The following is a 115343-nucleotide window of genomic DNA, read 5'->3' on the forward strand; positions in this document are numbered from 1 at the left end:
TGGACAGCGTGATTTTCCCGTTTTCATGAATGGTGAATCCGTCTTTCGCCCATTTGGTGTTGAAAAATGTCTTTGGCTTGTACGGATAACGAACGTGGCGATGTCCTTTCTGGATAGCGGCTTGAGCGGATTGCCGGGCGAAGAGGTATTGGTGGCAGACGGCTTGAATGGACTGGCTGTGAAGATGGAATCGCCCTTTCGTTTGTTTTTGCAGCTCGCTTTTCGAGATCCAGCGGCCGTGTTGAAGGAAATGCTCTTTGGCCAATCGGAGGCACTCATTCCAGACACGAGCCGACTCCCGGTTGCAAGCCCGAAGCCGCTCAAGGTCCGCCTTCGATGCACGGAAGGCCACTTTTTGCCCACGAAGCATGGTGGATCCTCCTTTCAACAAATCATGGATAAGAATAGTATAGCACATATGTTCTGATTTTGGGAGAAAAAACAACCGATTCATCTCCCACCTACACTCTGTTTAGAGGTGGGAGACTTCTCGGTGGACATGTTAAAACAACCTCCCCCATAAAAGAGGATCGTCCATATACTCGCTGGTAAGCGTGGCGGGCCATCCTTTTTCATGTATATGTTTCAGTTTCACTGCAATGAAGGAAATGAGAAGGATCTTCTAAACATATAAAAACAGAAAAAACCCCTTAAAGAGGCACTCCATTTTCCATTCCATTTAGGATTCGCTGTGCCATTTGCACGCTTTCTTCCGAAGGAGGTTCAATCCCTTCCAAAGGGTACTTCAATCCAAGCGCCTTCCATTTGTATACTCCTAATTTATGATACGGCAGAATTTCAATTTTTTTGACGTTGTTTAACGTACGGATAAAAGCAGCGAGACGGCGCAAGTCATTAGGGTCTTCTGTAATGGTGGGAACGAGAACATGCCGAATCCAAACAGGAACGTTCTTTTCGGACAAAAACCGAGCAAATTGTAAAATATGTTTATTTGTTTTTCCCGTCAGTTTCCGATGTTTTTTTTCATCGATATGTTTTAAGTCAAGTAAAATTAAATCCGTATAGGAAAGCAATTCATTTAATTTTTGCTGGAATGACGCTTCCGTCGTGTAGCATCCCCCTGATGAATCGATCGCTGTATGAATGCCGAGTTGTTTGCATGCTTTAAATAGCTCGGTTAAAAAGTCGATTTGTAACAAAGGTTCCCCGCCGCTGACGGTAATTCCGCCGCCGGAGGCGTTGATAAACGGCAAGTACGTTTTCACATCATCGATAATTTCTTCTACGGTCATTTCTTTTCCTTTTCCAATTTCCCATGTATCAGCGTTATGGCAATATTGACAGCGCAGCACGCATCCTTGTGTAAAGATGACATAACGAAGGCCTGGACCGTCGACGGTGCCGCATGATTCGATGGAGTGAATAAATCCTTTCATACGTATGTTCTCCTTCCTAAGAGAAATATACCCCCTCCCAAGAAGGAGGGGGAGATAGTTACATCGTTTCGTGGAACGTGCGGTTAATGACGTCAATTTGTTGTTCGCGAGTTAATTTAATGAAGTTGACGGCATATCCAGAGACGCGAATCGTTAATTGCGGATATTTTTCTGGATGTTCCATCGCATCTAATAACGTTTCACGATTCAACACGTTAATGTTGAGATGGTGCCCGCCTTTTTCCATGTAACCATCTAAAATGGCGACAAGGTTACGAACACGGGTTTGTTCTTCTTTTCCTAACGCTTTCGGTACGATCGAGAACGTATTAGAGATGCCATCTAATGCATGTTCATATGGCAATTTCGCGACAGAGCTTAACGAAGCGAGCGCTCCTTTTGTGTCGCGGCCGTGTAGTGGGTTCGCTCCCGGGGCAAATGGTTCGCCAGCGCGGCGGCCATCTGGTGTATTGCCTGTCTTTTTCCCGTATACGACGTTCGATGTAATCGTTAAAATCGATAGCGTATGTTTCGAATCGCGATACGTTTTATGTTTTTTCAATTTCGTCATAAAACGTTCGACTAAATCAACTGCAATTTGGTCGACGCGATCATCGTTATTTCCGTATTTCGGGAAGTCGCCTTCAATTTCAAAATCAACGGCAATGCCGTTTTCATCGCAAATCGGTTTGACTTTTGCGTATTTGATCGCACTTAACGAATCGACGACAACCGATAGCCCGGCAATACCAGTTGCCATTGTACGTAAAACGTGGGTATCATGAAGCGCCATTTCCATTCGTTCGTAACAATATTTGTCGTGCATGTAATGGATGACATTAAGTGTATTAATATAAAGTTCGGCAAGCCATTCAAGCACTTGATCAAATTTACGCATGACTTCATCGTAATCTAAATATTCGGAGGTAATTGGCGCAAATTCAGGGCCAACTTGAATTTTTAATTTTTCATCGACGCCGCCGTTAATTGCATATAACAATGCTTTCGCAAGGTTGGCGCGCGCTCCGAAAAATTGCATTTGTTTACCGATTCGCATCGCCGATACACAGCAGGCAATTCCGTAGTCATCGCCAAATTCAACGCGCATTAAGTCGTCGTTTTCATATTGAATCGAGCTTGTTTTTATCGACATTTTCGCGCAATATTCTTTGAACGCTTCCGGTAATTGTTTCGACCAAAGTACCGTTAAGTTTGGTTCTGGCGCAGGTCCTAAGTTATCTAACGTATGAAGGAAGCGGAACGAGTTTTTCGTTACTAATGGGCGGCCATCGATAGCCATTCCGCCGATCGATTCTGTTACCCATGTTGGGTCGCCGCTAAATAGTTCGTTATATTCCGGCGTTCTTGCGAATTTGACGAGGCGCAATTTCATCACGAAATGGTCGACAAGTTCTTGTGCTTCTTTTTCTGTTAGTGTACCTTCTTGTAGGTCGCGTTCGATATAAATATCTAAGAAGGTAGAAACACGTCCTAAGCTCATCGCTGCGCCGTTTTGTTCTTTAATAGCGGCAAGATAAGCGAAATAGAGCCATTGGAATGCTTCGTGTGCGTTTCGCGCTGGTTTGGAAATGTCGTAACCGTAGTTTAATGCCATTTGTTTCAATTCGTTTAACGCGCGAATTTGTTCAGCAATTTCCTCGCGAAGACGGATAATGTCTTCTGTCATCGTTCTTGCGCCGGTATTTTTCAAATCCTTTTGTTTTTCTTCAATCAGACGATCGACGCCGTATAATGCTACACGACGATAGTCGCCAATAATGCGGCCGCGTCCGTACGCGTCTGGAAGACCAGTAATGATCCCTGCTTTGCGCGCTAATTTCATTTCTTCGGTGTAAACATCAAATACACCTTGGTTATGTGTTTTGCGGTATTCCGTAAAAATTTTTTTTATTTCGTCGCTTACTTTATAGCCGTATGCTTCGCATGATTGCTGTGCCATACGGATGCCGCCGAACGGCATTAATGCGCGCTTAAACGGTTTATCTGTTTGAAAACCAACGATTTTTTCTAAGTCTTTGTTTAAATAACCTGGTCCATGGGAAGTGATGGTCGAAACAACAGATGTGTCCATATCGAGAACGCCGCCTTTTTCTCGCTCTTGTTTCGACAATTCCATCACTTGTTCCCATAGTTTTTTCGTTGCTTCTGTAGGTCCTTCTAGAAATGATTCATCCCCATAGTAAACGGTTACGTTGTTTAAAATAAAGTCACGGACATTAATGGACTTTTTCCATTTTGACCCTTTAAAATTTCGCCAAGGGTCTAATACAACAGTGGTTTGTTTCATAACAGATCCCCTCCCAATCACCTGTAAATATAACAGGCTGATAAAAATGATATAACAGCTTTTGTCTATACAATACTACATTTTTTGATGACTATAACCATCTATTATTGAATAGTTTGTGAAATATTGAGCAATATGAAATGAATGATGATATAACGATGTAACAGATCGAGAAAAAGAAACAATAAATATGAAGAAGGGTGTGAAAAAAAATGAGGATGTCCCAAAAGTGTTCGCATAGCGTTCGCTTTTGGGACACTTTTTTGGATAAAAAAGAAGAAAACCGTTCCTCTTTTGGTATAATAGAGTCACCACAACCCTACCAAAGAAAGGACGGTTTTCTTATGTACATTTATTATAACCGAGATCAACTCATTTTGCCAATGGATCTTGAAATTTTCATTCCCAAACATCATCTTTGCCGGATTGTGGATCTGGCAGTGGAAAAAATGGATCCGGCTCTGTTCGTTTCCCTCTATCCTGGCGGAGGGCGTCCAGCCTATCATCCGAAAATGATGTTGAAAGTCATCCTGTATGCCTACGCCAATCGGATCTACTCCTCTCGCCAAATCGCCAAGCAGTTGAAAGAAAACATTTACTTTATGTGGCTATCCGGCCATCAAACACCGGATTTTCGCACGATCAACCGATTTCGGTCGGAACGGATGAAGGACATCATTTACGAAACGTTTTTCTCCATTGTCGATCTTCTGCGTCAAGAAGGGTTGGTCAAGTTAGAGGATTATTTTCTGGATGGAACGAAAATCGAGGCCAATGCCAACCGATATACATTCGTTTGGCGCAAATCAACGGAAAAGTACGATCAGAAACTGGAGGAGAAATTCCGGAAAATCGTTGCCTCGATCGAACAGGTGACGAAAGAAGATGAAGAGGCGGAACAAGAGGGGGATTTTCAAGAAAAGCTGGAAGCTTCACCGATCACGTCCGAAAGGATCGAAGCCGTCATCGAACAAGTGGAAGAGCGCCTAAAGAAAGAGCCGAAGAATCGTACGTTAAAGAAAGCCAAACGGCAATTGGAACAAGATCTTCTCCCCCGTAAGAAAAAATATGAAGAATACAAAGAAAGATTAGGCGAACGGAACAGTTTTTCGAAAACGGATCCGGATGCCACGTTTATGCGGATGAAGGACGACCATATGAAAAATGGCCAGCTCAAACCGGGGTACAATGTGCAGATTGGGACAGAGAACCAATTCATCACTGGATTTAGCGTGCATCAACGGGCAGGGGATGCCGGATGTTTCATTCCGCATTTGGAGCAATTGGCCGCCTATGGGCGTCCAATGCCTAAACAAGCCATTGCGGATTCCGCCTATGGGAGTGAGGAGAACTACACGTACTGTGAGAAAAAGAAGATAGTCGCCCTGATCAAGTACAACACGTTAGATCGGGAACAAACGAAAGCGTGGGCGAAGGAGATCGGCCGAATCGAGAACATGACGTATGATGAGGAGCTGGATGAGTGGATTTGCGCTAAAGGGGAACGGTTGGTGTTTGTGTATGAACGGAAGGAAACGACCGACAACGGGTACGTTACCGTCAAACGGACGTATCGTTGTACGGCTTGTGCCGGATGTCCGTTTCAGGCGACATGCGCCAAAGGCAAAGACACGAAAACCATCCGCGTTTCCTTGAAAAATCAACAACAACGGCAAGAGATCCGTAAACGGCTGTCCACGGAAGAAGGGGCGGCGACGTACCGAAAACGACAAATCGAAAACGAGCCGGTGTTTGGGCAAATCAAGCACAACCAGCAATTTCAGCGCTTTTTGTTAAGAGGGCTCCCAAAAATTACCTTGGAATGGGGGCTTATTTGTGCTGCTCACAATTTGAGAAAGTGGGCGGCCACAACCGATCCAACAAAGAAAAAACAGGATAAAATTCAGAAATAAGGAGAAATTCCTGCTTCAAAAAAGGAATAAATAACCAAATAGTAAAGAAAAGAAACAGAGGCTGTCCCCAAAAGGTCGGTTTAACGACCTTTTGAGACAGCCTCATGGTTGTTTAGCTGACTTGTTTTTCCTCAGAAGCGCGGACATGACGCTTATGCATGCCTTTTGCATAGTAGACGGCAACGAGCAAGATAAGCCAGGCTGGTCCAATGTAGAGCGCGATTCGCGTATCCTTGAAGTAGCCCATTAAAGCGGTAACTCCGATGAGGAAGGCGAGAGCAACATAAGAGCTGTAAGGGTAAAGCGGCATTTTATATTTTAATTGTTGTTGTTTTTCTGGACTTAATTGTTTGCGGAACTGCAATTGCGCCAGCAAAATAATCGCCCATGTCCAAATCGCGCCGAATGTGGCAACGCTCGTTACCCATTGAAATACTTTTTCGGAAACATAGTTTAAATAAACGCCAAACAGCATTGCGATGGCTGTGACGATCAGTGCGATTCCAGGAATGCCGCGTTTTGTCAATTTGGCGAAAGAAGGCGGCGCTTCCTTTTGTTCAGCAAGGTTAAAGAGCATTCGGCTGGTGCTAAAGATGCCGCTGTTGCAGGAAGACAAGGCCGCGGTTAACACGACAAAGTTGATGATCCCTGCAGCAGTGTGAATGCCGATTTTTTCAAACGTCAGCACAAATGGGCTTCCTTTTTGTCCGATTTCATTCCATGGATAGATCGACATAATGACAAACAATGCACCAACATAGAAAATTAAAATGCGCCAAAATACGGTGTTAATGGCCCGGGTGAGCGATTTTTCCGGGTTTTTCACTTCGCCGGCTGTGACGCCGAGCATTTCAATTCCTAAATAAGCGAACATTACCATTTGCAAGGACATTAATACGCCGGTAATGCCGTTCGGAAAAAATCCGCCATGTTTCCAAAGGTTGCTGATGCCGGTGGCGACTCCGCCATTGCCGATGCCAAACAAAATCATGCCAAAACCGACGACAATCATAAATACAATCGTAACAATTTTAATAAGGGCAAACCAAAATTCTAATTCCCCGTACGCTTTGACAGCGAGGAAATTGATCAATGTCATCAAGACTAAAGCGGCCAGCGCCCATATCCATCTTGGCGTGTCCGGAAACCAAAACTGCATATAAATGCCGACAGCCGTAATTTCCGCGATACAAGTAACGACCCATAAAAACCAATAGTTCCATCCGGTTAAGTAACCAGCAAGCGGTCCTAAATAGTTGTGCGCATAGCGGCTGAATGAACCGGCCACCGGGTTTTCCACGGCCATCTCTCCGAGCGCGCGCATAATAAAGAACATAACCGCGCCGCTTACCGCATATGCAAGTAAAATCGCCGGTCCCGCTAGTTTGATGGCATTTGCAGAGCCGAGAAATAGCCCGACTCCGATTGCAGCCCCAAGGGACATCAGCGAAATATGCCGCTCCTCTAGTCCGCGATGCAGTTTTTGCTCATTTTTTGTGATTTGCATCCTTGTTTCCTCCCATCCGTCAGGACAACGGTGATTATATCAAAAACATTTTGTAAAACGCTTACATGAAATATAGTACATAATTTATAAGTATTTGTAAATGTATTTATATGGTAAATAGTCGTTGTTTTTATTATTGTAATAATATTAATAAAATTAACAAAATTGGAATATAATTATTGATCTTGTTGTATTTAGTATGCTTCACCATGGGGGAATTCATTTTGGCAATTTGCGGGCGCAATTTGCCCGCGTACTTGAAATTTTGTAAAATGAAATTCGCTTTAATTATTATGCGGAATGAAGGTGATAGCAATGAACGAACAAGATGCAAAAGCGTTCATTGAACAGCTGCAAGAAGAAGGGCTGCTGACGGAAGAAAATCGCCTTATCTGGGAAATGATTTTACCAGAGCGTCTTCAACGAATGTATGAAGTACTTCAAAAGCGGACACGCTACGTGACGGTATTGACCGAAGCGGTCGATGATCCGCACAACCAGGCGGCGGTGTTGCGGACAGCGGAAGCGTTTGGCGTGCAGGATGTGTATGTCGTCACCGGGAGAGCCCCGTTTCAGCCAAGCCCGCTTGTGACGCGGCATGCTGATAAATGGCTGACGCTTTATCAAAAACCGGATATTATAACGGCGATTCGCGATTTGCAGAAAAAAGGGTATCAAGTGTATGCCAGCTATCTTGGAGAAGGGACGATTCCTCTTTCTGACATCGATGTGTCACGGCCGACAGCTCTTTTATTTGGCAACGAACATAGCGGTGTGTCGCAGGAGGCGCTTCGTGCCGCCGATGCGACGTTTATGATTCCGATGTATGGATTTGTCCAAAGTTTTAATATATCGGTGGCGGCGGCGCTTTCACTGTACGATGTCACCAAAAGAGCGCGTCAGCAGGCAGGTGAGCGCTATTATTTATCATTTGCCGAGAAAAAAGAACTATATGAAACATGGATGTGGCAAACGTTAAATCCGCGTCTGCGCAAACAGCTTAAGGTGCGGTTAGGCCGTTCTTTTTAACCTTCCCTGGTTAATGGGGAAGGTTTATTTTTCTTGAAAGGGATTTGATTGGTTGAATTTCATTTTTTAGTCATAATGGTGAATATTTATTGAACAATTATTGAATGGTTTGTGACAAATATGTTTCGAATTTATGAAATTCCCTTCTTGCTAGTTTCAACTATTTTCACTTTTGATATGGTAGAAATATAGGTTATCGATATTCATTTATTATGAGGATGATAGTTGGACTATGTGCCATAAAAGGAGGAAGCGAGCGGAATGAAGCAGGAAAAACAACGGGGGCGAAAATGGTTTGCGTGGCTTCCCTTGTCCTTGTTGCTTTTGTTAAGCGGATGCAGTGAAAACATAGCGGTATTAAATCCGAAAGGACCTGTCGCAAAAGTACAATACGACTTAATTATGTGGTCGATTGGCTTCATGTTATTGATTATTGCCGTCGTATTTGTATTGTTTGCCGTTGTGCTCATTCGATATCGGGAAAAGCCGGAAAATGCCGATTATGAGCCACCGGATGAAGAAGGAAACACGCTCTTGGAAATCGTATGGACGGCGATTCCGATTATTATTGTCACTGTGTTGGCAATTCCAACGGTGAAAGCGACGTTTGCGCTGGAAAAACCGCAGCGCCATGATGTCGAGCCGTTAACGATCCATGTCACCGCAGCAAACTGGAAATGGATTTTCAGCTATCCGGACCAACATATTGAAACGGTGAATTACGTCAATATTCCTGAAGACGTTCCCGTAAAGTTTAAACTGACATCCGTCGGTCCGATGAACTCGTTTTGGGTGCCGGAGTTAGGCGGCCAAAAATATGCGATGGACGGGATGGAAACACAATTAATTTTGCAAGCAGACCAGCCAGGTTCCTATATGGGACGGAGCGCGAACTTCTCAGGAAAACAGTTTACGCATATGGAGTTTGAAGTGGTTGCCCAGAAAAAAGAAGATTTTGAGAAATGGGTAAAAGAAGTTCAACAAACGGCGCCAAAGCTAACGAAAGACAAATATGCGGAAATTTTAAAACCTGGGTTAGTCGGGCGGATGACGTTTTCGAATACGCATCTTGAATGGGTAGACCATGCGAAACAAAACAGCCACCATATGAACAATGGAGAACATAGCGATCACCATGGGAACATGGAAAATGATCACCACGAACATTAATGGCGGGAAAGGAGGAACCGTAATTGAAGTGGAGCGAGTTTTTTGTCACTGGTGAACCGCTTATTTATGCAGCGGATGTCGCGATTGTGTTAACCATTATTGGTATTGTTTTTGTGTTGACGTATTTTAAAAAATGGAAATGGCTTTGGGATGAGTGGTTAACGACGGTAGACCATAAAAAAATTGGGATCATGTATATTATTTGTGCTGTATTAATGTTGTTCCGCGGCGGCGTAGACGCGCTATTAATGCGAGCACAGCTAACGGCACCAAATATGAAATTTCTCGATGCGCAACATTACAACGAAATTTTTACCACGCACGGTACGATTATGATTTTATTTATGGCGATGCCGTTTATTATTGGATTAATGAACGTTGTCGTCCCGCTGCAAATCGGGGCGCGTGATGTCGCGTATCCGTACTTAAATGCGTTAAGCTTCTGGCTCTTTTTCTTCGGGGCGATGCTGTTTAATATTTCGTTTGTCATCGGCGGCTCCCCGGATGCCGGCTGGACGGCATATTTTCCACTTGCTAGCAATGAATTTAGCCCAGGGGTTGGCAACAACTATTATGCAGTCGCCTTGCAAATTTCCGGAATTGGGACGTTGATGACCGGAATTAACTTTTTGGTGACGATTTTAAAAATGCGGGCGCCGGGTATGACGCTTATGCGCATGCCGATGTTTACATGGACGGTTTTAATTACATGTGTCATCATTATTTTCGCGTTTCCAGTGTTAACGGTCGCATTAGCGTTAATGACGTTTGACCGTTTGTTTGACACGCAATTTTTCACGATGGCCAACGGCGGTATGTCCATGCTTTGGGCAAACTTGTTCTGGATTTGGGGCCATCCGGAAGTATATATTGTCATTTTGCCGTCTTTCGGGATTTTTTCGGAAATTGTCAGCACATTTGCCCGCAAACGTCTATTTGGTTATAAAGCAATGGTCGGTTCGATCGTTGGTATCGCCTTTTTAAGCTTTATCGTTTGGGTGCACCACTTCTTTACGATGGGTGCCGGTCCAGCGGTGAACTCGTTTTTCTCGATTACAACGATGGCGATTGCGATTCCGACTGGAGTGAAAGTATTTAACTGGCTGTTTACGCTGCGCAAAGGAAAAATTCGTTTTACGACAGCAATGCTTTGGGCGCTGGCGTTTATCCCGAACTTCGTCATTGGCGGGGTTACTGGCGTTATGCTCGCCATGGCAGCGGCGGACTATCAATACCATAATAGTTATTTCTTAATTGCCCATTTCCATTATGTATTAATTGCTGGTACGGTGTTTGCTTGTTTTGCTGGGCTTCATTATTGGTATCCGAAAATGTTCGGTCATCTATTAAACGAACGTTTAGGAAAATGGACGTTCTGGCTCTTTATGATTGGATTTAATGTTTGCTTCTTCCCGATGTATTTCTTAGGATTAATGGGAATGACGCGACGCATGTACACGTACTCGGCCGGACTTGGCTGGACGCCGTTGAACGTTGTGGCGACGATTGGCGCGGCGCTGATGGGCATTGGCTTTATCGTGCTTTGCTATAACATTTATTACAGCGCGCGTTACGGCGAGCGCGACATGACCGGAGATCCGTGGGACGGTCGCACGCTCGAGTGGGCGACTGCTTCACCGCCAGCGCACTATAACTTCCCAATCACTCCGGAAGTAACGGATTTGGACGCTTATTGGGTTATGAAGAAAAACGGCAACGGGTTGGAAGTAAAAGAAGAACAATTAAAGCCGATTCATATGCCAAGCAACTCAGGCCGCCCGTTCTTGATTTCGATTGCGTTTTTCTTCGCGGGCTTTGGTCTTGTCTTTAAATGGTTTACGTTGGCGATTATCGCTGCGATCTTCATTATTCTCGGTTTAATTCTCCGTTCGTTTGACGATGATGACGGCTATTACATTAGCGTGGACGAAATTAAACGCACGGAGCGTTTGGCACGGAAGGGGGCGTAACGGATGGCAGAAGCAGCTCACCGATATGATGAAACGATGCCGCTCGAGTATCGGACGGAAGAAAGCCGTTTAAATATTTTAGGATTTTGGATTTTCCTTGGCGCCGAGGTCGCGTTGTTTGCGACCTTGTTCGCCACCTATCTTGTTTTATTCCAACGTACGGGAAGCGGCCCGACTGCGAAAGACTTATTTGAGGTAAAAGATGTTTTAATCGAAACGTTGCTTCTATTAACCAGCAGTTTTACATGCGGACTGGCTATTTTTGAAATGCGCCGCAATCGCCTTAGCGGTTTATTAACATGGCTGTTGGTGACGCTCCTTTTAGGTGCAGGGTTTATTACCTTTGAAATTCGCGAATTTATTCATTACGTCCATGAAGGAGCGACGATGCAAACAAGTGCGTTTCTCTCTAGCTTTTTCGTGCTTGTCGGAACGCACGGGGCGCACGTCAGCCTTGGAATTGGCTGGATGATTTTAATTATCATTCAGCTGCTCCAGCGCGGATTTACGCCGCGGACGGCAAGAAAAGTGTTTATCGTCAGCTTGTATTGGCACTTCCTTGACGTCGTATGGATTTTTATCTTTACATTAGTTTATTTGACCGGGATGGTGATCTAGGATGGGTGCAAACAATCACCATGAATCATTTCCTTGGAAACATGTCGTCGGTTTTGTTCTTTCGCTTGTGCTGACGTTCGCTGCGCTTTGGGTCGCGCTATCTTCGGGATTAACGGCGAAAGCGATTATTGGCGTCATCGTCATTTTTGCGATCATTCAAGCAAGCTTGCAGCTATTTATGTTTATGCATATGACGGAAAGCGACAGCGGCAAAATTCAAACGATCAATATGGCGTATGCCTTTTTTATTGCGATAGTGGTTGTTGCCGGTTCGGTTTGGACGATGTCATTTGTGCTGTAATAAAACCCCTGGCTCTTTCCCTGTGAAAGAGCCGGGGTTTTTTTATATTGACGCTGTAAATGACATTATGGTAGGATAAAATAAATCCGATAAAACATATAAGAAAATAGGAAAAATAAATAAATAGCAAATCTTATCAAGAGCGGCAGAGGGAATGGCCCAATGAAGCCCAACAACCGTTGATATCGGTCAGAAAGGCGCTGGTTGGAGCAGGTTGGTTCTGGAAGATAAGATGAAGCGCACCACTTCTTCTTATCGAAGAAGCTTTTTTTATTATAGGGGAGGAGAGGAACAAGATGAGATATGGGTTTTGGCTGCCGATTTTCGGAGGATGGCTGCGCAACGTTGAGGATGAAAACATGCCGGCGACGTTTGAATATGCGAAAACGGTAGCGCAAAAAGGGGAGCAATGGGGATATAGCACAACATTAGTCGCGGAGCTGTATTTAAATGATATAAAAGGGCCGGAGAAGGATTCGCTGGAAGCATGGTCGACGGCGGCGGCACTGGCGGCGGTGACAGAAAAATTGGAAATTATGACGGCAGTCCGTCCCGGTTTTCATTATCCAGCCGTTACGGCGAAAATGGCGGCCAATATTGACCACATTAGCAACGGCCGCTTTACACTGAACGTTGTATCGGCATGGTGGGAGGAAGAAGCGCGTCAATATGGCGGCATTTTTACCGAACATGATGAGCGCTATGATCGCACGGAAGAATTCGTTCAAGTGTTAAAAGGAATGTGGACGAACGATGTATTTCATTTCCGGGGAAAATTTTATGAAGTAAATGGAGCCCATTTAGCGCCGAAACCGGTGCAAAAGCCGCATCCGATTTTATACGCCGGCGGCGAGAGCGAACGGGGAAAACAAGCGATTGTTAAGCATTGCGATGCATATGTGATGCATGGCGGAACAGTAGAAGAAATCGCCCGCAAAGTTGCCGACATGAAGCAGCGCCGCGAACAGGCAGGAAAAGAGCCGTTTCGCTCGTTTGGCATGGCAGCGTTTGTCATTTGCCGCGACAGCGAGGAGGAGGCGCAGGCGGAATTAAAGCGCATTACCGACGTCAAATTATCTAGCGGCTATGCAGGATATCATGATTTCGTCAACAAATCCCAGCTCGAACTGCAATTGAAATTGCAAGACTATTCTGTATCCAACAGAGGATTGCGTCCAAATCTAATTGGTACACCGGAACAAATCGCTGACCGCATTTTAGCATATGAAAATGCAGGGGTAGATTTATTGCTATTGCAATTTTCACCTCAGCTAGAGGAAATGGAGAGATTCGCCAAACAGGTGATGCCGCTTGTCGAGGAACGCCGGAATCGGCTTGCGACGAAAGGGGAAAAGTAAGATGAGCAAAATTTACATTATTCATGAAAATAGCGAATGGACTGTGCATCTAACGCGGCGGTTGGACGAACTTGGTCTGCCTTATGAAGAATGGTTTTTAGACAAAGGGACGGTCGATTTATCGGCGACGCCTCCGGAAGGAGTGTTTTACAGCCGAATGAGCGCCTCCTCTCATACGCGGGCGCATCGTTTTGCCCCGGAACTCACGGAAGCGGTGCTTGCCTGGCTCGAGCGCCATGGGCGCCGGGTGCTCAACGGAAGCCGGGCGCTCCGTTTAGAAGTAAGCAAAGTAAATCAATATATGGCATTAAATGCGCATGGAATCCGCACGCCGAAAACGATTGCCGCCGTCGGCAAGGAACAAATCGTGGAAGCAGCAAAACAGCTTGGCGCGCCGTCGTTTATTACGAAACATAACCGCGCTGGCAAAGGGCTTGGCGTGCAATTGTTCCATTCCATTGAAACGCTTTGGCAATATCTCGAAAGCCCTGCTTTTGAAGATTCAGTCGACGGCATTACACTGGTGCAAGAATATATTCAAGCGCCGGAGCCGTTCATCACCCGTTGTGAATTTGTCGGCGGCAAATTTATGTACGCCGTGCGCGTAGACACATCGGAAGGGTTTGAGCTTTGTCCTGCGGATGCTTGCCAAATCGGCGATTTATTCTGTCCGGTCGGCGAAACGGCAACGCGTCCAAAATTTGAAATTATCGACGGTTTTTCCGATCCGATACTCGAGAAATACGAGCAGTTTTTGCGCGCCAATGATATTCATATTGCCGGCATCGAGTTTATCCGTGATTCCAATGGCACGATTTTTACGTACGATGTCAACACCAATACAAACTACAACTCGGAGGCGGAAGCGCGTGCCGGCAAGTTTGGCATGTTAGAAGTGGCCAAGTTTTTAGGCGAGGAATTAAAGCGGCTTCAAGCCGCTTCGGTATAAAGATAAATATAGCCCTGGTTTCCAGCCTTTTGTAGGCACAAAAACCAGGGCTATGTGTTTGCGGATGGAAGCAGCATACCAGCGCTTTTTGCTGTTGTGGTCCATAAAAAGCTTGCCGCTTCGCTTGCTGCGGCAAGGCAATAAGGCAAATGCGAGGCTACAGCACTTTCGATAAAAATGATTTTGTCCGTTCATGTTTCGGATGGTCAAAAATTTCGCTCGGCGTGCCTTCTTCGACGATGTAGCCGCCGTCCATGAACAGGACGCGGTCGCCGACTTCGCGGGCAAAGCCCATTTCGTGCGTGACAACGACCATGGTCATGCCTTCGTTTGCGAGCTGTTTCATGACCGCCAGCACTTCCCCGACCATTTCCGGGTCTAAGGCGGACGTCGGCTCGTCAAACAGCATCACTTTCGGTTCCATCGCCAGCGCCCGGGCGATTGCGACGCGCTGCGCCTGTCCGCCCGATAAAGAGTCCGGGTAGGCGTTTGCCTTTTCTTGCAGCCCGACTTTTTGGAGCAGCTCCATTGCTTTTGCTTCTGCTTTTTCGCGCGGCCATTTCCGCACTTTTATTGGAGCGAGCGTGATGTTATCCAGCACGGTCATATGCGGGAATAAGTTAAAGCGCTGGAACACCATCCCGACTTCTTCGCGCACTTTGTTAATGTTTGTCTGCTTTTCTTTTATGTTGATTCCGTCAATGATAATTTCTCCTTCATCGAAGTCTTCTAAAAGGTTTAAGCAGCGCAAAAAGGTCGATTTTCCGGAACCGGACGGGCCGATGACAACGACGACTTCCCGTTCGCGGATATGGGCATTAATTCCTTTCAATACTTCTAGGTTGCCAAATGATTTTTTTAAATTGCTTACTTTAATCATTGATTTGAATACTTCCTTTCCAAATAATGTAGTAGTTTACTGAGGGAAAGGGTTAAAAGCAAATAAATAAACGCCACGGTTAAATATGGCTCCCAAACGCGGTAGTACTCTCCTGCAGCTGCTTTTCCCCAATACATAAGTTCTGGGGCGGCAATGACAAGACCGAGGGACGAGTCTTTAATTAAAACGATAAACTCATTTCCAAACGGCGGAATCATCCGTTTTAACGCTTGCGGCAAAATAATGTAGCGCATTGCCTGTGCATGCGTCATTCCGAGCGAGCGGGCCGCTTCCATTTGTCCTTTGTCAATCGATTGAATGCCGGCGCGGAAAATTTCTGCGACATACGCTGCCGAGTTTAAGGACAGCGATACGATCAGCGAGACGGTCGCGCTTGGCTGGGCAAAAAACAGCGGCATAACCCCAAAGTGTACAAGCAGCATTTGTACTAATAAAGGAGTTCCCCGGAAAAAGTTAATATACCATTCAAACGGGAGACGGATGAGCCGTTTCGTCGACATTTTGCCAAGGCCGATCATAAGACCGAGAATCAAGCCAGCAATGATGGCGGCGATCGAAACCCCAATAGTTAATAACACCCCTCTTAGGAAAAACGGGGCGTATTCCTGAATAATATCAAAACGAAAATCCATTAGCCCTCACCTTTCTTATAAAAAATGCGTAACTAAAATAAAGTAGTTACGCATTTTCCGATGTTTGCGCGGTTATTGTTGTTTTAATAACTTATCGAGATTTGGCTCTGTTCCGAACCATTTTTTATAAATTTCAGTATATTTGCCGCTTTTCATCACTTTTTTCAACGCTTCATCCACTTTCGCTTTCAAGTCGCTTCCTTTCGGAAACATCATGCCGTAAAACTCCGACTCAAAGTGTTTCGAATCTGGAATGACTTTAATTTTTTTGTTTGGATTGTTTTTTACATATTCGTTTGCCACTGCGTTATCAGTCACGACTGCATCGACGCCGCCATTTAATAATTCCATAATTGCGACAACCGTCGTTTCAAATTTTTTAATGTTTTTATTGCCTTTGCCTAGCAATTTCTCTACTGCTTCCTGCCCGGTTGTCGCGTTTTGGACGCCGATCGTTTTTCCTTTTAAGTCAAGCGCGTTTTTGATTGGGCTATTTTCTTTCACCATAATCATCTGGGTGGCTTCAAAGTAAGGAATGGAGAAATCGTATGTTTGTTTCCGCTTATCATTGATCGTGATGCCGGAGATTGCCATGTCGATTTCTTTGCTTTGCAATGCGGCAAAGAGCGGATCCCAGCCGATATTTTTCAGTTCATATTCAATGCCTGCTTCTTTCATTACCGCATCTAGCAAATCGACGTCAAAACCGACGATTTTTCCTTTATCCATATACTCAAACGGTGCAAACGCAGCGTCTGTCCCGACGATCACTTTTTTCTTTGCTTCTCCTGAGGAAGAAGAACTCGTTTCCGTTGATTTTCCACATGCAGCCAACGCTGTAAGCAATGCAATCACTACAGCGATAATTGCCCCTTTTTTGACCATGATAAAAAAGCCCCCCTTTGTGCAATTGATGATAGACGATTTCATACTATCAATATTTTTGCATTTATGCAATACTATTTATAAAAATAATTATTTGAATATTTTGGTGTTTTATATTATGTAGATAAACACCTTTATTTACCTATTTTATTTAGTTGAATTTCAATTTATAATATTCTTTAAATAAATGAATATTCATTTTTATAAAATAATGTAGTAGAAACGGCTTGGTTTATTTTTATATTATAAATTAAATGAATATTCGTTTTGTTTTTTGAAAAATCTATAGTTATATTTATGTTTTAAACAATTGGAAAATTATGATTATTATTGTAAAAATAATATTCTTCCGTTATGATGATAATGAAGGACAACAAAGGAAGGGGAGACTATTTTGGCTATCATTTCTGTTGCGGTTTATATGATTGGAATGTTGTTAATTGGGTATTGGGCGTACAAACGAACGTCTAACCTTTCCGATTATATGCTGGGGGGGAGAACGTTAGGTCCGGCTGTCACGGCGCTGAGCGCAGGAGCTTCCGATATGAGCGGCTGGTTGTTGATGGGGCTGCCGGGAGCGATGTATGCGCAAGGACTAAGCGCAGCCTGGATTGTAATCGGGCTTACGCTTGGAGCGTACGCCAACTGGCTGTACGTCGCGCCGCGTTTGCGTGTGTATACGGAAGTAGCGAATGATTCCATCACGATTCCGGAGTTTTTGGAAAACCGCTTCGATGATACATCCAAGCTGCTTCGTTTGATCTCCGGCCTTGTTATTATGATTTTCTTTACCTTTTATGTATCTTCCGGTCTTGTATCTGGAGCTGTTTTATTTCAAAACTCGTTTGGCATGACGTATCATGCGGGGCTGTGGATCGTTGCCGGCGTTGTTGTGGCGTATACGCTGTTCGGCGGATTTTTAGCGGTCAGCTGGACAGACTTTGTGCAAGGAACGATTATGTTTATTGCTCTTATTCTTGTCCCGGTCGTAACGCTTTTCCATACGGGCGGTGTCGGCGATACGTTTACTACCATTAAAAACATTGACCCTAATTTGCTCGATTTATGGAAAGGAACAAGCTTCCTCGGCATTATTTCGCTGTTTGCTTGGGGCCTCGGCTATTTTGGACAGCCGCACATTATCGTCCGCTTTATGGCGATTTCGTCGGTCAAGGAAATGAAAAGCGCCCGCCGCATCGGAATGGGGTGGATGATTTTCTCCGTTGTCGGAGCGATGTTGACAGGATTTTTTGGAATCGCTTACTTTTTCGAGTACGGCTCGAAGCTTAGCGATCCGGAAACTGTCTTTATCAGGCTCGGGGAAATTTTATTCCATCCGCTGATCACGGGATTCTTGCTGGCGGCGATTTTAGCAGCCATTATGAGCACGATTTCTTCGCAGCTTCTGGTGACGTCCAGTTCGCTGACGGAGGATTTATATAAAATATTATTCCGCCGTTCTGCTTCCGATAAGGAGCTAGTATTGGTCGGCCGCCTGTCTGTATTGCTTGTCGCATTGGTAGCTTCTGCGCTCGCATACACGAAAAACGATACGATTTTAAACTTGGTCGGCTATGCGTGGGCAGGCTTTGGCGCTTCGTTTGGTCCTGTTATTTTGTTAAGCTTATTCTGGCGGCGCATGACGAAATGGGGGGCGTTTGCCGGCATGGTCGCAGGCGCTATGACCGTTATTCTCTGGACGCAATCAGCATATTTAAAAAGCTTGCTTTATGAAATGATTCCAGGCTTCGCAGCGAGCTTGGCGGCGATTGTTATCGTCAGCTTGTTAACGAAGGAACCGCAAGAAAAAATTGTTGAACAGTTTGACCGTTTCAAAGCATCGTTATAGGAAAAAAAACCGGACGCGTTATCGTGTCCGGGTTTTTCCGTTTAAATCGGCGGCAATTCCACTTTCGTTTTTGTGAATGCTTGTAATTTGTACGTATTTATCGGTTTGTCCCTTTCCCTTATTTCCAGTCTGGGTACAAGTCGGTGCGGCGGTCGCGCCATGTCGTCACCGAACCTTTTTCCCGCACTTTATACAACAGCGACAAGTCGAGGTCGGCGGTGACAATCATGTCGTCGTTGATTTCCCCTTCGACTAAAATGCCGCGCGGCGGGAACGGAATGTCGTTTGGCGTAATGACCGCAGCTTGGCCGAAGTTGGCGCGCATAAAATCGACGGTTGGCAGCGAGCCGACCGTGCCTGTCGTGACGACATACACTTGGTTTTCGACGGCGCGCGCGTGGCAGCAATACCGGACGCGATGGAACCCATGGCGGTCATCGGTGCACGACGGACAAAAGATGACGTCCGCCCCTTTGGCGCGCACGATGCGGACGATTTCCGGAAACTCAATATCATAGCACGTCAACAGCGCGATTGTTCCTTTTTCCGTTTCGAACACATTGACGCTTTCTCCCGGAGCAATGCCCCATTCCTTTACTTCCGTCGGGGTAATGTGCAGCTTGGCTTGCTGGTGGATTTGTCCGTCGGGGGTAAATAAATGCGCGACATTGTACAATTTTTTGTCTTTGCAAATGACATGCGTGCCGCCGATTAGGTACATGCCGGTTTCTTTCGCCAGTGAAGTAAATAGTTCGTAATACGGTTCTGTATAATTTGGCAAGTCATCGATCGTTGGCGTTTTGCCTGTATTGGATGGAATGGACAAAAGCTGTGTCGTCATAAATTCCGGGAACAAAACAAACTCCGCTTCAAATTCTTGCGCCGTTTTCACGTAATGGGTCACTTGATCGGCAAATTGCTGGAACGAACTGATCGTATGCAAATGATATTGTACAGCAGATACCCGCAATCGTATCACACATCCTTCTTTTGTAATTTTTTGTCTTTATATTATCACGTTTGTTTTTTTGTATAAAGCAAAAGGGAGGCAGGAGAGGTTTCCTCCTGCCTTATTGTTGATGATAGCGGCGATATGCGGCATGGTTCGTTGGACCGACGTATTGGTTGAGCGGGAAGGAGTGGCGGATGGCTTCGGTAATAAATATTTTCGCCGTGGCAATCGCTTCCCTTACCGGTTTGCCTTTGGCGAGCTCGGCCGTGATGGCCGCCGAGAACGTGCAGCCTGCCCCGTGTGTATACGTTGTTTCGATGCGGTCAGATTCCAATAGTTCGAACGTTTTTCCATCGTATAGGACATCAACCGCCTTTTCATGGGGAATTTTGCGTCCGCCTTTGACGATGACGTATTTAGCGCCAAGCTCATGAATTCGGCCTGCCGCTTCTTTCATATCTTCCACCGTTTCGATGCGGCGAAGTCCGCTTAACTGAGCTGCTTCAAACAAGTTTGGCGTGACGACCGTCGCTTTTGGAACGAGCACTTCGCGGTAGCAAACCGTGTTTTCCGGATGGAGCGGCTCGTCTGCTCCTTTGCACACCATCACAGGGTCAATGACGACATTCGTTAATTGATGTTTTTCAATCGTTTTTGCCGCGAGTTCAATAATATCGGTCGTCGGCAGCATCCCCGTTTTCATCGCGTCAACCCCAACGCCGACGATGATCGTTTCAAGCTGTGCTTCAATGGTTGCGAGATCGACCGGAAACACTTGATGAAACCAATGGTTATGCGGATCCATTGCGACGATTGTTGTAATCGCGGTCATTCCGTATACGCCAAGCTCTTGAAACGTTTTTAAATCTGCCTGCAGACCGGCGCCGCCGCTGCTGTCAGAGCCGGCGATTGTCAGTGCTTTAGGCATTGCCATGACGCATTCCTCCTTTGTGTGGTATCAGTGATTATGTATTATTTAATCATAGCACAAATCATTTCGATAAGATAGAGAAGTGATTGGGTATATAAAGAAACCGGCACTGCGGAAAGCGGGCAGCACCGGTATGATCGATTAGTTTGCAGCTAGTTGTTTTCCTAACGCTTCTTCTACTGGGACATAGTTATAGCCAAGGTCGCGGGCGACTGCTTCATACGTAATTTCGCCATTAGCGACGTTGACGCCAAGTTTGAGTGCGTGGTTGTCGGCGATCGCTTGGTGAACGCCTTTATTGGCGATTTGCAGCGCATACGGAAGCGTTACGTTCGTTAGGGCAAGCGTCGATGTTCTTGGAACCGCTCCCGGCATGTTGGCGACAGCGTAGTGAACGACGCCGTGCTTCACATATGTCGGGTTGTCGTGTGTGGTGACGTGGTCGCTCGTTTCCACGATCCCGCCTTGGTCAATCGCGACATCGACGATGACAGAGCCTGGCTTCATCGCTTTTACCATGTCTTCCGTGACGAGTTTTGGCGCTTTCGCGCCAGGGATTAACACAGCGCCGATGACAAGGTCGGCCTCTGCGACTGCTTGGGCGATGTTCATTGGATTGGACATTAGCGTCGTAATTTGGTGGCCGAAAATGTCGTCTAGTTCGCGGAGACGATCGGCGTTTAAATCAATAATTGTGACATCCGCGCCAAGCCCGACAGCGACTTTGGCTGCGTTCGTTCCGACGACACCGCCGCCGATGATCGTCACTTTGCCGCGGCCTACTCCCGGCACGCCGCCCAGGAGAATTCCTTTTCCGCCGTAAGGCTTTTCTAAAAATTGCGCGCCGATTTGCGCTGCCATCCGCCCTGCGACTTCGCTCATCGGTGTAAGCAGCGGAAGCGTGCGCCCGACTTGCACCGTTTCATAGGCGATGGCAATGACGCCTTTTTCTTTAAGGGCGCGCGTCAATTCCGGTTCAGCGGCAAGGTGCAAGTAGGTGAATAAGATCAACCCCGGACGGAAATAGCCATATTCGCTTGGCAGCGGCTCTTTTACTTTCATCACCATATCCGCTTTTGTCCATACGTCTTGCGCTTGTTCGATAATTTGCGCTCCGGCGCTTGCGTAATCCTCATTGGTGAAACCGCTTCCAATTCCTGCATCTTTTTCAATCAGCACGGTATGTCCTGCCTGAACAAATGACATGACACCTGCTGGTGTAATAGCGACACGATTTTCGTTATTTTTTATTTCCTTTGGTACCCCAATAATCATCAGCAAAATCCTCCTCTATAAATTGACCTTAATTATAGTATAAATGGTTGCTTCCATTTTGGCTTTGTTAGGAAAAAAGAAAGAAGCGCCATCCTTTTGTGGATTTCCACAAAGTTAATGGAGCGCTTCATATTTGGCCAATTTAATATCAATATACAATTTTACTTTTTGATTCATATCATGTAAGTCCATTTCAGCGATCTCGGCGATGCGTTTCAGCCGGTAGGACAGAGTGTTCGGGTGAATGTTCAGGGCTTTTGCTGTTTCATTGACATTGCTGTCGTGGTCGAAAAAGACTTCAAACGTTTTCACTAAATCGCTATGATGCTTTTGATCATAAGCCTGCAATTTGGTTAAGGATGGATTGATGAACTCCCCTTGCCGCTTTTTTTCCAACAATAAATCAAAAAATTGATAAATGCCAAGTTGTTGATATCCATAAATAGAGCAAATTTGTTCCGGAAATTTTTCTTTCATTTTCAACACGGTCAACGCTTCTTGATAGCTTTTTTCAATGGACGTGTATGTTTCATAGATGCTGCCGAAGCCGCTTTGGACACTGTTGATATGAAAACGCTCTTTCATTTTGAGTGCGAATGATTCGATAAACATGTGCAATTCTTTTAACGGCTGATTCATTGATTTCGGAGCGGCTAACAAGATGACATCATTGCGGTCGGTTGTATAGAGAAGAAGCTGGATTTGCTGGGTCGTTTGCAGCAAGTACGAAATTTGCTTTTCAATTTCCCGTGTTATTTCGGTGGCAAAGCGGAAAACGATTACAGAAAATAACGGAGCAGCCGGGATTTGCATCGTCGCAAAGCTTTCTTTAATTTCCTCCTCTGTCGTCATGTGCCCGGTCAGCAGCTTCCAAAACAATTCTTGCACCCGCTCTTCTTTTTTATTTTTGCGCATATACAGCTGCAATACTTTGTTTTTCGCGGCTTTGGCTGCTTTTTTTAGCAGTTCCATATCCTCTTGCGATAACGTGCGGTCGGTTTCGAGCGCCCAAATAAAGCCGATCACTTCATCGTTTTTCCAAATCGAGACGGCAACGCGGCTGCCAAGGCCGACTTCGGAAATGGCAGCGACACGGACAGGCTCGCGGCTCCTTAGCAGCGCCGGAATCGCTCCTTGTTTCCATAAACTATTAATTACCTTTTCCGGCACGCGCCGGCTGATAATTGTCGCCGTCCGCGCCGGATCGGTATAGTCGTCGTGGGCGCTGTAGGCGATCAGCCGATGGTTCGCATCTTCAATCGTAATCGGGCATTGCAAAAGTTCGCTAATATGGTCGGCAAACTCTTCTAGGCTGTCAAAATTGCCGCGAAAAGGGTCATCGTAGTGAGACATATCGTTTCCTCCATGCGAAATAGTGTATTTCTATTCTACCATGAAACGATTTTTTCGATGATACATGTTGCTTTATGCATAGGAATTGCAGCGCGATATATCGAATAACCAAATGAAGAAATGATGTATGATTGCATCCAGCCTTTGGAGAAATGTTTTCATAGGTGGCGAATAGAAGTGAAACAGTTAGAGATTGCGGTCATTCCCGGAGATGGAATCGGCAAGGAAGTCGTGCCCGCCGCTTTAGACGTATTGCGGACGATTGCCGATGTACACGGGGGGCTGCGTTTCACCTTTACCGAATTTCCATGGAACTGTGAGTATTACATCGAGCACGGGAAAATGATGCCGGATGACGGGCTGCAGATTTGGACGGCGAAAATGATGCTCGATCATTTCGGAGAAGAGGAAATGGGCAATGTACTGTTAAAGACGATCGAAGACGTGGCCGCGGACGGCGTGAAAACGCCTGATATCGGCGGCAAGGCGACAACGCGGGAAATAACGGAGGAAATTTGCCGCCGCTTAAAACAACTAGCATAGCGCATGGTTTTGAAAGGATAGGCATTTTTCTTTGACAAATGCGCTGCTTCTAGCTACTCTGAATATGAAAAAGCCGGTATGCAGGGATGGTAACTGCGCATGCAGGCAAGATCTAAGACGGGCACTGCCGTAGGGTTTCCCGTCTTTTTTGTGCGGTTATATTAAAGAGTAGAAGAGCAAGAATAAGAAAGGGATGAACACGATGTTTAAAAAATGGTTTGGCAAAAAAGAAAAACGGACACATGAAGACGTTGTTGCTCCATTGACAGGAACAATAAAACCGCTGGAAGAGGTTCCGGATCCGGTTTTTGCGCAAAAAATGATGGGCGATGGCATCGCGATTGAGCCGACAGGCGGGGAAGTCGTGGCGCCGGTGGACGGCGAAGTCGTGCAAGTATTCCCGACAAAGCATGCTGTCGGATTGCGTTCCGAAGCGGGCGTTGAGCTGTTGATTCATGTCGGGTTAGAAACGGTTTCCATGAACGGCGAAGGTTTTACGGCGCACGTCAAGGCGGGGGACCGTGTGAAAAAAGGCCAGCGCTTATTAACGGTCGATTTCGGGCTTGTCCAACAAAAAGCGAAAAGCACGATCACCCCGATCATTGTGACGAACGGTGATGTAGTGGCAAGTTTAGAAAAAACATCGGAAACAACGGCGGTAAAAGGGGAAACGGTTCTTTTCCGTATAGAGACGAAAGCATAATACCATGCTGATCGGGGGATGGCATGATGGCATTAAGAATCCACAAAATTTTAAATAACAATGCGGTCGTCGTGTTGGATGACGGAAAAGAAAAAATTGTTATGGGTGCGGGCATCGCATTTCAAAAGCGAAAAAATGACATTATCCCCCCGGCAAAAATTGAGAAAATTTTCGTTATGGAAGAGGAGAACGAAAAGTTTCAACAATTATTGCGGACATTGCCGGAAGAGCATATCGAGATTGCGGAAGAGATCATCAGTTATGCAGAAGGAAAGTTGCAAGCGCCATTAAACAATCATATTCATATCGCGTTAACCGACCACTTGTCATTTGCTATTGAACGGCTCAAGCAGGGGTATCGCATTCAAAATAAATTGCTTAATGAAATTAAAGTGCTATACAAAACGGAGTATGAAATTGGGTTATGGGCCAAACAATTGATTCAAGAACGGCTCGGCATTGAAATTCCAGACGATGAAGCGGCGCATATCGCCCTTCACATTCATACGGCGAAAATGGATGCCGCCAGCATGAACAAAACGCTGCGGCAAACGGCGCTCATTCGTGAAATGATTGACATTATACAGGCAGAGTTGGACATTCCCATTGACGAAGATAGTATTTCCTACCAGCGGCTGCTTACGCATTTGCGGTTTGCGATCAATCGGATAGAAAACGGAGAGCTTCTGCACTCGATGGATGAAGAGATGCTGGCGCTCATTCAAACAAAGTATGGGAAAGAATTCGCCTGCGCGCAGAAGATGGCGGAGCACGCAAAAGGCGAATATGGCCTAGAGTTTCCAGACGCGGAGCTGGCTTATATTGCCCTTCACATTCAACGTTTACGAAAGCGTTGACAAACTGGGAGAAACGAATTACAATGCAGATAAGAAAACAATATTGCGGGATTGTTACTGCACAGGCAGGCAAGACCTAAAACGTATGAAGGGAATGGCAGATTGTTTCTGTCATATGCTGCCCTTTGTATGTTTTAGGTCTTTTTGTTTTTCTTCAAAAATAAAAAAGAGAGGGGTTCGCAAATGAATTACGAACGCGTCGCAAAACAACTCATTCCGTTATTAGGCGGGAAGGAGAACATCATCAGCGCCGTCCATTGTGCAACAAGGCTTCGCTTAGTGTTAAAAGATGACACGAAAGCGGATACAAAAGCGATTGAGAACATCGAGGGAGTGAAAGGAGCGTTTTCTAGTTCCGGGCAATATCAAATTATTTTTAGTACCGGCGTTGTCAATAAAGTATACGACTCGTTTGTACAAGAAGCAGGATTGCAACATGTAAGCGCGGATGTTCATCAAGAAGCGGTCAAGCAAAAAATGAATCCATTAGCCCGCTTGGCGAAAACGTTATCAAACATTTTCGTTCCGATTATTCCGGCGATTGTCGCCAGCGGTTTACTCATGGGACTATTAGGAATGATGAAAGCGTTCAAATGGGTTGCGCCTGACAGCCCATTGTATGTGTTGCTCGATATGTTTTCCAGTGCAGCTTTTATCATTTTGCCGATTTTAATTGGCTTTAGTGCCGCAAAAGAGTTTGGCGGCACCCCGTTTTTAGGGGCGGTCATCGGTGGGATTATGACCCATCCGGCGCTGTTGAACCCATGGGGATTAGCGGAAGCAAAACCGAACTATATGCATTTTCTCGGTTTTGATATTGCCATGGTTGGCTATCAAGGGACAGTCGTTCCGATTTTGCTTGCTACTTATGTCATGTGTAAAATCGAGCGCGGGTTGCGGAAAGTCGTACCTCACGCGGTCAGCTTGCTTGTCGTTCCATTTGTGACGGTCATTTCCACCGGATTTATTACCATTTTAGCCATCGGTCCGTTAGGCAACTTGCTTGGTGATGGAATTACGACGGTGCTCAACTTTATTTACCATTACGGCGGGGCGCTGGCGGGGCTGATTTTTGGCGGCTTGTATTCGATGATTGTCATTACCGGCGTGCATCATAGCTTCCATGCGATCGAAGCCAATTTATTGGCGAAACTTGGCGTCAACTATTTATTGCCGATTTGGTCGATGGCCAACGTCGCACAGGGCGGGGCCGGACTGGCCGTATTTGTGAAAGCGAAGCTCGTAAAAACAAAAGAGGTGGCTCTTCCATCCGCATTGTCAGCCTTCCTCGGAATTACTGAGCCGGTGATTTTCGGGGTGAACTTAAAGTACCGCAAGCCGTTTATTGCTGCGGCCATTGGAGGCGCGCTCGGAGGGGCATATGTCGTATTCACAAACGTCGTTGCGAACGCCTACGGGTTAACGGGCATTCCGATGATTGCGATCGTGGCGCCAGAAGGAATGCAAAACCTCATCAACTATTTAATTGGATTTGCGATTGCGGTCGGATCGGCGTTTATTGCCACGTTATTGCTTGGATTTCGCGAGGAAGAATAAACAAGGCGCCGGATAATACGAGGGGGAGCGAATATGAAGTCAGAAACAGAACGGGAGAAGATCGAACAGGCGTATAGGGAAATCGAAAAATATCGCGATAAAGTAGAAAAAGATTACTATCGTCTTCAGTATCATTTAATGCCCCCGGTCGGGCTGATGAACGACCCGAACGGATTGATTCATTGGAATGGAGTGTATCATGTGTTTTATCAATGGATGCCATTTCATACTGGGCATGGCGCAAAATTTTGGGGGCATTATACATCGTGTGACCTCATTCATTGGAAACAAGAGAAAATCGCACTGGCCCCAAGCGAATGGTATGACAAAGATGGGTGCTACTCCGGCAGCGCCATTGACCATGATGGTGTTTTAACGTTGTTTTACACGGGAAATGTGAAGGATGAACATGGCAACCGCCAGACGTACCAATGTATGGCTGTGTCAAAAAACGGCATTGATTTTGAGAAAAAAGGGGTTGTTGTGACGCTTCCGGACGGCTATACGGCGCATTTCCGCGACCCGAAAGTTTGGAAAAAAGGCGATAAGTGGTATATGATTGTCGGCGCGCAAAGCGAGAGTCTCGATGGCAAAGCGGTGTTATTCCGTTCGCAAAACCTCCGTGACTGGGAACATCTCGGGCCTATAACAGGCGGAAATTCGCGGCAGCTAGGGAAGTTCGGCTACATGTGGGAATGCCCAGACCTGTTTGAATTAGATGGGCAAGAAGTGCTGATTGTCTGCCCTCAAGGGCTGGAAGCGGAAGCCATGCGCTATCAAAACGTGCATCAGTCCGGTTATTTTGTCGGCCGTCTTGATTACGAAACGGCCCAATTTCTTCACGGGCCGTTTGCCGAATTAGACCGCGGCTTTGAATTTTACGCTCCACAGACGATGCTGGATGCAAAAGGACGGCGCATTTTAATCGCTTGGATGGGAGTTCCTGATCAGGATGAAGATAAGCATCCAACCATTGCACATCGCTGGGTTCATGCGCTAACATTGCCGCGTGAGTTGAAACTGAAAGATGGCAAGTTATATCAAACACCGGTTGAAGAGCTGCAAATGTTGCGCAAGGATAAAATTGCATATTCGAATGTCACGATCGCGAACGAAGAAATGATATTAGAAGGAATCAGCGGGGATGTTATCGAGCTTAATCTAGAGAATATTTGTCTATCAGGGGGCATAATGGAAATTGCTATTCGCAATACGGCACGCATTATTTATCATAGCGATGAACGCATGTTGACATTGGAGCGCAAAAGTTTCGCCAACGGGCTGACGGAAAAAAGACAATGCCGTTTGGAACGTTTGCACTCGCTGCATATGTTTTTAGACACGTCCTCGATGGAGGTATTTGTGAATAAAGGGGAAGAAGTATTTACCGCACGGTTTTTCCCGTATAAACATAATCAAACGATTTCATTTGCCGCAAATGGACACCTTGTTTTCGACATCCAAAAATGGAGTTTGTAGCGCCGCAATGACGATAGGTTGCGGCGTTATTTTTTTTGCTAAAATAAAAGAAATAATGATGGCAATGGGGGATGGGTATGAAATGGCAAACAACCGAGCAATTGAAACAACTGCTTTGTCGCTTAGTCCAATATCCAAGCATCAGCGGGACAGAAGCGGAAGTGCGGCTGGCGCAATATATAGCGGACCAACTGCTCACCCTTGATTATTTCCGGGGAATTAATGAACTTGTCCAATTGCACCCGACTGGGGACGGACGCTATTTTGTAACAGCGCTTGTAAAAAAAGCGGAACAAGTGCGCGACACCGTCATTCTTCTCAGCCACTTTGATGTCGTCGATGTGCAAGATTACGGAGCATGGAAGGATGCCGCCTTTTCGCCAGAGGAGCTGACGAAGCGGTTTTACGAACAGAAACCGCAGCTTCCTGCGGACGTGCAGGCGGACATGGAAGCAGGAGAATGGCTGTTTGGCCGCGGCGTGATGGATATGAAATGCGGGCTGGCTTTGCATATGGCGCTCATCGAACAGGCATGCCACGGCAAGTTTAACGGCAATTTATTGCTGCTAACGGTGCCGGACGAGGAGGCGAACTCGGCCGGAATGCGCGCGGCGGTGCCGGTCCTTGTTGAAATGGCGGAAAAATACGGATTAACCTATCGGCTTGTGCTCAATTCCGAACCGATGTTTACGCGCTATCCGGGCGACAAAACGAATTACATTTACACTGGCTCCATCGGCAAAGTGCTTCCGGGCTTTTATTGTTACGGGAAAGAAACACATGTCGGCGAGCCGCTTGCCGGGTTGAACGCGAATTTTATGGTGTCGCAAATCGCGGCGGAGCTGGAGTTAAACACCGATTTTTGCGAAGTGTTTAGCGGGGAAGTCAGCCCGCCGCCGACGAATTTGTGGCAAACCGATTTGAAAGAGGATTACTCCGTACAAATACCGCATCGCGCCGTGACATTATTTAATTTGTTTTTGCAGCAAAAATCGCTCGATGACGTGACGAGCTCGCTTGTGGAAGTGGCTAAGCGCGCGGCGAAACGAATCGAAGAACGGTACCACGTTCAGGCATCCCGCTTTGCCAAGCTGGAACAATCGGCGCCAAAATCGCTTTCTGTCCGCGTATGGACGTTTGCCGAGCTAAGAAAAAAAGCGGTAGAGATGTTTGGAACGACAAAAGTGGAGGAGCTGGAAACAAACATTTTAGCGAAGAATACGAACAAAGACGAACGCGAGAAGACGATCGCGCTCGTCGATCAGCTGGCGATGCTTTGCAAAGCTTTCGCGCCGATGATCGTCCTGTTTTACGCGCCGCCATATTATCCTGCCGTCAATTCCAGCGCCGATCCGCTTATCGGGCAGCTTGTTGCCAAGCTAAAAACGTATGCGCAAGAAACACATGGAGTTTCGCTCGTGCAGCAGCATTATTTCGGCGGCATCTCCGACTTAAGCTACGTCGGTCTGCAGCAGTCGCCTGCTTCCTTGCGAGGGCTTACCGACAATATGCCGCTCTGGAACCGCGGCTATGATTTGCCGCTTGACGCGCTGGCGAAATTTCAAGTTCCGGTGCTCAATGTCGGTCCAGTCGGGCGTGACGCCCACCAATGGACAGAACGCCTCAATGTTCCGTTTGCGTTTACGACGGTGAAAGCGTGGTTGGAGTATACAATTAAAGAAGTATTTGCAAGATAATCTGGCATAACTAGGGGATAAGTCAATGGCTTATCCTCTTTTTATTATATCTTTACTTAAGATTATATCGTATATTAAGATATATTTAAAGGAGGAGCGATAAAGATGCAGATTGACGACATGATCGAAATGATTAACGAGCAATGGACCGATATTTATTACTTGCTGCACTATACAAACAAGGACAATCTTACACATCAAGCCATTCGCTTATTGCAGTATATTGAAAAAAACGGAGAGGCGACAATTGGAGATTTAGCAGAACATTTGGCAGTATCTCATAACACGGCTTCCGAACATACAAAGCGGTTGATAAAAAAAGGATTGGTTAGTAAAAAAAGAGGCAGTCTTGATGAGAGAAAAGTATTTGTTGTGTTAACGGAGGAAGGAAGGCACATCTTATATCGGCATACCCGATTAGACAAAGAAAAATTAAAAAAAGTTCTGGTACAAATGGATCCATGCGATGCCGAACTGATTCGAAAAGCGTTTGCGATTCTCAGTGAAGGAGCAAAAAAATGTTTGCGTTAGTTAAAGTAATCGTTTCCGCTGTTTTGATTAGTATTATCACAGAAGTAGCAAAAATATATCCGAAGTTCGGGGGAATAATCGCGGCATTGCCGCTAGTCAGTTTATTAAGTTTATGTTGGTTGTATTTCCAAGGGGAGGAAACACAACATTTAAGTAAATTTTTATTTGGCGTATTATGGGGATTTCCGGCAACCACTTTTTTGCTGCTAGTCACAGCCTTATGTTTAAGGGCTTCTTTTCCCCTGATCGTATCTATTGCCCTTGGCATCGGCGCCTGGGGAATGTCTTTGCTCATGCAGAACATCATATCCAAACATCTATAAATCAAAAACTGCCCATATTTCCATGATAAAACTAAACACCATCTTTATTGAATAAACAGCTAAAACCCCCTATAATGAGGTAAGAAAGTGTCTTTACACTTGTAATAATAGGGGGATTGACATGAATCAAAAGGCAATTTCGCAGCGGAAGCTGTTAGGAGTGGCCGGACTTGGCTGGCTGTTTGACGCGATGGATGTCGGCATGTTGTCGTTTATTATGGCGGCGTTGCAAAAAGATTGGGGGTTGACGGTGGAACAAATGGGCTGGATTGGCAGCGTCAACTCGATCGGAATGGCGGTCGGCGCGCTTTTATTTGGCTTGTTAGCCGATCGGATCGGCAGAAAAAATGTATTCATTTTGACGCTTTTATTGTTTTCCGTCGGCAGCGGGCTATCTGCTTTGACGACGACATTGGCGGCGTTTTTAGTGCTGCGCTTTCTCATCGGCATGGGCTTGGGCGGCGAATTGCCGGTCGCATCGACGCTTGTCGCAGAAAGTGTCCCAGCGAAAGACAGGGGACGTGTCGTTGTCCTGCTCGAAAGCTTTTGGGCGGGAGGCTGGCTTGTCTCGGCTTTCATTTCGTACTTTGTCATTCCGAAATACGGATGGCAAATGGCGTTGCTGCTTGCGACCGTCCCAACGCTGTACGCGCTCTATTTGCGCTGGGGTTTGCCGGATTCGCCGCGGTTTGCGGGCGTGCGGAAAGAAGAAACGGTATGGGACAATATCGTGAAAGTTTGGTCGACTCCTTATCGTAAAGAAACGATCATGCTGTGGGTGCTTTGGTTTTGCGTCGTCTTCTCGTATTACGGCATGTTTTTATGGCTGCCAAGCGTGATCGTGATGAAAGGGTTCAGTCTCATTAAAAGTTTCGAATATGTCTTGATTATGACGCTGGCGCAGTTGCCGGGCTACTTCAGCGCCGCATGGCTCATTGAACGAGCGGGTCGGAAATTTGTGCTCGTCACGTACTTAATCGGCACCGCCGTCAGCGCGTACTTCTTTGGAAACGCCGACTCCCTTGCACAGCTGATGACTTCGGGCATTTTGCTTTCCTTTTTCAACCTTGGCGCTTGGGGGGCGTTATATGCCTATACGCCGGAGCAGTATCCGACGTCCATTCGCGGCACAGGAGCAGGGATGGCCGCGTCATTTGGCCGTCTCGGTGGCATTTTAGGTCCGATTTTTGTCGGCTATCTTGTCGCCCAGCATACCGCGATCACCACCATTTTCGCGGTGTTTTGCCTGTCAGTGTTTATTGGCGTAATCGCCGTCTGGGTGCTAGGCAAAGAAACAAAGCAGCAAGAGCTGGCATAACAGTTGACAAAAAAGGGAAGGAGCTATACCTTTAAGGATAATTGCTCCTTCTTTTTTGTGTGGAGAAAAAGAGAGGCGGTGAACAGGCTTGCGTCCCCTTGTATCGGTTGTCGTTCCTACCTATAATCGTCCGCACCCGCTCGCGGAGCTGTTAGAGTCATTAAGCAGGCAGACGTATCGGCATTTTGAAGTCGTCCTTGTCAATGACGGCGGCGAGCGCGTCGACGACATTGTCGCGCTATATCCGGAACTCGCTGTCCGCCTCATCCATTGTCGCGACAATATCGGACATGTCGAGGCGAGAAATATCGGCGTGAAAGCGGCAAGCGGGGAGCTTGTCATGCTTTGCGATGATGATGATTTACTGCTTCCGTCCCATATGGAGCGGATGGTCGCGGAAATCGCGGATGCCAATTTTGTATATTCTGATGTGGAAATTTTCCATTATCGAGTCGAAAACAACCAGCGCATCCCGACGGCCCGCTTTTTATTCGCTTATGACTATGACCGGGAAGCGATGCGGAAATTTTCGACCTATGTGCCGTCGGGGAGTTTGTACCGAAAAGCGATTCATGACTGTCTTGGCTACTTTGATCCGTATGTTCACCATTATTGGGACTGGGACTTTTTTTTACGCGTGTCCGCGGCGTGTCGCGTCAAACGTGTCGCGGTGGCGAGCGTATTGTACGCTTTTGCGGACAACGGCGACAACTTGTCGCGACAGATGAATGACAAGCGGCGCATGTACTTAAACCGGTTAAGTGAAAAGCATGGGCTTGGCGACTTGCCGATGAAAAACTTTTGGCTGCTCCTTGAAGAGCCGGAGGTGAAAAAGCGGCGCGCCAACAGCAAAGTGATATGGGACGGGTCTCCGATCGTATCTAGGCTGGCCGAGCGGCAAAATCGCGTGTAAAAAATGCGGCGGGCCATTGACGAGCGTTTTGCGATTTTGCTATTATAATTAGCAAAATGGATATATGGTAACGATGATGGACCAATAGTAGTTAACCCTCTCTTCGCTAGCGAGCCGGGGATGGTGGAAGCCCGGTGAAGATGGTTAATGAAACGGCAGTCCGGAGTTGCTCGTTCAAAAAGTGGATGCGAGACGATCGCATCAACTAGGGTGGAACCGCGGGAGTCACGCTCTCGTCCCTAGGCATCAGGCCTAGTGGCGAGGGCGTTTTGTTTTCGAAAAAAAGCAATGTGGAGGAGGAAGCGAAGATGGCAGCAACAATGGAAGAAATCGTAGCCCACGCCAAACATCGCGGCTTTGTCTTTCCTGGTTCAGAAATTTACGGCGGTTTGGCGAACACATGGGATTACGGCCCGTTAGGAACGGAATTAAAAAATAACATTAAGCGGGCATGGTGGAAAAAATTTGTCCAGGAATCCCCGTATAACGTCGGCTTGGATGCGGCGATTTTAATGAACCCGAAAACGTGGGAAGCGTCCGGCCATTTAGGCAACTTCAACGATCCAATGGTCGACTGCAAACAGTGCAAAGCGCGCCACCGCGCCGACAAGCTGATTGAAAATGCGCTAAAAGAAAAAGGAATCGAAATCGTGGTCGACGGACTTCCGTTTGAGAAAATGGAAGAGCTTATTCGAGAGCATCACATCGTGTGCCCGGAATGCGGCAGCCATGATTTCACGAACGTGCGCCAATTTAACTTAATGTTTAAAACATATCAAGGCGTCACCGAATCGAGTGCCAATGAGATTTATTTGCGTCCGGAAACGGCGCAAGGCATTTTCGTCAACTTTAAAAACGTGCAGCGCACAATGAGAAAGAAGCTGCCGTTTGGCATCGCGCAAATCGGCAAAAGCTTCCGCAATGAAATTACGCCAGGCAACTTTACGTTCCGCACCCGCGAATTTGAACAAATGGAGCTTGAGTTTTTCTGCAAGCCTGGCGAAGAGTTGCAATGGTTTAATTACTGGAAACAGTTTTGCAAACAATGGCTGTTGTCATTAGGGATGAAAGAGGAAAATATCCGCCTCCGCGACCATACGAAGGAAGAGCTGTCGCACTACAGCAACGCGACGACGGATATCGAGTACAAATTCCCATTCGGCTGGGGCGAGCTGTGGGGCATCGCGTCGCGAACCGATTACGATTTGAAACGGCATATGGAATATTCCGGCGAAGATTTCCATTATCTCGATCAGGAAACGAATGAACGGTACGTCCCTTACTGCATTGAGCCGTCTCTTGGCGCGGACCGCGTCACGCTCGCGTTTATGATTGACGCCTATGACGAAGAGGAGCTCGAAGACGGCACGACACGGACGGTGATGCATTTGCATCCGGCGCTTGCCCCTTATAAAGCAGCCGTCTTCCCGCTGTCGAAAAAGCTATCGGAAGGCGCGCGCCGCATTTATGAAGACCTGTCGAAATATTTCATGGTGGATTATGACGAGTCCGGTTCGATCGGCAAACGCTACCGCCGTCAAGATGAAATCGGCACCCCGTTCTGCATCACGTACGACTTTGATTCCGAACAGGACGGCATGGTGACGGTGCGCGACCGCGACACGATGGAGCAAGTGCGCATTCCGATTGCGGAGCTAAAAAGCTTTTTGGAAGAAAAGATACAGTTTTAAGGGAAAAGAAAACAAAAGCCAGCGCTTTTCGTGCGCTGGTTTTTTTGTTTCAAGAGGGGAAAACTAATCGGTAATGAAAAAGGAAGTTTATCTACATGTTGCCATTTATTATATCTATTATATCCATCATGCTTGCCGTCATGAACGTTTCGCTCGCTTTCCGTTACCTGTTGAATGGGGAAAATATGCTTATAGGTTTGGTAAAAAGTGCTATGTTATAATAAATACATAAATTGTATAAACAGGCATGGAGGTTTCCGCATTTGTGATTCTGAAAAATGTATATCGTTTTGAACGCGTTCATTTATCGCTTGCCGCGTTTAGCCTCTGTTTCTTTTTTTTGCATCGCATTGGGTATGAGCAGTTGATGCCGTTTTACGACGGGACGAGCTATGTTTCTATTCATCTAATTTTAGAGTTTATTAGCATTGTTGTTTCCTTTTCCATCGCCATTCAAGGGTGGATGATTTTTCCGCATACGCTGTCGATGCAGCGGTTATGGCTGGCGGCGCTCTTTTTTTCCGTTGGGATATTGGATTGGTTTCATACGCTGACCTATCCGGGCATGCCGCCGTTTTTAACGCAGCCGTCGTTTCATGAGTCGGTTTGGTTTTGGATATTGGCAAGGAGTACCGAGGCGTTAGGGTTGTTGTTTATTTTTTCACGTCCGGATGAAGTGATAGAGCAGCCGAGCGACCACCGGCTCCATGCATTTTTCTTTTCGTTTGTATATACGGTTGCGATGATTGTCGTCGTTTATTTATATTCTTCGATGTTGCCAGCTGTCGTTGTGGAGGGAAAAGGAACAACGCTCTGGAAACACGGGATGGAATATGCGGTATGTTTCATTCACGCCGCGACAATGATTTGGATATTCCGCCGCTATCGGAAGCGGCGGTCGCCAGCGCTGTTATATTTGTTGCTTGCTTTGTTTTTCTTTATCCTTTGCGAATGCCAGCTGGCGATGGATGTCGGCGTTAACGATTTATACGCGCTATGGGCCCATATTTATAAGGCTGTCGGTTTTTTGTATTTCATGAGAGGTATTTACTTAGAAAATATTGAACAGCCATATATTGAGTTGAAGCAGCATGAACAACAGCTTGAAATGATGACCAATGCCCTTGGCGAAGGGGTCATTATGCTAAACCGGGAAGGGCGGATCGTATGGATGAATCCGGAAGCGGAGCGGCTGTTAGGCTGGTCGTTTGCCGAGGCGAGGAATAAGCCGCTGTTTGAATTTATATACCGCGTCGGCTCGACAAGTGACGTGTGGAGCCGCAAAGATCTTATTCGCCTGATTAAGCCGTTAAAAAACGGGGAAGTCATCCGCGTGGATGAAGAGGAATTCTGCCGCAAAGACGGAACGTATTTGCCGGTGAGCTATACGTTGGCGCCGGTGTTGGAAAACGGGACGTTGACGAGCATGGTGGTCGTATTCCGCGATATGACGGAGAAAAAAGAAAAGGAGCGGTTGGAACGCGAGCGGCAGCAGCTTGATTTGGAGCTGTCGCTGGCCGCCAACATGCAGCGATCCCTTCTCCAGGACCTAAAGGAGATGAAACTGCCTTCCTATGTGGATGTCGGGGTATTAAGCGTTCCTGCCCGCATTTTAAGCGGCGACTTTTACCATTTTTCCGCTCACCAGACGTCCTTTTCCGTCGGCATCGCTGACGTGTCGGGAAAAGGGATCCCGGCGGCGATGCTGATGACGTTAATGAAGTTTATTCTTGACCGCACTCTTCATTACGGAACGCAGCCGCATATTTATTTGGATTTATTAAATCGGTTTGTGTATGACTATACGGAGGCGTCCATGTTTGTCACGATGTTTGTTGGAAATTACAATGAAAAGAACCATACATTTTCCTACGCAAGCGCGGGGCATGAGCCAGGCCTTTTATATCGGGCGGAAACGCATGAATGCGTGCCTCTGGCGACAGAAGGATGCGCGCTTGGGCTGTTTCCGCAGTTTGCCTTTGAAACGAAGTCTGTCCGCCTGGAGTCAGGGGATATCATTTTGTTATATACCGATGGGGTGACAGAGCGGCGAGACAGCGAAACAGGGGATGACTTTTCTGTATTGGCCGAGATGATGAAGAAAATCGATACGACAAAATCGGCGCAAGAAATCATTCATGATTTGTATGAACAAGTAAAAGCATATCATCAATACGAGATCAAAGACGATCAGACATTGCTATTGCTTCGCCGCAAATGAGAAAAAGGAGAAAAGGGATCCTTTTCTCTTTTTTTGTGCCGTTACAATGTATTGGTGGCTGCTAACCATTGTTTGAGCTTTTTCATGGCTCGCTTTTGAATGCGGCTGACGGTCATTTGTGAAATGCCAAGCTGGCTCGCGATAGAGCGCTGGGTTTCGCCGCGGTGGAAAATCCACTTCAGTATGAGCCGTTCTTGTTCGCTTAGCTTTTGCATCGCATCTTCTAAGTCGAGGCGGTTAATCAGTGTTTCAAAATCATCCGTTTCGTCGGCGACGAATTCGCCAATCGTGCTCGCGTCTTTTTTTCCATCCTGCAGCGGCGCATCCATGGAAATGGCTTGATAATGCTCGCGACCTGCTAAAATTTCAATCGTTTCTTCAACGGATGAGCCTAAATATCGGGCAATTTCTTCGACATTCGGAGAGCGTTCCAGCTTCATGGTTAGCTCGTCAATCGCTTGTTGCACTCTGGCGCCTTTTTCTTTTACTTTCCGTGGGACTTGAATATACCATGCTTTGTCGCGCAAATAGTTTTTCATATAGCCGATCAAGCTTTTCATCACATACGGCTTCAGGTTTGTCCCTTGGTTTGGGTCATAATGCTCCAGCAGCCTTAAAAAAGAAAGGCGTCCAACCTGGAATAAGTCTTCGTAAAGATCGGGGCGGTTGCGCGACATTTTTTTGGCGGCGGCGATGATCAGCGGTTCAAAATGAAGCAGTAACTTGGTCGCGGCTTCTTCTGCCTTCGTCCTTTGGTAATCGCGAATAAGCTGCTTAAGGTTACTCTTGGATGGAAGAGGAGGATATGAATTCATGGTTATGCTCTCCTTCGTTCCGATTGAGAAATTTGGTTAAAATAACTTCCGTTCCGTCAATCGTTAATACTTCTACTTGATCCATCAATGCCTGCATCATAAACAAACCGAGACCACCGATTTTCGCAGCGTCTAATGATTGATGGTGAAGGGATGCCGCCTGTTTTGCTTCTTGTTCGTAGTTAAAGCTTTTCCCATAGTCTTTGACGATGATGCGGATGGCATCGGGCTGCATTTCGAAACGGAGATCGATGCGTCCGGTTTCATCATCATAGGCATGAAGCACGGCGTTATTGCACGCTTCCGAGACGGCGACTTTCATGTCTTCGATGTCTTCGTAGGAAAATCCCATTTTTGCCGCCACTCCGTATAACGAAAGGCGTGCTAAGTCGATAAACTCTGCTTTCGCTGGAATCGATAGCTGCACAACTTGTTCAAACTCTTTCATCGTTCGCCTTCTGTCCTTTCTGTTTTGTTGTTTCACGTTCTGCCGCAAAAAAGCGGGAGACGCCGGTAAGGTCGAATAAACGTTGTATTTTCGGCGGAATGTTCTCAATCAAAACAGGAGCTTGCAATTGCTGGCGCCGTTTTAGTAATGATACAAAAATACCGATTCCGGTGCTGTCAATATAGGTTAAATCCTTCAAATAGATGACAAGCGTTTTGGTTTTATCATTGGCCAGCGGTTCGGCGATGTTTCGGAATTGTTCAGCGCTTGCCAAATCGAGCTCGCCTTTTACATGGATGACATGCCTGTCGCTCTGTTCCTCATGAATCACGTCAAACAGTTTCGTGTTCATTGTCTGTTCACCTCATTGCCGAATGATGGATGCTTTTTGTTTATATCATTATCATACCATAAATTGGGCTATTGCAGTGGATCCGGTATTTTCCCGTACGCTTGTAGTTCTTTATTGGTTCGCAGTTTTTCCATTTGTTTTCCGAGCAACTTGACGTCTTTTTCATTATTCGTCATATAGCCGCTGACCAATTCTTGGCTTTCCTTTGTTTGCACGGTGGCACCGCATTTTTCCAAAATGTCCATCCAGCTCTCATGAACAGGTTCATCAATCACTAACAATATGCTTCTTGAGTGGCTATGCTTTATGTTCTCGAAAAGATGGGCTCGGTCAAAAGAAGAGGATACAGTCACGCCTGTTTCGTTTTGGATATATTTCGCCGCCTCCTCATCCGCCGTGGCGATCGCAAGGCGATGTTTTGGCAGGGCGGCCTGTAACAATGCGTGAATGGCGCGAATGGCTTCCGATGTTTTCGCAAAAACAGCAACAACGGCCATCAAACCACTCCCTTTCAATGTTTACAACAGATTTACCCATATTTTAAAATATTGAAACAGCAACTATGGTGGATATTTTTTAAGGAGAAGAAAAAGGGGGAAATGGAATTTATCTTCCTCTCTGAACGGTTTATTTAGCCTGTTCGATTTGGTACATTAATAATAAGCAAACGAAAAGGGGTTAGCGAGATGGCTATTTTGAAAAATGACTGGGCTCCGCTATTGGAAGAAGAGTTTCATAAGCCATATTACATAAAACTGCGCGAATTTTTGAAAGAAGAATACCGTACACGGACGATTTATCCGGACATGTACGATATTTTTAATGCGCTTCACTATACGCCGTATGCGCAAGTGAAAGTCGTGATCTTAGGACAAGACCCGTACCACGGGCCGGGACAGGCGCACGGGCTGAGTTTTTCTGTCAAACCGGGAGTGCCGCTGCCGCCGTCGCTTGTCAATATTTTTAAAGAGCTTCACGATGATTTAGGATGTTACATTCCAGACAATGGATATTTGGTAAAATGGGCGAAGCAAGGAGTGTTGTTATTAAACACTGTATTGACGGTGCGCCGCGGGCAGGCCAATTCCCATAGAGGAAAAGGATGGGAGTTTTTCACAGATCGCGTCATTGAGCTCGTAAACGAAAAGCAAGATCCGGTCGTCTTTCTTTTGTGGGGGCGGCATGCGCAGGCTAAAAAAGAGCTCATTACGAATCGGCATCACTACATTATTGAGGCGCCGCATCCAAGCCCGTTTTCGGCGTCACGCGGCTTTTTTGGCCATCGCCCGTTTTCGCGGACGAACGCGTTTTTGCAGCAATGCGGGTACGACCCGATTGACTGGCAGATTGAGAACATAGGAAACAAAGCTTAAGTGATATGGATGAGACGAGGAGTGAACACATTGGCGATTTCGATTGCGACGATTTTGGCAAAAATGGAGGAAGAGCTGCAAAGAGCAAGGACGGCGGGCAGCCCGCAGCGCGTGCGGGAGCATATCGCCGCTGTGCGTGCTTTATGTGACTTGGTGTTGGAAGAAGAGGAAGAACGAGAAATGCCGGCGGTTTCTTTGCCGGAAGCGCCGCCGCTTTTGATTCGGCAAGAAAAGGGAGAGCGAATCGATATCGGCGACGATGCGAACGGTCCGTCGCTATTCGATTTTTAAGTATAATTTTCTCATAATCGGTAGGCAAAAGGGAATAATGGTCAATAAACGGAGGTGGCAATATGTCAGATCGTTTTGATTTTTTCCCTTTTGTTGATACCGATGAAAATGAAGTAAAATTGTCCCACGATCGTTACGAAGTATATGTGAACGGCGATTTTGTCGGATATAAGACGCTGTTTGGCTCTAACGAGGACGTAGTGGATGTGGAACAGTTTTTGCGAAACCAAGGCTTTTCGCAAATTGAAGCAAAAGTGGATGGCGATCATTATGAAATTCACGCCGACCGTGATGAAGAAGAAAAAGTGAAAAAAGTGCTGGAAATGTATTTACAGCAGCGCTGAAAAACCCTTCTGAAGCAGAAGGGTTTTTCTTTGTTGTCGAAATACGTTATGATAGGGGTGAAAACTGTGCAGGAGAGGGCGGAGATACCATGAAAACGTTTGTCTTCCTTGGAGCGCTGAATGCCTTTTTAGCTGTTGCGCTTGGGGCGTTTGGGGCGCACGGGCTCGAGGGGAAAATTCCCGACCGTTATTTTGAAATATGGAAAACAGCGGTGCAGTACCAAATGTTTCATGCGCTTGGCCTGTTTGCCGTTGGGCTGCTGCTTGGCAAGTTTCCGCAAGCGGGCTTGATCAGCACAGCCGGCTGGATGATGTTTGTCGGCATTGTCTTATTTTCCGGAAGCTTGTATGTGTTAAGCGTGACGCAAATCAAACCGCTTGGAGCGATCACCCCGTTTGGCGGCGTTGCGTTTTTAATCGCGTGGGTGCTGATCGGTTATGCGGCAATGAAAATAGGTTGAAAGGAGCGTTTCCATGAAGCGCTCCTTCTTTCTTTTTTCGAATATAAACGGTTCTTTGCGGGTGGCAAATGGCCGAAAGTTTTTCTGACGTTCATTTACGGGGATAACCATATGCCAAAAACAAAGAGCAATCCGAAGACCCAGTGATGCCAGGCAGCCCATTTCATGCCGCTGATTTCTTCCATCCGTTCGGCTCCATAGCGGAAACACCAGCGAAGCCGAATGGCTAGCGGCAGAGCAAGCAAGGCTATTCCCGCTGTCCATGGAACGATATGGAAAGCGATCAAACTAATCATGGACAAGTAGGCGAGGGCGAGTATAACGGCAAGAAAACGTACAGCGCCCGCGCGTCCGAGAACGATCGTCAAGGTGCGGCGAAATGTCCGGTCTTTTTCGATGTCGCGTATATTGTTGGATAAAATCATGGAAGCGATCAGCAAGGCGAAAGGAAAAGAGACGGCAAAAACCTGGGCATCGGGTGAATCGCCTTGCACGGTATAGGCGAGGGAAGTGGCCACCGGTCCCATGAATACAGCAGCGACAAGCTCCCCTAAGCCTAGCGACGATAAAGGACGTGGGCCGGCCGAGTAGGCGTAACCGAACAAGATTCCTAAAGTGCCGGCGATGGCAATCCATAAACGGCTGTGCCAGGCTAGGTATGCACCAAGCAGCACCGCCGCAGAGAGCATGACGCCGGCGACAGCAGGAACAACATGATGGGCGGGGCCGCGGCCGAATGACGGATCTCCGGGTGCCGCCCACTTGTCGCGGTCTTGGCCGCGCAGGACGTCAAAATAATCATTTAACATATTTGTCGCCGCTTGTACCAATAGGGCGGCGACAAGCATTGCCGCAAACATGTCGGCGCGGACGTGCCCCTTTTTAGCGGCTAAGACAGTGCCGGCCAGCACCGGACTGAGCGTGCCAGTGAAGGTCAGCGGCCGCATGAGGTGAACCCACGAAAAGCGATAGGACCAGTTATGACGACGATAACCAGAACGATGTTCCTTCGTGATGCCCAATCTGTTCACCTCCTTGCAGCGTAAGTACGCTTCTATCAGCGCAGCAAAAGCATACAGATGATCAAAGCGACAAAGCCGATGACTTCTACCGACTCTACGGCGACGATGGCCGCCATTGCCTTCGCCAACGGCACGGAGTCGCCGCTTTCTGCTTGTTGCCAAAGGGAATTGTCGGTAAAAATGTTCATTGCCTGCCGATAGCTGACAAACACTCCCCATGCCAAGGTAACAAGGCCGATGAGAAGGGCGGTCAGCCATATATGGCCGTATGTCGTGTTTCACAAGTCATGCCAATGGCGGATCGGTCCAGCGACGGTGCCGAGCAAAATGCCGGTTATGATCACTCCGGAGCCTGCCAATGTCAGCGGCCAATGCGTCCATTGCATTAGAGAACGAAAAAATGGCTGCTGCTGGGAAGTCGGCATCGTTTTCGCTACGGGGTAGATCCCCCAACCGATAAAGAAAATGCCTCCTACCCAAATCATCGCGAGGATGATATGTATTCCCAGCAGAACTTCATGAACTACCCAGGCCATGCCGGGTCACCTCTTTTGCTTTGTTCGAGAACATTATACAATGTGGCATGCGTGCTAAGTGTGATTGGCATCACATAATCAGGGTGAATGTGCGGCCAGGTTGGAGCTTTTCCTGAGGCGGAGCGGCGTGGGGATGGAATAAAAAATAAGGTTGCAATTCGCAACCTTATTTTTAGCGGTTATCGTGGGGAATAACTGCTCAATTGCGTTGTCGCCCCAGCAAACGGATATTCATAAGCAATTTCCCCTTCAAACACGATGTAATCAAGATAAATCATCGGCAATAAGTAGCGCATTCCTGTTTGCGGATCGCTTAAGATCAAATGGTCGCGCCCTGCCGCTTCGATGTTGCCGCGGAATATTTTTGCGTTCCATTCCCGGTTGTTTTCAAACGTCATATATACGGTAACGAGTTTTCCTTTGTTGAGGCGCAAAATGTTTTCAATGTAAGACTCTTCAATCGGCAGCATCCCCGGAATGGACGGCTGGCTCGCCGTTGTCGGCGTTTGCATTGCGAAAGAAGGCGTTTGTAAGCCAAATGCAGGAGTTGGTGTCGTCATCGGTTGCGGGGAATAGTATGGATAAGCTGTTGGGTAATAAGCTTGTGGATACATATAACCATATGGATACGGCTGATAAGGTTGATAAAATTGATATGGTTGTTGGCGTTCATCGTCTAGCGGATTATACGTATTTTCATAGGAATTTTTGGACATGGAAAAACCTCCTCTATAGAAATTTAATAATATACTCTTGGGCAATCACTCGGTGATGGCGCAAAAAAGCAATGCGATTTATAACGGCCGACGTTCCGTTGACCAAACCACTGCGGTGGACAATCTGCGCCCGCTGGAGGTTTAAAAAACCAAAGCGCATAGGTGGCCGGATGGTACCGCCAGCCGCGAAGCACTTGACGGGCTAATTGCATGTCTAGTTGTCTTGCTCGTTGATAAAAATATCCTTTTTGCACTGCTTCAAAGCCGCCCGGGCTTTGAAACACCATTTGGCGGATGGTGCGTATTCCCCGAAAGTCAAGGCAATCGGCGATGCAACGGTTCACTCCGACGTTTCCTACCATTAACATGCCAAGCCGTCCGTCACCTTCTGCTTCCGCCCGCATCAGCCTTGCCAGCAGTCTTACGTCTTCCTCTGTATGTGCAACAACAGCCATGTCGTCACCTCAATTGTCTTTTTTCTCGACAATAATAGGCTATTGATACAAAGGAGGAATGGTGACAACGTCCTCGTAATTTTTCTAAGCGAATTTCTGATTTATATGTATGGGGGAAAAAAGCGGGATATGACAGAAAAAAAGGGGGCTGTCCGACAAAAATGAGGCACAGGCGAAAAAAGCCCGCTCCTTCAGTGAAGAAGCGGGGATTCATTACACATGGAAAAACGACGATACCTTCTCTGCTGTTAAGCGATTGCCGACAAAGAACGATCCGAATTCTCCATAGCGGGCGCTCACTTCATCAAAGCGCATTTCGTAAACGAGTTTTTTAAATTGCAAAGCGTCATCGGAGAATAATGTAACACCCCATTCAAAGTCATCCAAGCCGACGGAGCCGGTGATAATTTGCGTCACTTTGCCGGCGTATTTGCGGCCAGTCATGCCATGGGCGCGCATTAAATTGCGCCGTTCTTCCATTGAAAGCATATACCAGTTGTCATTGCCTTGCCGGCGCTTGTCCATCGGATAGAAACAAACATGCTTCGTTTTCGGCAAAATTGGATAGAGGCGGCGCCGCACTTCCGGAATTTGATAAGGGTCCTCATTGCCGGAGGCTAGGTAGTTGCTTAGCTCGACAACGGAAACGTAAGAATAGGCCGGTATTAAACATTCAGCCAGTTTTGTTTTGTTTAGCGCCGTTTCGATTTCGTTCAATTCTTCGATCGTTGGCCGCAAAATCATCAACATAATGTCTGCTTTTTGCCCAACGATCGTGTAAATGGCATGGCTTCCTTCTTTTTTATCTTCTGTTTCTTGCCATTTCTCGACTAAAGACAAAAATTCATGAATCGCTGCTTCACGCTCATCGCTTGTTAACGTTTTCCACGCGCTCCAGTCGATCGAGCGGAAATCATGAAGGCAATACCAGCCATCGAGTGTTTGTGCCGCTTCGTTCAAATCGTTTCACTCCTTGTTTATGTAGTTTACATTTTCACTATACCATAGTTTAGCCAAAAAATGAGAGAAAGCCGCATAAAAAGCGAAGTAAACTGAATTATTTTAATAAAACGACTATTTGTTGTAAGGGCTTAACTTCATTGCGTTTCTCCATAATATAAGAGTATCCTAGTGTATAGGGGATTTTATTAATTGAGGAGGATTTGTTCGTGAGCAATGATCTATTTTCCGCATTAAAAGCAAAAGTAGCAGGAAAACAGCGAAAAATTATCTTTCCGGAAGGATTGGATGAGCGTATTTTAACAGCGGTAAGCCGCCTGGCAAATGAACAAATTGTAATGCCGATTTTAATCGGCAACGAAGAAGCGGTAAAACAAAAAGCAAGTGAGCTGGGATTGACGCTTCCGAATGTCGAAATCATCGATCCGCATCAATACGAAGAAATGGACGAGCTTGTTGCCGCATTTGTCGAACGCCGTAAAGGAAAAGTGACCGAAGAAGCAGCGCGTGAAATGCTTCTTGATGAAAATTATTTTGGCACCATGCTTGTGTATATGGATAAAGCGCATGGGCTTGTAAGCGGTGCGGCACATTCGACTGCCGATACGGTACGACCGGCATTGCAAATTATTAAAACGAAACCAGGTGTCCGTAAAACGTCAGGCGTATTTATTATGGTGCGCGGTGACGAGAAATACGTGTTTGCCGATTGTGCGATTAACATTGCGCCAGACAGCCAAGATTTAGCGGAAATCGCCGTTGAGAGCGCCAATACAGCCAGAATGTTCGATATCGAACCGCGCGTGGCGATGTTAAGCTTTTCGACAAAAGGATCGGCAAAATCGCCGGAAACGGAAAAAGTCGTTGAAGCGGTGCGTCTTGCAAAAGAAATGGCCCCAGACTTGGTATTAGACGGAGAATTTCAGTTCGACGCAGCGTTCGTTCCATCTGTCGCGAAAAAGAAAGCGCCAGATTCGGTGATTCAAGGAGATGCAAACGTATTTATTTTCCCAAGTTTAGAAGCGGGAAATATTGGTTACAAAATCGCACAACGTCTTGGCAACTTTGAAGCGGTAGGCCCGATTTTGCAAGGGCTCAATAAGCCGGTAAACGACCTGTCGCGCGGCTGCAACGCGGAAGATGTGTACAAACTGACGCTCATTACCGCAGCGCAATCGCTGTAACGCGGAAAAAGGATGACAAGAACCGTCATCCTTTTTCTATATATGATATAATTTTTTCAGATTACTTTGCTTAGGGAGATAAACATAATGGTCCACGAATTGTTGCAGCAGGCGAAATGGCGTATTATTGACCAATCGCATTTCGGCCCGATGTTTGATGCAAGACAATCGTTTGCTATCGATGATACGCTTTGCACATCGGTTGGAACGGGACAGTCTGATGCCGTCGTCCGCACCTGGGTGCATTACAATACGGTCGTGTTAGGGATTCAAGATACAAAGCTTCCCCATCTGCAGGAAGCCGTGTCTTTTTTAGAAACAAACCAATACAAGGTGATTGTCCGCAATTCTGGGGGACTTGCCGTCGTGCTTGATGACGGGGTGCTCAATGTATCGCTTGTTTTTCCGGAAACGACGAAAGCGATTGATATTCATCAAGGATATGAAGCGATGTGGCAGCTCATAAAGGCGATGTTTTCGTCTTACGGTAAAGTGATTGAAGCACGGGAAATCGTCGGTTCGTATTGCCCGGGCAGCTACGATCTCAGCATTGACGGCAAAAAATTCGCTGGCATTTCGCAGCGGCGCGTGCGCGGCGGCGTGGCGGTACAAATTTATTTATGCATCAATGGAAGCGGCTCGGCGCGCGCCGAGCTAATCCGCCGTTTTTATGAGCTTGGATTGCAAGGAGAAGCGACGAAGTTTTCCTATCCGATCATTGTTCCAAGCACGATGGCGTCGCTTTCGGAATTGCTCGGAGACGAGCTGACCATCCCGGCCGTGATGCTCCTTTTATTGCGCACGCTCCAGTCGTTTGGCGGCCATCTGTACTCCTCGACGTTGACGGAGGAAGAGCTGTCTTTATACGAATATTATTGGGAGCGCATCGTCCGCCGCAACGAAAAAGCATTCGTTACATCATAAAGGCTGCCCCGTTTTCCCAGGGCAGCCTTTATTATTCTGCGATTTTTTCTAAATTTCCGTTTTGGTCCATGCGGAATTTGAGCGCCTGGCGCTCCTCTTCTTCTTGCAAAACAAGCTTTCGGGCTCTATTAATAATTCTTACTAATGTTTCGTAATCTTCTTGAATCGTGGAAGAGTTTTCTTCTAGTTTGGCAATTTTCTTTTCTAATTCTTTATTTTTCGCCCGCATTTCTTCATTTTCTTTGCGCAGACGTTCATTTTCTTTTGTCAATACTTCGTGCCGGCGATGAGCCGTTTTTAACGTTTGCAAAAAGGAAATCACTTGATCTAATGTAATCGATGATGATTCACTAGCGGAAGAGACAACCGCCGGCAACTGGGTGATTTCCCCGATTTCTGACAACGAAGGAACGGGAGGATTGTAAAGCAGCTTTTTCTTCCCGCCTTGCTGTCCTAAAAGCCGCTGTCTTTCTTTGCGCTGCCGTTTGGCAAGCTGCAGCGCTTGTTCGTAACGGCGCCGGACAACCGCATTCCAGCGGAAGCCACAGGCCGCCGATGTCCTGTTTAATTTATCGCCGACTTCTTCAAACGCGTTTAGCTGTGTGCTCCCTTCACGCACATGACGCAACACTGTTTCTGCTAATAGCAAATCTTCTTCTTCTGTCCATGCATCTTGCCGTTGTTTCATCATTCTCAACTCCCCTTTTTCTTGTTTGCTAGTAGAAGCATGGCCAAAAATAGTAAATTTTATACATTTTTTAGTTTCGGTGAATCAAAAATTGCAAGAATTGTGCACGAACCGCGTGATGGGAGCGTATAGAGAAAGAAAATGGAATAGAGGCCGGAAGCCAACAAACTTGCAATAGGCAAAAAGAAGCGTTAGAATACACGATAGTGTAAACAAACGCAAGCGAGCGCAAAGAAAGGGTGAGCCAGCATGGCAAATGAATTTCGCGTTTGTGATGACTGCAAAGCGCCAAATTTGAAAACGTTGATTCCGCGTTTGAAAAAGTTGGATCCAGATGCGACCATTAAAATCGGCTGCCAGTCGTATTGCGGCCCGGGCCGCAAAAAGACATTTGCCTTTGTCAATAACCGTCCGGTCGCAGCATTGACAGAGGATGAGCTGATTGAAAAAATTGCCGAAAAATTAAAGAAGAGTTAAAAAATCGCCTTCCTTTTTGATAAGAAGGTGATTTTTTGTTTCTATATTTTGGGAAATAATGAGAGGTAAAGAAGAAAAAAAGAAGTATTTCTTTATAAAAGAAAACGGCTTATAATAGATTCATGTTAGAAATGGAAGAGGGGATAACATGGCATATCCCGGCGGGCAGCTGAGTGAGGAAAAAGTATTTAAGGATCCAGTGCACCGATACATACACGTTCGTGATAAAGTGATTTGGGATTTGATCGGAACGAAGGAATTTCAGCGTTTGCGCCGCATTAAACAGCTCGGCACGACGTATTTGACGTTTCACGGCGCCGAGCATAGCCGCTTTAACCATTCGCTTGGCGTCTACGAAATTATTCGCCGTATTATTGATGATGTGTTCGTCGGCCGCGAACATTGGGACCATAGTGAGCGGCTTCTTTGCCTATGTGCGGCGCTATTGCATGATTTAGGTCACGGGCCGTTCTCCCATTCCTTTGAAAAAGTGTTTCGGCTCGATCATGAAGATTTCACCCAGGCCATTATTTTAGGGGATACGGAAGTGAACGCTGTACTCCGCCGCGTCAGCGACGATTTCCCGAAAAAAGTGGCGGAAGTGATTGCAAAAACGTATCCGAATAAGCTTGTCGTCAGCTTGATTTCCAGTCAGATCGACGCCGATCGGATGGATTATTTGCTTAGGGATGCGTACTACACCGGCGTCAGCTACGGCAATTTTGATATGGAGCGGATTTTGCGCGTCATGCGTCCGCGTGAAGACCAAGTCGTCATTAAGCGCAGCGGCATGCATGCGGTTGAGGACTATATTATGAGCCGTTACCAAATGTATTGGCAAGTCTATTTCCATCCGGTCACGCGCAGCGCCGAAGTCATTTTAACGAAAATTTTGCACCGGGCAAAAAGGCTGTATGAAGAAGGATATGAGTTCCAGACGAAGCCGATTCATTTTTACTCGTTTTTTACTGGGACGGTAGAATTGCAAGATTATTTGCAGCTTGATGAGGCGGTGATTTTGTTTTATTTTCAACAGTGGCAACACGAACGAGATGCGATTTTAAGCGACCTATGCCGCCGTTTTGTCAACCGTCATTTATTCAAATATGTCGAATTTAATCCAACAAACGAGCAGATGACAAAGCTGATCGAACTGACGGGCTTGTTTAAAAAAGCAGGCATTGATCCGGAATATTACTTGGTTGTCGATTCATCATCCGATTTGCCGTATGACTTTTACCGCCCCGGCGAGGAAGGGGAGCGGCTGCCGATTTATTTATTGATGCCGAATGGAGAGCTTCGCGAGCTGTCGCGGGAATCGGTGCTTGTCGATGCAATTTCCGGAAAGCGCAGAACCGATCATAAACTATATTTTCCCGCCGATTTCATTTATGATTTTTCCACAAAGCGGACGACAAAGAAAAAAATTATTGAAATTTTAGAGGGTTAGGAGATGACGGGGAGTGTTTACAGAACATGCGAAAGTGATGAAGGCGCTGGCGGCAGCTGGGGAAATCGTCGGTCGCAAAAAGCTGCAAAAAATGATTTACATCGCCAAAAAGCTGCAGTTTCCGTTTTACGAGAAGTTTGACTTCCATTTTTACGGACCATATTCCGAAGAATTAACATGTCGGATTGAGGAGCTTTGTGATTTAGGGTTTTTGCACGAAATGAAAGAGAAAAAAGGCGGGTATTTTCAATATCGCTATACGCTGACGGAAGCGGGCATACAGTTTTTAAACCATTACGATTTGGACATGCCTTATTTGCGTGAATGCATGCAAGATATGAACGAGCAAAACGCGCGGTTTTTAGAGCTTGTATCGACGGTGCTCTATTTTGAGCATTTACCGAAAGAAGAAGTGAAGGAAAAAGTGTTTTTATTAAAAAGCAAGCAGCGCTACACGGAAGAAGAAGTGGAACAGGCGTATGACTATATTGAACAATTGCGCGCTAAAGTAAAAAACGAAGTCCGCGCCTGAACGGGACTTCGTTTTTTCGTTGCGTTAATGCGGCAGGAAGGCAAGCTGATAGAAGAAGAGAACAGCAAAAATATATACGAGCGGATGCACTTCGCGCCATTTGCCGCGCGTGATTTTTAATAGCGGGTACGAAATAAACCCTAATGCAATTCCCGTAGCGATGCTCGATGTCAGCGGCATGCTTAAAATGATGAGAAACGCCGGGAATGCCTCATCGAGCTGATCCCATTGAATCCGGGCGATGCTTCCCATCATTAAGCTGCCGACGATAATAAGCGCCGGCGCGGTAATCGCCGCGATGCCGGATACGGCGCCAACAAGCGGCCCGAAAAAGGCGGATAGCACGAATAAGATGGCGACCGTTAGCGCTGTAATACCCGTACGCCCTCCGGCGGCGACGCCGGAAGAAGATTCGATATACGCCGATGTCGGGCTTGTGCCGAACATGGCGCCGATCGTCGTCGCAATCGAGTCGGAAAGCAGCGCCTCGCGGGCGCGCGGCATTGTTTTTCCTTTCATGAGCCCGGCTTGCTGGGCAACGCCGATCATCGTTCCTGTCGTATCAAAAATCGTCACCAGCAAAAAGGAAAACACAACGGCATATAATCCGTAATGGATGACATCGCCGATGGCAGTAAGCGGATTGGCGACAACAAGTCCTTCCGGTAGCGATGGCACGGAAACAAAGCCTTTGTCAAATTTCAATTGTCCGGTGAAATAAGCAATCACTCCAGTGATGACCATTCCCAAAAAGAGCGCGCCGTTGACGCCAAGCGACATCAGCACGAGCGTCACTGCCAAGCCGATGAGCGTCAACACCGCCGATGGCGAGTGCAAATCGCCTAGCGCGACTAAGTTTTGCGGATGGGCTTGAATAATGCCGGTTAAACGAAGGCCGATAAAGGCGATAAACAAGCCGATTCCTGCGGTAATGCCGTGCTTCAAATTTTCCGGAATCGCTTCAATCAGCTTGCTGCGAAACGGCGTCAGCGACAAAATGACAAAAAGGATTCCGGCAACGAACACCGCAGAAAAAGCCACTTCATAAGAAATATTGCCGTGCGAACCGACAACCGAATAAGCGAAATAGGCGTTTAATCCCATTCCCGGAGCGATGGCGATCGGATAGTTGGCAAACAGCGCCATCCATAGCGTGCCGATGACAGTGGCGATAATCGTGGCGGTAAACACTTGCGCAAACGGAACGCCGGCATCCGACAATACGACCGGGTTGACAACGATGATGTATACCATGGTTAAAAATGTTGTAAATCCGGCAATGATTTCTGTTTTTAAATTCGTGTTATGTTTCGTTAAATCAAACATCGTTTACCTCCAAAATACGAACATTTTTAAATACGTATATAATAATATTCGTTTTTTAAAAAATCCGCAATAAAAAAAGCAAGGAACCATGAAAAAGTTCCTTGCCTGCATGCTTATTGCTCGTCGCTCAATCGTTTTCCGCCGACAGCGTAATGATTTTTCGTCATTTCTTCAATGAAAACGACGATTTTGTCTTTCGAAGCGCCCGTTGTTTCTGCAACCGCTTCTGTCACTTTTTCGACAAGCGCCTTTTTTTGTTCTTCTGTGCGTCCGGCAAGCATTTTAATGGTTACGTAAGGCATCGGTGCTCCTCCTTTGTTCATCTCTTGTCGTGTTGATTATATCATGAAAAAAGGGACTTCAGTCCACTTTTTCCGGTAAATCATGTATACTAATAATAAGTTTAATATGTGGAAAAAGGAGTTAAACAGAGTGGAACATTTCTTGCCGTATTCGTTAAGCCAAATTCCATATGTATTGATGGCGCTGGTGATCGCTTTTTCGGTGCATGAATTTGCCCACGCGTATGTCGCTTATAAGTTCGGCGATCCGACTGCTAAAAATGAGGGCAGACTGACGCTATCGCCGCTTGCCCATTTGGATTTGCTTGGCACGTTGCTTATTTTTCTTGCCGGTTTCGGCTGGGCAAAGCCCGTTCCGGTCAACCGCTTTCACTTTAAACATCCGCGTCTCGCTGGGATCCTTGTATCGGTTGCCGGACCGCTAAGCAATTTATTGCTTGCCGCGCTTGGATTTATTGTCTGGTACAGCATGGTTTATTTCGGCGTCATGCGGACGCTTCCCGATTGGTTCGCTGCGGGGTTTGACCTTTTTTTCCAAATTTTTATCAGTTTAAATGTCGTGTTGTTTATTTTTAACTTGCTTCCGTTTCCGCCCCTTGATGGATATCGGATTATCGAAGATTTAGCCCCGCAAGGTGTTCGTGCGAAAATGACGCAATGGGAAAGCTATGGGGCGCTTTTGTTTCTCATTTTGGTGCTGACTCCGCTTGACGGTTATACGATCGAGCCGATTTTTCAAGTAGCGGTTCCGTTTGTCTTGGAAAATTTGCAATCATTTTTTGCCACATTGTTCGTGTGACATGAAGGAGAGGTGTTCGATGGAAAAAAAGAAGAAAAATATTGGGTTTAACATTATTAAAGATGATCCGACCGACGGCCACCGTGGTTTTGGCGCCGGAGCGCTAAGTTTGGAGAACGTTTCCCCTGTCATTATTGATGTTGAAGCGGGCGAGGCGTTTGTCGACATGGGCGCGATGCATGCCCGCAGCGCGGTGGAGCGGGGCATCAAATTTTTGCCAAACCGCGACGAAGTGCCAAATGGCAAGCCTTATTGGATCGTCTGGGTCACGATTGAACGGAGAGAAGACGGACCGTATTATGCCGGTGTGACCGCCTGTGAAATGGCGGTCGACCGAGAGGCGCGTCGTGGCTACAAACTGCTGCCGGAGCATGTAAATCGTTTAGATAAATCACTAAAGCGCCATATTATCGTTGATCATATGGATGAGAAATCAAAACGGGTGCTTGCGGACTTTTTGAAACAGCACGATATCGAAATGTGGAATCGTTCGAGTGAGGAATTGAAAAAAGGACTGGAAGGCGGAAAATAACAGCGGCAGATGCCCGCGGCTTTCATGAATTTCCATATATGTGACGTTTTTGTGAACGTCATATGGCGGGTACTTGTAGTTTAGCAGGAAAAAGAGTAAACTAAACCTACATGTATAACACAATAAAACTAGGACAAGAAGACCCCTCAAGCGCTTTCGCTTGAGGGGTCTTCCTTTAGAACCAAGGGAACAGTTTTTGGAACCAATTTTTCTTTTCCTCTTTTTTCTTTGATTTCTTTTGATGTAGTAAATGATCCGTGCAGTAGTCGGTCGGTTCGGTACCAGCAATATAATAAGTAAGACGCTTTACCGGACATGATTTTGTCGCAAGTTTGCCGTTATCCGGGTCGACATAAACACCAACGACCCCTTTGGTTGGTTTAAACTTTTTCTTTGGTTTTCCCTGTAAACTTTTTTCCATAAATTGAACCCAGATTTGCTTTGCATATTGTTTCTCCACCATTTTATCAATCGTTTCCCCACGGTCGTAACCGGTCCATACCCCTGCAACTAGTTGTGGCGCAAATCCAATCATCCAACTGTCCGTTTCTGTTGTTCCCGATTTGCCCGCGTACGGACGTGTAATCTGTTTGCGAATCGATTGGCCGGTAACGGTCGTATAATCGTTTAGTTTTGGGTCAAACATGCCCGTCATCAGCTGGGTGGTGACATAAGCGGCGTCCGGATCGAGCACTTGTTTGCTTGATGGTTTATATTCGTAAATCGTTTCTCCTTCATGATTGACGATTTTTTTAATAAAAACCGGCTCCACTTTTTTGCCGTTATTGGCAAACGCGCTGTAGGCTCTCACCATATCGATCACTTTCACCGGCGATGTTCCGAGCGCCAACGACGGAACCTTTTTTAATTTGCTTGTAATACCTAGTTTTTTCGCCGTTTTCACAAGTTTGTCTTCACCGATAAATAAATGCGTTTTTACGGCAAATACATTATCCGATAAGGCTATCGCCTGTGCGAGCGTAATCGCGTCATTTGCATAGTAATCATTATAGTTATGCGGGGTATATTTGGACTTGCCGTTATCAAACGTAAATGTCGTCAGCTCGCTGCGCATTTGCGTAGATGGCGTAAACCCTTGCTCAATCGCTGCATAGTAGAGAAACGGCTTGAAGGTGGAGCCTGGCTGCCGCTCCGCCTGCACAGCACGGTTAAACGGGCTTTTTTCATAGTCCCTGCCGCCGACAAGCGCTTTTACTTCTCCCGTGCGCGGGTCCATCGCGACGAGCGCGGCTTGAATTTGGGAGTTCGGGTCAATGACCGCGTTTATTTCCTGTTCCGCGATTTTCTGCATATGCGGATCGAGCGATGTATACACGCGCAGGCCGCCGAGTTCAATCGTCCGTTCATCCAGCCCTAATTGGTTGCGCAGCACCTGTTTGACAACGTCTTGAAAATAAGGAGCGATATTTTTTTGTTTTATTTCGTGATGGTCCGTATAAATCAGCTTTTCTTGATACGCTCGCTCCGCTTCCTTTTTGTTGATGTATCCGGCTTGTTCCATCGATAAAAGTACCGTTTTTTGCCGCGTTTTGGCCCTCTTTTCGTTAATCAACGGAGAGTAGTAGTACGGACCTTTCGGGATGCCGGCTAACATGGCTGCTTCGCTTAACGTAAGGTCTTTTGCATGTTTGCCGAAATAATAACGGGCCGCTGCCTCGATCCCGTAAGCGCCGTGACCGTAGTAAATCGTGTTTAAATAACCTTCAAGAATTTGCTTTTTGCTATAATTTGCCTCGAGGCGGATCGTGTACAGCGCCTCTTGCAATTTTCTTGTCCATGTCTTATCGTGAGTTAAAAATAAATTGCGCGCGTATTGCTGGGTGATGGTGCTCGCTCCTTGCACTTTCGCCATTGCTTTTATATCCGCGGCGACGGCGCCGATAATCCGCTTGATATCAAAGCCGTGATGTTCGTAAAACTTGCGGTCTTCTACGGCAATCGTCGCCTGTATGACATAAGGGGATATATCGTCAAGCTTGACCCAGTAGCGCGTTTGTCCGTTATCGCTTTCGCCGATTTTTGTGCCGTCATCCGCATAAAAAATCGTTGTTTGCGGCACCGCCAGCGGAGGAGCGCCTTGCAGTTTAGCAACTAAAATAAAGCCACCAAGCGTGACGGCGGATAAGATTGCTAGGATGAAACTGATAAAGGCGAACGCCCGAATATATTTCCACGTCCCGCGGAACCGGCTGCTTGGGATGATTTCCAACGTTCATCACCTCATAACTTTATAAACCGTATTTGTATTAGTATGAAAAATTTTTTTCTATTTTAAACGTTTTTTCTATCAAGTACCTCTTGCATTTTTGCTAGATTGCTCTATACTTTTTCATGTTTAGTTTTTCTCCGCGAGGGAAAGATGAAAAATAGCGTATACGAAAGTGGAAACGAGCAGAGAAAGGATGTTACCGATGGAACTATGGTTTACCGAAAAACAGACCGAGCATTTCGGCATTACAGCGAGAATTAAACGTACTTTACATACAGAACAAACCCCATTCCAAAAGCTGGACATGGTCGAAACAGAACAGTTCGGCAACATGCTTATTTTAGATGGAATGGTGATGACAACGCAAAAAGACGAATTTGTCTACCATGAAATGGTCGCGCACGTTCCGCTGTTTACCCACCCAAATCCGGAAAATGTGCTTGTGGTCGGCGGAGGCGACGGCGGTGTCATCCGCGAAGTGCTGAAACATCCAAGCGTCAAAAAAGCGACGCTTGTAGAAATTGACGGCAAAGTCATTGAATGCTCGAAAAAATATTTGCCGGAGATTGCTGGCAAGCTTGACGACCCGCGCGTCGAAGTCAAAGTAGACGACGGTTTTATGCATATCGCGAAAAGTGAAAATGAATATGACGTCATTATGGTGGATTCGACAGAGCCGGTCGGCCCGGCGGTGAATTTATTTACGAAAGGGTTTTACGCCGGCATCGCCAAAGCGTTGAAAGAAGACGGCATTTTTGTCGCCCAGACGGATAACCCTTGGTTTAAGGCGGATTTAATCCGCAACGTATACCGCGACGTGCGCGAAATTTTCCCGATTACGCGTTTATATACAGCAAACATCCCGACGTATCCAAGCGGGCTTTGGACGTTTACGATCGGTTCGAAAAAATACGATCCGCTGGAGGTAAGCGATGATCGTTTCCATGATATCGAGACGAAATATTATACGAAAGAGCTGCATAAAGCCTGCTTTGTATTGCCGAAATTTGTCGCTGATTTATTGAAATGAGGGGGATGGCATCATGAGATTCGATGAGGCGTATTCGGGCAATGTATTTATCGGAAGCCACCCGAATTTTGAGGAAAGCGAAGCGGTGATTTACGGGATGCCGATGGACTGGACGGTAAGCTACCGCCCTGGTTCCCGCTTCGGTCCGGCCCGCATCCGCGAAGTGTCGATTGGGCTGGAGGAATACAGCCCGTATTTAGACCGCGAACTTGGAGAAGTCAAATATTTCGACGCCGGCGATATTCCGCTTCCATTTGGAAACGCGCAGCGCAGTTTAGATATCATCGAAGACTTTGTCGATAAAATTTTAGCCGCAGATAAATTTCCGCTTGGCATCGGCGGCGAGCATCTCGTTTCCTGGCCGGTCATTAAAGCGGTATATAAAAAATATCCGGATTTAGCGGTGATTCATATGGACGCCCATACCGACTTGCGGGAGCATTACGAGGGCGAGCCTCTGTCCCACGCGACGCCGATTCGCAAAGTGGCGGACTTAATCGGACCGACAAACGTCTTTTCGTTCGGCATTCGTTCCGGTATGAAAAAAGAGTTCGAATGGGCGAAGGAAAACGGTATGTACATCGCGCAATTTGAAGTGCTCGAGCCGCTTCGGGAGGTGCTGCCAAAGCTGGCCGGGCGTCCGGTGTACGTGACGATTGACATCGACGTGTTGGACCCTGCCCACGCTCCGGGTACGGGAACAGTCGACGCCGGCGGCATTACATCGAAAGAACTGTTGGCAGCCATCCATGAAATCGCGAAATCGGATGTTCGCGTCGTTGGCGCTGATTTAGTGGAAGTAGCGCCGGTTTATGACCATTCCGAACAAACGGCTAACACCGCAAGCAAACTGATTCGCGAAATGATTCTCGGCTGGGTGCCAAAACGCCGCTGATGGCAAATCCCGACTCCATTTTTACTGGAGTCGGGATTTCAATGTGCTGCAAAATGTAAAACAATCGCAAATATGTTTCGTTACAAGCGCCGTCTCGCTGAAGATGGTGCTTTTTTATGCATGAAGCCGCTGCATACATTCTTCCCCTCTTGAATGAAAGGAAATAATTCCTTTATACTTAATAAAGTTATTACTGTTTTTTATCAAGGGCGTGTTCTCGATGGAGAAACAAAACGGAATCCCGATGCAGCTGAAACAAGTGACCGATATTCGCGATGGGTTGCGCAAGGAAACGGTTGTGTTAGAAGCAACAGGTCTTTACTACATAAAAGGAAACGCCATGTATTTGCAATTTAAGGAGCAGCATGAGCTCGGCAGCATTAAGACGATCGTTAAAATAACGAACGAGGAAGTGGTCGTCATGCGTTCCGGAGCGGTGCATATGCGTCATGCGTTCCGCAAAACGGAAGAAACGACCGGCCATTACCGCACTTCGTTTGGGCAATGGACGATGAAAACAAAAACGGATCATATCGAGTTTCATTATGATGACAGGCGGAAAAAAGGGCGGTTGTTTGTATCGTATCAGCTGCAGATGCAAAATGAACAAACAGGCCGCCATGCGATGACGATTATGTTTAAGGGGGTATAGATAATGAACATTGTCGAACAGATGAAGGAACGGATTAAAGAAGAAATTAAGCGCGCCGTCATTAGCGCCGGACTTGCGAAAACAGAAGAAATGCCGGATGTGATTTTAGAAGTGCCGAGAGAAAAAGCGCACGGCGACTATTCGACGAATATGGCGATGCAGCTGGCCCGCATTGCGAAAAAACCGCCGCGGGCGATTGCGGAAGAAATCGTGCAGCACTTTGACCGGACAAAAGCGTCCATTGCCAAAATCGACATTGCCGGCCCGGGGTTTATTAACTTTTATATGGACAACCGCTATTTAACGGAGCTGATTCCAACGATCATCCAAGCGGGAAAAGCTTACGGGGAGACGAATGTCGGAAATGGGCAAAAAGTGCAAGTCGAGTTTGTTTCCGCCAACCCAACCGGCGATTTGCATTTAGGCCATGCCCGCGGCGCCGCGGTCGGCGATTCGCTATGCAATATTTTAGAAAAAGCCGGATTTGATGTGACGCGCGAATATTATATTAATGATGCCGGCAATCAAATTTACAACCTGGCCAAATCAGTCGAAGCCCGTTACTTCCAGGCGCTCGGCATCGAGAAAGCCATGCCGGAAGACGGTTATTACGGCGAAGATATTGTCGAAATCGGCAAAAAGTTGGCCGAGAAGCACGGCGACAAATTTGTCCATATCGATGAGCAAGAGCGGCTCGCCTTTTTCCGTGAGTACGGACTCAACTATGAATTAGAAAAGATTAAAAAAGATTTGGCCGATTTCCGCGTCTCGTTCGATGTTTGGTATTCGGAAACATCTTTATATACAAGCGGAAAAATTGACGAAGCGTTGGCGGTGCTGCGCGAACGCGGCTATATTTACGAAAAAGACGGGGCGACATGGTTCCGCTCGACGGCGTTTGGCGATGACAAAGACCGCGTGTTAATCAAAAAAGACGGCACGTATACGTATTTGCTGCCGGACATCGCCTATCATCAGGATAAGCTGCGCCGCGGATTTGCGAAAATCATTAACATTTGGGGCGCGGACCATCACGGCTATATTCCGCGGATGAAAGCGGCGATTGCGGCGCTCGGCTATGACCCGGACGTGTTGGAAGTGGAAATCATTCAATTAGTTAACTTGTATCAAAACGGCGAACGGGTCAAAATGAGCAAGCGCACCGGCAAAGCGGTGACGATGCGCGAATTAATGGAAGAGGTCGGCTTGGATGCAGTCCGCTACTTCTTTGCGATGCGCTCGAGCGACACGCATTTGGATTTTGATATGGACCTTGCCGTCTCGCAGTCGAATGAAAACCCGGTGTACTATGTGCAATATGCGCATGCCCGCGTCTCAAGCATTCTCCGCCAAGGCGAGGAGCAAAACTTGTCTTATGAAGGAGATTTGCAGCTCGATTATATCGAAACGGAAAAAGAAATCGAGCTGTTGAAAAAGCTTGGCGAGTTCCCAAGTGTGGTGGCGGAAGCGGCTGTGAAGCGGATGCCGCACCGCGTGACCGGCTATGTGTTTGAGCTGGCGTCGGCACTGCACAGCTTTTACAATGCGGAAAAAGTGTTAGATCCGGAAAACATGGAAAAAAGCCGGGCGCGTTTAGCGCTCATGAAAGCCGTGCAAATTACGCTGCAAAACGCGCTGGCGCTCATCGGTGTATCGGCGCCGGAAAAAATGTAAGAAATAACAGCTTGAGGCGGATTTTCCAGCCATTTTGTTTAGGAAATATCAAAAAAGAGGAAAGACGTTTTACAATAAATGCTCGAACGAGGGGGAGTTCCCCCCTCTTTTTATGGGCATAGTAATGAAAAAAATACATGGAGGAAATGGAAATGAAAGAAGTGACTTTATCGTTGTTGACTGGGATGGTGGTCGGCTTTTTATTTACGCTGTTCCGTTTGCCGATTCCTGCCCCGCCAGCTTTAGCCGGCATTGCCGGGATCGTCGGGGTATACTTAGGGATGAAAATATTCGAATGGATTAGTTACTTTTGGAAATGAAGCCATGTTAAGGGAGGATTCCCTAACATGGCTTTTATAGCCAAGCAGAAAGAAGAGTCGATATCGACTCTTTGCCGCGTTCCCATAACGTGCGTTTTTTCCAAAAATCAAGCGTCATCTGCTCGGAACGGGCTAAATCGCGTTCGATCGCTTTCTTTACTTCGCGGATAAAACCGCGGTCAAAAATGTAACAATTAATCTCGCTGTTAAAAAATAAGCTTCTTTTGTCAAAATTGGCGGTGCCGATATCGCACCATTGCTCATCGATCACGATCGTTTTCGCATGATAAAAGCCTTGATAAAAGCGATAAATGCGCGCTCCGGCTTTTAACAGGCGGTAAAAATAAGGATAGGCAGCCTCTTTTACAAATAGGTGATCCGCTTTTAATGGGACAAGAACGGTCACGTTGACGCCGCGCCGAAGTGCATCGAGCAGCGCGTTCATTACGGAACGGCTAGGAATAAAATAGGGGCTGCCGATGATAATTTCTTTTTTGGCTTGATCGATGACATCAATGAGTTGCTGCTCGAGCGCATGGCCATCCTTGGCAAATAATTGATGAGCGATTGCACCTGCTTGAAGAGAAGGAAAATATTCAGATTTGTCGAGTGCTGTATTGGTCGCTTCTTCCCAGTCGCGCAAAAACTGCGTTTGCAAATCATGAACCCCTTCGCCGGTAATTTTTAAATGGTAGTCACGCCATTCCCCGAAATTTGGATCTTTTCCAACATATTCTCTGCCGATATTAAAGCCGCCGATGTACCCGATTTTTCCGTCGATCACGGTAATTTTTCGATGATTACGCCGATTTAACCAATAGAAGAAAAACGGAAAGCGCGGTTTATATGTGTAGGCAAATTCGATGCCGCTTGCTTTTAATGAGCGAATCAGCGATTTCGGCAATCCGAAGCTTCCGACCCAATCGACGAGAATGCGAATCTGAACCCCTTCCTTTGCTTTTTGTTTTAGCAATTGAAAAAACGGCTGGCTCGTCTCATCATTCTTAATGATGTAAAACAAAATGTGGATATGGTGTTTGGCCTGGCGAATCTCCGCAAAATAATCGGAAAAAAGATGCGTTCCGTTGATGAAAAAAGAAATGTCGCTTTGCCGCCGCGGATATACAATTTTTTTGTTTTTGTTTTGGAAAACGATCCTTCCGAGCTTGTCATCAAGATATATTAGCGCTAATATAATAACAATAACGAAAAATACAAGCATTTCTTCCCCTCCTGATCACATCGTTAATTATTAATGTACCCGGATACGCAAAAAATAGCAGGACAACATGTAAAAACATTATTGACTGAATGCTCATTCATTGTGTAAAATAGACGCAAGAACTTAATTCTGAAAATTTATTTTGTTGTCAATATTTTTTATTGTTATTTCATCTTAGAGGGGGAAGGGGAGAGAGGCATGAATCCACTATTGGTGATCAACTTTCTTGCGTTTTTGTTTGTAACCGCTTACGCTGTCTACTTGTTTGCCTATGTGGTGAAAACGCGGGCGATATACATTAAGCTCGGCAAAAAAGTGGAATTTGATGAAAAAGTAAAAGAGCGTCTGCAAAAAATCTGGGTCAATGTTTTTGGTCAGAAAAAGCTGCTGAAAGACAAAAAAAGCGGCATCATTCACGTTGTCTTTTTCTACGGATTTATCCTTGTCCAATTCGGAGCGATTGACTTTATCATCAAAGGTCTCGTTCCTGGGGCGCATCTGCCGCTAGGGCCGCTTTATCCAGGCTTTACATTTTTCCAGGAAATTGTCACCTTGCTTATTTTGATTGCCGTATTTGCTGCGTTTTACCGTCGTTATATTGAAAAGCTGGTTCGTTTAAAACGGGATTTTAAAGCTGGTTTAGTGCTCATTTTTATCGGCGGGCTAATGCTTTCTGTTTTGTTTGGCAACGGAATGGCCATGATTTGGCACGGTGAGGAAGCCTCGTGGAGCGAACCGGTCGCATCGTTCATCGCCAGCGCGTTCCATTGGGTTGGAGAAACCGGCGCTGCTGTCTTGTTCTTTATCGCCTGGTGGATCCATTTGTTGATTTTGCTTACTTTCTTAGTATACGTACCGCAGTCGAAGCACGCTCATTTGATTGCTGCGCCGATTAACGTGTTTTTCAGCCGTCTGTCGCGGCCGAAATTATCGAAAATCAACTTTGAAGATGAAACGCAGGAATCGTTTGGCGTCGGGAAAATTGAAGATTTTACGCAAAAGCAGCTCATCGATTTATATGCCTGTGTGGAGTGCGGACGATGCACGAGCATGTGTCCGGCTACTGGAACCGGGAAAATGCTGTCGCCAATGGATTTAATTTTAAAACTGCGCGACCACCTGACCGAAAAAGGGGCGGCTGTTACGTCCCGCGCTCCATGGGTGCCGACGTTTGCCTTTAAAAACACGAGAGGCAACCAATTAGCGGTTGCCGCGCAAGGCGTGCAGGAACAAGCGGCGGCGCTGGAGATGCCAAGCCTGATCGGCGACGTCATTACGGAAGAGGAAATTTGGGCCTGTACGACATGCCGCAACTGTGAAGACCAATGTCCGGTCATGAATGAGCACGTCGACAAAATTATCGACTTGCGCCGCTATCTTGTGCTGACGGAAGGAAGAATGAACCCGGATGCCCAGCGGGCGATGACCAACATTGAGCGCCAAGGAAATCCATGGGGATTGAACCGCAAAGAGAAAGAAAACTGGCGCGAGCTTCGCGATGATGTGCATGTTCCGACAGTCAAAGAAACGAAAAAAGCCGGCGAAGAGTTCGAGTATTTGTTCTGGGTCGGCTCGATGGGCTCGTTTGACAACCGCAGCCAAAAAATCGCCTTGGCATTTGCGAAATTGTTAAATGAAGCAGGCGTGAAGTTTGCGATTTTAGGAAATAAAGAGAAAAACTCGGGCGATACGCCGCGCCGCTTAGGAAACGAGTTTTTATTCCAGGAACTCGCAGCCAACAATATCGCGGAATTTGAAAAAGCGGGCGTGAAAAAGATTGTGACGATCGACCCGCACGCGTACAACACGTTTAAAAACGAATATCCGGATTTCGGCTTTGAAGCGGAAGTATACCATCATACCGAGCTGCTTGCGAAGCTGATTGACGAAGGCCGATTAGTGCCGAAATATGAAGTAAAAGAACGAGTGACGTTCCACGATTCCTGTTATTTAGGACGCTACAACGACGTGTATGACGCGCCTCGCAAAATTTTGCAGGCAATTCCGGGCGTCGAGCTCGTCGAAATGGAGCGCAACCGCGAACGCGGTATGTGTTGCGGCGCCGGCGGCGGCTTAATGTGGATGGAAGAAACGACCGGCAACCGCATCAACGTAGCCCGCACTGAGCAGGCGCTTGCCGTCAACCCAACGGTCATCAGCTCCGGCTGTCCGTACTGCTTGACGATGCTCACGGACGGCACAAAAGCAAAGGAAGTCGAGGACAAAGTCTTCACTTACGATGTGGCAGAATTGCTGGCGAAATCGGTCTTTGGCGAAGAGAAAGAAGCTGTCTTATGAACCTCTTCCACCTACACTCCGTTTAGAGGTGGGAGATTTCTCGGTAAGCATGTTAAAAAAATTGAATATATAATTCCTATTTTTTAAAATAATTAGTATAATAGATAAAGAGGGTGTGCGTTCGTGTACACCTTCTCTTTACCATCATTATCGAGCGAGCGTTCAGTCTGTATTGTTGTAATCGCTTTCTTTATCGTAGGAAGATCACAAAGGGGGAGAGGTTTTATGGGAAAAACGGTGATTGTAAGCGGTGTACGGACACCGTTTGGCAAATTTGGCGGCGCCTTGCAGCCGCTGACGGCTGCTGAACTTGGCGGCATCGCGGTGAAAGAAGCGCTGGCGCGCGCCAACATTAGCGGAGAACAAGTCGATCAAGTCATTTTAGGGACCGTCCTGCAAGGCGGACAAGGGCAGCTTCCATCCCGCCAAGCGATGCGCCATGCCGGCATTCCGTGGGAAGCGCGCACGGAAACGATTAATAAAGTATGCGCTTCCGGCATGCGGGCGGTAACGCTTGGCGACCAAATCATCCGCCTTGGCGAAGCGGAAGTAGTTGTCGCCGGCGGTATGGAATCGATGAGCAACGCTCCGTATATATTGCCGAAAGCGCGTTGGGGACTGCGGATGGGCGACGGTGCCGTCAAAGATTTAATGGTGTATGACGGACTGACATGTAGTTTCACCGGGGTGCATATGGGAGTTTACGGCGGTGAAACAGCGAAAGAATTAGGCATTTCCCGCGAGGAACAAGACAAATGGGCGTATCGCAGCCATCAGCGGGCAATCGCCGCGATGGAAGCGGGATTATTAGCCGAAGAAATCGTACCGGTCGCAGTGCCGCAGCGAAAAGGCGAACCGATACTTGTCGCGCACGATGAATCGCCAAGAAAAGATACGTCGCTTGAAAAGCTGGCCAAACTTCCGCCAGTTTTTGACCCGCAAGGAACGGTGACAGCCGGAAACGCTCCAGGCGTCAATGACGGAGCCGCCGCGCTTGTCCTGATGAGCGAAGAGCGCGCCGCCCGCGAAGGAATTCAACCGCTTGCGACAATTTTGGCGCATACGGCGATTGCCGTGGAGGCAAAAGATTTTCCGAAAACGCCGGGGCTTGTCATTAACGAATTGCTGCGCAAAACGGGGAAAACAGTCGCTGACATTGATTTATTTGAAATTAATGAAGCGTTTGCCGCCGTAGCGCTTGCGAGCATCCAAATCGCGGGCATTGATCCGGAAAAAGTCAATGTCAATGGCGGAGCGGTCGCTTTAGGCCATCCAATCGGCGCCAGCGGCGCGCGCATTATCATTACCCTGATCCACGAATTGAAACGCCGCGGCGGCGGCATCGGCATTGCCGCAATTTGCAGCGGCGGCGGCCAAGGCGACGCCATCATGGTACAAGTATAGAAAAGCGGAGGCGGCGCGATTAGCCTTCGAAGCCAAATGTTCTTCACCCGCAGGGGTGCTTGTCACCCCGAAGGCGAAGGTTATTTGACCCTGAGCGGTTGCGAGCCGAGCTAGACAAAAAGAAAAGCGGAGACGAGCTGCCTAACCGCGACGGGCAAATGTTTTTCGCCTGCGGAAGTGCTTGTCACGATATTCGCATCAAATAAACAGAAACAACGAAAGACAGGGGATGTGAAGACGATGGATGTAAAAACGATTATGGTCATCGGTGCCGGACAAATGGGTTCCGGTATTGCGCAAGTGTGTGCAATGGCAGGATACGACGTTTTCCTACATGATATTAGCCAACAACAAATCGACAAAGGATTGGCGAATATCGAAAAATTATTGTCGCGCCAAGTGGAAAAAGGAAAAATGACGGAAGAGGAAAAAGCGGCGACACTAGGGCGCCTCACTCCTTCCAATGATTTGCAAAACGCGGCGAAAGCCGATTTAGTCATTGAAGCGGTCGTTGAAAACATGGATGTGAAAACAAAATTGTTTGCCGAACTCGATCAAATCGCTCCGCCGCATACGATTTTGGCGACAAACACGTCTTCGCTGCCAATTACGGAAATCGCAGCGGCGACGAAACGCCCAGAAAAAGTGATCGGCATGCATTTTATGAATCCGGTTCCGGTCATGAAGCTAGTCGAAATTATCCGCGGGCTGGCGACGGCGGATGAGGTGTATGAGACGATTGAAGCGATTACGCGCAAGTTGAATAAAGTACCAGTCGAAGTCAACGACTTTCCGGGCTTTATCTCCAACCGCGTCTTGATGCCGATGATCAACGAAGCGATTTATGCGTTATATGAAGGAGTTGCGACAAAAGAAGCGATCGACGAAGTGATGAAGCTTGGCATGAACCATCCGATGGGGCCGCTGACATTAGCTGATTTCATCGGTTTGGATACGTGTCTGTACATTATGGAAACGCTTCATGAAGGGTTTGGCGATGATAAATACCGTCCATGCCCATTATTGCGCAAATACGTGAAAGCCGGCTGGCTCGGCCGCAAAACAGGCAGAGGATTTTACACATACGAGTAATCAGCAAAGAAGGTGGCATACATGAATTTACACTTTACGGAAGAGCAAGAAATGATGCGGAACATGGTGCGCGAGTTCGCGCAAACGGAAATCGCGCCATTTGTGGAACGCATGGAGCAAGGCGAATTTCCGCGCCCGATTTTAAACAAAATGGCCGAGCTCGGGCTGATGGGCATTACCGTTCCGGAAGAGTACGGCGGTGCCGGGATGGACTTTGTTTCCTACATTATCGCCATCCATGAAATTTCGAAAGTAAGCGCGACGGTCGGCGTCATTTTATCGGTGCATACGTCGGTCGGCACCAATCCGATTTTATACTTCGGAACGGAGGAGCAAAAGAAAAAATATGTGCCGAAGCTGGCCAGCGGCGAGTACCTAGGGGCGTTTTGCCTCACCGAACCGGGTGCCGGCTCCGATGCGAAAAGCTTAAAAACAAAAGCGGTCCGCCAAGGCGACTACTACCTTTTAAACGGTTCGAAAATTTTCATCACCAACGGAGGCGAGGCGGATACGTATATCGTCTTTGCCCGCACCGCCCCGAATGAAAAAGGCAGCCGCGGCATTTCTGCTTTTATCGTTGAAAAAGATACGCCAGGATTTATCATCGGCAAAGATGAGAAAAAAATGGGGCTGCACGGTTCACGGACGGTACAAATTACGCTGGAAGACGCGAAAGTGCCGGCGGAAAACTTGCTTGGCGAGGAAGGTCAAGGCTTTAAAATCGCGATGGCAAACCTCGATGTTGGACGCATCGGCATCGCCGCGCAGGCGCTTGGCATTGCCGAAGCGGCGTTAGAACATGCGACCGCTTATGCGAAAGAACGCATCCAGTTTGGCAAGCCGATCGCCGAGCAGCAAGGTGTCGCTTTTAAGCTCGCTGATATGGCGACTGCGGTCGAAGCGGCGAAACTGCTTGTCTATCGCGCGGCATTTTTGCGGGCGCAAGGCCTGCCATGTGGAAAAGAAGCGTCGATGGCAAAATTGTTCGCTTCAAGAACGGCGATGGAAAACGCGATCGAAGCGGTGCAAATCTTCGGCGGCAACGGCTATACGAAAGATTATCCCGTCGAACGGTTGTTCCGCGATGCAAAAATTTGTGAAATTTACGAAGGAACAAGCGAAATTCAACGTTTGGTCATTAGCAAATACTTAACGAAAAAGTAAGGCAACATAACCATCAGCATTTATAAATGGGGGATCGGGATTATGAATTTTCAATTAAGCGAAGAACATGAAATGATACGAAAAATGGTGCGCGAGTTTGCCGAAAAGGAAGTGGCGCCGACAGCGGCGGAACGAGATGAAGAAGAACGGTTTGACCGCGAAATTTTTAATAAAATGGCTGAATTAGGCTTGACCGGAATTCCATGGCCGGAAGAGTACGGCGGCATCGGCAGCGACTATTTGGCATATGTCATTGCGGTGGAAGAATTGTCAAAAGTATGCGCTTCTACTGGGGTCACGCTATCGGCGCATATTTCCCTGGCCAGCTGGCCGATCTACAAATTCGGTACGGAAGAACAAAAGCAAAAATACTTGCGCGCCCTTGCGACAGGGGAAAAACTCGGCGCGTACGGCCTTTCCGAGCCGGGCGCCGGTTCGGATGTGGCCTCGATGAAAACGAGGGCGGTGCGCGAAGGCGACTACTATGTACTAAACGGTTCAAAAGTATGGATTACCAACGGCGGCGAAGCGGAAATTTATGTCGTCTTTGCTGTTACTGATCCGGAAAAACGCCATAAAGGCATCAGCGCGTTTATTGTTGAAAAAGGTACGCCGGGATTTTCGATCGGCAAAAAAGAGAAAAAGCTCGGCATTCGTTCCTCGCCGACAACTGAGCTCATTTTTGAAGACTGCCGCATTCCGAAAGAAAACTTGCTCGGCCAAGAAGGGGAAGGCTTTAAAATCGCGATGATGACGCTTGACGGCGGCCGCAACGGCATTGCGGCGCAAGCGGTCGGCATTGCCCAAGGAGCGTTGGACGCAGCGGTTGAATACGCCAAACAACGGGTGCAATTTGGCAAACCGATCGCCGAGCAGCAAGGCGTTGCCTTTAAATTGGCCGACATGGCAACGGCGATTGAAGCGGCGCGCCTGCTGACGTATCAGGCAGCATGGCTTGAATCCAACGGCCTGCCATATGGCAAAGCATCGGCGATGGCGAAGCTATTTGCCGGCGATACGGCGATGAAAGTAACGGTCGATGCCGTGCAAATTTTCGGCGGCAACGGCTATACGAAAGACTACCCGGTTGAACGGTTTATGCGCGATGCGAAAATTACGCAAATTTACGAAGGAACGCAAGAAATTCAACGCCTTGTTATTTCGCGGATGCTTACTCGATAAGCATCCGCGCCATTGCAGGTGGTCAAGATGAAAAAACGGGAAGTGATCGCATCCGTCAAAGATGAAAAACTTGTTAAAAAACGCCGCAACCAAATGATTAAAGGAGCGATTTCCCTGTTTAAACAAAAAGGATTTCACCAGACGACAACAAGGGAAATCGCTAAAGCTTCCGGATTTAGCATCGGCACGCTCTATGAATACATTCGCAAGAAAGAAGATATCCTCTATCTTGTTTGCGACCGCATTTATGATGAAGTGCGCGAACGGATGGAAAAAGATATCGACACCCACCATGGCACGATCGAAAGCTTTAAGTTAGCGATCGCCCGCTATTTCAAAGTCATCGACGATTTGCAAGATGAAGTGCTCGTTATGTACCAGGAAGTAAAATCGCTCAGCAAAGAATCGCTGCCATACGTGCTCAACAAAGAAATCCAAATGGTCGGCATGTTTGAAAACATTTTGCAGACATGCGTCAACAACGGCGTATTTCAGCTGACGGAGGAAGAAATCAAACTGTTCGCTCACGACATTTTCGTGCTGGGACAAATGTGGGCGTTTCGCCGCTGGGCGCTGAAAAGACTATATACGCTTGATGAATATATTGAACTGCAGACGGAATTGCTGCTAAAGGGGATTATGAAGAAACGGTCATCATGATTAAAGGGGGAGGAAAGGATGGCACATATTTATCGTCCGAAACATCACGTGCGGTTTGTGACGGCGTCAAGCTTATTTGACGGCCATGACGCGTCGATTAACATCATGCGCCGCATTTTGCAGGCGAGCGGCGCGGAAGTCATTCATTTAGGGCACAACCGTTCCGTAGATGAAATTGTCAATGCCGCGATCCAGGAGGATGTGCAAGGAATTGCTGTCTCCTCTTATCAAGGCGGGCATATGGAATTTTTTAAATATATGTACGACCTGCTGCAAGAGCGCGGCGCTTCCCATATCCGCATTTACGGCGGCGGAGGCGGCGTCATTATTCCGCGCGAAATCAAGGAGCTGCATGAATACGGCATCGCCCGCATCTTTTCGCCGGAAGACGGCCGCCGTTTTGGGCTGCAAGGCATGATTAACATTATGCTCGAAGAATGCGATTTTCCGACCGTTACCGAAATCACTGACGAATTAGAACGGCTCCCAAATGGAGATGTCCAAGCGATCGCGCGTTTAATTACGTTATGCGAAAGCCGCGTCGATGTTTCAAGCGAAGCGGCGGCAACGGCGGAGGCGGCGCTAGAAAAGGTGAAAACGATGGCCAAAGCGGTGCCGGTTCTCGGCATTACCGGCACGGGCGGAGCAGGGAAAAGCTCGCTGACCGATGAGTTAGTGCGCCGTTTCTTAAACGAAATTCCAGATATCAAAATCGCGATTTTATCGATTGATCCGACGAAACAAAAAACGGGCGGCGCTTTGCTTGGTGACCGCATCCGCATGAATGCCATCAACTCGCCGCGCGTCTATATGCGCAGCCTAGCGACGCGCAATTCCCGCTCGGAGCTGTCGCTTGCGATTCGCGATGCCATTTCTGTTGTCAAAGCGGCAGGTTTTGATTTAATTATCGTCGAAACGAGCGGAATCGGCCAAGGCGATGCTGCGATTACGGAAATATGCGATATTTCGATGTATGTCATGACGAGCGAATTCGGCGCGCCGACGCAGCTTGAGAAAATCGATATGATTGACTACGCCGATTTAATCGTCATCAACAAATTTGAGCGCAAAGGGTCGGAAGATGCGAAACGCCAAGTGCAAAAACAATATCAGCGCAGCCACCAGCTATTTGATAAAGATCTTTCGGAAATGCCGGTCTACGGCACGATCGCCAGCCAATTTAACGATCCGGGAACGAACACGCTGTTTGTCGCACTGGTCGACCTGATCAATCAAAAAGCGGGAACGAACTGGAAAACGAACTTGAAAACGGTAGCGAACGTCGAAAAGCATAACGTCATCATTCCAAGTGAGCGGCGCCATTACTTGCGGGAAATTACGGAAACGGTCCGCAACTATCATAAGCGCGTCGAACAACAGTCCGAACTCGCGCGCCGTCTTTTCCAAATTGAAGGGGCGATCGAAGCGGCAAAAGAACGCGGCGAAAGCGAAGAAATGATCGCGGCGCTCGAGGCGCTCAAGCAGCATTATGAAAACGAACTCACGCCGGAATCGAAACGGATTCTTGCGTCATGGGAAGATTTGAAAGCGAAATATGCGGGAAAACAGTTTGTGACCAAAGTGCGCGATAAGGAAATTGTTACCGACTTAACGACAAAAAGCTTGTCGGGACTCGATATTCCGAAAGTAGCATTGCCGAAATTTAAAGATTACGGCGAAATTTTGCGCTGGGTATACAAAGAAAACGTCCCAGGCTCGTTCCCATATACAGCCGGCGTCTTTCCGTTTAAGCGGCAAGGCGAAGATCCGAAACGGCAGTTTGCCGGCGAAGGCACGCCGGAGCGGACGAATCGCCGCTTCCACTATCTCTGCAAAGAAGATAAAGCAAAGCGGTTAAGCACCGCGTTCGATTCGGTTACGCTGTATGGCCAAGACCCGGATTACCGTCCGGATATCTTTGGTAAAGTTGGCGAAAGCGGCGTCAGCGTCTGTACGCTCGATGATATGAAAAAGCTGTATAAAGGCTTTGATTTGTGTGATCCGCTGACATCGGTATCGATGACGATCAACGGTCCGGCGCCGATTATTTTAGCGATGTTTATGAACACGGCGATCGACCAGCAAGTCGAAAAGCGGGAAAAAGAGCTAGGCCGTCCGCTGACGGAAGAAGAATACGAAGAAGTAAAAGCGTATACGCTGCAAACGGTGCGCGGCACAGTCCAAGCTGATATTTTAAAAGAAGACCAAGGGCAAAATACGTGTATTTTCTCGACCGATTTCGCCTTGAAAATGATGGGCGACATTCAAGAATATTTTATTAAACATAAAGTGCGCAACTATTATTCGGTATCCATCTCGGGCTACCATATCGCCGAAGCGGGCGCCAATCCGATTACCCAGTTGGCGTTTACGCTCGCCAACGGCTTTACGTACGTCGAATATTATTTAAGCCGCGGCATGAAAATCGATGATTTCGCGCCAAACCTTTCCTTCTTCTTCAGCAATGGTCTAGATCCGGAATATTCGGTGATCGGCCGTGTGGCGCGCCGCATTTGGGCGATCGTCATGCGCGAAAAATACGGGGCAAACGAACGGAGCCAAAAGCTAAAATACCATATTCAAACATCCGGCCGTTCGCTCCATGCGCAGGAAATCGATTTTAACGATATCCGCACGACGCTGCAGGCGTTAATGGCGATTTACGATAACTGCAACTCGCTCCATACGAACGCCTATGACGAAGCGATCACCACACCGACCGAGGAGTCGGTCCGTCGGGCGATGGCGATCCAGCTCATCATCACGAAGGAGTTTGGTCTGGCGAAAAATGAAAATCCGCTTCAAGGCTCGTTCATTATTGAAGAGCTGACCGATTTAGTAGAAGAAGCGGTATTGCAGGAATTTGAGCGCCTCAACGACCGCGGCGGCGTGCTCGGCGCAATGGAAATGCAATATCAGCGTGGAAAAATCCAAGAAGAATCGATGTATTACGAGACGAAAAAACACAGCGGCGAGCTTCCGATCATCGGCGTCAATACGTTCCTCAATCCGAATCCGCCGTCGGAAGAGGAATTAAACAACATCCAGCTCGCGCGTGCAACATATGAAGAAAAAGAATTGCAAATTAAAAACTTGCGTGAATTCCAAGAGAGAAATAAAGATAAGGTGGAGGCGGCGCTAGAGCGTCTTAAGCAGGTGGCGGTAAGCGGCGGCAATATTTTCGAAGAGTTAATGGAAACAGTGAAAGTCGCCAGCCTTGGACAAATTACACGCGCCCTTTATGAAGTGGGCGGGCAATACCGCCGCAACATGTAAATGCGGAAAAGGAAATCGCTTGCCGATTTCCTTTTTTCGTGCCATAAAACGAGAAATGGCCGCGGGAAATGTAGGTGAGGGCAATGGTCCGTACCCTATCAAACATCAAAGCTAGAAATGTGCATTTTTTTTCTGCAAATAGGTAGCATAAACAGCAAGAATTTGTTTATAATGAATGGTATGTATTCAACTCGCATTCATTCGTTAGTTTATTACGTAGAAGGGGAGTGCCGAATTTGAGTCTGCAGCAATACTCTCAAGAGGAATTGCGGGAAATGTCATTTGTGGAACTCGCTAGTCTCATTTTGTCAGAAAAAAGGGAAGCGTTATCGTTCCAACAGCTTGTAGACGAAGTTGCTGCGCTAATTGGTTTATCGGAGCAGGAAGTAAAACAGCGGCTTGCTCAGTACTATACAGATTTAAATATCGACGGGCGTTTTATTTGCGTCGGGGAAAATGTCTGGGGGCTGCGTACTTGGTATCCGTTTGATCAAACGGAAGACGAAACGGTCATGGTGACGAAGCCGAAGAAGAAAAAAGCGCTTGATGATGAGTATGATGATTACGATGATCTTCTTGATGAAGAAGATATCGATTACGATGATCTCGACGAATATGACGAGGACGATCTTGATTTGGATGAAGATGAGCTTCTTGAGGACGACGAATTCGATCTCGACGATGATGTCGAGTTTGACGATGAAATTCTTGACAACGATGAGTTCGGCTTAGGAGATGATGAGCTGGACGAAGAGCTCGAGATCGATGACCCTAAAGAAGACGAATAATATTCTCTTGACTTTGCCAATAGAACTAGATAGAATTTTATTTGGGCTCTTAAAAACAGGAAAAACTATATCGCTCCCTTACATATTGTAAGCGGAGCGTTTTTTATTTGTGTTATTGGCACACACTGAAACTGCTACATGCAATTTGGCAAGGGGGAAGACAAGATGACAAAATATATTTTTGTGACTGGCGGTGTCGTATCCTCGTTAGGAAAAGGGATTACGGCGGCATCGTTAGGCCGGCTGTTAAAAAACCGAGGATTAAATGTCACGATCCAAAAGTTTGACCCGTACATTAATGTCGATCCGGGAACGATGAGTCCGTATCAGCACGGTGAGGTGTTTGTGACGGACGACGGTGCGGAAACAGACCTTGATTTAGGCCACTACGAACGTTTTATCGATATCAACTTAAACAAATACAGCAACGTCACGACCGGAAAAATTTATTCCGCTGTAATCAGAAAAGAGCGCCGCGGCGACTACTTGGGCGGAACGGTGCAAGTCATTCCACACATCACGAATGAAATTAAAGAACGGGTCTTCCGCGCCGGCCGCGAAACAAACGCCGATGTCGTCATTACAGAAATCGGCGGCACGGTCGGCGATATCGAGTCGTTGCCGTTTTTAGAAGCGATCCGCCAAATAAAAAGCGATGTTGGCCGCGAAAACGTGATGTACATTCATTGCACACTCGTTCCGTATATTAAAGCGGCTGGCGAAATGAAAACAAAACCGACGCAGCATAGTGTCAAAGAATTGCGCAGCCTCGGCATTCAGCCAAACGTCATCGTCGTCCGCACGGAAATGCCAATGCCGCAAGAAATGAAAGAGAAAATCGCGCTATTTTGCGATATTGATCCGAAGGCAGTCATTGAAGCGCGCGACGCCGATACGTTATACGCGGTTCCGCTGATGCTTCAGGAGCAAAAACTCGACCAAATCGTTTGCGACCATTTGAAATTAAACTGCAAGGAAGCGGACATGACGGAATGGAAGGCGCTGGTGGAAAAAGTGCGCAATTTGTCGCGGACAACGAAAATTGCGCTGGTCGGAAAATATGTCGAACTGCAAGACGCCTACATTTCCGTCGTCGAAGCGCTGCGCCATGCCGGATACGCGTTTGACACCGATATCGATATTAAATGGATTAACTCTGAACATGTCAGTCGGGAAAATGTCGCCGAATTGTTAGGCGATGCGGACGGCATTCTTGTGCCGGGGGGGTTTGGCGACCGCGGCATTGAAGGGAAAATTGAAGCAATCCGCTATGCGCGTGAACAAAAGGTGCCGTTCCTTGGCATTTGCCTCGGCATGCAGCTTGCTTCCATTGAATTTGCCCGCAATGTCGTCGGGCTAAAAGAGGCGCATTCCGCGGAATTTGACCCGAATACGCCGCATCCGATCATCGATTTGCTGCCGGAACAAAAGGATATCGAAGATTTAGGCGGCACGCTGCGTCTCGGTCTGTATCCTTGCAAGCTTCAAGAAGGAACGCTTGCTTATGAAGCGTATCAGGATGAAGTGATTTATGAACGCCATCGCCACCGTTATGAGTTCAACAATCATTACCGGCAAATGATGGAGCAGCACGGCTTCGTCTTTTCCGGGACAAGCCCGGACGGCCGGCTTGTTGAAATTATTGAACTAAAAGACCACCCATGGTTTGTCGCCGCCCAATTCCATCCGGAATTTACATCGCGTCCGACAAGACCGCAGCCACTGTTCCGCGAATTCGTTAAAGCGTCACTAAAACAATAACGACGCAAAGCAAAACAGGACTATCTTGCATACGGCGAGATAGTCCTGCTTGTTTACTGTGCGTATTCTTCTAAGATGTCATCCATCGTAAGCAGCAGGCAATAGTAGGCAAACGAAGCCGTAATCACCGTCGGCATGCCGATGCGGCTGCCATCGTCTTTCGGAATGACCGGTTTCAGCAATTTACTATCGATATGGACATCGACAATGTCAACTAGTGATGGTTGCTCGTCTTTGACAACAGCGGAAATAGCGGCAATTTCAAGACCTTGTTCTTTTAAGCGTTCGGCAAGGCTGATGGCGTCTTTATCATTGGAAAATCGCGCAATCAATAAAACGCGGTCCGTTTCATCAATATCATCGCGCAGGCGGCCGTTTTCCATTAACCGGGCTGCTTTTGGCAGCGGATCCGGTCCGTAAAGCGCTTCAATCACGACCGCTTCCATTTCATGAAAACCGTGAAGCAAAATGCGGCCGTCGCCGATCACTGCCTGTGCGAGCAGACGCGCTCCGTCTTCGAGCGCCAGCTCTTCTTCTGCGGCAATTTTTTGCAAAAAGCCGATTGTTTGTGTCGCGAAAATTTTCACTATTCGTCCTCCCTTCGTTGCCTATTATACAAAAAACAATGAACGGATGGGAATTTGGCGAAATGGCGAAAAAATCGGCAGGAAATATAGTAGGGAAATGCGAAACTATTAAGGTGGAAGAAAAAAACAAATGAATTGAGGTGCATAATAGATGAGTAAAAAAATTTTGATTGTCGATGATCAATACGGAATCCGCATTTTATTAAACGAAGTGTTTCAGCGGGAAGGCTATACGACATACCAGGCGGCAAACGGGATGCAGGCGCTCGAAATTGTCCGCAAACACCGACCTGATCTCGTATTATTGGATATGAAAATACCTGGCATGGACGGCATTGAAATACTAAAGCGGTTAAAAGAAATTGATCCTGATATAAAAGTCATTATTATGACCGCTTACGGGGAGCTTGACATGATTCAGGAAACAAAGGAATTAGGAGCGATTATGCATTTTGCCAAACCGTTTGATATTGACGATTTGCGCACGGCTGTAAAGAAACATTTAGTGTCATAAATTTGTCTAAAGTGACAATGTTGCTGTTTTCTTTGTAAGTTGGTATGCTTATAGCGTAGGACAATTTTACGCCTTTCATACATACCCTTGTTGGAATGGCGCATAGCTATGTTTAGGAAAGGCGATGACGTTAGAACATAAGGAGGATTTGGCAATGCCTTTAGTATCAATGACAGAAATGTTGAACAAAGCGTTGCGCGAAAAATACGCTGTCGGCCAATTTAACATTAACAACTTAGAATGGACACAGGCGATTTTAGCGGCGGCGGAAGAAGAAAAATCACCGGTCATTCTCGGCGTGTCTGAAGGTGCAGCGCGTTATATGAGCGGCTTTAAAACAGTCGTCAATATGGTTAAAGGCTTGATGGAAGATATGAATATTACCGTTCCAGTGGCGATCCACCTTGACCATGGTTCCAGCTTTGAAAAATGTAAAGCAGCTATTGACGCCGGTTTTACTTCCGTTATGATTGACGCCTCCCATCATCCGTTTGAAGAAAACGTCAAAATCACTTCGCAGGTCGTCGAATACGCACATGCGCGCGGCGTATCGGTAGAAGCGGAGCTAGGAACGGTCGGCGGGCAGGAAGACGATGTCGTCGGTGAAGGCATTATTTATGCGGATCCGAAAGAATGTGAAGAATTAGTCAAACGGACAGGCATTGACTGTTTAGCACCTGCTTTAGGTTCGGTTCACGGTCCATACAAAGGAGAGCCAAAGCTAGGGTTCACTGAAATGGAGCAAATTCGCGATTTAACCGGTATTCCGCTTGTGCTGCACGGCGGTACGGGCATCCCGACCGAACAAATTCAACGCGCCATTTCCCTTGGCACCTCAAAAATTAACGTCAATACGGAAAACCAAATCGCGTTTACAAAAGTCGTCCGCGAATTGTTAGCGAAAGACGAAAAAGTATATGATCCGCGCAAAATTATCGGCCCAGGCCGCGACGCAATTAAAGCGACGGTCATCGGGAAAATGCGTGAATTTGGCTCTTCTGGAAAAGCAGTACAATAACCAGCAAAAAAGAAAAACCGCTTGACGGGTAACGTCACTGCGGTTTCTCTTTCTTGCCCCATCAAGGATAAAGGAGGATATCGCCATGAAGTTTTTTATCGATACAGCCAATTTGGAAGAAATTAAAAAGGCGAATGAGCTTGGCATTTTAGCCGGAGTGACGACCAACCCGAGCCTTGTGGCCAAAGAAAACGTTTCGTTTCATGACCGCCTTCGCGAAATTACGTCCATTGTATCGGGATCGGTAAGCGCAGAAGTCATTTCCACCGATGCGAAAGGAATGATTGAAGAAGGCGAAGAATTGGCAAAAATTGCGCCAAACATTACGATCAAGGTGCCAATGACACCGGAAGGGCTGAAAGCGGTAAAAGTATTTAGCGAAAAGGGCATTAAGACGAACGTGACATTAGTGTTCACCGCCAACCAAGCGCTGTTAGCAGCACGTGCTGGAGCAACGTATGTATCCCCGTTTCTCGGCCGTTTAGACGATATTGGTCATAACGGTTTCGAGCTGATTTCCACGATCGCCGACATTTTCAATATCCACGGAATTGACACAGAAATTATCGCAGCATCGATTCGCCATCCGCTTCATGTGACAGAAGCAGCGCTAAGAGGAGCACATATCGCGACGGTCCCGTACAAAGTATTGATGCAATTGTTTAACCATCCGCTTACAGACCAAGGGATTGAAAAGTTTTTGGCTGACTGGAACCGGCAAAAACAGCAGTGAACGGCAATCAATAAACTAAGAGTCAACTTCTCATCAAAGAAGGGAGACTATAATGGAAAAAATCAAAATTATTGGCGGGGATCCGCTGCAGGGGACCATTAAGGTGAGCGGCGCGAAAAACAGCGCCGTCGCCTTGATTCCCGCGACGATTCTCGCCGATTCACCGGTTACGATCGAAGGACTGCCGGACATTTCTGATGTGCGCATTTTAGGGAGCTTAATTGAAGAAATTGGCGGATCGTTCCATTTTGACGGCAAAGAGGCGGTCATCGATCCGACAAATATGGTGCCGATGCCGCTGCCGAATGGAAAAGTAAAAAAATTACGCGCCTCGTATTATTTAATGGGAGCGATGCTCGGTCGTTTCAAAAAAGCGGTCGTCGGCTTGCCGGGCGGCTGCCATTTAGGTCCGCGCCCGATTGACCAGCATATTAAAGGCTTTGAGGCGTTGGGGGCGAAAGTAACAAACGAGCAAGGCGCAATTTATTTGCGTGCCGAAGAATTGCGCGGCGCCCGTATTTTTTTGGATGTTGTCAGCGTTGGAGCGACGATCAACATCATGTTGGCGGCAGTGCGCGCCAAAGGTCGGACGATTATTGAAAACGCTGCAAAAGAACCGGAAATTATTGATGTGGCGACTTTGCTGTCCAATATGGGCGCCAAAATTAAAGGCGCCGGGACGGACGTCATTCGCATCGACGGCGTCGAAAAATTATCGGGCTGCCACCATTCCATTATTCCTGACCGCATTGAGGCCGGCACGTATATGATTGCCGCTGCGGCGATGGGAAAAGAAGTAATCGTCGATAACGTCATTCCGCAGCACGTCGAATCGTTGACAGCAAAATTGCGCGAAATGGGTGTTCGTGTGGAAACAAGCGATGACCAAATTCTCGTCGCAGGGGTGCCGTCATTAAAAGCCGTTGATGTGAAAACGCTTGTATATCCAGGTTTTCCAACGGACTTACAGCAGCCGTTTACCGCTCTTTTATGCAAAGCGCATGGCACGAGCGTTGTTACGGATACGATTTATAGCGCCCGCTTTAAACATGTCGATGAGCTTCGCCGCATGAATGCCAACATCAAAGTCGAAGGCCGTTCGGCTATCATCACCGGTCCCGTTCAACTGCAAGGGGCAAAAGTAAAAGCGAGCGATTTGCGCGCAGGCGCGGCGCTGGTCATTGCCGGCTTGATGGCAGAAGGACTTACAGAAATTGCCGGAGTCGAGCATATTGACCGCGGCTACAGCAATCTTGTCGAAAAGTTGACGAATATTGGGGCGACAATTTGGCGGGAAAAAATGACGGACGAAGAAGTCGAACAGATCAAAAACGCATAAATCCAGGCAACAAAGGGAAGGGGAGAAGTCCATATGGAAAGAAGTTTATCGATGGAGCTTGTCCGTGTCACGGAAGCAGCCGCCCTCGCTGCCGCCAGATGGATGGGGCGCGGCAAAAAGAACGAAGCAGATGATGCCGCCACATCAGCGATGCGCGATGTGTTTGATACAATTCCGATGAAGGGGACCGTAGTGATCGGAGAAGGAGAAATGGATGAAGCGCCGATGCTATATATCGGTGAAAAACTTGGCAACGGTTACGGTCCGCGCGTCGATGTCGCCGTTGATCCGCTCGAAGGAACGAATATCGTTGCATCCGGCGGATGGAACGCCTTAGCCGTCGTCGCTGTCGCTGATCACGGCAATTTGCTGCATGCCCCTGACATGTACATGAATAAAATTGCCGTCGGTCCGGAAGCAGTAGGGATGATTGATATCGAGGCCCCGGTCATCGACAATTTAAAAGCGGTGGCGAAAGCGAAAAACAAAGACATTGAAGACGTTGTCGCCATCGTATTAAATCGCCCTCGCCACGAACGGCTCATCGCTGAGCTGCGCGAAGCAGGGGCACGCATCAAGCTGATTAATGACGGCGATGTCGCCGCTGCCATTAACACGGCATTTGACCATACGGGTGTCGATATTTTATTCGGTTCTGGAGGGGCGCCAGAAGGGGTATTGGCGGCGGTCGCCTTGAAATGCCTCGGTGGCGAAATTCAAGGCCAGCTATTGCCGCAAAATGATGCAGAAGTGGAACGATGCAAAAAAATGGGCATTGACGTCAACAAAGTGCTTCGTATGGAAGACTTAGTCAAAGGGGACGATGCGATTTTTGCCGCCACTGGTGTAACCGACGGAGAACTGTTGCGCGGTGTGCAATTTAAAGGAGCATACGGTCTCACCCATTCCGTTGTCATGCGGGCCAAATCGGGGACGGTTCGCTTTATTGAAGGTCGGCACAGCTTAAAGAAAAAGCCGAACTTAGTCATTAAGTAAATGCACTGTGAGCGGGGGAGAAAGGATGATCGTCGCCCCCGTTTATTTTTACCAGAATTGCTGTGCAGACTCCGCTTCAACGAGTAAAGGGAGGAAGTGGGAGAGGAATTGGCTTCATTTTTATCCTTTCGATCTTCCAATTTGAGCGCAAGTATCCATACTCACAGCGAAGTGTTGCGATTAACCGCTAAAACAGCGAAGATCGCCTGCTAATTTTCGCCTCCATAAAGGTGACGGCGCAGGAGTCTTCCGCCTCTAAGCGCAGTGTAGGTGGGAGAAGTTCAACGCATACTTAAAAAACTATTGATTAAAAAACGGCAAAAAGGGTAAAATAGTCATGCTGCATGTGCATAAAAATAAGCTCTGCCATTCTACTTCCTTAATTTTTTCGCCTTCATCATCTTCTTTTTTATCCCATCCGTTTGAATTTCGTAAAATGAAGAAATGTTCGGTGTGAAATATGGGAGAAAACGAAAAATTGCAAAAGTGTGGTGTCGAAATGGAGCTAACGCTTGCTACATTAGAAAACATGAAATTGAAAGAGCTTTACGAGCTCGCCCGTCAATATAAAATTTCGTATTACAGTAAACTGACAAAAAAAGAGCTTATTTTTGCTATTTTGAAAGCGCGTGCGGAACAAGACGGATTATTTTTTATGGAAGGCGTACTGGAAATCATTCCATCAGAAGGATTTGGCTTTTTGCGTCCTATTAACTATTCTCCAAGTTCGGAAGACATCTATATTTCCGCGTCACAAATCCGCCGTTTTGACTTGCGCAATGGGGATAAAGTATCGGGAAAAGTGCGCCCTCCAAAAGAAAATGAGCGTTATTTCGGACTGCTTCATGTCGAGGCAGTCAACGGCGAGGATCCGGAAGTCGCGAAAGAGCGCGTCCACTTTCCGGCGCTGACGCCGCTATATCCAAACCGGCAAATGAAGTTGGAAACGACTCCGGACAAGCTTTCCACCAGAATCATCGATTTAATTGCCCCGGTCGGATTCGGACAGCGCGGGCTCATTGTTGCTCCGCCAAAAGCCGGGAAAACGATGCTGTTAAAAGAAATCGCTAACAGCATTACCACGAATCATCCAGAAGTAGAGCTGATCGTTCTTCTCATCGACGAACGGCCGGAAGAAGTAACCGATATTGAACGGTCCGTGCAAGGGGATGTCGTCAGCTCGACGTTTGATGAAGTGCCGGAAAACCATATTAAAGTGGCTGAATTAGTGCTAGAACGCGCGATGCGCCTTGTCGAGCATAAGCGCGATGTCGTCATTCTTATGGACAGCATTACGCGGCTGGCGCGCGCCTATAACTTAGTCATCCCGCCGAGCGGCCGCACGCTGTCAGGAGGAATCGACCCGGCAGCGTTCCATCGCCCGAAGCGTTTTTTTGGGGCAGCCCGCAATATCGAAGAGGGCGGCAGCTTGACGATTTTAGCGACTGCGCTCATTGATACGGGATCGCGCATGGACGACGTCATTTACGAAGAATTTAAAGGAACGGGCAATATGGAGCTGCATCTCGACCGCTCGCTGGCAGAGCGCCGCATTTTCCCAGCCATCGATATCCGTCGTTCCGGCACACGCAAAGAAGAGCTGCTTATTCCGAAAGAGCATTTGGAAAAACTATGGGCGATTCGCAAAACGATGTCTGATTCTCCTGATTTCATTGAGCGGTTTTTAAATAAACTCCGCCGCACCAAATCCAACGAAGAGTTCTTTGCTTTGTTGGATGAAGAATGGAAAAATGGAGGAATCACCCGTATATAAAAAGTGCCATGTCTTCCTTTCTGCTCTTATGAGAGAGGAAGAAGTTGGAGTAAATCACTAGTTGCAAAGGAACAGGAAAGTTGTTATAATCTTAATATGTGTGTTTTGGTAAACGCCAATTCATTTTATTGATATATCAACTCTGTTTCGAAATGATACAGGGCGGAAGGAGATGAAAAGAATGAAACCAGGAATTCATCCAGAGTACAAAAAAGTCATCGTACGCTGCGCATGCGGAAACGAATTCGAAAGCGGTTCTGTAAAAGATGAATTGCGCGTAGAAATCTGCTCAGAATGCCATCCATTCTATACAGGACGTCAAAAATTTGTTTCTGCAGCAGGACGTGTTGATAAATTCAACAAAAAATACGGCTTGAAATAAGAAAAGCGGAGGCGAGCCGCTTGGCGGCAGAAGCCGTCACGTCCTAGCGCAATGAAATAAAAAACAGGCAAGCGACCCGTTTACTTGCCTGTTTTTTTATGCCAAAACGAGGTACAATAACAGATACATACGCCGGCAGACGAGAACGAAGGGAGAGGCATTTTTCATGTATATTATGAAACAGTCCGGCTGGTTGGAAGTCATTTGCGGAAGCATGTTTTCCGGAAAATCGGAAGAATTAATCCGCCGCGTGCGCCGCGCGCAGTTTGCCAAGCAGGAAGTGAAAGTGTTCAAGCCGACAATCGACAACCGCTACAGCGAAGAAGCGGTCGTATCACATAACGGCAATTCGGTGATTGCCATTCCGGTTTCCTCGCCGCAAGAAATTTTTGAGCATATTTCGGAAGAAACAGACGTTATTGCCATCGATGAAGTGCAGTTTTTTTCCACCGACATTGTCGATGTCGTGCAAACGTTGGCGGACCGTGGCTATCGCGTCATTGTCGCGGGGTTGGACCAGGATTTCCGTGGCGAACCGTTTGGGCCGGTGCCAACGCTCATGGCGGTTGCCGAATCGGTCACCAAACTGCAAGCCGTCTGCACCGTATGCGGCTCCCCGGCAAGCCGGACGCAGCGGCTCATTAACGGTGTTCCCGCCTCTTATGATGATCCGGTGATTTTAGTAGGCGCCAGCGAGGCATACGAACCACGCTGCCGCCATCATCATGAAGTTCCCGGCAAACCGGTGAAAATGGACAAAACAAATCATCATTTCGCGCGATAAAACGGCGAATCCTACCATCTATATTTTGAAGCGTACAGGAAAACCTAACAGCAGGGAGGCGAAAAAGAATGAGAAGCATACTGCTGTTAGGTTTTGTTCTTTTGCTTTCCGCTTGTTCATTAAATCCGGACCATCCTTCGTACCGTCAGCAAAGCGAAGATCGCAACGGGACAAGGCTAATTACGGATGATAAAGCGCAAAGCGGTTATGATCGCTATTTATATAACAACTTTGATGACCCGGAAAAAACGCGGCAAAACCCGAATTTTATCAGTATCACTGACGGAAGCGAAAATCAGCATGCCGACATTCGCAAAGCGGTGCAAGTGATCGAAACGTACACCGATTACAGACCAGGATCGGTTTGGATGAATGGAAACAACATGTACGTGACCGTCCACGTCCCTTCGTCGCTAACAGCCGAACAGCGGGAAAAAGAGCGGACGCGGATTCACAAACTGTTGATAAGAGCGATTCCGACGTACGATATTCATGTGCGTTTACATTAAGGATTCATCTTCTGAGAAGATGAATCTTTTTTTATCCATATGATGAGGCGACCTGTTGTCGTTTCTCCGGTAAAGGCGATTTTAGCGATACGTGAATTCGAAGCTAGAGGTTTTCCAGCTTCAAGACCAAATCCATTAACGACATTTAGTACCCCTGGCGGCAATAGATCACCGATCAGTTCCATTAGCACCATAATGGAAGCGGGAGTTTGCTCTGCTGGTTTTAACACAATACAATTGCCCGCTGCCAGTGCGGGAGCGATTTTCCATGCGGCCATTAATAACGGAAAGTTCCAAGGAATAATTTGTCCAACAACGACCAACGGTTCATGGAAATGATAAGCTACTGTATCATCATCAATTTGGCTGATCGTACCTTCTTGAGCGCGGATAGCTCCGGCAAAGTAACGAAAATGATCAATACATAACGGTAAGTCAGCATTCAACGTTTCTCGAATCGCTTTACCATTGTCCCACGTTTCCGCTACCGCCAGCATTTCTAGATTAGCCTCAATGCGATCGGCAATTTTATTTAAAATTAACGCTCTTTCCGCTGGAGAAGTTTTTCCCCATGATTCCTTTGCAGCATGGGCAGCGTCTAGCGCTAACTCAATATCTTCTGCTTGGGAGCGAGCGACTTCACAAAACACTTCGCCAGTTACAGGGGTGATATTTTCGAAATATTGCCCTCCAATAGGCGGAACCCATTCACCATTAATATAATTATCATATCTTGTTTTAAATTGTACTTTTGCGTCTTTTTCTCCTGGGCGGCTATAAATCATACTTTTTCCCTCCTATAATGTCATTTTGAATAGGGAGTGGTCAAAAAGACCGCCTCCCGTGTGGAGCATATGTTCCATTAACGGTTTATACCAATGGTTAAAACGACCCGGCCGTTAATTTTTCCTTTTTCCATTCTCTCAAATACTTCATTGATTTTTTCTAATGGAGCGGTTTCTACAATAGGGCGTACTTTTCCCTTCGCAGCGAAATCCAACGCTTCTTGCATATCTTTTCTTGTACCGACGATGGATCCTTTCACCGTAATCCCATTTAATACCGTATCGAAAATAGGAATCGGCAGTTCATCATTAGGCAATCCAACAACAACAAGACATCCGCCGCGTCTTACGGATTTATAGGCTTGTTCGAACGCTTTTTTCGTTACGGCAACACTAATGGCAGCATGCACTCCGCCTACTTTTTGATGAATAGCTTCTACTGGATCCTCTTTTAGTCCATTAATGGCAATATCGGCCCCCAACTGTTTGGCAAGATCGATTTTTTCGTCACTAATATCAACCGCGACAACGTTTAATCCCATTGCTTTTGCGTATTGAAGGGCAATATGCCCTAATCCTCCGATCCCGTAAATGGCTACCCATTCTCCTGGTTTGGCGTTAGACACCTTTAGCGCTTTGTATGTCGTTACTCCTGCGCAGAGAATCGGCGCGACTTCTACTGGATCCAAATTTTCTGGAATTTTTGCGACATAATCGGCAGGTGCTTTGCAGTATTCCGCATATCCCCCATCGACGGAATATCCGCCGTTTAATTGATGTGGGCAAAGTGTTTCTTGTCCGCTCAAGCAATATTCACATTCTCCGCAAGCGGAGTATAGCCATGGAACACCGACACGGTCACCTACTTTAACGGATTTTACTCCTTCTGCTACTTCGACAACAATCCCTACCCCTTCGTGTCCAGGAATTAAAGGCAATTTTGGCTTGACTGGCCAGTCTCCGTGCGCAGCATGCAAATCGGTGTGGCAAACCCCGCAAGCTTCAATTTTGATAAGTACTTCTCCGTAGTTTAGCTTCGGTTTTTCCACCTCTTTAATTTCTAGTTTTTGCTTAAATTCATTGACTACTGCTGCTTTCATTCTCCCTACCCCTTTCTAAATTTCAAAAAGTTTCACTAGTTTATCCTGCAAAAACTATGCCAATAGAAAAAACCGGTTTTTCTATGACAAATTCACATGTTTTGCCGAATTTTTGTTAAAATTGAACGAAATTTCGATAATTTTTTGCTAATTTTCGTAATATTCATTCGATTTGTTTGTTCAACTCTCTTATATATACACTTTTCTGTTTTATATATTTGGGATATAATAATAAATTAGACTGTGCATGGAAAACAGAGGTGAAAAACGTGTTTGATCGTCTTGAAGCGGTAGAAGAACGTTATGAAAAATTAAATCAACTCCTGATGGATCCGGAAGTCATTAATGATCCGAAAAAACTCCGCGACTATTCGAAAGAGCAGGCGGATTTACAAGAAACGGTACAGACGTACCGCGAATACAAATCGGTTCGCAAACAGCTGGCAGATGCGAAAGCAATGCTGGAGGAAAAACTCGATCCGGAGCTGCGCGAAATGGTAAAGGAAGAAATTGATGAGCTGGAGCAGCGCGAAGAAGAGCTCGTCAATAAGCTGAAAGTGCTTCTGTTGCCGAAAGACCCGAACGATGAGAAAAACGTCATTATGGAAATCCGCGCAGCGGCGGGCGGCGAGGAGGCGGCGCTGTTTGCCGGCGATTTGTACCGGATGTATACGCGCTACGCCGAATCGCAAGGATGGAAGACAGAAGTCATTGAAGCAAGTCCGACTGGATTGGGCGGATATAAAGAAATTATTTTTACAATCATTGGAAAAGGTGCGTATTCCAAGCTGAAATACGAAAACGGCGCACACCGTGTGCAGCGCGTCCCGGAAACGGAATCTGGCGGACGTATTCACACATCGACAGCAACCGTTGCTTGTTTGCCGGAAATGGAAGAAATCGAAGTGGAAATCAACGAAAAAGACATTCGCGTCGATACGTTCGCTTCGAGTGGGCCGGGGGGACAAAGCGTCAACACGACGATGTCGGCCGTCCGCTTGACTCATATTCCAACCGGCATTGTGGTCACCTGCCAGGATGAAAAATCGCAAATTAAAAACAAAGAAAAAGCGATGAAAGTATTGCGCGCCCGCATTTATGACAAATACCAGCAGGAAGCGCGCGCCGAATACGATCAGACGCGCAAGCAGGCGGTCGGAACAGGAGATCGTTCCGAGCGAATCCGTACGTATAACTTTCCGCAAAACCGCGTCACCGACCATCGCATCGGGCTGACGATTCAAAAGCTTGACCAAGTGCTCGATGGGAATCTTGATGAAATCATTGAAGCGCTGATCTTAGATGATCAAGCGAAAAAATTGGAGCAGGCTAATGATGCATCGTAACATTTACGAAGTCCTCACATGGGCTTCTTCTTTTTTAAAGCAGCACGGAAAAGAAGAGCGGGTGGCGGAACTGTTGCTTTGCCATCATTTGCGGCTGACAAGAGCCCAGCTGTTGGCGCGGCTGCGCGATCCGATCGATGGAAGCGTGCATCAATCATTTATGGCGGATGTTCATAAGCATGTGTACGAACACGTTCCAGTTCAGCACTTAATTGGTTACGAACATTTTTACGGCCGTCCGTTTCTTGTCAACCGCCACGTGCTCATTCCGCGTCCGGAAACAGAAGAATTAGTACAAGGCGTGTTAACAAGAATTTCACATTTATTTCCAGATAATCACCAATTGGATGTTGTCGATGTCGGCACGGGAAGCGGGGCGATTGCGGTAACGCTTGCCTTAGAAAATCCGGCGCTGCGCGTGACGGCTATTGACATTTCGCGAGAAGCCTTGCGGGTGGCAGCACAAAATGCGGAGCGTCTTGGCGCCAAAGTCGCTTTTTTACGCGGCGATTTGTTGCAGCCGCTTATCGAAGCAAACCGCAAAGTAGACGTCGTTGTCTCCAACCCACCCTATATTCCAGAAGGCGACATCGCTTTGCTGTCCCCTATTGTAAAGGATCATGAACCTTTTGCGGCGCTTGCCGGCGGTGAGGACGGTCTTGCGTTTTACCGCCGCTTTGCCCGCGAACTGCCTCTTGTGCTAAAAGAACGGGCGCTTGTGGCGTTTGAAGTGGGAGCCGGGCAAGGGGAGGCGGTTGCCGCATTGCTGAAGGAGGCATTTCCGCCGGCGAACGTCGAAGTTGCTTTCGACATCAATGGAAAAGACCGAATGGTATATGCGACGTTACAATAACATTTTTTGGATTTTTGATGAACGAAGGCAAGTCACCGACTTGCCTTCTTGTTTGAGCGGGATCCGCTTGGCATTGGTCCGCGCGGCGCTAAAACGTGGATGCTGATGGATGGACATTGCCCCTTTATATCCAAATGGATTAAAAAAGTGATTTTTTTAGATTGATAGAGTTTAAAATTGGCTCACACTGTCCACAATGAAGAGTGAAAGGACGGTGTCAAACAATGAGCCAAAAAAAGCTTGCCATTGTTTTATATATATTACTATTAATGATTGGTGTACTCGTCAATGTATACGGCCATCAAACAGAGGCGGGGGCAAACGCCACGGTGGCGATTCCCGATAAAGCAATCCGCCTGCGCATTTTAGCCAACAGCGACTCCGCCGAAGACCAAGAGCTGAAACATAAAGTCCGCGATGCGGTCAATGCCAAAATTACGAAGTGGGTTGCTGATTTGACGTCTTTTGCCGAGGCAAAGCGGGTTATTCAATCCCATCTTCCTGAAATTGAACAAACGGTTGCAGACGTACTTCGAAAAGAACATAGCGATCAGTCGTATCAAGTCGAGTTCGGCCAAGTCGATTTTCCGACGAAAATTTACGGCAATTTTATATATCCAGCTGGAAAATATGATGCTGTTTTGATTACACTCGGCGAAGGAAAAGGAGCCAACTGGTGGTGCGTGTTATTCCCGCCGCTTTGTTTCCTCGATTTTTCCAATAGCGATGCGGTGCAAATGAGTGAAGCGTCGTCCGTTCAAAATGAGGAAAAGGATAAGAAAAGCGGACAAAGCCGGAAAACTGATGCTGTAACAGACGACGAGAACAAGGAAACAGCGGAAACGGACGGTCAACAAGATGCTGGCAGCAAAGCGGTCAACAAGGAGGTCAAACAAGCAGGCGTTGCACCAACGGCTTCCCCATTTGTCGCGGAACAGGAACAGCCGGTGAAAATAAAGTTTTTCTTGAAAGAACTGATCAGTTATCTCATTCCGTAACGAACTGTGGATGAATGGGGAAGATAACGCATATATCCACAAAGTTGCCCACAAAAATAACATATTTATTCACATATTGTTGATAACTGTATGGAAAGCTTTTCTTTTTTTCTTTGTAAGACTAGAATGTTTTTAGAAATTTACTAGGAAGCAATGACAATGGTAGAGGTGAATAAAGTGAAAACGAATGTTTGGATTGTGGATAATGTTGTTGATAAACAACGCATTTATCCACAAATAAAAGAAGCTGCCCGCCTGCTGCAATGTGGAGAAGTTGTCGCCTTCCCGACGGAGACCGTCTATGGATTAGGAGCGGATGCCACCAATACAACAGCGGTCGAGAAAATTTTTGCGGCCAAAGGCCGACCAAGCGACAATCCGTTAATTGTCCATATCGCCCGCCGCGAACAGCTGGAGTCCATCGTTTCTGACGTTCCCGATATCGCTGACACGCTGATCGAGCGATTTTGGCCGGGGCCGCTGACGCTTATTTTGCCGAAAAAAGAAGGCGTCATTTCTGATCGAGTGACCGCCGGTTTATCAACGGTGGCCGTGCGCATGCCGGCACACCCGGTGGCGCTCGCGCTCATCGAGGAAAGCGGCCTGCCGATAGCAGCTCCAAGCGCCAATCGATCCGGCCGTCCAAGCCCGACAACGGCAGCGCATGTACTTGCCGATTTAGACGGACGCATTGCCGGTGTGGTCGATGGCGGCGAAACAGGGATCGGCGTGGAATCGACGGTGCTTGACTGTACGGCGAAAGTGCCTACCATTTTGCGTCCGGGCGGCATTACAAAAGAAACGCTCGCAGAAGTGATCGGCACGGTCGCCGATGGCAGCGCCGTTACCAACGAACAGGAGGCACCGAAATCGCCGGGAATGAAATATACACATTACGCGCCAAAATCACCAATGATGATTGTGTATGGTTCCCCTTCTTTTTTGCAGACCCTTGTCGACAAGCAGCAGGCGCTCGGCAAAAAGGTCGGCGTGCTGACAACGGAAGAAAACCTTGCATTTTACCGCGCCGATGCCGTATTGGCCTGTGGGTCGCGGCATGATTTACATACGGTAGCCAGCCATTTATATGACACGCTGCGCAAATTTGATCAAACAGATGTGGATATCATTTACAGCGAATCGTTTCCGACAGAAGGAATCGGGACAGCGATTATGAACCGGCTGCAAAAAGCGGCTGGTCATCAGGTGATTGTAGAAGGGGAAACACACTTCTAAACGCTCCCGGACGTGCATATGTTAGCAGTAAGCCAGTCCGGGGAGGGAAAGCAAATGAGCATGTTCATCGGCGAAATCATAGCGCTATCGATGATGGCGTTTGCGTTGGGAATGGACGCATTCTCCGTCGCCTTAGGCATGGGCTTGCTGCGCTTACGCTTAAAACAAATTTTTTATATAGGCGTGATGATCGGTCTTTTTCATATTCTCATGCCGCTGTTTGGCATGGTTGTCGGCCGTTTTTTGTCCCGTCAATTTGGCAGCATCGCCTCGTATATCGGCGGGGCGTTATTGCTGCTGTTGGGAATTCAAATGATTGCCGCATCGTTTAAAAAGGAAGGCGATTCATCCACTTCGCCAAGAGGGATAGGACTTATTTTTTTTGCGTTCAGCGTGAGTCTCGACAGTTTTTCCGTCGGGCTTAGCCTCGGCATTTTTGGAGCAAGAACGATGCTGACGATCTTATTGTTTGGCTTTTTTAGCATGGTGCTGACATGGATGGGACTGATGCTGGGCCGCCATTTTCAGCAGTGGCTTGGCGCTTACGGCGAGGCGCTTGGCGGCAGCATTTTGCTCGCCTTCGGTTTAAAGCTGTTGTTTTCCTTTTGATAAGCGGAAAGACAAAAAAGCTTTTCCAAAAAGACGGGAGTCCACTTTTTGGGAAAGCTTTTTTGATGCGATGCTATATTTTGTTGGTAAATTTTATTATATAATTATCTTATCGCGGATGGGAGCGATAAACAAAGTTAAGAGGTGTTGCTATGTCGTACCGCATTTTATTTGTTTGCACGGGAAACACATGCCGAAGCCCGATGGCGGCTGCGCTTTTGGCGCATAAGCGGCTGCCGGATGTGGAAGTGAAATCGGCGGGGGTATTTGCCACAGAAGGGAGCGATGCCTCGCCCTACGCGAAAGCGGTGTTGAAAGAAAAAGGGATTAACGCCAATCATCGTTCTTCGCTATTAAAGAAGGCAGACGTCGAGTGGGCGACCCATATTTTGACGATGACCGCGGGGCATAAGCAGCTTATTATCGGACAGTTTCCCGAAGCGAAAGAGAAAACGTTTACGCTGAAAGAATTTGTTTCCGGAAAGCAGGGCGATGTATCCGACCCGTTTGGCGGATCGGTAGAAATATACCGCCAGACGAGGGATGAGCTTGCCGCATTGATTGACGGCCTTATCGAGAAACTAGGGGGAAATCCATAGGGGGAAGGGATATGGAAAGGAGAAACAAACGATATCGTTTTAGCTTGCGCCTCAAGCTCGTTGTATTTGCTACCGCATTAGCACTGATCACCTACTCGACCAGCGCGTTTTTTCTTTACATTTTGTATGATGTATTTTTCTCCTCGATAGCTAAAAACGTGTTTACCATTTTGATCTTGCTGCTCGGGATTTTTTGGTCCGGCGTGCTCGCCTATATGGCATCTGGGGTGATTACGAAACCGCTGCAGCGTTTGGAAGAGGCAGCGATGAAAGCGGCAAGCGGGCAAATTAACGAAGATGTCCCGCTCTCGAAATCGGATGATGAAATTCGTTCATTAGGTCTCGCGTTTAACGAAATGCTGCGCAGTTTGCGGTCGATTATACGCAATATCGAAGACAATTTTGCCCGTACGAATGAGAAAGTCGTGGAAATTACGAACGCTTCTGACGTTGCCGTGGGGCGTTCGAAAGAGATCGCGTACACGATTGACGAAATTTCCAAAGGGGCGAACGCTTCCGCCGCCTCGATGCAGACGGCCGCCGAGTCGGTCGAAGATGTTCTCCGCATCGCCGGGCAAGTGCAGGAAAAAGCGGGGCAGTCAGAGCAACTAGCGAAAGAAATGGTAACCGCGCTCCATAAAAGCCGCGAAGTAATCAGCTCGCTGATCGGCGGCATAGAACAATTGGCGCACAATCATCAGATGTCTTTAACGGCTGTGCAGCGGCTTGAGCGGCACGCCAAAGAAGTCGAAAACATTATTTCCCTTGTCGGCGATATTGCCCGGCAAACGAATTTGCTCGCTTTAAACGCTTCGATTGAAGCAGCGCGCGCCGGGGAGCACGGGAAAGGTTTTGCTGTGGTCGCCGAGGAAGTGCGGAAGCTCGCCGATGAAAGCGCCAAGGCTGTGCAAGGAATAGCGGAGCTGATTCAAAGCATCCAAAAAGAAGTCAGCCGCGTTGTCGCGCAAATTCATGAACAAGTCCAAGCGGCCAATGAAGAAGCGGCGAAAGGCGCCAGCACAAACGCGGCGATTGCCGATATGACAAAATCGATTCATGAAGTGGTCCGCGCCGTCCATGAAATTGCTGATTTGGCTAAAGAGCAAATGGTCCATATCGAAAAAGCGGCAGGACAATCGCAAGAAGTCGCGGCGATTGCCGAACAAACTTCTGCCGGAGCGATGGAAGTGGCGGCGGCAACGCAGGAGCAAACTTCCGCTATTGATCATGTCAATGAACTCGCCCGCGAACTCGCGGAACAAGCGGAAAAATTAAAAGCAACGATTGCCCAATTTAGCACAAAATAAAGGAAGAAAGGTCGCCTTTTTTAATAGAAAGAGGTAAAATGAATAAAAAAGGCGGCCTTTTTGCATGATGACGAAACAAAGGAGGAAGCAAAGCATGAAAGTAGCGATTGCCTCAGACCATGGCGGAATCCACATTCGCGAAGAAATTAAACAATTAATGGATGAAATGGGAATTGAATACATTGACCTCGGTTGCAACTGCGAAACGTCGGTCGATTATCCGGATTACGCGATTCCCGTCGCGGAGAAAGTGGCGCGCGGCGAAGTGGACCGCGGCATTTTAATTTGCGGTACGGGAATTGGCATGACGATTGCCGCCAACAAAGTGAAAGGAATTCGCTGTGCGCTTTGCCACGACGTATACAGCGCCAAACTGACGCGTCAGCATAATGACAGCAATATTTTAGCGATGGGCGAACGCGTCATTGGACCGGGGCTGGCGCGCGAAATCGCCAAAGCATGGCTGACGACGGAGTTTGAAGGCGGCCGCCACGCGCGGCGGATCGGGAAAATTAGCGAATACGAAAACAAGTATTTGTAAAATGGGAGGAGTCGCAGCCATGTCTTCCCTACTAGCCGAATGGCAGCAACAATGGCAGACGATTTTGCGCGAATTTCGCCAGCAGGTCCCGCTTTCATCCGAGCATATTCTTGTCATCGGATGCAGCACGAGCGAAGTGATTGGCGAAAAAATTGGCACGGCCGGCTCGACGGAAGTTGCGGCCATGCTGTTTGCTGAACTAAAAAAGTGGCATGACGAAACCGGGATCCAGCTTGCGTTTCAATGCTGCGAACATTTAAACCGCGCCCTCGTTGTCGAAAGAAAAACCGCCTTATCCCGCCAGCTCGAAATCGTCTCGGTCATCCCTGTCCCGTCGGCGGGCGGGTCGATGGCCGCCTATGCGTACCGCCATCTCGCTGATCCAGTCGTTGTCGAATTTATTCAAGCTGACGCCGGCATCGATATCGGCGATACGCTGATTGGCATGCATTTAAAACATGTCGCCGTTCCGGTGCGCGTTTCGCTGAAATGGGTCGGACATGCCCACGTAACCTTGGCGAAAACGCGACCGAAGCTGATTGGCGGCGCCCGAGCCGTCTATTCTTTAGAAAATCCGAATGCTTCCTGCACTTCTTAATCATTTTGTTCATTTTTTCTTTGAATCCAATCGTAAAAAGCTGATAAAATAAAAAGGAATATTCATATATTTCGCATTAAGGGGGAGCTAGTGATGAACTACTTGCCACAACAAGATCCGCAAGTATTTGCCGCGATTGAAAACGAACGGAAACGGCAGCATTCAAAAATCGAATTGATCGCATCAGAAAACTTTGTCAGCCGCGCAGTCATGGAAGCGCAAGGTTCTGTGTTAACGAATAAATATGCGGAAGGCTATCCGGGACGCCGCTACTACGGCGGCTGTGAATACGTCGACGTCGTTGAGGATTTGGCGCGCGAGCGGGCGAAAAAATTGTTTGGCGCCGAGCATGCCAACGTTCAGCCGCATTCCGGCGCGCAGGCAAACATGGCGGTATATTTCACTGTGTTAAAGCATGGGGACACGGTGCTCGGCATGAATTTGTCGCACGGGGGGCATCTGACACACGGCAGCCCGGTCAACTTCAGCGGCATTCAATACAATTTTGTCGAGTATGGCGTCGACCCAGAAACCCATGTTATTGATTACGACGATGTACTTGAAAAGGCGCGCGTACATAAGCCAAAATTAATTGTCGCTGGGGCGAGCGCTTATCCGCGCATCATCGATTTCAAACGGTTCCGGGAGATCGCCGATGAAGTAGGCGCGTACTTGATGGTAGACATGGCGCATATTGCAGGTCTTGTTGCGGCAGGTCTTCATCCGAACCCGGTGCCATATGCGCATTTTGTGACGACCACAACGCACAAAACGCTCCGCGGTCCGCGCGGCGGGATGATTCTTTGCAAAGAAGAGTTTGCCAAACAAATCGATAAAGCGATCTTCCCAGGCATTCAAGGAGGGCCGCTCATGCACGTCATCGCCGCCAAAGCGGTCGCGCTCGGCGAAGCGTTGCAAGACGACTTCAAAACGTATGCGCAAAATATCGTCAACAACGCGAAACGCCTTGCCGAAGCATTGAAAAACGAAGGCTTTACCCTTGTTTCCGGCGGAACGGACAACCACTTGCTGCTCGTTGACTTGCGCCCGCAAGGATTAACTGGAAAAGTGGCGGAAAAAGTGTTGGATGAAGTCGGCATTACCGTGAACAAAAACACGATTCCATACGATCCGGAAAGCCCGTTTGTAACAAGCGGCATCCGCATTGGCACCGCCGCGGTGACGACGCGTGGGTTTGGTTTGGAAGAAATGGATGAAATCGCAAGCATCATCAGCCTCGTCTTAAAACATCATGAAGATGAAGCAAAGCTTGAAGAAGCGCGGCAACGCGTGGCAGCCTTAACAGAAAAATTCCCGTTATACCAAGAATAAACGGACGCGCACCTCGAAGGATTGCCTTTAGAGGTGCGCTTTTTGGTTCGCGGTTGAATATACTTTTATTTTTCGGTAGAATGTATGGAAGTGCAAACTTGTTTACAAAGAGGAGAGTGCAAAATGGGAAAAGTATATGTATTCGATCATCCGCTCATCCAGCATAAACTCACTTACATCCGCGACAAAAACACCGGCACGAAAGAGTTCCGTGAACTAGTAGAAGAAGTGGCTACGCTGATGGCGTTTGAAATTACGCGCGACCTCCCTCTTGAAGAAGTCGAAATCGAAACCCCAGTCAGCAAAGCGAAAGCGAAAGTGATCGCTGGGAAAAAACTCGGCGTCATCCCGATTTTGCGCGCCGGCATTGGCATGGTGGACGGTATTTTAAAATTAATTCCGGCGGCGAAAGTCGGCCATATCGGCTTGTACCGCGATCCGGAAACGTTAAAGCCGGTTGAATATTATGTCAAGCTCCCGACTGATGTCGAAGAACGCGATTTTATTATCGTTGACCCAATGCTGGCCACCGGAGGATCGGCGATAGAAGCGATCAACGCTTTGAAAAAACGCGGTGCGAAAAGCATTAAATTTATGTGTTTAATCGCTGCTCCAGAAGGGGTGGAGGCAGTGAAAAATGCGCACCCGGACGTCGATATATACATTGCGGCGCTCGATGAAAAATTAAACGACCACGGCTATATCGTCCCAGGGCTCGGCGATGCCGGCGACCGCTTGTTTGGCACAAAATAAAACGACATGGAAGAACGGTATCATTTCTGAGAAGTGATACCGTTTTTTTTTAAAATTGTGTCTAAAAAAGTAAATATATCATTATACACTATTGTAGTGAAAAGAAAATTAATAAATGTCACAAATTCTTAATATTTTATTTGTTATAATATACTTTTCCTCTGAAACGCATTGACATTGACCATGCGGTATTGTATGCTTTACAGGGGATATATGATAAGGTTTTCATGTTGTTAAAAAGTTAAAAAACTAGAAAAATAAATTAATTAAGGATGTATGCGCTATGCGTCCGAAACAACGCCACCCGTTTCAAGCGATGGCACTTATGTCCGCCATCGTATCCCAGTTGGTTGGTTCGATTTTAGTAGGAGTATTTGGTGGAAAATGGATCGACGACAAATTTCATACCGAGCCGATTTTTCTCATTATCGGTCTGTTGATCGGGCTAGCAACTGGGGTATATGCAATGTTGCGTTTAATCCGTCAATATTTCCCAGAGGAGTAGCAACATGGAGAAATTCCAGCAAATGTTTTTGCGGCAGCTCAAATACATATTGTATTTGCTTTCGCTTTATACGTTAGGGTGGGGGTTTACGGCGTATAAAACATTTTTTTTAAGTTTAATACTTGGAACTGTCATTAGCATTTTTATGTTATGGAGTTTAACGCGGAAAATCGATAAATTAGGACAAGCCGTGTTGGAACGCAAAAAAGTGCGTACGATTGGGACGCTTTCCCGCTTGGCTTTAGCGGCGCTGGCGGCGGCAGTCGCCCTCGAATATCCGCAATATTTCGCCATCGTGCCTGTAGTGCTGGGATTAATGACATCCTATATTGTCATTATAATAGATTTTCTTTTGCAAAAATGGAAAAATAATGGGCAACATGCATGAAAGAGAGGTGAGGGATGGTTGCAACACGGAGCACCGATTCATGAGTTTTTAGGACTCACATTTAACTTATCTAACGTTTTAATGATTACGGTCACCAGTTTGATCGTATTTATCATTGCGATCGCGGCGACGCGTTCTCTGCAGTTGCGCCCGACAGGGATGCAAAATTTCATCGAATGGGTGTTTGATTTCGTTAAAGGAATCATCAATAGCACGATGGATTGGCAAACGGGAGGCCGTTTTTTAACGCTGGGCGTTACGCTCATCATGTACATCTTTGTCGCTAACATGCTCGGCTTGCCGTTTTCCGTGCGCGTAGGCGATGAACTTTGGTGGAAGTCGCCGACAGCGGATGCCACGATTACGCTCACGCTCGCCGTGATGATTGTGGGGCTTACCCATTACTACGGCGTGAAAATGAAGGGCGTATCTGAATATATGCGCGATTACACGCGGCCAATGGCTTTCTTGTTCCCATTGAAAATCGTTGAGGAATTTGCCAATACGTTGACGCTGGGTTTGCGTCTTTACGGCAACATTTTCGCTGGTGAAATTTTGCTAGGATTGCTAGCAGGGCTTGGGACAAACCATGGAGTGCTTGGCGCTATTGGCGGCGCGATTCCGATGATGGCGTGGCAAGCATTCAGTATTTTCGTCGGCTGTATCCAAGCATTCATTTTCACGATGTTAACAATGGTTTATATGGCCCATAAAGTCAGCCAAGACCATTAATGATAAAAACTTCACTATACAAAACGAATAAGGACAAAGGAGGATATTTACTATGAATTTAATTGCAGCTGCGATTGCAGTAGGTTTAGCGGCACTTGGTGCTGGTATCGGTAACGGTTTAATCGTAGGTCGTACAGTAGAAGGGATTGCACGTCAACCAGAATTGCGTCCTGTGTTGCAAACGACGATGTTTATCGGGGTTGCGTTAGTTGAGGCGCTGCCGATCATTGGTGTCGTTATTTCCTTCATCGTCATGAACAGATAACGAAATACTTTTTTGATGATGGCGAAGTTCGTGTCGACGATCACCTTCGCCATTCCTTTATGTGTGTATTTTCAACATGGAAACGTTTGTCGCTACAAAAGTATATAGCCACGATGGTTTCAGTCATTGGGTGAAGCAGGAAACGGCTTTGAACCGTAAACACCGGTGAGGTGTTTGCCCAGGATACTTAACGGAACAAGAGTAAGTGCCTGCACATAGGTGCAGAAAAAACGCTTTCGTGCGTCAGAATTCCCCGGCTTTAGAGGGTAGTTGCGCATAGCTATCGAAAGGAGTGAAACGCGGTGTTATTCAATGCAAAACTATTGGCGCTGGGCGAAGCCGCGCATCATACAGGCATCAACAGCGGCGACATTATTTATCAGCTGCTCATGTTTATTATTTTATTAGCTTTGCTGCGCAAATTCGCTTGGCAGCCGTTAATGAATATTATGAAACAGCGTGAAGAGCACATTGCCAATGAAATTGACCAGGCGGAAAAGCATCGTCAAGAAGCGGAAAAACTGCTTCAGGAGCAGCGTGAGCTAATGAAACAATCGCGCCAAGAAGCGCAAGAGTTGATCGAAAATGCACGCAAGCTGGCGGAAGAGCAAAAAGAGCAAATTATCGCTTCTGCCCGTATGGAAGCAGAACGGTTAAAAGAAGCGGCGAAAAAAGAAATCGAACGCGAAAAAGAGCAAGCAATGGCTGCGCTGCGTGAGCAAGTCGCTTCCTTGTCCGTATTAATCGCCTCGAAAGTGATTGAAAAAGAGTTAACGGAAAAAGACCAAGCGAAGCTGATTAGCGAGTACATTCAAGAGGTAGGAGAAGGTCGATGAACAAAGAAATTATAGCAAAGCGGTATGCGTTAGCTCTTTTTCAAATTGCGCTCGAAAAGCAGCTTTTGGACCAGTTAGAAGAGGAAATTCGCGCCGTGCGCCAAGCATTGGCGGAAAATGAGCAATTTTTTTCGTTATTGACGTATCCGAAGCTATCTTTGGAAAAGAAAAAGGCGCTTCTTCAAGAAACATTTGCGGCGGTTTCAACCCCGTTAAGAAATACATTGCTGCTGCTTTTGGAACGCCACCGCATCGACATCGTTCCAGAGCTGGCGGAGCAGTTTATTGAGTTGGTGAATGAAGCCCGCGGCGTTGCTGAAGCAACTGCTTATTCGGCGCGCCCGTTAACGGAAGAGGAAAAACGTGCGCTTTCCGAAGTGTTTGCGAAAAAAATCGGCAAAACGACGCTTCATATTGAAAATATTGTCGATCCAAGCTTAATCGGCGGCGTGAAGCTGCGCATCGGCAACCGCATTTACGATGGCAGCATCAGCGGACAATTAGAACGGATTCAACGACAGCTTATTGGCTAAAGATTTGAAGATAGGGGTGAAAGGCATGAGCATCAGAGCGGAAGAAATCAGCGCGCTCATTAAGCAGCAAATTGAAAACTACCAGTCTGAAATCCAAGTAAGCGATGTCGGCACCGTTATTCAAATTGGTGACGGAATTGCGCGCGCCCATGGACTGGACAACGTCATGGCCGGGGAGCTTGTTGAGTTTGCCAACGGCGTGATGGGAATGGCGTTAAACTTGGAGGAAAATAACGTCGGTATCGTTATTTTAGGTCCGTATACAGGGATTAAAGAAGGCGATGAAGTGCGCCGTACAGGCCGGATTATGGAAGTGCCTGTCGGGGAAGCGTTAATCGGCCGTGTTGTCAACCCTCTAGGACAACCAGTCGACGGTTTAGGCCCAATCGAAACGACAGAAACTCGTCCGATCGAAAGCCCAGCACCAGGTGTTATGGACCGGAGATCGGTTCATGAACCGCTGCAAACAGGGATTAAAGCGATTGACGCATTGGTGCCAATCGGCCGCGGTCAACGTGAGTTAATCATCGGGGACCGTCAAACGGGGAAAACATCGGTTGCGATCGACACGATTATCAACCAAAAAGATCAAAATATGATTTGTATTTACGTCGCAATCGGGCAAAAAGAATCAACGGTCCGTACGGTTGTTGAAACGTTGCGGAAACACGGTGCGCTAGATTATACGATCGTTGTAACGGCATCTGCATCACAACCAGCTCCGTTGTTATTCCTTGCGCCATATGCGGGTGTGGCGATGGGCGAATATTTCATGTATAAAGGCCAGCACGTGCTTGTTGTTTACGACGACTTGTCGAAACAAGCGGCAGCTTACCGTGAATTGTCGCTCTTGCTTCGCCGTCCGCCAGGCCGTGAAGCATATCCAGGGGATATTTTCTACTTGCACTCCCGTCTGTTAGAGCGTGCGGCAAAATTAAGCGATGCCAAAGGCGGCGGTTCGTTAACAGCGCTTCCGTTCGTCGAAACACAAGCGGGCGACATTTCCGCCTACATTCCAACGAACGTTATCTCCATTACCGACGGACAAATCTTCTTGCAATCAGACCTGTTCTTCTCCGGCGTTCGCCCGGCGATTAACGCTGGTCTTTCCGTATCCCGCGTCGGTGGTGCGGCACAAATTAAAGCGATGAAAAAAGTATCGGGTACACTTCGTCTGGACTTAGCGGCGTATCGTGAGCTTGAAGCGTTCGCACAGTTCGGTTCAGACCTTGATAAAGCGACACAAGCGAAGCTCGCGCGCGGTGCTCGTACGGTAGAAGTGTTAAAACAAGACTTGCATGCACCGATTCCAGTAGAAAAACAAGTAGCGATTATTTACGCGCTTACTCGCGGTTTCTTAGACGACATTCCAGTCGAAGATATTCGCCGCTTTGAAAAAGAATTCTTCTTATGGCTCGACCAAAACGGCCAGCACTTGCTTGAACATATTCGTACAACAAAAGATCTTCCAAACGAAGAAGATTTCAACAAAGCGATCGAAGCGTTCAAGAAAACGTTTGTCGTTTCCCAATAAAGGAGGGTGTATACTTGGTTACTAAAATCGTTGTCGTGTACTGACCGATGGAAGGAATGGTGCACGACAGGCGCCGTCGCTGACAGCGAGCCACGGGTTGTCTTTCACGGCAGGTGAATGACAAGGGGATTCCCTTCCTGATGGAACTTAGGTGTTTCCTGAGCGGCAAGCGGTGTTTCCTGGTTCCATCGCGATGAGTCGATTTTTATAGATTTTAGTAACCAGGGCGGAACAGAAGGATGACGGCTTCTGTTCCCCTCTATTCTTAGATTTCGTGCAGAAAAAAGGTGGTGAAACCTTTGGCATCCTTACGCGATATTAAGAAGCGCATCAACGCGACGAAGAAAACGAGCCAAATTACAAAGGCGATGGAGATGGTTTCCGTTTCGAAGCTCAACCGCGCGGAAATAAACGCGAAATCGTTTGTCCCATATATGGAGAAAATGCAAGAAGTCGTTGCGAACATCGCCCTTGGTGCCGGAAATGCGACTCATCCGATGTTAGTGACGCGCCCGGTGAAAAAGACAGGCTATTTGGTGATCACATCGGATCGCGGCTTGGCCGGAGCGTATAACAGCAACGTTCTTCGCACCGTGTACCAAACGATTCAACAGCGCCATCAATCGCCGGAGGAATATGCGGTTATTGTCATTGGACGTATCGGTTTAAGCTTTTTCAAAAAGAGAAATTTCCCGGTCGTTTTAAATATTACTGGGTTGCCGGATCAGCCTTCTTTTGCGGATATTAAAGAAATTGCGAATAAGACAGTCGGCTTGTTTGCAGATGGTACGTTTGATGAGTTGTATATGTACTACAACCACTACGTCAGTGCCATTCAGCAAGAGGTAACGGAAAGAAAGCTGTTGCCGTTAACGGATTTGGTCGATAACAAACAACGGACAACGTATGAATTTGAACCTTCTCAAGAAGAAATTTTAGATGTGCTTTTGCCGCAATATGCGGAAAGCCTTATTTACGGTGCGCTGTTAGATGCGAAAGCAAGCGAGCATGCAGCACGGATGACGGCGATGAAAAATGCGACGGACAATGCGCACGAGCTTATTCGTACGCTTACCCTTTCCTACAACCGTGCTCGTCAAGCAGCCATTACCCAAGAGATCACGGAAATTGTGGCGGGAGCAAACGCGTTGCAATAACGGTGAACCGGAAGCGGCAATTAGGTACTGATGTTCAACTAGCAAGTTAGGAGGGAAAACGATGACAAAAGGACGCGTTATTCAAGTTATGGGTCCGGTTGTAGACGTAAAGTTCGAAAACGGGCATCTTCCTGCGATCTACAACGCTCTGAAAATCCAACATAAAGCGCGTAACGAAAACGAAGTCGATATCGACTTGACATTGGAAGTAGCACTTCACCTTGGCGACGATACGGTCCGTACGATTGCGATGGCATCGACAGACGGATTGATTCGTGGAATGGAAGTCATTGATACAGGCGCGCCAATTTCGGTTCCGGTCGGAGAAGTCACCCTTGGCCGCGTATTCAACGTATTAGGGGAACCGATCGACATGCAAGGGGAAATTCCAGCTGATGCGCGTCGTGACCCAATCCATCGCCCGGCGCCAAAGTTTGAAGAACTTGCGACAGAAGTAGAAATTTTGGAAACAGGCATTAAAGTCGTTGACCTGCTTGCTCCATACATTAAAGGTGGAAAAATCGGTCTATTCGGCGGTGCTGGTGTAGGAAAAACGGTCTTAATCCAAGAACTGATTCATAACATTGCGCAAGAGCACGGCGGTATTTCTGTATTCGCTGGCGTAGGGGAACGTACGCGTGAAGGAAACGACCTTTACCATGAAATGAAAGATTCTGGCGTTATCAGCAAAACGGCGATGGTATTCGGACAAATGAACGAGCCGCCTGGTGCACGGATGCGCGTAGCGTTGACAGGGTTAACGATGGCGGAGTACTTCCGCGACGAGCAAGGACAAGACGTGTTGCTCTTTATCGACAACATTTTCCGTTTCACGCAGGCTGGTTCTGAGGTTTCGGCGCTATTAGGCCGCATGCCTTCTGCCGTAGGTTATCAACCGACGCTTGCGACAGAAATGGGTCAATTACAAGAACGGATTACTTCTACAGCCACGGGTTCCATCACATCCATTCAAGCGATTTACGTACCAGCGGACGACTATACAGACCCAGCGCCGGCAACAACGTTCTCTCACTTGGACGCAACGACAAACTTGGAACGGAAACTTGCAGAAATGGGTATTTATCCAGCAGTGGATCCACTGGCGTCCACATCTCGCGCGCTTGCGCCTGAAATCGTCGGCGAAGAACATTACCAAGTGGCACGTAAAGTACAACAAACGTTGCAACGCTATAGAGAATTGCAAGATATTATCGCGATTCTCGGTATGGATGAGCTGTCCGATGAAGATAAACTTGTCGTTCATCGCGCTCGCCGCATTCAATTCTTCTTATCGCAAAACTTCCACGTTGCCGAACAGTTTACCGGCCAGCCAGGTTCCTATGTGCCTGTAAAAGAAACGGTACGCGGCTTCAAAGAAATTTTGGAAGGAAAATATGACCATATCCCTGAAGATGCTTTCCGCTTGGTAGGGCGCATTGAAGAAGTTGTTGAAAAAGCGAAGCAAATGGGCGTAGAAGTTTAATTGAGGGACATAGGAGGATTTCATGATGAAAACGATCAAAGTCAGTGTCGTTACTCCTGATGGCCCGGTATACGAAGCGGACGTAGAAATGGTAAGCACGAAAGCAAAAAGCGGAGAGCTTGGCATTTTACCAGGGCATATTCCGCTTGTCGCTCCGCTGGAGATCAGCGCTGTTCGTCTCAAAAGAGAGGGGAAAACGCAATATATCGCGGTCAGTGGCGGATTTTTGGAAGTCCGCCCTGACAAAGTAACGATTTTGGCACAAGCGGCGGAAAGAGCGGAAGATATCGATGTCGTCCGCGCAAAAGCGGCGAAAGAACGCGCGGAACGGCGTCTGCAAAGCAAGCAGGATGATATCGACTTTAAGCGGGCGGAACTGGCGCTCAAGCGCGCCCTCAATCGTTTAAACGTAGCGGAAATGAAATAAAGACGAGAGGAAATGTATTTCCTCCCGTCTTTTTTTTATTGTTACTATGCGGATGAGTAAAATTCCAGGTTTTGTCGACACTGCTGGATATAAATGTTATAATGAGGAGTGAAAATAATTTGTAATTATGAAATATTTTTAAAAAGTGAAATATCTATAAACGAAGGGAGCGTATCGCAGTTGGGGAACGTATACGCCAATAGCTACTTGATTGTGTTTGTGTTTTTATGCATCGGCGTTTTGCTTCCTGTCGGGGCATTGACGCTCGGAAAGTTATTGCGTCCACACGTTCCGAGCGAAGCAAAGCAAACCACTTATGAAAGCGGTAACAATCCGTTCCATGATTCGCGCGTTCAGTTTCAAGTGCGCTATTACATGTTCGCTCTATTGTTTGTCATTTTTGATGTGGAGACCGTGTTTTTATATCCATGGGCTGTCGCCTATAACAAATTGGGATTATTTGCTCTCATTGAAATGCTTATTTTCGTGCTCATGCTCGTTTTAGGACTCATCTATGCTTGGAAAAAGAAGGTGTTACAATGGATGTAAAATGGCTGGATGTCCCTGAAGGGGAGATGGAAGAGGTAAAGCGCAATGTGTTTTTGACAACGCTCGATCAGCTAAAGGCATGGGCCCGCAGCAATTCCCTCTGGCCGCTAACGTTCGGTCTTGCCTGTTGTGCGATTGAAATGATGGCGGTCGGCGGAGCCCATTACGATTTAGACCGATTCGGCTCGTTTTTTCGCGCCTCCCCTCGGCAATCCGACGTCATGATCGTCTCTGGAACGGTGACGAAAAAGATGGCGCCGATTCTGCGCCGCTTATATGACCAAATGCCGGAGCCAAAATGGGTGATCGCCATGGGATCGTGTGCGACGGCGGGCGGACCGTATGTGAAATCCTACAGCGTCGTCAAAGGGGTAGATCAAATTGTGCCGGTCGATGTCTATATTCCTGGCTGTCCGCCAAATCCCGCCGCGTTGATTTACGGAATTAATAAATTAAAAGAAAAGATTCGTTATGAAGCGAAGACAGGGAAGAAGGTGCTGTAATCGATGAGCGAGGAAAAAGATTTACAGCAGCTGAAAAAAGAGGCGGCCGAGCGTGCGAAACAGCTGGCAAGAGAACGGCTGGCAGCGAAGCAGGCCGCCGAACAGGCGGAACAGCCGTCTGACGATGCGAAGAAAGACGTAACAGAAGAAAAAACGGAGCCGTCAGCGGACGACATCGCGCTGGCGAAGAAAAAGGCAGCGGAAGCAGCGCGAGCGAAGGCAGCAGAGTTGCGGAAACAAAAAGAAGCAGCAGCAGGCAATCAAGCCGTGGAGGCGGAAGACGGCATCGCGCTCGCGAAAAAGAAAGCCGCGGCCGCAGCGAAAGCGAAAGCAGCGGCGCTCGCCAAACAAAAAGCGAAGGAAAAGGCGGGCGGCGGAGCAGATGATGAGCTGGCAAAACAAAAAGCAATCGCCGCGGCAAAAGCAAAAGCCGCGGCGGCAGCGAAGGCCAAGGCGGCAGCGCTCGCCAAGCAGCAGGCAGGCGCGGAGGCATCCGCTGATAGCGATGACGAGCTCGCCAAGGCAAAAGCAAAGGCGGTTGCCGCGGCAAAAGCAAAAGCCGCAGCGGCAGCGAAGGCGAAAGCAGCAGGAGCTTCAGGGAAAACACCGTCGCAACAAGAAAAAACGCCATCGCCAAATCAGCCTCTTCTTGATAAATATGTCAAAGTGATCCGCGAACATCTCGGTGAGGATGTTCTAGAGGACGCCTATATCAACCGCCTTGCCAAAGACGTTCCGACATTAGTCGCCAAAAAAGAAACCTACTACAAAATCGCTGAGTTCCTGAAATATAACGAACAGCTTGGCTTTGACTACTTATCCGAACTGCACGGAACCGATTTTCAGACGCATATGGAAGTATATGTGCACTTATATTCTTATAAAAACCGGCAAGCGGTCGCATTGAAAGTAAAAATAGACCGGGACCAGCCGGAAATTGATTCTCTCGTTCCGCTTTGGCAAGGGGCCAACTGGCCGGAATGCGAGGCGTACGACCTGCTTGGCATCCGCTTTAAAGGGCATCCGAACTTAACCCGCATCCTTTTAGGAGAAAACTGGGTCGGATATCCGCTTCGCAAAGATTATGAACCATACGACGTGGAGGTATAGCCATGCTTCGAACGGAAGAAATGATTTTAAACGTAGGACCGCAGCACCCAAGCACACATGGGGTTTTCCGCCTCATTTTAAAAGTGGATGGCGAAATCATTCAAGAAGCGACGCCGGTCATCGGCTACCTCCACCGCGGAACGGAAAAGCTGGCGGAAAGCCTGCAATACACGCAAATCATCCCGTACACCGACCGGATGGACTATTTGTCGGCAATGACGAATAACTATGTCATTTGCCATGCCGTCGAAACGATGATGGGCATCGAAGTTCCGGAACGAGCAGAATATTTGCGCGTTTTAGCAATGGAGCTGGGAAGAATCGCCAGCCATCTTGTCTGGTGGGGGACGTATTTGCTCGATCTTGGCGCCATCAGCCCATTTCTATATGCGTTCCGCGAGCGGGAAATGATTATTAATCTATTAAATGAGCTATCGGGAGCACGCCTGACTTTCAACTATATGCGCGTCGGCGGCGTGAAATGGGATGCGCCGGACGGCTGGATCGAAAAAGTGAAGCAGTTCGTCCCGTATATGCGCGAAAAACTCGCCGGCTATCACGATCTGGTGACGGGGAATGAAATTTTCCACCATCGCGTCATCGGCATCGGCAAATATACGAAAGAGGAAGCGCTTAACTATTCATTAAGCGGCGTGAATTTGCGCTGCACCGGCGTGAAATGGGACTTGCGGAAAAACGAGCCGTACTCCATTTATGACCGCTTTGATTTTGACATTCCTGTCGGGGAAGACGGAGACTGTTTTTCCCGCTATCAGTGCCGTCTGGCGGAGATTGAACAATCGTTGAACATCATTGAACAAGCATGTGAACAATTTCCAGAAGGCGGGGAAATTATGGGAAAAGTGCCGCGGATCATTAAAGCGCCGCCGGGAGAAACGTTCGTCCGCATTGAATCGCCGCGCGGCGAAATCGGCTGCTATATTGCCAGCGACGGCAAGAAAGAGCCGTACCGCCTCAAATTCCGTCGGCCGTCATTTTACAATTTGCAAATACTCCCGAAGCTGTTGAAAGGCGAAAATATCGCGAACGTCATTGCCATTCTTGGCTCTATCGATATTGTGCTCGGGGAGGTCGACGGATAATGGAACAATTGCTGAATTCCGTCCCAAGCTGGACGAATGTGGCCATTTTTTTCGGGCTGGGCGCTGCGCTGCTATTGATGGTGCTTGCCTTTGTTACGTACGGCATTTTGGCGGAACGGAAAGTGATGGGCTTTATGCAAGGCCGCTACGGCCCAAACCAAGTCGGCGGCCGCTGGGGGCTTTTGCAAACGGTGGCGGACGTATTGAAGCTGCTGCTGAAAGAAGACACGATTCCGAAAGCGGCAGACCGGCCGTTGTTCATTTTGGCGCCGATCCTTGCCTTTGCGCCGGCATTTATGGTATTGGCGGTGCTGCCGTTTACTGATGTGTTTCAGTTTGCCGATATCGGCGTCGGCCTGCTTTATTACATTGCCGTTTCGGGGCTGACGACGATCGGCGTCGTTACCGGCGGATGGGCATCGAACAATAAATACGCGCTCATTGGCGGCATGCGCGCAGCGGCGCAAATGATCTCCTATGAAATTCCGCTCGTGATGTCCGTGCTTGGCGTCGTACTGCTGACAGGAAGTTTAAACTTAAACGATATTGTTGAAGCGCAGAAAAACGTATGGTACATTTTTACACAGCCAGTCGCGTTTATCGTGTTTCTCATCGCGGCCGTCTCGGAGCTAAACCGCACGCCGTTCGACTTGCCGGAAGCGGAATCCGAGCTGGTTGCCGGATTTCACGTCGAATATTCCGGTTTCCGCTGGGCGTTCTTTATGCTTGCTGAGTACGTGTACCTTTTTGCCATGGCCGCCCTGACGACGATCCTATTTTTAGGCGGCTGGCATCCGATCATGTTTTTAGGCTTTATTCCAGGGCCGGTTTGGTTTGCGCTCAAATTCAGCGTCGTCGTGTTCGTTCTCATTTGGTTCCGCGCGACCTTTCCGCGCCTGCGGGCCGATCAGCTGATGGAATTAGGCTGGAAAGTATTGTTTCCCGTTGCGCTTGCCAATATCTTTGTGACGGCATTGGTGAAAGAACTATTTTTCTAATCGAATGGGGTGACAGGCATGATCGGGTTGGCCAAAGGATTGGCGTATACGTTAAAAAATTTGACGCAAGAAAAAGTTACGTACGACTATCCGAACGAACCGCTTCCGCTTCCGGACCGGTTCCGTGGCATTCAAAAGTTTTATCCGGAAAAATGCATTGTTTGCAACCAATGTGCCAATATTTGCCCGACGGACTGTATTCAGCTGACGGGGAAAAAGCACCCGGATCCGACGAAAAAAGGAAAAATTATTGATACGTACAGCATTAACTTTGAGATCTGTATTTTATGCGATCTTTGCACCGAGGTATGTCCGACAGAAGCCATTGTCATGACCAACAATTTCGAGCTGGCCGAATACAGCCGCGATGCCCTTTATAAAGATTTGGCATGGCTCGATGAGAACGATACCAACATTCGAAAGGAGAATAAGCCGTGAGCGGAGAATATCTCGCCTTTTTAGCGCTCGCCCTCGTTGCCATTACCGGCGGGGTGTTGATGCTCAACTTAACCAAAGTCGTTCACATGGTCATCGCGCTCGTCTTCACCTTTATCAGCATCGCAGGGCTGTATGTGCTTTTATCGGCGGAGTTTGTCGCCGTCGTGCAAGTATTGATTTATTCTGGGGCCGTCACCATTATGATGCTGTTTGGCATCATGCTGACGCGCCATCAGGAAGAAGAGGGAGAAAAAACGACAACGGGTGGATTTTGGCGCAAAGCGCTCACCGCCATCGCCGTCTTCGCCTTTGGCATCGCCGTGTATCTCGGCGTTTACCGCCTTGATTTTGGCGAGGAAGGCGCCCGCCTCCATGAAAACAATACGGAGCAAATCGGTATGGCGCTATATTCCCATTATACAATTCCGTTTGAAATTGCGTCCGTCATTTTGCTTGTCGCGCTCGTCGGGGCGATTATACTGGCGAAAAAAGATGATGAGGGGGCACCGAAATCATGAGCTCCGTTTCTTTATCCGTATATCTCGTGTTAGCGCTCATTTTGTTTTGCATCGGTCTGTACGGCGCGCTGACGAAGCGAAATACCGTCATTGTCCTTATTTGCATTGAATTAATGCTGAATGCGGTCAATATTAATTTAGTGGCGTTTGCCAAATACGGGGCCCATCCCGGCATTACCGGGCAGATTTTTGCGCTGTTTACGATCACGGTAGCGGCGGCCGAAGCGGCGGTGGGCCTGGCTGTGTTAATGGCGCTTTACCGCAACCGCAAAACGGTGCATATCGACGAGATCGATTCGCTAAAGCATTAAAAATAGGGTGGAAAATGAAAAGAGCTTTTGCCGAAAAAAGCTCTTCATAAAAGGGGACTGTGATATCATGATGGAAATTGCCTGGATCGTACCGCTTTTTCCGCTGTTTTCCTTTTTTTTCTTGTTAGCAGTAGGGAAAAAAATGAAAGAAACGAGTGCATACGTCGGCATCCTTATGACGCTTTTTTCCTTTCTCCTCTCACTCGCCGTGCTGTTTGACCGCCTCGGCGGTTCGACGTACAAAGCGGAACATGTATGGCTGACCATCGGCAGCGTGAAATTAACGGCCGGGTTTGCGGTGACGGCGCTAAACGCATGGATGCTCGTCGTTGTCTCTCTCGTCAGCTTTCTCGTACATATCTATTCGAAAGGATACATGCATGGGGACGAGCGCTTCTCCGTTTTCTATGCGTATTTAGGGCTGTTCACCTTTGCGATGCTTGGCCTTGTGCTTTCGCCGAATTTGCTGCAGACGTACGTGTTTTGGGAACTTGTCGGCCTCGGTTCGTTTCTATTAATCGGTTTTTACTTCTATAAAGAGGAAGCAAAGGCAGCTGCCAAAAAAGCGTTTATTATGACACGCATCGGCGATGTCGGCTTTTTCATCGGCATGATTCTATTATTCTGGCAAGTTGGCAGTTTTGCATACGACGATATTTTCCGAGCAGCAGAAGACGGCACGCTGTCGCAGACGATGGTGACCTTAACGGCGATCTTGATTTTCATCGGCGCCGTCGGAAAATCGGGCCAGTTCCCGCTCCATACATGGCTGCCGGACGCGATGGAAGGCCCGACGCCGGTGTCGGCATTAATCCACGCGGCCACGATGGTCGCTGCCGGGGTTTACTTAGTCGCTGCCTTGTTCCCGCTATATGAAGCGAGCGAAACGGCGATGTTAACAGTGGCAGTGGTCGGGGGATTTACGGCGCTTTTTGCCGCTACGATTGGTTTGGTGCAGACCGACATCAAACGGGTGCTCGCCTATTCGACGGTGAGCCAGCTCGGCTACATGATGCTGGCGCTCGGCTCTGGCAGCTATGTGGCAGGCATCTTCCATTTAACGACCCATGCGTTTTTCAAAGCGCTCTTGTTTTTAGCGGCGGGAAGCGTCATTCATGCCGTCCATACGCAAGACATTGAAAAAATGGGCGGGCTTTGGCGGAAAATGCCGCTTACTGGACCGCTGTTCCTCATCGGCACGTTAGCGATTAGCGGCGTCCCGCTCTTCTCCGGATTTTTCAGCAAGGATGAAATTTTGGTGGCCGCCTGGACGCACGGGCATGTCGCCTTGTTCTGGATCGCGGTGGTAACCGCCTTTTTCACCGCGTTTTACATGTTCCGCCTCTTTTTCCTCGTCTTTGGCGGGGAAAAGCGGCATGATGAAAAAGACGTTCATGAAGCGCCGGCAGTGATGACGTTGCCGATGATCGTGCTCGCCGTGCTCGCTGTTGCCGCCGGGTACGTTCATACCCCTTGGTTCGGCACCTTTCTTGGCGATTGGCTGACAGACGGCGCCTATGCGCATGAAACAGCGCCAGGCTGGATTATGGCGGTGGCGACGGCAGTTTCCTTGCTCGGCATTTTCCTGGCGTGGCTTATGTACGGAAAACGATCGCTTGCGCGGGATTGGCTCAGTTCGCGCGTTCCGTATACGTACAGTTTGCTGTGGAATAAGTATTACATCGATGAGTTGTATATGCGCACCGTTGGCTATGCGGCAACGGCAATCAGTCTATTACTCTCGTATATAGACCGCTTTGTCGTCGAAGGCATTGCCCGCTTGATCACCGCGACAGTCCATACGTCCGCATCGCTCGGGTCGCGAATGCAAAACGGGCAAGTGCAAATGTACGGCGCTGTTACGTTTGTCGGCCTTGCGCTTCTCGTCGTCATTCTCGCGTTCACAGGGGGGTACTTATAATGAATGGAACGTACTTTCTGTCACTCTTAATCTTCTCCCCGCTGCTTGGCATGATTCTGCTTGCGTTTGTGCCTAAGACGCAAGAGCGGACGGTCAAACTGCTCGGCTTTTTATCGACGCTGCCGCCGCTTCTTTTATCACTATTTGCCTTTTGGCAATATTTGCGAGGCTATCGCCTCGAGCATTTGGCGGAAAAGCATGATTGGGTTCGCTTCACTGATTTTCCGTTTCTTACCGAGTCGACATACTTGGTCCGCTATGAGCTGAATATCGATGGCTTTTCGCTCGTGATGATCGTCTTGACCTCATTATTGGCGACGCTTGCCGCCGCTGCTTCCATTCACATTAAAAAAGAATGGAAAGGCTATTTTCAGCTCTTTCTCTTGCTGGAGATCGGCATGCTTGGCGTATTTGCAGCAGGAAATATGATTTTGTTCTTTATCTTTTTGGAAATGACGCTCGTTCCGATGTTCTTTTTAGTCGGCAAGTGGGGCGGGTTTGACCGGGAGCGCGCCGCCTACAGCTACTTGCTGTACAACGGGCTTGGTTCAGCGATTTTGCTCATTGTCATCCTTGTGTTATTTGCCCGCACCGGAACGTCGAATCTCGAGCTGTTAAACGAAATGCTGCACAATCCGGTGGCACAGGCGCAGCTGATTGCACCGCTTTCTGAGGAGCTTCGATTATGGTTGTTTGTCGCTTTGTTTATCGCCTTTGGCATTAAACTGCCGATCGTACCGTTCCACCGCTGGATGCTGCGCGTCCATGTCGAAGCGCCGCCATCGATCGTCATGCTGCACGCCGGCGTGCTCTTAAAAATTGGGGCGTACGGTCTCATTCGCTTTGGCATCGGACTGTTTCCCGATCAGTTTCGTCATTTCGCCTTTTGGATTGCCGTATTAGGGGTCATCAACCTATTGTATGGAGCATTTTTAGCGTTCGTGCAAGAGGAATTCAAAATGGTGCTCGCCTATTCGAGCGTTTCGCATATGGGGATTATATTGATCGGATTAGGCGCGCTGAATGAAGCGGGGATTCAAGGCGCCATCTTCCAGGCCGTTTCCCACGGGTTGATTGCCGCGTTCTTGTTCCTGCTCGTCAGCATTTTATACGAACGGACGAATACGACCACAATCGACCGTTTGGGCGGGCTTGCGAAAGTGATGCCGCTGACGGCAGGGTGTTTGCTCGCCGGAGCGATGGCATCGCTTGGCCTGCCGGGAATGTCGGGATTTATCAGCGAATTTACTGCCTTTTTAGGGCTGTTCCAAACAAAACCTATTGTCGCCGCGATTGGCACGCTTGGCATCATTATGACCGCCGTTTACATGCTGCGCGCCGTATTGAATATGACGTTTGGCCCGTCTATGCGCAATGACGTACAAGCGCTCGATATGAGCACGATCGAAGCGATTCCGGTGTTCATTTTGCTCGCGCTCATTGTCTCCGTCGGCGTTTATCCGTACATGTTAGCGAAGCCATTGCAAGCGGCGATTGAAATGATGATGAATGGGTTAGGAGGGTGAGAGAGATGAGCATGCATACCTTATTGCAATACAAATGGAGCATGATGACACCGGAGTTTATCATTTTGATCACGGCGCTCATTCTCTCGCTGGCCGATTTATGGATGCCAAATGATAAAAACCGGCGCCCGCTTGCGTGGATCGCGGTGGTCGGCGTCGTCATCGCGCTGATCGCGACCGCAGGGCTCATTCCGGCAAAACCAGTGTCGATTTTGTACGATACGTTTCGACTCGATTCCTTCAGCAAGGCGTTTAAGCTGCTGGTACTGGCCGGAGGGGCGCTTTGCCTCCTGCTTGCGCTCGATTACCGTCCAAAAGAAGGGCTTTCGCATCGCGGCGAGTTTTACTATTTGCTCCTTTGCGCGCTGCTCGGCGCGATGATCATGGCTTCGAGCGGCGATTTGATTACGTTGTTTGTCGGGCTGGAGCTGTTGTCCGTTTCCTCGTATATTTTGGCGGGAATCCGCAAGACGTCGGCGCAATCCAACGAATCCGCGCTGAAATATGTCATTAACGGCGGTATTGCAACAGCGATCACGCTGTTTGGCATGAGCTATATTTTCGGGTTAACCGGCACGACGAATTTGAAAGAAATGGCGTTCGAAGTGCAAAAGCTGGCAGACAGCAACTACCAATACCTGCTTGCGCTTGCCTTTCTCCTGCTGCTCGTCGGTCTGTCGTTTAAAATTTCGTCCGTCCCGTTCCATATGTGGGCACCGGACGTCTATCAAGGAGCGCCGACGCCGGTGACGGCATTTTTAAGCGTCGTTTCAAAAACAGCCGGTTTTGTCATCCTGCTGCGGTTGTTTATTACGATTTTTGCCGCTGCGCCTGCGCATGGAAAAGATCCATCTTCGCTTTTGTTGTCGATGCAAAATTATATCGCCGTATTAGCCGGCCTTACGATGATCATCGGCAATACGGTCGCGTTAAGACAGCGGAGCATGAAGCGTCTGTTTGCGTATTCGAGCATCGCCCACGCCGGCTATCTCCTTGTCGGGTTTGCCGCGATGTCATGGGTGATGATCGACTCGATCTGGTTTTATTTGCTCGCCTATGTACTGATGAACGTTGGCGCGTTTGCCATCATCCAGCGCCTGTCGGATGAAGCGGACTCCGACGATATGATCCATTTTGCCGGCCTGTATCAGCGGAATCCGCTGCTTGCGGTATCGATGGGAATTTTCCTGCTGTCGCTGGCCGGCATCCCGGGTACGGCCGGTTTTATCGGCAAGCTTAACATTTTCCTCGGCGCATTGATGACCGAGCCCGGCCATTACATGCTCGCCGCGGTGATGATCGCCACCACGGTTGTATCCTACGTCTACTACTTCGGCGTGTTTGTGCAAATTTTCTTCCGCCCTGCCGACGAAGCAGCATCGGTCAAACTGCCGGTCGGGCTGACGGTTACCGTTGTGCTTTGCGCGCTTGGCACGCTGCTATTCGGCATTTTCCCAAGTTTGGCGTACCAGGTTCTCGCCCAGTTCGAACACTTTGGCGATTTCCTGCAATAACGTTACAATAGAAGGGGAAATTTCCCCTTCTTTTGTTGTTTATCGACGAATAGGCCGCCAATTGCGCGGCAGAAAGAGGTGAAAAGCAATGATGCCGATACTGGGCCAGCAAGCGTTAGTGAGCATTATTGTCCATCTTGCCTTTATCGCCGTTACATGGTGGACGCTGCAAGGGGTACGGCTCGAGGCGATGATCAAGCCAAACCGCGTCTTTCAAGGACGTCTGCTTTACATTTTATTGACGATTGCGATCGGTTCGACAGTCGCCAACTTTTTTCTCGACTATTTATCATGGTCGACACAACTTCCGTTTCTCTTTCGAGGCGAGTAAGTCATTACTCGTCTTTTTTCGTTCTCTTGCCTGTATTGATAGCGCTTACATTTTTTCGTTTTGTCGATTTTTTTTATGTATGTTCACTTCCGATCTGGCAACAATAACAGGTAAGGAGAGGAAGTGAAACGGATATGAAAAAAGGACAAGCCTGCGCCTTCACTTTTTTATTGGCGTTGTTCGTTATCCTCGGCATGTGCCAATACAAGTCGGGAGAAGCAATGGGGAACGGGTCGCTTCAGCCGGTGAAAACGATCGCGCGCGTCCTCGAAAATAATGGAGCGGACATTCGGCAATGGACCGTTTACACAAGAGAGTATGCCCACTATATTGAAAATGATGCGGCATTTTTCAAAAAGCTAGAGGAATTGAAGAAAGAAAACCGCGCTTTTCACTGGTCTTTCGACACAAACCACCATATGCAAAAAGCAACCGGCACGTATCAACACCCCTTCTTTCAAGAAAAAATTCAGCTCGTTAGGACGGTCACAAATAACCAATCACAGACGTATATCCTCTATGAAGTCAAAGGACTGCATTGGAATAAAAAAATATGGAAAGAAGTGGTCGAAAAAATAGAGAAAAAGTCGAAACAATTATTTGTGAAACAACCTACATTTTTCACTTGTATTGAAGGAGATTTCAGTGATAATATGGAAAGTGGTTTGTTCGATTATGCATTACATTTATCACGCGAGTTTCAGGCAACACCAGTCGAGTCTTTGCAGGAAGAGTCACTTGTTTCTCTCTCTGCATATACTGGGCAGTGGGAGAACGTTCTTCCAACCAATAACCATCCGATGAATTTGCAGATTGCCTTAAGAGAAAGATTGGGCGGCAAGACAACCGTCGTTATTGGAACCCCAATCATTACGATTGAATATTAATATAGAGAAATTGGACGCGGAGGGGAATACCTTGGAAAAGATTATCGTCCGTGGCGGAAACCGGTTGAGCGGCACCGTGAAAGTAGAGGGAGCAAAAAATGCCGTTTTGCCTGTTATCGCTGCAACATTGTTAGCGACAAATGGAAAAAGTGAGATTCATGATGTGCCTGCTCTTTCCGATGTATATACAATTAGTGAAGTGCTCCGCTATTTAGGCGCAGAAGTGGACATAAACATAGAAAAAAATAGGATCGCTGTTGACGCTACCGGCCCGTTAAAGATGGAAGCGCCGTTTGAATATGTGCGGAAAATGCG

118 protein-coding genes, 1 pseudogene and 1 riboswitch (2 of these 120 running past the window's edge) are annotated in these 115343 nt (G+C 47.5%); of the genes and pseudogenes, 90 read left to right on the forward strand and 29 right to left on the reverse strand.

Annotation, left to right across the window (positions count from 1 at the left end):
• The 3 genes from BV455_RS20795 to pflB form a co-directional block, all read right to left on the reverse strand.
• On the reverse strand, positions 1 to 370 hold the 5' portion of the coding sequence (locus tag BV455_RS20795; protein ID WP_375781785.1) for a transposase. It extends 446 nt beyond the left edge of the window; the window shows 370 of its 816 coding nt (coding positions 1-370); its start codon is at positions 368 to 370; its stop codon lies off the left edge, out of view.
• Between the two features lie 280 nt (positions 371 to 650).
• The gene (gene pflA, locus BV455_RS09065; RefSeq protein WP_017436975.1) at positions 651 to 1397 is read right to left on the reverse strand and encodes a pyruvate formate-lyase-activating protein; all 747 of its coding nucleotides are present in this window, start codon (positions 1395 to 1397) and stop codon (positions 651 to 653) included.
• A gap of 58 nt (positions 1398 to 1455) precedes the next feature.
• Complete coding sequence (pflB, locus tag BV455_RS09070; protein WP_218687931.1) at positions 1456 to 3705, reverse strand: formate C-acetyltransferase; 2250 nt, start codon at positions 3703 to 3705, stop codon at positions 1456 to 1458.
• A 344-nt stretch (positions 3706 to 4049) separates the two neighbouring features.
• Between pflB and BV455_RS09075 the strand changes: the two genes are divergently transcribed.
• Complete coding sequence (locus BV455_RS09075) at positions 4050 to 5618, forward strand: IS1182 family transposase (protein ID WP_218687463.1); 1569 nt, start codon at positions 4050 to 4052, stop codon at positions 5616 to 5618.
• Between the two features lie 112 nt (positions 5619 to 5730).
• Here the strand turns inward: BV455_RS09075 and BV455_RS09080 are convergent, their stop codons facing one another.
• On the reverse strand, positions 5731 to 7125 hold the full coding sequence (locus BV455_RS09080; RefSeq protein WP_081160698.1) for an amino acid permease: 1395 nt from the start codon (positions 7123 to 7125) through the stop codon (positions 5731 to 5733).
• Between the two features lie 315 nt (positions 7126 to 7440).
• Between BV455_RS09080 and BV455_RS09085 the strand changes: the two genes are divergently transcribed.
• The 7 genes from BV455_RS09085 (at position 7441) to BV455_RS09115 (ending at position 14520) form a co-directional block, all read left to right on the forward strand.
• The gene (locus BV455_RS09085; protein WP_042406941.1) at positions 7441 to 8154 is read left to right on the forward strand and encodes a TrmH family RNA methyltransferase; all 714 of its coding nucleotides are present in this window, start codon (positions 7441 to 7443) and stop codon (positions 8152 to 8154) included.
• A gap of 261 nt (positions 8155 to 8415) precedes the next feature.
• Complete coding sequence (gene qoxA, locus BV455_RS09090) at positions 8416 to 9324, forward strand: cytochrome aa3 quinol oxidase subunit II (RefSeq protein WP_042406939.1); 909 nt, start codon at positions 8416 to 8418, stop codon at positions 9322 to 9324.
• Positions 9325 to 9347: 23 nt separating this feature from the next.
• Entirely contained in the window at positions 9348 to 11294 is a 1947-nt protein-coding gene (gene qoxB, locus BV455_RS09095; RefSeq protein WP_017436970.1) for a cytochrome aa3 quinol oxidase subunit I, read from the forward strand.
• Positions 11295 to 11297: 3 nt separating this feature from the next.
• A complete protein-coding gene (qoxC, locus tag BV455_RS09100) occupies positions 11298 to 11912 on the forward strand; it encodes a cytochrome aa3 quinol oxidase subunit III (RefSeq protein ID WP_017436969.1) in 615 nt (204 codons plus the stop codon).
• Position 11913: 1 nt separating this feature from the next.
• Positions 11914 to 12213 carry a cytochrome aa3 quinol oxidase subunit IV gene (gene qoxD / locus BV455_RS09105; RefSeq protein WP_042406937.1) on the forward strand — a complete coding sequence of 100 codons (300 nt, stop codon included), beginning with the start codon at positions 11914 to 11916 and terminating at the stop codon, positions 12211 to 12213.
• Between the two features lie 130 nt (positions 12214 to 12343).
• A riboswitch (SAM riboswitch) is annotated at positions 12344 to 12447 on the forward strand.
• Between the two features lie 62 nt (positions 12448 to 12509).
• On the forward strand, positions 12510 to 13571 hold the full coding sequence (locus BV455_RS09110) for an LLM class flavin-dependent oxidoreductase (protein ID WP_042406935.1): 1062 nt from the start codon (positions 12510 to 12512) through the stop codon (positions 13569 to 13571).
• 1 nt (position 13572) lies between these two features.
• The gene (locus tag BV455_RS09115; RefSeq protein ID WP_042406932.1) at positions 13573 to 14520 is read left to right on the forward strand and encodes an ATP-grasp domain-containing protein; all 948 of its coding nucleotides are present in this window, start codon (positions 13573 to 13575) and stop codon (positions 14518 to 14520) included.
• A gap of 157 nt (positions 14521 to 14677) precedes the next feature.
• Here BV455_RS09115 and BV455_RS09120 read toward each other — a convergent pair whose 3' ends face one another.
• The 3 genes from BV455_RS09120 to BV455_RS09130 all read right to left on the reverse strand — a co-directional run bounded on the left by BV455_RS09120 (position 14678) and on the right by BV455_RS09130 (position 16938).
• Complete coding sequence (locus tag BV455_RS09120; RefSeq protein WP_042406930.1) at positions 14678 to 15400, reverse strand: amino acid ABC transporter ATP-binding protein; 723 nt, start codon at positions 15398 to 15400, stop codon at positions 14678 to 14680.
• On the reverse strand, positions 15397 to 16053 hold the full coding sequence (locus tag BV455_RS09125; RefSeq protein WP_017436964.1) for an amino acid ABC transporter permease: 657 nt from the start codon (positions 16051 to 16053) through the stop codon (positions 15397 to 15399). Before BV455_RS09125 ends, BV455_RS09120 begins: the two co-directional genes overlap by 4 nt.
• 72 nt (positions 16054 to 16125) lie before the next feature.
• Positions 16126 to 16938: a basic amino acid ABC transporter substrate-binding protein gene (locus BV455_RS09130; RefSeq protein WP_017436963.1), complete on the reverse strand. Its 813-nt coding sequence runs from the start codon at positions 16936 to 16938 to the stop codon at positions 16126 to 16128.
• A gap of 394 nt (positions 16939 to 17332) precedes the next feature.
• Between BV455_RS09130 and putP the strand changes: the two genes are divergently transcribed.
• Positions 17333 to 18787 carry a sodium/proline symporter PutP gene (gene putP / locus BV455_RS09135; RefSeq protein ID WP_017436962.1) on the forward strand — a complete coding sequence of 485 codons (1455 nt, stop codon included), beginning with the start codon at positions 17333 to 17335 and terminating at the stop codon, positions 18785 to 18787.
• Between the two features lie 118 nt (positions 18788 to 18905).
• Here putP and BV455_RS09140 read toward each other — a convergent pair whose 3' ends face one another.
• The 4 genes from BV455_RS09140 to BV455_RS09155 form a co-directional block, all read right to left on the reverse strand.
• Positions 18906 to 19763: a carbon-nitrogen hydrolase family protein gene (locus BV455_RS09140; protein WP_198430983.1), complete on the reverse strand. Its 858-nt coding sequence runs from the start codon at positions 19761 to 19763 to the stop codon at positions 18906 to 18908.
• Positions 19764 to 19857: 94 nt separating this feature from the next.
• Positions 19858 to 20673: a pyridoxine/pyridoxal/pyridoxamine kinase gene (pdxK, locus tag BV455_RS09145; RefSeq protein WP_218687932.1), complete on the reverse strand. Its 816-nt coding sequence runs from the start codon at positions 20671 to 20673 to the stop codon at positions 19858 to 19860.
• 138 nt (positions 20674 to 20811) lie between these two features.
• Positions 20812 to 21945, reverse strand: coding sequence for an alanine dehydrogenase (gene ald / locus BV455_RS09150; protein WP_042406915.1), 1134 nt, complete (start codon positions 21943 to 21945; stop codon positions 20812 to 20814).
• Between the two features lie 114 nt (positions 21946 to 22059).
• Positions 22060 to 23298, reverse strand: a complete 1239-nt coding sequence (locus BV455_RS09155; RefSeq protein WP_218687933.1) for a PucR family transcriptional regulator — start codon at positions 23296 to 23298, stop codon at positions 22060 to 22062.
• 177 nt (positions 23299 to 23475) lie between these two features.
• Between BV455_RS09155 and BV455_RS09160 the strand changes: the two genes are divergently transcribed.
• The 12 genes from BV455_RS09160 to BV455_RS09215 all read left to right on the forward strand — a co-directional run bounded on the left by BV455_RS09160 (position 23476) and on the right by BV455_RS09215 (position 37131).
• Positions 23476 to 23841 (forward strand): isocitrate/isopropylmalate family dehydrogenase, encoded by a 366-nt coding sequence (locus BV455_RS09160; protein ID WP_218687934.1) that lies wholly within the window; start codon positions 23476 to 23478, stop codon positions 23839 to 23841.
• Between the two features lie 202 nt (positions 23842 to 24043).
• Positions 24044 to 24544 (forward strand): PTS sugar transporter subunit IIA, encoded by a 501-nt coding sequence (locus BV455_RS09165; protein ID WP_017436957.1) that lies wholly within the window; start codon positions 24044 to 24046, stop codon positions 24542 to 24544.
• 26 nt (positions 24545 to 24570) lie between these two features.
• On the forward strand, positions 24571 to 25401 hold the full coding sequence (locus BV455_RS09170) for a PRD domain-containing protein (protein ID WP_218688028.1): 831 nt from the start codon (positions 24571 to 24573) through the stop codon (positions 25399 to 25401).
• Positions 25402 to 25584: 183 nt separating this feature from the next.
• Positions 25585 to 26958: a sucrose-specific PTS transporter subunit IIBC gene (locus BV455_RS09175; protein WP_218687935.1), complete on the forward strand. Its 1374-nt coding sequence runs from the start codon at positions 25585 to 25587 to the stop codon at positions 26956 to 26958.
• Between the two features lie 33 nt (positions 26959 to 26991).
• Positions 26992 to 28437 (forward strand): glycoside hydrolase family 32 protein, encoded by a 1446-nt coding sequence (locus tag BV455_RS09180; protein ID WP_017436954.1) that lies wholly within the window; start codon positions 26992 to 26994, stop codon positions 28435 to 28437.
• Positions 28438 to 28514: 77 nt separating this feature from the next.
• A complete protein-coding gene (locus BV455_RS09185; RefSeq protein ID WP_218687936.1) occupies positions 28515 to 30134 on the forward strand; it encodes a M20/M25/M40 family metallo-hydrolase in 1620 nt (539 codons plus the stop codon).
• Positions 30135 to 30239: 105 nt separating this feature from the next.
• On the forward strand, positions 30240 to 30665 hold the full coding sequence (locus BV455_RS09190) for a MarR family winged helix-turn-helix transcriptional regulator (protein WP_017436952.1): 426 nt from the start codon (positions 30240 to 30242) through the stop codon (positions 30663 to 30665).
• Positions 30653 to 30988, forward strand: a complete 336-nt coding sequence (locus BV455_RS09195) for a DUF3147 family protein (protein ID WP_017436951.1) — start codon at positions 30653 to 30655, stop codon at positions 30986 to 30988. Before BV455_RS09190 ends, BV455_RS09195 begins: the two co-directional genes overlap by 13 nt.
• Positions 30989 to 31109: 121 nt before the next feature.
• Positions 31110 to 32306 (forward strand): MFS transporter, encoded by a 1197-nt coding sequence (locus tag BV455_RS09200; protein ID WP_042406902.1) that lies wholly within the window; start codon positions 31110 to 31112, stop codon positions 32304 to 32306.
• A gap of 88 nt (positions 32307 to 32394) precedes the next feature.
• Positions 32395 to 33219, forward strand: coding sequence for a glycosyltransferase family 2 protein (locus tag BV455_RS09205; protein ID WP_081161427.1), 825 nt, complete (start codon positions 32395 to 32397; stop codon positions 33217 to 33219).
• 308 nt (positions 33220 to 33527) lie between these two features.
• Positions 33528 to 34910, forward strand: coding sequence for a glycine--tRNA ligase (locus BV455_RS09210; protein WP_017436948.1), 1383 nt, complete (start codon positions 33528 to 33530; stop codon positions 34908 to 34910).
• 247 nt (positions 34911 to 35157) lie between these two features.
• Positions 35158 to 37131, forward strand: coding sequence for an MASE3 domain-containing protein (locus tag BV455_RS09215; RefSeq protein ID WP_409993891.1), 1974 nt, complete (start codon positions 35158 to 35160; stop codon positions 37129 to 37131).
• Positions 37132 to 37172: 41 nt separating this feature from the next.
• Here the strand turns inward: BV455_RS09215 and BV455_RS09220 are convergent, their stop codons facing one another.
• The 4 genes from BV455_RS09220 to BV455_RS09235 all read right to left on the reverse strand — a co-directional run bounded on the left by BV455_RS09220 (position 37173) and on the right by BV455_RS09235 (position 39243).
• Positions 37173 to 37946 (reverse strand): sigma-70 family RNA polymerase sigma factor, encoded by a 774-nt coding sequence (locus tag BV455_RS09220; protein ID WP_218687938.1) that lies wholly within the window; start codon positions 37944 to 37946, stop codon positions 37173 to 37175.
• Positions 37912 to 38394 carry an anti-sigma B factor RsbW gene (rsbW, locus tag BV455_RS09225; protein WP_218687939.1) on the reverse strand — a complete coding sequence of 161 codons (483 nt, stop codon included), beginning with the start codon at positions 38392 to 38394 and terminating at the stop codon, positions 37912 to 37914. The genes BV455_RS09220 and rsbW overlap by 35 nt, the downstream gene beginning before the upstream one ends.
• On the reverse strand, positions 38381 to 38746 hold the full coding sequence (locus BV455_RS09230) for an STAS domain-containing protein (protein ID WP_017436939.1): 366 nt from the start codon (positions 38744 to 38746) through the stop codon (positions 38381 to 38383). Before BV455_RS09230 ends, rsbW begins: the two co-directional genes overlap by 14 nt.
• A 68-nt stretch (positions 38747 to 38814) precedes the next feature.
• Positions 38815 to 39243 carry a hypothetical protein gene (locus BV455_RS09235; protein ID WP_061578867.1) on the reverse strand — a complete coding sequence of 143 codons (429 nt, stop codon included), beginning with the start codon at positions 39241 to 39243 and terminating at the stop codon, positions 38815 to 38817.
• 189 nt (positions 39244 to 39432) lie between these two features.
• Between BV455_RS09235 and BV455_RS09240 the strand changes: the two genes are divergently transcribed.
• The 4 genes from BV455_RS09240 (at position 39433) to BV455_RS09255 (ending at position 41215) form a co-directional block, all read left to right on the forward strand.
• The gene (locus BV455_RS09240; protein WP_042406881.1) at positions 39433 to 40119 is read left to right on the forward strand and encodes a uracil-DNA glycosylase; all 687 of its coding nucleotides are present in this window, start codon (positions 39433 to 39435) and stop codon (positions 40117 to 40119) included.
• Positions 40120 to 40149: 30 nt separating this feature from the next.
• The gene (locus BV455_RS09245) at positions 40150 to 40410 is read left to right on the forward strand and encodes a YwdI family protein (RefSeq protein WP_218687940.1); all 261 of its coding nucleotides are present in this window, start codon (positions 40150 to 40152) and stop codon (positions 40408 to 40410) included.
• A gap of 62 nt (positions 40411 to 40472) precedes the next feature.
• A complete protein-coding gene (locus tag BV455_RS09250) occupies positions 40473 to 40754 on the forward strand; it encodes a hypothetical protein (RefSeq protein ID WP_175244117.1) in 282 nt (93 codons plus the stop codon).
• Between the two features lie 89 nt (positions 40755 to 40843).
• The gene (locus BV455_RS09255) at positions 40844 to 41215 is read left to right on the forward strand and encodes a DUF423 domain-containing protein (RefSeq protein ID WP_017436934.1); all 372 of its coding nucleotides are present in this window, start codon (positions 40844 to 40846) and stop codon (positions 41213 to 41215) included.
• A gap of 95 nt (positions 41216 to 41310) precedes the next feature.
• Here BV455_RS09255 and BV455_RS09260 read toward each other — a convergent pair whose 3' ends face one another.
• The 6 genes from BV455_RS09260 to hemQ all read right to left on the reverse strand — a co-directional run bounded on the left by BV455_RS09260 (position 41311) and on the right by hemQ (position 44904).
• On the reverse strand, positions 41311 to 42246 hold the full coding sequence (locus BV455_RS09260; protein ID WP_245005342.1) for a prenyltransferase: 936 nt from the start codon (positions 42244 to 42246) through the stop codon (positions 41311 to 41313).
• Between the two features lie 26 nt (positions 42247 to 42272).
• Positions 42273 to 42449: a hypothetical protein gene (locus BV455_RS20315; protein ID WP_245005343.1), complete on the reverse strand. Its 177-nt coding sequence runs from the start codon at positions 42447 to 42449 to the stop codon at positions 42273 to 42275.
• Positions 42450 to 42515: 66 nt separating this feature from the next.
• Positions 42516 to 42773: a hypothetical protein gene (locus tag BV455_RS20320; protein WP_245005344.1), complete on the reverse strand. Its 258-nt coding sequence runs from the start codon at positions 42771 to 42773 to the stop codon at positions 42516 to 42518.
• Between the two features lie 179 nt (positions 42774 to 42952).
• Positions 42953 to 43489 carry a spore coat protein GerQ gene (gene gerQ / locus BV455_RS09270; protein ID WP_017436931.1) on the reverse strand — a complete coding sequence of 179 codons (537 nt, stop codon included), beginning with the start codon at positions 43487 to 43489 and terminating at the stop codon, positions 42953 to 42955.
• A gap of 23 nt (positions 43490 to 43512) precedes the next feature.
• Complete coding sequence (locus tag BV455_RS09275) at positions 43513 to 43944, reverse strand: cell wall hydrolase (RefSeq protein WP_081159784.1); 432 nt, start codon at positions 43942 to 43944, stop codon at positions 43513 to 43515.
• 213 nt (positions 43945 to 44157) lie between these two features.
• Positions 44158 to 44904, reverse strand: coding sequence for a hydrogen peroxide-dependent heme synthase (hemQ, locus tag BV455_RS09280; RefSeq protein ID WP_218687941.1), 747 nt, complete (start codon positions 44902 to 44904; stop codon positions 44158 to 44160).
• A gap of 209 nt (positions 44905 to 45113) precedes the next feature.
• Here hemQ and pta point away from each other — a divergent pair, with 209 nt between their 5' ends.
• Positions 45114 to 46088 carry a phosphate acetyltransferase gene (gene pta, locus BV455_RS09285; RefSeq protein WP_061578872.1) on the forward strand — a complete coding sequence of 325 codons (975 nt, stop codon included), beginning with the start codon at positions 45114 to 45116 and terminating at the stop codon, positions 46086 to 46088.
• Between the two features lie 87 nt (positions 46089 to 46175).
• The gene (locus BV455_RS09290) at positions 46176 to 47012 is read left to right on the forward strand and encodes an octanoyl-[GcvH]:protein N-octanoyltransferase (RefSeq protein WP_081159786.1); all 837 of its coding nucleotides are present in this window, start codon (positions 46176 to 46178) and stop codon (positions 47010 to 47012) included.
• A gap of 31 nt (positions 47013 to 47043) precedes the next feature.
• Here the strand turns inward: BV455_RS09290 and BV455_RS09295 are convergent, their stop codons facing one another.
• A complete protein-coding gene (locus tag BV455_RS09295; protein ID WP_081159789.1) occupies positions 47044 to 47700 on the reverse strand; it encodes an RsfA family transcriptional regulator in 657 nt (218 codons plus the stop codon).
• Positions 47701 to 47949: 249 nt separating this feature from the next.
• Here BV455_RS09295 and BV455_RS09300 point away from each other — a divergent pair, with 249 nt between their 5' ends.
• From BV455_RS09300 to BV455_RS09310, 3 genes are all read left to right on the forward strand, one after another.
• Entirely contained in the window at positions 47950 to 48177 is a 228-nt protein-coding gene (locus BV455_RS09300) for a YuzB family protein (RefSeq protein ID WP_081159791.1), read from the forward strand.
• 148 nt (positions 48178 to 48325) lie between these two features.
• On the forward strand, positions 48326 to 49627 hold the full coding sequence (locus tag BV455_RS09305; protein WP_017436924.1) for an HD domain-containing protein: 1302 nt from the start codon (positions 48326 to 48328) through the stop codon (positions 49625 to 49627).
• Positions 49628 to 49640: 13 nt separating this feature from the next.
• The gene (locus tag BV455_RS09310) at positions 49641 to 50159 is read left to right on the forward strand and encodes a YwgA family protein (protein WP_017436923.1); all 519 of its coding nucleotides are present in this window, start codon (positions 49641 to 49643) and stop codon (positions 50157 to 50159) included.
• A 24-nt stretch (positions 50160 to 50183) separates the two neighbouring features.
• Here the strand turns inward: BV455_RS09310 and BV455_RS09315 are convergent, their stop codons facing one another.
• The gene (locus BV455_RS09315) at positions 50184 to 51485 is read right to left on the reverse strand and encodes an NCS2 family permease (protein WP_042406850.1); all 1302 of its coding nucleotides are present in this window, start codon (positions 51483 to 51485) and stop codon (positions 50184 to 50186) included.
• A 113-nt stretch (positions 51486 to 51598) separates the two neighbouring features.
• Positions 51599 to 51787: a 2-hydroxymuconate tautomerase gene (locus BV455_RS09320; protein ID WP_017436921.1), complete on the reverse strand. Its 189-nt coding sequence runs from the start codon at positions 51785 to 51787 to the stop codon at positions 51599 to 51601.
• Positions 51788 to 51917: 130 nt separating this feature from the next.
• Between BV455_RS09320 and BV455_RS09325 the strand changes: the two genes are divergently transcribed.
• Both BV455_RS09325 and BV455_RS09330 read left to right on the forward strand, forming a co-directional pair.
• Positions 51918 to 52586: a site-2 protease family protein gene (locus tag BV455_RS09325; RefSeq protein ID WP_218687943.1), complete on the forward strand. Its 669-nt coding sequence runs from the start codon at positions 51918 to 51920 to the stop codon at positions 52584 to 52586.
• Between the two features lie 19 nt (positions 52587 to 52605).
• Positions 52606 to 53118, forward strand: coding sequence for a YwhD family protein (locus BV455_RS09330; protein ID WP_218687944.1), 513 nt, complete (start codon positions 52606 to 52608; stop codon positions 53116 to 53118).
• 175 nt (positions 53119 to 53293) lie between these two features.
• Here the strand turns inward: BV455_RS09330 and BV455_RS09335 are convergent, their stop codons facing one another.
• Complete coding sequence (locus BV455_RS09335; RefSeq protein WP_061578876.1) at positions 53294 to 55348, reverse strand: transglycosylase domain-containing protein; 2055 nt, start codon at positions 55346 to 55348, stop codon at positions 53294 to 53296.
• A gap of 202 nt (positions 55349 to 55550) precedes the next feature.
• Between BV455_RS09335 and speE the strand changes: the two genes are divergently transcribed.
• The 5 genes from speE (at position 55551) to BV455_RS09360 (ending at position 59919) form a co-directional block, all read left to right on the forward strand.
• A complete protein-coding gene (gene speE / locus BV455_RS09340) occupies positions 55551 to 56378 on the forward strand; it encodes a polyamine aminopropyltransferase (protein WP_017436917.1) in 828 nt (275 codons plus the stop codon).
• Between the two features lie 13 nt (positions 56379 to 56391).
• Positions 56392 to 57273 (forward strand): agmatinase, encoded by an 882-nt coding sequence (speB, locus tag BV455_RS09345; RefSeq protein WP_061578877.1) that lies wholly within the window; start codon positions 56392 to 56394, stop codon positions 57271 to 57273.
• 220 nt (positions 57274 to 57493) lie between these two features.
• On the forward strand, positions 57494 to 57925 hold the full coding sequence (locus BV455_RS09350; protein WP_042406833.1) for a YwiB family protein: 432 nt from the start codon (positions 57494 to 57496) through the stop codon (positions 57923 to 57925).
• 3 nt (positions 57926 to 57928) lie between these two features.
• Complete coding sequence (gene argS / locus BV455_RS09355) at positions 57929 to 59599, forward strand: arginine--tRNA ligase (protein WP_218687945.1); 1671 nt, start codon at positions 57929 to 57931, stop codon at positions 59597 to 59599.
• A gap of 152 nt (positions 59600 to 59751) precedes the next feature.
• A complete protein-coding gene (locus BV455_RS09360) occupies positions 59752 to 59919 on the forward strand; it encodes a XapX domain-containing protein (RefSeq protein WP_017436913.1) in 168 nt (55 codons plus the stop codon).
• Positions 59920 to 59953: 34 nt separating this feature from the next.
• Here BV455_RS09360 and cls read toward each other — a convergent pair whose 3' ends face one another.
• Positions 59954 to 61141: a cardiolipin synthase gene (gene cls / locus BV455_RS09365; protein ID WP_042406825.1), complete on the reverse strand. Its 1188-nt coding sequence runs from the start codon at positions 61139 to 61141 to the stop codon at positions 59954 to 59956.
• A gap of 198 nt (positions 61142 to 61339) precedes the next feature.
• Between cls and BV455_RS09370 the strand changes: the two genes are divergently transcribed.
• The 9 genes from BV455_RS09370 (at position 61340) to BV455_RS09410 (ending at position 74766) form a co-directional block, all read left to right on the forward strand.
• Positions 61340 to 63439 (forward strand): heterodisulfide reductase-related iron-sulfur binding cluster, encoded by a 2100-nt coding sequence (locus BV455_RS09370; protein WP_017436911.1) that lies wholly within the window; start codon positions 61340 to 61342, stop codon positions 63437 to 63439.
• Positions 63440 to 63664: 225 nt separating this feature from the next.
• Complete coding sequence (locus BV455_RS09375; protein ID WP_017436910.1) at positions 63665 to 64843, forward strand: acetyl-CoA C-acetyltransferase; 1179 nt, start codon at positions 63665 to 63667, stop codon at positions 64841 to 64843.
• 240 nt (positions 64844 to 65083) lie between these two features.
• Positions 65084 to 65935, forward strand: a complete 852-nt coding sequence (locus BV455_RS09380) for a 3-hydroxybutyryl-CoA dehydrogenase (RefSeq protein WP_017436909.1) — start codon at positions 65084 to 65086, stop codon at positions 65933 to 65935.
• 21 nt (positions 65936 to 65956) lie between these two features.
• Positions 65957 to 67099: an acyl-CoA dehydrogenase gene (locus BV455_RS09385; RefSeq protein ID WP_218687946.1), complete on the forward strand. Its 1143-nt coding sequence runs from the start codon at positions 65957 to 65959 to the stop codon at positions 67097 to 67099.
• 42 nt (positions 67100 to 67141) lie between these two features.
• Complete coding sequence (locus tag BV455_RS09390; protein ID WP_017436907.1) at positions 67142 to 68281, forward strand: acyl-CoA dehydrogenase; 1140 nt, start codon at positions 67142 to 67144, stop codon at positions 68279 to 68281.
• A gap of 27 nt (positions 68282 to 68308) precedes the next feature.
• Positions 68309 to 68941 (forward strand): TetR/AcrR family transcriptional regulator, encoded by a 633-nt coding sequence (locus BV455_RS09395; protein WP_017436906.1) that lies wholly within the window; start codon positions 68309 to 68311, stop codon positions 68939 to 68941.
• Positions 68942 to 68959: 18 nt separating this feature from the next.
• Complete coding sequence (gene icmF / locus BV455_RS09400) at positions 68960 to 72217, forward strand: fused isobutyryl-CoA mutase/GTPase IcmF (protein WP_218687947.1); 3258 nt, start codon at positions 68960 to 68962, stop codon at positions 72215 to 72217.
• A gap of 236 nt (positions 72218 to 72453) precedes the next feature.
• Positions 72454 to 73005, forward strand: a complete 552-nt coding sequence (gene rpoE / locus BV455_RS09405) for a DNA-directed RNA polymerase subunit delta (RefSeq protein WP_017436904.1) — start codon at positions 72454 to 72456, stop codon at positions 73003 to 73005.
• A 165-nt stretch (positions 73006 to 73170) separates the two neighbouring features.
• Positions 73171 to 74766 carry a CTP synthase gene (locus BV455_RS09410; RefSeq protein ID WP_017436903.1) on the forward strand — a complete coding sequence of 532 codons (1596 nt, stop codon included), beginning with the start codon at positions 73171 to 73173 and terminating at the stop codon, positions 74764 to 74766.
• A gap of 53 nt (positions 74767 to 74819) precedes the next feature.
• On the opposite strand, the gene BV455_RS09415 is transcribed toward BV455_RS09410, so the two are convergent.
• Positions 74820 to 75353 carry a DUF2529 domain-containing protein gene (locus BV455_RS09415; RefSeq protein WP_017436902.1) on the reverse strand — a complete coding sequence of 178 codons (534 nt, stop codon included), beginning with the start codon at positions 75351 to 75353 and terminating at the stop codon, positions 74820 to 74822.
• 151 nt (positions 75354 to 75504) lie between these two features.
• Between BV455_RS09415 and BV455_RS09420 the strand changes: the two genes are divergently transcribed.
• The 9 genes from BV455_RS09420 to BV455_RS09460 all read left to right on the forward strand — a co-directional run bounded on the left by BV455_RS09420 (position 75505) and on the right by BV455_RS09460 (position 83402).
• Positions 75505 to 75867, forward strand: a complete 363-nt coding sequence (locus BV455_RS09420) for a response regulator (protein WP_017436901.1) — start codon at positions 75505 to 75507, stop codon at positions 75865 to 75867.
• Between the two features lie 154 nt (positions 75868 to 76021).
• Positions 76022 to 76885, forward strand: coding sequence for a class II fructose-bisphosphate aldolase (locus tag BV455_RS09425; protein WP_042406810.1), 864 nt, complete (start codon positions 76022 to 76024; stop codon positions 76883 to 76885).
• Between the two features lie 85 nt (positions 76886 to 76970).
• Positions 76971 to 77618: a fructose-6-phosphate aldolase gene (gene fsa, locus BV455_RS09430; protein WP_017436899.1), complete on the forward strand. Its 648-nt coding sequence runs from the start codon at positions 76971 to 76973 to the stop codon at positions 77616 to 77618.
• Between the two features lie 52 nt (positions 77619 to 77670).
• Positions 77671 to 78957, forward strand: coding sequence for a UDP-N-acetylglucosamine 1-carboxyvinyltransferase (locus BV455_RS09435; protein WP_017436898.1), 1287 nt, complete (start codon positions 77671 to 77673; stop codon positions 78955 to 78957).
• A gap of 33 nt (positions 78958 to 78990) precedes the next feature.
• The gene (gene glpX / locus BV455_RS09440; protein ID WP_017436897.1) at positions 78991 to 79953 is read left to right on the forward strand and encodes a class II fructose-bisphosphatase; all 963 of its coding nucleotides are present in this window, start codon (positions 78991 to 78993) and stop codon (positions 79951 to 79953) included.
• A gap of 499 nt (positions 79954 to 80452) precedes the next feature.
• Positions 80453 to 81727, forward strand: coding sequence for a transcription termination factor Rho (rho, locus tag BV455_RS09445; protein ID WP_026078614.1), 1275 nt, complete (start codon positions 80453 to 80455; stop codon positions 81725 to 81727).
• Positions 81728 to 81908: 181 nt separating this feature from the next.
• The gene (rpmE, locus tag BV455_RS09450; protein WP_017436895.1) at positions 81909 to 82109 is read left to right on the forward strand and encodes a 50S ribosomal protein L31; all 201 of its coding nucleotides are present in this window, start codon (positions 81909 to 81911) and stop codon (positions 82107 to 82109) included.
• Between the two features lie 166 nt (positions 82110 to 82275).
• Positions 82276 to 82893 carry a thymidine kinase gene (locus BV455_RS09455; protein WP_042406806.1) on the forward strand — a complete coding sequence of 206 codons (618 nt, stop codon included), beginning with the start codon at positions 82276 to 82278 and terminating at the stop codon, positions 82891 to 82893.
• A gap of 68 nt (positions 82894 to 82961) precedes the next feature.
• Entirely contained in the window at positions 82962 to 83402 is a 441-nt protein-coding gene (locus BV455_RS09460) for a hypothetical protein (RefSeq protein ID WP_017436892.1), read from the forward strand.
• Between the two features lie 38 nt (positions 83403 to 83440).
• On the opposite strand, the pseudogene adh reads toward BV455_RS09460, so the two are convergent.
• Positions 83441 to 84187 (reverse strand): annotated as a pseudogene (adh, locus tag BV455_RS09465) (aldehyde dehydrogenase); the annotation flags it as partial.
• Positions 84188 to 84264: 77 nt separating this feature from the next.
• Positions 84265 to 85287 (reverse strand): alcohol dehydrogenase AdhP, encoded by a 1023-nt coding sequence (gene adhP / locus BV455_RS09470; protein ID WP_017436887.1) that lies wholly within the window; start codon positions 85285 to 85287, stop codon positions 84265 to 84267.
• 269 nt (positions 85288 to 85556) lie between these two features.
• On the opposite strand from adhP, the gene prfA reads away from it, so the two are divergent.
• From prfA to murA, 35 genes are all read left to right on the forward strand, one after another.
• Positions 85557 to 86633, forward strand: a complete 1077-nt coding sequence (gene prfA, locus BV455_RS09475; RefSeq protein ID WP_017436886.1) for a peptide chain release factor 1 — start codon at positions 85557 to 85559, stop codon at positions 86631 to 86633.
• Entirely contained in the window at positions 86623 to 87486 is an 864-nt protein-coding gene (gene prmC / locus BV455_RS09480; protein ID WP_042407017.1) for a peptide chain release factor N(5)-glutamine methyltransferase, read from the forward strand. Before prfA ends, prmC begins: the two co-directional genes overlap by 11 nt.
• 224 nt (positions 87487 to 87710) lie before the next feature.
• A complete protein-coding gene (spoIIR, locus tag BV455_RS09485) occupies positions 87711 to 88484 on the forward strand; it encodes a stage II sporulation protein R (protein WP_017436884.1) in 774 nt (257 codons plus the stop codon).
• Between the two features lie 177 nt (positions 88485 to 88661).
• Positions 88662 to 89720 (forward strand): L-threonylcarbamoyladenylate synthase, encoded by a 1059-nt coding sequence (locus BV455_RS09490; RefSeq protein WP_409993692.1) that lies wholly within the window; start codon positions 88662 to 88664, stop codon positions 89718 to 89720.
• A 54-nt stretch (positions 89721 to 89774) separates the two neighbouring features.
• Entirely contained in the window at positions 89775 to 90329 is a 555-nt protein-coding gene (locus BV455_RS09495; protein ID WP_017436882.1) for a manganese efflux pump MntP, read from the forward strand.
• A gap of 152 nt (positions 90330 to 90481) precedes the next feature.
• Positions 90482 to 90928 (forward strand): low molecular weight protein arginine phosphatase, encoded by a 447-nt coding sequence (locus BV455_RS09500; protein WP_061578888.1) that lies wholly within the window; start codon positions 90482 to 90484, stop codon positions 90926 to 90928.
• Positions 90929 to 90939: 11 nt separating this feature from the next.
• Complete coding sequence (locus BV455_RS09505; RefSeq protein WP_017436880.1) at positions 90940 to 92235, forward strand: methyl-accepting chemotaxis protein; 1296 nt, start codon at positions 90940 to 90942, stop codon at positions 92233 to 92235.
• Positions 92236 to 92329: 94 nt separating this feature from the next.
• Positions 92330 to 92776 carry a ribose 5-phosphate isomerase B gene (gene rpiB, locus BV455_RS09510; protein WP_017436879.1) on the forward strand — a complete coding sequence of 149 codons (447 nt, stop codon included), beginning with the start codon at positions 92330 to 92332 and terminating at the stop codon, positions 92774 to 92776.
• Positions 92777 to 92795: 19 nt separating this feature from the next.
• Positions 92796 to 93374, forward strand: coding sequence for a TIGR01440 family protein (locus BV455_RS09515; protein WP_017436878.1), 579 nt, complete (start codon positions 92796 to 92798; stop codon positions 93372 to 93374).
• Positions 93375 to 93467: 93 nt separating this feature from the next.
• Entirely contained in the window at positions 93468 to 94706 is a 1239-nt protein-coding gene (gene glyA, locus BV455_RS09520) for a serine hydroxymethyltransferase (RefSeq protein ID WP_061578889.1), read from the forward strand.
• 123 nt (positions 94707 to 94829) lie between these two features.
• Complete coding sequence (upp, locus tag BV455_RS09525; protein WP_017436876.1) at positions 94830 to 95459, forward strand: uracil phosphoribosyltransferase; 630 nt, start codon at positions 94830 to 94832, stop codon at positions 95457 to 95459.
• 283 nt (positions 95460 to 95742) lie between these two features.
• Complete coding sequence (locus BV455_RS09530; protein ID WP_017436875.1) at positions 95743 to 95964, forward strand: AtpZ/AtpI family protein; 222 nt, start codon at positions 95743 to 95745, stop codon at positions 95962 to 95964.
• 4 nt (positions 95965 to 95968) lie between these two features.
• Entirely contained in the window at positions 95969 to 96352 is a 384-nt protein-coding gene (locus BV455_RS09535; protein ID WP_017436874.1) for an ATP synthase subunit I, read from the forward strand.
• An 18-nt stretch (positions 96353 to 96370) separates the two neighbouring features.
• Positions 96371 to 97084, forward strand: coding sequence for a F0F1 ATP synthase subunit A (atpB, locus tag BV455_RS09540; RefSeq protein WP_017436873.1), 714 nt, complete (start codon positions 96371 to 96373; stop codon positions 97082 to 97084).
• Between the two features lie 52 nt (positions 97085 to 97136).
• Complete coding sequence (gene atpE / locus BV455_RS09545) at positions 97137 to 97349, forward strand: F0F1 ATP synthase subunit C (RefSeq protein WP_017436872.1); 213 nt, start codon at positions 97137 to 97139, stop codon at positions 97347 to 97349.
• Positions 97350 to 97651: 302 nt separating this feature from the next.
• On the forward strand, positions 97652 to 98185 hold the full coding sequence (gene atpF, locus BV455_RS09550; RefSeq protein ID WP_017436871.1) for a F0F1 ATP synthase subunit B: 534 nt from the start codon (positions 97652 to 97654) through the stop codon (positions 98183 to 98185).
• On the forward strand, positions 98182 to 98718 hold the full coding sequence (locus BV455_RS09555) for a F0F1 ATP synthase subunit delta (protein ID WP_017436870.1): 537 nt from the start codon (positions 98182 to 98184) through the stop codon (positions 98716 to 98718). Before atpF ends, BV455_RS09555 begins: the two co-directional genes overlap by 4 nt.
• A gap of 25 nt (positions 98719 to 98743) precedes the next feature.
• A complete protein-coding gene (atpA, locus tag BV455_RS09560) occupies positions 98744 to 100252 on the forward strand; it encodes a F0F1 ATP synthase subunit alpha (RefSeq protein ID WP_017436869.1) in 1509 nt (502 codons plus the stop codon).
• Positions 100253 to 100551: 299 nt separating this feature from the next.
• Positions 100552 to 101409 carry an ATP synthase F1 subunit gamma gene (gene atpG, locus BV455_RS09565; RefSeq protein ID WP_017436868.1) on the forward strand — a complete coding sequence of 286 codons (858 nt, stop codon included), beginning with the start codon at positions 100552 to 100554 and terminating at the stop codon, positions 101407 to 101409.
• 61 nt (positions 101410 to 101470) lie between these two features.
• Positions 101471 to 102892 carry a F0F1 ATP synthase subunit beta gene (gene atpD, locus BV455_RS09570; protein WP_218687949.1) on the forward strand — a complete coding sequence of 474 codons (1422 nt, stop codon included), beginning with the start codon at positions 101471 to 101473 and terminating at the stop codon, positions 102890 to 102892.
• 25 nt (positions 102893 to 102917) lie between these two features.
• Positions 102918 to 103319, forward strand: a complete 402-nt coding sequence (locus BV455_RS09575; protein WP_218688030.1) for a F0F1 ATP synthase subunit epsilon — start codon at positions 102918 to 102920, stop codon at positions 103317 to 103319.
• Positions 103320 to 103499: 180 nt separating this feature from the next.
• Positions 103500 to 103868 (forward strand): NADH-quinone oxidoreductase subunit A, encoded by a 369-nt coding sequence (locus BV455_RS09580; RefSeq protein ID WP_017436865.1) that lies wholly within the window; start codon positions 103500 to 103502, stop codon positions 103866 to 103868.
• Complete coding sequence (locus tag BV455_RS09585; RefSeq protein ID WP_017436864.1) at positions 103859 to 104371, forward strand: NuoB/complex I 20 kDa subunit family protein; 513 nt, start codon at positions 103859 to 103861, stop codon at positions 104369 to 104371. Before BV455_RS09580 ends, BV455_RS09585 begins: the two co-directional genes overlap by 10 nt.
• A 3-nt stretch (positions 104372 to 104374) precedes the next feature.
• Positions 104375 to 105481, forward strand: a complete 1107-nt coding sequence (locus BV455_RS09590) for an NADH-quinone oxidoreductase subunit C (protein ID WP_218687950.1) — start codon at positions 104375 to 104377, stop codon at positions 105479 to 105481.
• Positions 105482 to 105483: 2 nt separating this feature from the next.
• Entirely contained in the window at positions 105484 to 106584 is a 1101-nt protein-coding gene (locus tag BV455_RS09595) for an NADH-quinone oxidoreductase subunit D (protein WP_017436862.1), read from the forward strand.
• Entirely contained in the window at positions 106581 to 107582 is a 1002-nt protein-coding gene (nuoH, locus tag BV455_RS09600) for an NADH-quinone oxidoreductase subunit NuoH (protein ID WP_218688031.1), read from the forward strand. The genes BV455_RS09595 and nuoH overlap by 4 nt, the downstream gene beginning before the upstream one ends.
• Before the next feature lie 18 nt (positions 107583 to 107600).
• A complete protein-coding gene (gene nuoI / locus BV455_RS09605; RefSeq protein ID WP_017436860.1) occupies positions 107601 to 108020 on the forward strand; it encodes an NADH-quinone oxidoreductase subunit NuoI in 420 nt (139 codons plus the stop codon).
• A complete protein-coding gene (locus BV455_RS09610; RefSeq protein ID WP_042406756.1) occupies positions 108017 to 108538 on the forward strand; it encodes an NADH-quinone oxidoreductase subunit J in 522 nt (173 codons plus the stop codon). The genes nuoI and BV455_RS09610 overlap by 4 nt, the downstream gene beginning before the upstream one ends.
• A complete protein-coding gene (gene nuoK, locus BV455_RS09615; protein WP_017436858.1) occupies positions 108535 to 108849 on the forward strand; it encodes an NADH-quinone oxidoreductase subunit NuoK in 315 nt (104 codons plus the stop codon). Before BV455_RS09610 ends, nuoK begins: the two co-directional genes overlap by 4 nt.
• A gap of 67 nt (positions 108850 to 108916) precedes the next feature.
• The gene (gene nuoL, locus BV455_RS09620) at positions 108917 to 110770 is read left to right on the forward strand and encodes an NADH-quinone oxidoreductase subunit L (protein ID WP_218687951.1); all 1854 of its coding nucleotides are present in this window, start codon (positions 108917 to 108919) and stop codon (positions 110768 to 110770) included.
• The gene (locus BV455_RS09625) at positions 110770 to 112296 is read left to right on the forward strand and encodes an NADH-quinone oxidoreductase subunit M (RefSeq protein WP_218687952.1); all 1527 of its coding nucleotides are present in this window, start codon (positions 110770 to 110772) and stop codon (positions 112294 to 112296) included. Before nuoL ends, BV455_RS09625 begins: the two co-directional genes overlap by 1 nt.
• Positions 112297 to 112301: 5 nt before the next feature.
• Complete coding sequence (nuoN, locus tag BV455_RS09630; protein WP_218687953.1) at positions 112302 to 113810, forward strand: NADH-quinone oxidoreductase subunit NuoN; 1509 nt, start codon at positions 112302 to 112304, stop codon at positions 113808 to 113810.
• Between the two features lie 88 nt (positions 113811 to 113898).
• Positions 113899 to 114141 carry a DUF1146 family protein gene (locus tag BV455_RS09635; RefSeq protein WP_017436854.1) on the forward strand — a complete coding sequence of 81 codons (243 nt, stop codon included), beginning with the start codon at positions 113899 to 113901 and terminating at the stop codon, positions 114139 to 114141.
• A 134-nt stretch (positions 114142 to 114275) separates the two neighbouring features.
• Positions 114276 to 115028, forward strand: a complete 753-nt coding sequence (locus tag BV455_RS09640; RefSeq protein ID WP_042406742.1) for a YwmB family TATA-box binding protein — start codon at positions 114276 to 114278, stop codon at positions 115026 to 115028.
• Between the two features lie 31 nt (positions 115029 to 115059).
• Positions 115060 to 115343, forward strand: the beginning of a protein-coding gene (gene murA / locus BV455_RS09645; protein WP_017436852.1) for a UDP-N-acetylglucosamine 1-carboxyvinyltransferase. Its footprint extends 1027 nt past the window's final position; 284 of the gene's 1311 nt are visible here — the first part of the coding sequence; the start codon lies at positions 115060 to 115062; the stop codon falls past the right edge of the window.

Origin of the sequence: Parageobacillus caldoxylosilyticus (genome assembly GCF_019272935.1) — a bacterium.
Taxonomy (GTDB): Bacteria; Bacillota; Bacilli; order Bacillales; family Anoxybacillaceae; genus Saccharococcus; species Saccharococcus caldoxylosilyticus.

Bases quoted from the DNA above. Each gene is read 5' to 3' on its own strand.
- BV455_RS09235 (WP_061578867.1), bottom strand. From the start codon at position 39,243: ATGGCCGTTGTTGCTGTTTTTGCGAAAACATCGGAAGCCATTCGCGCC.
- glpX (WP_017436897.1), top strand. From the start codon at position 78,991: ATGGAAAGAAGTTTATCGATGGAGCTTGTCCGTGTCACGGAAGCAGCC.
- speE (WP_017436917.1), top strand. From the start codon at position 55,551: ATGGAACTATGGTTTACCGAAAAACAGACCGAGCATTTCGGCATTACA.
- BV455_RS09230 (WP_017436939.1), bottom strand. From the start codon at position 38,746: ATGAACACGAAACTGTTTGACGTGATTCATGAGGAACAGAGCGACAGG.
- BV455_RS09295 (WP_081159789.1), bottom strand. From the start codon at position 47,700: ATGAAACAACGGCAAGATGCATGGACAGAAGAAGAAGATTTGCTATTA.
- BV455_RS09120 (WP_042406930.1), bottom strand. From the start codon at position 15,400: ATGATTAAAGTAAGCAATTTAAAAAAATCATTTGGCAACCTAGAAGTA.
- BV455_RS09330 (WP_218687944.1), top strand. From the start codon at position 52,606: ATGGAAAAAAAGAAGAAAAATATTGGGTTTAACATTATTAAAGATGAT.
- ald (WP_042406915.1), bottom strand. From the start codon at position 21,945: ATGATTATTGGGGTACCAAAGGAAATAAAAAATAACGAAAATCGTGTC.
- icmF (WP_218687947.1), top strand. From the start codon at position 68,960: ATGGCACATATTTATCGTCCGAAACATCACGTGCGGTTTGTGACGGCG.
- BV455_RS09460 (WP_017436892.1), top strand. From the start codon at position 82,962: ATGAGAAGCATACTGCTGTTAGGTTTTGTTCTTTTGCTTTCCGCTTGT.
- rho (WP_026078614.1), top strand. From the start codon at position 80,453: ATGGAGCTAACGCTTGCTACATTAGAAAACATGAAATTGAAAGAGCTT.
- BV455_RS09385 (WP_218687946.1), top strand. From the start codon at position 65,957: ATGAATTTACACTTTACGGAAGAGCAAGAAATGATGCGGAACATGGTG.
- BV455_RS09165 (WP_017436957.1), top strand. From the start codon at position 24,044: ATGTTTAAAAAATGGTTTGGCAAAAAAGAAAAACGGACACATGAAGAC.
- BV455_RS09250 (WP_175244117.1), top strand. From the start codon at position 40,473: ATGTCAGATCGTTTTGATTTTTTCCCTTTTGTTGATACCGATGAAAAT.
- glyA (WP_061578889.1), top strand. From the start codon at position 93,468: ATGAACTACTTGCCACAACAAGATCCGCAAGTATTTGCCGCGATTGAA.
- BV455_RS09275 (WP_081159784.1), bottom strand. From the start codon at position 43,944: ATGGCTGTTGTTGCACATACAGAGGAAGACGTAAGACTGCTGGCAAGG.
- BV455_RS09240 (WP_042406881.1), top strand. From the start codon at position 39,433: ATGGCTATTTTGAAAAATGACTGGGCTCCGCTATTGGAAGAAGAGTTT.
- BV455_RS09435 (WP_017436898.1), top strand. From the start codon at position 77,671: ATGGAAAAAATCAAAATTATTGGCGGGGATCCGCTGCAGGGGACCATT.
- pdxK (WP_218687932.1), bottom strand. From the start codon at position 20,673: ATGGCAATGCCTAAAGCACTGACAATCGCCGGCTCTGACAGCAGCGGC.
- BV455_RS09360 (WP_017436913.1), top strand. From the start codon at position 59,752: ATGAAAGAAGTGACTTTATCGTTGTTGACTGGGATGGTGGTCGGCTTT.
- BV455_RS09625 (WP_218687952.1), top strand. From the start codon at position 110,770: ATGAATGGAACGTACTTTCTGTCACTCTTAATCTTCTCCCCGCTGCTT.
- gerQ (WP_017436931.1), bottom strand. From the start codon at position 43,489: ATGTCCAAAAATTCCTATGAAAATACGTATAATCCGCTAGACGATGAA.
- BV455_RS09585 (WP_017436864.1), top strand. From the start codon at position 103,859: ATGGATGTAAAATGGCTGGATGTCCCTGAAGGGGAGATGGAAGAGGTA.
- BV455_RS09455 (WP_042406806.1), top strand. From the start codon at position 82,276: ATGTATATTATGAAACAGTCCGGCTGGTTGGAAGTCATTTGCGGAAGC.
- BV455_RS09170 (WP_218688028.1), top strand. From the start codon at position 24,571: ATGGCATTAAGAATCCACAAAATTTTAAATAACAATGCGGTCGTCGTG.
- BV455_RS09315 (WP_042406850.1), bottom strand. From the start codon at position 51,485: ATGTTTGATTTAACGAAACATAACACGAATTTAAAAACAGAAATCATT.
- BV455_RS09200 (WP_042406902.1), top strand. From the start codon at position 31,110: ATGAATCAAAAGGCAATTTCGCAGCGGAAGCTGTTAGGAGTGGCCGGA.
- BV455_RS09530 (WP_017436875.1), top strand. From the start codon at position 95,743: ATGCGTCCGAAACAACGCCACCCGTTTCAAGCGATGGCACTTATGTCC.
- BV455_RS09110 (WP_042406935.1), top strand. From the start codon at position 12,510: ATGAGATATGGGTTTTGGCTGCCGATTTTCGGAGGATGGCTGCGCAAC.
- argS (WP_218687945.1), top strand. From the start codon at position 57,929: ATGAACATTGTCGAACAGATGAAGGAACGGATTAAAGAAGAAATTAAG.
- BV455_RS09075 (WP_218687463.1), top strand. From the start codon at position 4,050: ATGTACATTTATTATAACCGAGATCAACTCATTTTGCCAATGGATCTT.
- cls (WP_042406825.1), bottom strand. From the start codon at position 61,141: ATGCTTGTATTTTTCGTTATTGTTATTATATTAGCGCTAATATATCTT.
- BV455_RS09155 (WP_218687933.1), bottom strand. From the start codon at position 23,298: ATGTCTCACTACGATGACCCTTTTCGCGGCAATTTTGACAGCCTAGAA.
- BV455_RS09305 (WP_017436924.1), top strand. From the start codon at position 48,326: ATGGCATATCCCGGCGGGCAGCTGAGTGAGGAAAAAGTATTTAAGGAT.
- BV455_RS09220 (WP_218687938.1), bottom strand. From the start codon at position 37,946: ATGAATTCATATCCTCCTCTTCCATCCAAGAGTAACCTTAAGCAGCTT.
- BV455_RS09635 (WP_017436854.1), top strand. From the start codon at position 113,899: ATGATGCCGATACTGGGCCAGCAAGCGTTAGTGAGCATTATTGTCCAT.
- BV455_RS20320 (WP_245005344.1), bottom strand. From the start codon at position 42,773: ATGGCCTGGGTAGTTCATGAAGTTCTGCTGGGAATACATATCATCCTC.
- BV455_RS09130 (WP_017436963.1), bottom strand. From the start codon at position 16,938: ATGGTCAAAAAAGGGGCAATTATCGCTGTAGTGATTGCATTGCTTACA.
- qoxD (WP_042406937.1), top strand. From the start codon at position 11,914: ATGGGTGCAAACAATCACCATGAATCATTTCCTTGGAAACATGTCGTC.
- adhP (WP_017436887.1), bottom strand. From the start codon at position 85,287: ATGAAAGCAGCAGTAGTCAATGAATTTAAGCAAAAACTAGAAATTAAA.
- BV455_RS09595 (WP_017436862.1), top strand. From the start codon at position 105,484: ATGCTTCGAACGGAAGAAATGATTTTAAACGTAGGACCGCAGCACCCA.
- BV455_RS09215 (WP_409993891.1), top strand. From the start codon at position 35,158: ATGGAGGTTTCCGCATTTGTGATTCTGAAAAATGTATATCGTTTTGAA.
- BV455_RS09175 (WP_218687935.1), top strand. From the start codon at position 25,585: ATGAATTACGAACGCGTCGCAAAACAACTCATTCCGTTATTAGGCGGG.
- BV455_RS09255 (WP_017436934.1), top strand. From the start codon at position 40,844: ATGAAAACGTTTGTCTTCCTTGGAGCGCTGAATGCCTTTTTAGCTGTT.
- pflB (WP_218687931.1), bottom strand. From the start codon at position 3,705: ATGAAACAAACCACTGTTGTATTAGACCCTTGGCGAAATTTTAAAGGG.
- BV455_RS09640 (WP_042406742.1), top strand. From the start codon at position 114,276: ATGAAAAAAGGACAAGCCTGCGCCTTCACTTTTTTATTGGCGTTGTTC.
- nuoI (WP_017436860.1), top strand. From the start codon at position 107,601: ATGATCGGGTTGGCCAAAGGATTGGCGTATACGTTAAAAAATTTGACG.
- BV455_RS09185 (WP_218687936.1), top strand. From the start codon at position 28,515: ATGAAATGGCAAACAACCGAGCAATTGAAACAACTGCTTTGTCGCTTA.
- BV455_RS09080 (WP_081160698.1), bottom strand. From the start codon at position 7,125: ATGCAAATCACAAAAAATGAGCAAAAACTGCATCGCGGACTAGAGGAG.
- BV455_RS09575 (WP_218688030.1), top strand. From the start codon at position 102,918: ATGAAAACGATCAAAGTCAGTGTCGTTACTCCTGATGGCCCGGTATAC.
- BV455_RS09320 (WP_017436921.1), bottom strand. From the start codon at position 51,787: ATGCCTTACGTAACCATTAAAATGCTTGCCGGACGCACAGAAGAACAA.
- spoIIR (WP_017436884.1), top strand. From the start codon at position 87,711: ATGAGCCAAAAAAAGCTTGCCATTGTTTTATATATATTACTATTAATG.
- upp (WP_017436876.1), top strand. From the start codon at position 94,830: ATGGGAAAAGTATATGTATTCGATCATCCGCTCATCCAGCATAAACTC.
- BV455_RS09375 (WP_017436910.1), top strand. From the start codon at position 63,665: ATGGGAAAAACGGTGATTGTAAGCGGTGTACGGACACCGTTTGGCAAA.
- BV455_RS09555 (WP_017436870.1), top strand. From the start codon at position 98,182: ATGAACAAAGAAATTATAGCAAAGCGGTATGCGTTAGCTCTTTTTCAA.
- pflA (WP_017436975.1), bottom strand. From the start codon at position 1,397: ATGAAAGGATTTATTCACTCCATCGAATCATGCGGCACCGTCGACGGT.
- BV455_RS09190 (WP_017436952.1), top strand. From the start codon at position 30,240: ATGCAGATTGACGACATGATCGAAATGATTAACGAGCAATGGACCGAT.
- BV455_RS09195 (WP_017436951.1), top strand. From the start codon at position 30,653: ATGTTTGCGTTAGTTAAAGTAATCGTTTCCGCTGTTTTGATTAGTATT.
- rpiB (WP_017436879.1), top strand. From the start codon at position 92,330: ATGAAAGTAGCGATTGCCTCAGACCATGGCGGAATCCACATTCGCGAA.
- BV455_RS09590 (WP_218687950.1), top strand. From the start codon at position 104,375: ATGAGCGAGGAAAAAGATTTACAGCAGCTGAAAAAAGAGGCGGCCGAG.
- nuoK (WP_017436858.1), top strand. From the start codon at position 108,535: ATGAGCTCCGTTTCTTTATCCGTATATCTCGTGTTAGCGCTCATTTTG.
- nuoN (WP_218687953.1), top strand. From the start codon at position 112,302: ATGAGCATGCATACCTTATTGCAATACAAATGGAGCATGATGACACCG.
- BV455_RS09420 (WP_017436901.1), top strand. From the start codon at position 75,505: ATGAGTAAAAAAATTTTGATTGTCGATGATCAATACGGAATCCGCATT.
- speB (WP_061578877.1), top strand. From the start codon at position 56,392: ATGAGATTCGATGAGGCGTATTCGGGCAATGTATTTATCGGAAGCCAC.
- BV455_RS09500 (WP_061578888.1), top strand. From the start codon at position 90,482: ATGTCGTACCGCATTTTATTTGTTTGCACGGGAAACACATGCCGAAGC.
- BV455_RS09495 (WP_017436882.1), top strand. From the start codon at position 89,775: ATGAGCATGTTCATCGGCGAAATCATAGCGCTATCGATGATGGCGTTT.
- BV455_RS09115 (WP_042406932.1), top strand. From the start codon at position 13,573: ATGAGCAAAATTTACATTATTCATGAAAATAGCGAATGGACTGTGCAT.
- BV455_RS09180 (WP_017436954.1), top strand. From the start codon at position 26,992: ATGAAGTCAGAAACAGAACGGGAGAAGATCGAACAGGCGTATAGGGAA.
- qoxC (WP_017436969.1), top strand. From the start codon at position 11,298: ATGGCAGAAGCAGCTCACCGATATGATGAAACGATGCCGCTCGAGTAT.
- BV455_RS09505 (WP_017436880.1), top strand. From the start codon at position 90,940: ATGGAAAGGAGAAACAAACGATATCGTTTTAGCTTGCGCCTCAAGCTC.
- BV455_RS09210 (WP_017436948.1), top strand. From the start codon at position 33,528: ATGGCAGCAACAATGGAAGAAATCGTAGCCCACGCCAAACATCGCGGC.
- BV455_RS09370 (WP_017436911.1), top strand. From the start codon at position 61,340: ATGAATCCACTATTGGTGATCAACTTTCTTGCGTTTTTGTTTGTAACC.
- BV455_RS09410 (WP_017436903.1), top strand. From the start codon at position 73,171: ATGACAAAATATATTTTTGTGACTGGCGGTGTCGTATCCTCGTTAGGA.
- atpA (WP_017436869.1), top strand. From the start codon at position 98,744: ATGAGCATCAGAGCGGAAGAAATCAGCGCGCTCATTAAGCAGCAAATT.
- BV455_RS09300 (WP_081159791.1), top strand. From the start codon at position 47,950: ATGGCAAATGAATTTCGCGTTTGTGATGACTGCAAAGCGCCAAATTTG.
- nuoL (WP_218687951.1), top strand. From the start codon at position 108,917: ATGATGGAAATTGCCTGGATCGTACCGCTTTTTCCGCTGTTTTCCTTT.
- BV455_RS09085 (WP_042406941.1), top strand. From the start codon at position 7,441: ATGAACGAACAAGATGCAAAAGCGTTCATTGAACAGCTGCAAGAAGAA.
- BV455_RS09425 (WP_042406810.1), top strand. From the start codon at position 76,022: ATGCCTTTAGTATCAATGACAGAAATGTTGAACAAAGCGTTGCGCGAA.
- BV455_RS09390 (WP_017436907.1), top strand. From the start codon at position 67,142: ATGAATTTTCAATTAAGCGAAGAACATGAAATGATACGAAAAATGGTG.
- fsa (WP_017436899.1), top strand. From the start codon at position 76,971: ATGAAGTTTTTTATCGATACAGCCAATTTGGAAGAAATTAAAAAGGCG.
- rsbW (WP_218687939.1), bottom strand. From the start codon at position 38,394: ATGAAAGAGTTTGAACAAGTTGTGCAGCTATCGATTCCAGCGAAAGCA.
- BV455_RS09535 (WP_017436874.1), top strand. From the start codon at position 95,969: ATGGAGAAATTCCAGCAAATGTTTTTGCGGCAGCTCAAATACATATTG.
- BV455_RS09350 (WP_042406833.1), top strand. From the start codon at position 57,494: ATGGAGAAACAAAACGGAATCCCGATGCAGCTGAAACAAGTGACCGAT.
- qoxA (WP_042406939.1), top strand. From the start codon at position 8,416: ATGAAGCAGGAAAAACAACGGGGGCGAAAATGGTTTGCGTGGCTTCCC.
- BV455_RS09515 (WP_017436878.1), top strand. From the start codon at position 92,796: ATGTCTTCCCTACTAGCCGAATGGCAGCAACAATGGCAGACGATTTTG.
- BV455_RS09290 (WP_081159786.1), top strand. From the start codon at position 46,176: ATGGTCCACGAATTGTTGCAGCAGGCGAAATGGCGTATTATTGACCAA.
- atpD (WP_218687949.1), top strand. From the start codon at position 101,471: ATGACAAAAGGACGCGTTATTCAAGTTATGGGTCCGGTTGTAGACGTA.
- BV455_RS09380 (WP_017436909.1), top strand. From the start codon at position 65,084: ATGGATGTAAAAACGATTATGGTCATCGGTGCCGGACAAATGGGTTCC.
- atpE (WP_017436872.1), top strand. From the start codon at position 97,137: ATGAATTTAATTGCAGCTGCGATTGCAGTAGGTTTAGCGGCACTTGGT.
- BV455_RS09125 (WP_017436964.1), bottom strand. From the start codon at position 16,053: ATGGATTTTCGTTTTGATATTATTCAGGAATACGCCCCGTTTTTCCTA.
- BV455_RS09395 (WP_017436906.1), top strand. From the start codon at position 68,309: ATGAAAAAACGGGAAGTGATCGCATCCGTCAAAGATGAAAAACTTGTT.
- rpmE (WP_017436895.1), top strand. From the start codon at position 81,909: ATGAAACCAGGAATTCATCCAGAGTACAAAAAAGTCATCGTACGCTGC.
- prmC (WP_042407017.1), top strand. From the start codon at position 86,623: ATGCATCGTAACATTTACGAAGTCCTCACATGGGCTTCTTCTTTTTTA.